This window comes from Vibrio sp. 9-16B-A1 (assembly GCF_056726165.1).
In genome coordinates, this window is record NZ_JBSDZD010000006.1 from 1 (window position 1) to 115,343 (window position 115,343).

Below are 115,343 nucleotides of genomic sequence, written 5' to 3' on the forward strand. Positions count from 1 at the left end.
GCGCTGGGCGCTGGGCGCTGGGCGCTGGGCGCTGGGCGCTGGGCGCTGGGCGCTGGGCGCTGGGCGCTGGGCGCTGGGCGCTGGGCGCTGGGCGCTGGGCGCTGGGCGCTGGGCGCTGGGCGCTGCAGGATTATGTTTCTGGCATTTTTCCGGTCAAGCAATAATTCTGGCTTTAACTTATTAAGCTAACAACGAACTCCCCCAGAGCCCAGGGCCCCGTACCCAGGGCCAACGCGACAGCGTCTGCAACTAGCGCCAGGCGACTTCCGCTGATAAAATACCCCGTTCACATTCAAGAGACTGAGAAAGTAAATGTCTATCAAAATCAAAACCGCTGAAGAAGTTGAAAAGATGCGTGTTGCGTGCCAGCTGGCCGCGGAAGTGCTTGAAATGATCGGGCCACACGTAAAAGCAGGTGTGACGACAGAAGAACTGGATCGCATTTGTCACCAGTACATCCTGGATAAAGGCGCTTACCCAGCCCCTCTTGATTACCACGGTTTCCCGAAATCAATCTGTACTTCAGTCAACCATATCGTTTGTCACGGTATCCCGGCAGAGCAGGATGAGAAAGGCACCGGTGGCAACCTGAAACCGGCTGTTCTGAAAGACGGCGATATCGTCAACATCGATGTCACCGTGATCATCCCGGATGACGCAGATGCAGACCTGACCACCCGCCCGAAAGGCTACCACGGCGACACCTCAAAAATGTTCCTGATCGGTGAAGTTTCAGCGGCAGACAAACGTCTGTGCAGCGTAACCCAGGAAGCCCTGTATGTGGGCATGCGCAAAGTGAAACCTGGCGCACTTGTGGGTGATATCGGTACCGCGATCGACAAGTTCATCAAGGAAAACAACAAGAAAAATCCTCGTATGAAATACTCAATCGTGAAAGATTTCTGTGGTCACGGTATCGGCTATGAGTTCCACGAAGAGCCACAGGTTGTGCACTACAAGAATGCCGACAAGCGCGTACTGAAAGAAGGCATGATCTTCACCATTGAACCAATGATCAACGCCGGTAAGTTCGGCTGCACCATCGATGCGGAAGACGACTGGACGGTTTACACAGGCGACGGCAAAAACTCAGCCCAGTGGGAACACACCATCATGGTGACCAAAGACGGCTGTGAAGTCCTGACCCTGCGCAGCGACGAAACCATTCCGCGTCTGATGAAGAACTGAGTTTTTCTCACACCACAGAACACAAAAGCGCCGGACAGTTATACTGCCCGGCGCTTTTTTATTCCTGAATCAAGGAAAGACTACTTGTCCTGATTGATAAAGCTGACCTGTGCGTTATCCAGAATCTCTTTCAGCGTCTCCAGGTAGAGCCGTTTCCGGGCCAGTTCCGGTTCGTGCTTCAGAGTGGCAATCAGGGTGTTCAGGCGTTCGACTTCACCCTCTGTATTGGTGATACGGGCCCTTGCCTGCGCCTGTGCCCGCTTGGTGCTTTTGACCACCTCACTTCGCGCCTGAGCCAGCCTGATCTCACGCTCACCCAGGGCATCCTGAATCAGCTTCTCTTTGACCGCTGGCGCCATCTGCACATCATCGTAAGCTTTTTTGATTACCTTCGGCGTCTCCAGCCGGTTGAGCATCACGTTGGTCACCAGGATCCCGGAATCAAACGCGTCCAGCTCCTGCTGCACGGCCTGTTTCATCCATAGCTGAAAGCTGCTTCGCCCGGTAGTCAGCAGACTGTCCAGCTCCCGCTGGCTGACGTAAGTCACCGCCTGCGCTTTGGCGATATTGCGCAGGATTGCTTCCGCATCCATCGCCTGAGTCAGAAACCGGCCCGGGCTTGGGATGCTGTACTGTACCTGCAGGGCAAGCTCGATGAGGTCCCCTCTGCCCGTTGTCAGCTCCCGGCCCACAATGGCACTGTCCATCTCTTTGGAGAAATCGATGTTCACCGAGCGAAGTTCAACTGCAGAGAGGGTTTCAACGCTCTCAAACGGCCAGGGAAGACGATAGTGCATGCCTGGCATAACATTCTGTTCCGTCATCCGGCCAAACCGGCTCACCACCGCACGCTGATCCGGGTCGACCGAATAGAAGCCACTGACTGCGTACAGCGCTACTGCGCTCAGCAGCAGTACCCAGCGCAGGCTGACAAATATCTGCCGGCTTACCCGCGATACGTCACTGCGCCAGCTCATGATTTCTTCCCGTTCGTTTTGTCCTCAAAGCCTGGCTCTGTCAACATCTTAAACAGGCTGGAGTCAGACGGCAGAATTAGTCTGGTATTACTGCCAAACACTGACTTATACGCTTCCATGGTGCGCACAAACTCAAAGAACTCCCGGTTTGACTCAAATGCCTGGCTGTACAGCTGCGCCGCTTTGGCTTCGCTCTTACCTTTGATGATCTGACTGTCACGGTAGGCCTGGGATTTCAGCTCCACAATTTCCTGCTCGGTTTGAGCGCGGATCTTTTCTGCCCGCTCCCGGCCTTCTGCACGGTATTTCTTCGACAGACGCTCCCACTCTGAACTCATGCGGTCATAAATCGATTTGAGGTTGCGCGGCGAATAGCCAAACTTCACCGCCCGCACCGCCAGCACTTCAATACCCAGCTCCGCCTGACTGACCTGATTGACGTTTTCCGATACCTGCTTAAACAGCAGGTCGAGGTGGTTCTGCTCAGTGTCCACGTTGAGGATCTGATTGAGCTGATACGAAGCCAGCATGGAGCCGATTTCCGAGTTGGTAATGGTGTCCAGACGCTGCTGCGCAATCTCAGTCGTACGCACACTGGTCAGGTAAGTGATCGGATCGACAATACGCCAGACCACATAGTTATCCACCACGACATTGCGCCGGTCACGGGTACTGTATTCCGCCGGCTCCAGACGCAGCATCTGCACCCGCTTTTCAATACGGGTTACCGCCTGAACCGGGTTGGGCAGTTTGATCACTGCGCCCGCCTCAGCGACAGTTTTAACCGGCTTACCAAACTGGGTGATCACCGCGAATTCAGACTCTTTCACAGAGACAAAGCACGTCGCGGCAATGTAGATACCCAGCAGTGTGCCGACTGCCAGCCAGATTTTGTTTTTCATGGTGCCTGCTTTATTTTTTGGTGTTTTCATGGTTATCGGCCCGAGCTAAATACCCGTAACTTGTTTAACAGTTCACGCTGACCGGCATCCAGTTCCCGCTCAGCCTGACTTAATCCTTTATAAGGTGTGTACCCGCCCTCAGCCGAAGAGGATGCCGTCGCAGGTGCGGTGACCGGCTCAGCTGCCGGCACGCTGTCATCAAAGCCGGACAGCAGCGCATCGGATTGCCCGTCTGACTGCGTATCTGTGGCTTTTCCGCGCTTCCGCTGCTCAGCATAAGGCACTGACATGGAAGGGGACACGCCGCCCCAGACACGGAAATCCAGGCTGCTGAATGCCGGGTCCACCACGGTAAATGCTTTGCCGGTCAGCGACGTTTGCGCGATATCAACCTGCTGGTTAAACCGGTACGCGGCCGGCGCATCGTTATACACTCTGGCAATCTGTCTGAAACGGCCGGTTTCCCCTTCGGCTGAATGAATCCGCCGCCCCGCTTCCGCTTTGGCGTCAGACTTCACCCGAAAGTGCTCTGCCCTGGCTTTCGGTATCTCAGTCAGGCTCCAGGCATCCGCCTGGTTCACCAGGGTATGGCTCTCCTGCCAGGCATCCAGTGCATCGCGGTATTTGCTCACCAGATACGCCGGTGGCTCGATTTGCTGAACGTTAACCGACACAATTTCAACCGGAAGTTCAAACAGTGCCGCTTCGGCGGCAATACTCTTTTCAAGCTGCTCGGCATAACGGTTAAAACCGTACTGCTGAAGCGCATTAAAACCCTGTTTGGTGCTGCTGCTGACCAGCACCGCGTTCGCCAGACTGCCAAGCAACTCCTGCGTACTGCTGAAACGGGTAAGCTCCACTGCCGGCTCTGTCAGGCGATACTGCACATCGGCAGTGAGAAACATCAGCTTCTCATCCCCTGTCAGCAGGTAATCAGCATCTTCACGGCTGACCTGGCTCTGCTTGACCGAGTGCCACAGTTTGGAGCCATAAGCCGGGCGAAGGAACGAATCTTTGCCGCCAATACGCAGGGAATACAATCTTCCGGCTGGCAGCAGGTCGACCTTTTCAACCGGAGCCGGCAGCGCCAGCACCAGTCCGGGTTCAATATCCTGTTCGATGATCCGGCCAAAGCGGCTGTGTACCCCGACAAATCCCTGGGGCACAACCGTAATACCCGAAGTCAGATACACCACCGCCACAACAGCCAGTGAGGGCTTCCAGGTCAGACGGATAAGACGGATACTCCCCTCAGCCATCGCTTTCAGTGGCAGCCGTGGCAGGGCAGAGGTCAGGCCACGCAGGCACCACTGCCACAGTGACACTTCACCGCAGTCATGGCCGGACAACGAGCGGAGGCCACTGACCAGCAGCTCAATACCGGTGATGAAAATCATCGTCGCAATCAACAGCGCTACATATTCATCAATATTGATCCCAACCAGAGAGCCCACCAGCGAGAGCAGTACCGCTCCGGAAGTCATCAGATCAACCTTGGTGTGCTGGCTGTCAGCTTTGAGCGCTTCGGAGTCTGTTTCAATCCCAACCAGCATCTTTAGCTGAGAGATAAACAGCAGGGTCAGCATCACCACGCCGATACCTGCAACGCCCCACCAGACATTTTGGATACCGGCAAACTGCATACCCTGGGTCTGCTGGTAGATTTCAAAAGGCACGGCAAGGATAAGGAGGGAAACCAGAATCACGGCCACCGCTTCGAGCTTCACCGCCCGCGCAATTCGCTTACCGCAGCCAGACTGCTCCTGCTTAAAGCGGTAAATCATGCTGAGCAGCAGGGCAAACGAAACCAGCACATCGGTTAACGAGTGCAGCGCATCGGCTGTCAGCGCCACACTGGCCGTCAGCCAGGCCAGCAGAATCCGGAATCCGGTCAGCGCCAGGTCAATCACCAGCGCGGTTGCGGACGTTCTGATCCGTCGATCTGAAAACATCATAGTCACCTGTACAAAACGAAAACGGGCTGCCACGTTATCCGAATGCGCCGGATCCTGTAGCAGCCCTGACAGCTCTGAAATAACCGGTTACCCGATATTATTTCTCAGAGTTTTCAACTGGTTTCTGGTTGTTTTCCGCCACCAGCTTACCTTCGAAGTAAACTTTGGTTGCGTACTGCTTCATGATCTCGTTCTTTGGCACTTCGAACAGGTTCGCAGTCATGATCTGGAAGTTCGCTTTTTTGCCCACTTCCAGGGAGCCTACTTTGTCTTCCAGTTTCATCGCGTATGCCGGGTTAATGGTGTACGCACGAAGAGCCGTAGCCAGATCGATCTGCATGTCTTTGTTCAGTGTCTCCGCTGTTTCAGGCATACCAGGCAGACGACGGGTAGTCAGCGTTTCGATGTGCATCAGCGGATCCACAGGCGTCTGGCTCCAGTCAGGAGAAGCGATGTAGACGTTGCCTTCCTCTGCCGCCTGTTTGATTGGGAAGAAACCCATGATGTCATCAACATCCATGTCCTGCTCCAGCACTTTCCACAGCGGGTGCGGGAACCATACCGCCGGAGAGAACTCAAGCATGGCGTTCAGGTTTTTGGCACGGCCAAAGTCTTCGTCCTGAACCATGAAACAGTGAGCAATGTGGTTACGCAGACCACGAACTTTTTCGATGCCGTTCACTTTTGCCGACTCTTCCATCGCTTTCAGTACCAGAGACGTACCACGGTCACCCACTGAGTGAGTGGTTACCGAGAAGCCCATGCCGTTGTACTTGATCATAATGTCTTTAAACTCTTCGTATGGCGTGTACAGCTTGCCAAGATCATCAGAGTTTTTGTACGGCTTGGATACCGCAGCCGCGCGGCCAAAGAAAGACGAGTCGATGAAGGCTTTCACGCCATTTACGCGGAAGTGTTCCGTTTCGTATTTCTCTTTTTCGTTCAGCGCCGGCGTAATATCTGTGCCGAAGAAGAACTCTTTCAGGTATGGGTGCATGTTAACGTCAGCGGTCAGAATGCCCTGCTTGTCCAGGTCGTGGTATGCCTGCATCTGCTCGCGGTCACCTTCCACCACCTTCATACCGGTGATACCAAAGTGGTTGTTAGTCTTCATTGAATCAAACGCCGCTTTGGTTACATCCTGCTGACGGTGAGGCGGGTGAAAACCCAGAACAGACTGGATAGCCGGACCGGCAATCAGGTGACCGTTCAGTTCACCTTTATCATCATAACCATATTTACCACCTTCAGGCGCAACAGAATCTTTCGTCAGACCCGCTACTTCAAGTGCTTTGCTGTTCACAACCACAACGTGGCCACCGTCATCTTCGATAGCGACAGGGCGATCCGGAACGTATTTATCCAGGAACTCACGGTTCATTTCGATACCGGTGCCATGGAAGAACTCCCACGAGAAAGATTTACCGTAAACCCACTCCAGATCCTTACCTTTGCCCTTCACATACTCCTGAAGCTTCTTACCAAACTCGTCAGGGGTTACCTTGTCAAACGCACTGTGGTTGAAGAAAACGTTCTCCATCATGGCAACGCGAACCGGGTGTGTGTGCGCATCAATAAAGCCAGGCAGAACGAACTTGCCTTTCAGGTCGACCACTTTGGTGTCTGAGTCTTTAAACGCCTTAATTTCTTTGGTGTTACCAAGCTTAACAATCTCACCGTCTTTCACGGCGAACGCTTCTGCCCAGGCCTGATCTTCGTTTACTGTGTAAACCTGACCGTTAACAAATACCGTATCGGCGTTTTCGCCAGCCACTGCAGTGCCCGCAGCCATAACCAGCGACATCGCCAGCGATGACAGAACAAATGATTTTGCTTTCACAATCCGCTCCAAATAGTGTAAGTAGCTTTTATATTAAATTAATTGCAATTATTCACGTTTCCCCTCTTCCAACAACTCGCTGAGCATGACTATAATATGCACGCTGAGCATGAAAGATTTTCAGCCTGACATCCCTTCCTGACCACCATAAATCCTGCGGGTAAAAGAACGCTAACCATGAACCTGAACATAGAACAAATTACTGCTTTTATTGCAGTTTATGAGAATGGAAGTTTTGCTCTGGCCGCTCAGAAAGAGAAAAAGCACGCCTCAACCCTTAGCAAGCGAATCAGCAATCTTGAGCTGGACTTAGGCTTCGAACTGTTTGAACGCTATGCGAGCTCGCTCACACCCAACCAAAGAGCAAATGAGCTTTACCGTTACGCAAAAGCAATAAAGTTTGAAGTCGATCAATTTAATTACCGCTCACTAAGTCTGCTGCAGGGTTTGCCATCAAAACTTACCCTTGCAATCGACAGTTCAGTGCTTGGTTTACGGCTCACTGCGGCAATGGCAGAAGTCTCTCGCCGCTACCCGGCGCTGGACCTGGTGTTCATGGAAGAAGAGACCTCCGATTGCATTCAGAAGACCAGAAATGGTGAGGCCGATCTGGCGATCGTACTCTCAACCGAGCAGTACGGTCTGGATTTTGCCCAGTTAAAGCTAAGGTCGTTTCCTGTTGCCAGCGTCGCCAGCCCGGCGTATGCCAGACAGTTCGCTATCCGCAACGGTGCGAAAATCAGCCAGCATACCCGCCGGCAGATGCGCCAGATCATTCTTCAGTCGTTTCAGGAAATGGGCCATGGTGATACCCAAAAAGCCAGTCATCACCACTACCTGGTCAACAGCTTCCCATGTGCACTGGAGCTAATCAGAAACGGTCTTGGATGGGGAAATCAGCCCCGTTTACAATGCCAGCACCTGATCGACAGTGGCGAACTGGTCGAGTTCAGTGCAGGGTATGAGGGCGAGTATCGCTGGTCTGCAGATGCTATCTGGCTGGCTTCCAACCCGCTTTCCGAGCCACTGGAGCTTTTGATTCATGAACTGGGTACAGACTGTTAAACCTGAACAAACAGAATCAGGTCCAAACTTCGCAAAACCCGTGTCAGCCTGATACATTAGCAGCAAGAACTATTCAAACTGCACGGAATGCACCATGCCTTATCAGTCTCCGCTGACTTTTGACTCACAGCAGCTGACCGCCACATCACTGCGCGAACAGCTTGCCGCCTTTAGCGACTACCAGAAACGGGAGTTTCTCAATCACCACCCGGTTACCGATCTGGTTCTCGGCCGCTCTGAATATATGGACTGGCTGCTGACCCGTTTGTGGCAGGAGTATGGCTTCGCAGACAAACCTCACCTTTCGCTTATCGCCGTCGGGGGTTACGGACGCGGTGAACTTCATCCCCTGTCAGACATCGACATCCTGGTACTGTGCGGTCAGCCTCTGAGTGAAACAGAAGAAAGCAAAGTCAGTGAGTTCATCACCCTGCTGTGGGACCTGCGCCTTGAAGTCGGCCACAGCGTCCGCACCCTTGATGAGTGTTTTGATGTGGGTAAGGAAGACCTGACCGTGGCCACCAACCTGCAGGAAGCACGCTTTATCTGTGGGGAAAGAGACCTGTTCGACCGTCTGGTCAGCCTGGTCCACTCTGAAACCTTCTGGCCCAGTATCGAATTCTTTCAGGCCAAAGTTGAAGAGCAAAAAGCCCGTCACGCCCGCTATCACGACACCACCTATAATCTGGAGCCTGACCTCAAGTCCAGCCCCGGCGGCCTGCGTGACATTCATACCCTGAGCTGGATCGCCCGGCGTCATTTCGGCGCCACATCGCTGTTTGAAATGAGCCGCCATGGCTTTCTCACCGATGGCGAATACCGTGAGCTTCAGGAGTGTCAGGACTTTCTGTGGCGGGTACGCTTCGCCCTGCACATCGAACTGCGCCGTTACGACAACCGCCTGACCTTTGCCCACCAGCTGCAGGTCGCAGAACACCTCGGTTTTACCGGCGAAGGCAACAAGCCAATCGAAATGATGATGAAAGAGTTTTACCGCACCCTGCGCCGGGTGGCAGAACTCAATAAAATGCTGATCAAGCTGTTTGACCATGCCATCGTGCCCCACGATGAGCTGATGATCACTGAAATCATCAACGAAGACTTCCAGCGCTGCGGCCCGTTTATCGAAGCCCGAAAACCTGCGCTGTTTCAGGCCCGGCCGGAAACCATTCTGGATATGTTCCTGCATATCGCCAATGACTCCACCATAGAGAGTGTTGGCCCGGCTACCCTGCGCCAGCTTCGCACCGCCAGGCGCAGGCTGAACAAATTTCTGCATACCATTCCCGAAGCACGCGAACGCTTTATGGAGCTGGTCCGCCACCCCAATGCCCTGCACCGGGCGTTCAGCCTGATGCACAAACTGGGCGTTATGGCGGCCTACCTGCCACAGTGGAGCCAGATCGTCGGCCAGATGCAGTTTGACCTGTTCCACGTCTACACCGTGGATGAGCACAGTATCCGGCTGCTGAAACACATTCATACCTTCAGCTACGCCAAAAACCACAGTAAACACCCGATCTGCTGTGAGGTTTACCCGAGACTGCAGAAAAAAGAACTGCTCATCCTGGCGGCTATCTTCCACGATATCGGCAAAGGCCGTGGCGGAGATCACTCAGAAATCGGCGCTGAAGAAGCCTATGATTTCTGCCTCGAACACGGCCTGTCCAAACCGGAAGCCAAACTGGTTTCCTGGCTGGTCCGCCACCACCTGCTGATGTCCGTCACCGCCCAGCGGCGCGACATCTATGACCCGGAAGTGGTCACCGAGTTCGCCAAAACCGTTCGCGATGAAGAGTACCTGGAGTTTCTGGTCTGCCTGACGGTCGCCGATATTTGCGCCACCAATCCGGACCAGTGGAACAGCTGGAAGCGGACCCTGCTGGCCGAGCTGTATCATTCCGCCCAACGGGCGCTGAGGCGCGGGCTGGAGAACCCGGTCGATGTACGTGACCGTATTCGTCATAACCAGCATATGGCAATAGCCCAGCTGCGCAAACAGGGATTCACTGACCGGGAAGTGGAGCTGCTGTGGCAACGCTTTAAAGCCGATTACTTCCTGCGCCACACTCATCAGCAGATCGCCTGGCACTGTGAGCACTTACTCCGGCAGCAGGATCCTGAGCAGCCGCTGATCCTGCTCAGCAGACGCCCGACCCGGGGCGGCACAGAAGTGTTTATCTGCACCAAAGATATGCCAAATCTGTTTGCCACCGTGGTCGCCGAGCTCGACCGGCGTAACTTCAACGTTCATGACGCTCAGATCATGACCAGCAAAGACGGCTATGCTCTCGATACCTTTATGGTGCTGGATCAAAACGGTCAGCCCATCGAAGAAGAGCGACATAAAAACGTGGTCCGCCATATCTCCAGCGTGCTGGAGGGAGGTAAATCCACCACCATTAAGGTTCGTCGCACACCTAACAAACTGCGTCACTTTAATGTCCGTACCCGGGTAGACTTTATTCCTGCGCGGAGCAAAAAGCGCACCCTGATGGAGTTTGTTGCCCTCGATACTCCCGGCCTGCTGGCCAAGATCGGCGCGACGTTTGCTTCGCTCAATATCAACCTGCACGCCGCCAAAATCACCACCATCGGCGAGCGGGCAGAAGATCTGTTTATCCTCACCTCTCCTGATGGCGGCCCGCTCAGTGAAGAGCAGCAGGCTGAACTGAGAGAAAAGCTGATCGAGAAAGTCTCCGAGTTGTCACCTTCATAACCCCAAAATGGGCAGGAAATTGATCCTGCCCACACTCTCCGTTTTGCGTCTGCCACCGAACAGCCTGGCTGCTACAGTTATACAAATACTCAACTGAAAATATGAGGCCCTGTATGTATCCAAACCTGACCGGACTGGGTATCCATGACCCAGGCCAGATTGAACGCTACTCCCTGCGCCAGGAAGCGCACAAAGACGTGCTTAAAATTTACTTCCACAAACAGAAAGGAGAGTTTTTCGCCAAAAGCGTCAAGTTCAAGTACCCGCGCCAGCACAAAAACGTACTGGTCGACAGTGGCAGCCATCACTACAAAGAAGTCACCGAAATCAACCGCAACCTGACCCTGGTGATCGACGAACTCAACGCCATCACCCGCCCGGAAAGCGTGGAAGAAGTGGATGTAAAACAGAAGATCCTCAGTGACCTGAGACATCTTGAGAAAGTGGTGTCGGATAAGATTGCGGAGATCGAGGCGGATTTGGAGAGATTGGGGTAGCGGTTCGCGGTCCTTGGTGCGCGGGAGAGCAACTGAGACCGTGAGTCGGGAGGTGAGAACCGAGAACCGAGAACCGAGAACCGAGAACCGAGAACCGAGAACCGAGAACCGAGAACCGAGAACCGAGAACCGAGAACCGAGAACCGAGAACCGAGAACCGAAGAAAACAAAAAGGGTTGCCTTTCACAACCCTTTTTTTAATTTATTCCACCAAACGCTTATCCCACCCAAACCGCTCAAACAACTGCTGCCAGGTCTGGTCGATACCGGCTTTCAGAACCAGTGCTTCACCGGTCAGCGGGTGAATGAACCTGAGCTCGCTGGCGTGGAGCAGCAGGCGGTGTGAATCGAACTCTTCCCGGAACAGGCGGTTGTGTTTGCCGTCACCATGAGTGGTGTCACCGACGATCGGGTGTCTCAGGTGCGCCATGTGGCGGCGCAGCTGGTGCTTGCGGCCGGTTTTGGGGTTCAGCTCCATCAGGCAGTAACGGGTGGTCGGAAACTTACCGGTGGAATATGGCACCTCGGTCTTCGCCAGCGGCTGATAGGCGGTGACCGCTTCCTGCGCTTCCTTATCCTGGCTGGCAAACTTATCGGCGATCTTATCCTGCTCGACTTTGAGTGCATAATCGAGCACCCCGCCCTCTTCTATCCAGCCGCGCACAATCGCGTGGTAGGTTTTCTCCATCTCATGACCGGCAAACATCGGCATCATCTGCGAAGCCACCTCTGATGACAGGGCAAACACCAAAATGCCCGAAGTCGGACGGTCGAGACGGTGAAGCGGAAACACGTGCTGACCAATCTGGTCACGCAGAGTCTGCATCACAAACTGAGTCTCATGCTTGTCGAGCCAGGAGCGGTGGACCAGCATACCCGCCGGTTTATTTACCGCGACCAGAAACTCATCCTGATAAATTATTTCCAGCATCACGCGGCCACCAGCTTATCAATTTGCACAATCACCGCCACAATACCGGCACACTCAGGCTGCTCTGCCCAGGTCTGCTCAAAGTAAGGTGCCATTTCAAACCCGGATGGCAGAGCCTGACCGGCATCAAGCATCGCCTGAATGCGGGGAATAAACACCCACTGCAGCCACTCCTGCGGCTCCATGGTATCAATGGCAAAAGGCTGGCTGCTGGCCAGTTTTTCAGGAGAAGGTGGCGTCTGCTGCCACAACTGCTGCGCCTGAATCTCACCGGTCAGTTCGGTAAGCAGCGCACAAAATTGCTGTTTGTGAGTCATAATCCGGTCTGTGGACTTGAAAAATCGCCATAGAATACCATCTATTGGGAAAAGACATACAGGAAACGCGCTTTCGATGGAAACCTTTCACACCTTAAGTCAATTGCTGACACACAGTGGCAACCAGTACATGATCTTCGATCTCAGCCGCCGGGTTACCCCGGTCGATGCGGCCGTATTTGAGCGGGTTGAACAGGCACAGCAGCCCTACCCGTATCCGGTGCAGCGTCACGCCCATCTGGCCATCGCCTACTGGAACGAAACCCGTCAGCCATGGATCTGGTTTCTGAAATTTCCTCTTGATGAGCGTGGTCTGTTCAAGCAGGCCGATATCGGCAACTTCATCAAATACATCCTGGAAGCCATGGGCAGCCGCATCAGCGGTGAACTGACCGAAGAACAACAGGAAAAACTGGCCAACAACCCTTATACATTCAGACCAGCCGAAGACAAACTGGCGATTTTCCACAGCCTGCTGCGGGCAAATCTGAAACTGCCAGCCAGCCAGTACTATGAACACGCCCAGCATTACTTTAGCGGCGGTCTGGGATGGGATAAATGGCATACCGTTGGCCTGCAGGGGATCACCGATATCTGTGCCCGGCTGCACGATGCCCAAAATGGCGTGGACGTGCGCAAAGCGCTGGCTCATCTCCCTGCCCAGCCGCTGTATGCCCTGCTCGGCGCACTGGAGCACATCACCCTGCCGGAGAAACTGGCTGCCCGTCTGCACGAGCTGGCGATAAACGAATGCAAAGCCGATGACCCGGACCTCTATCTGCTGGCAGCACTTATCCGTGCCCTGTCCGGTGAAGATCCAAAACAACTGACCGGACTCATCCGTACCGTGCTGGAAAGCCCGCGCCTGAGTCACCAGGAACTGCTGGTCGCCATCGCCGGACGCTGCTGGAGCGCGCTGGCGGATGAAAAAGTCGCTTCCCGCTTCCTGCTCCGGCTGGCACAAACCAACAATCAGGACCTGTTCAACCAGCTGTTTGCCGATCTGGTGATGCTGCCGGAGCTGCGTATGGTAGTCCTGCCTCTGCTGCACAGCACGCCGGACCCTGAGCTGGCTCAGGCACTGCTTAAGCTGCAAAACGCCACCAAAGGCGACTCATGATAAGCGATCTGCTGGCAATACTTGGCCTTTGTCTGTTCTGCGCGCTGTTCTGGCAGCAGCGCAGACAGTCTGAACTCGCCAAACAGGCCATCGCCCGCCACTGCGAAAAGCTTGAGCTGCAACTACTCAGCGTCGCCTTCAAAGCCCACCGCCTGCGCCACAAAGACGGCCGCTGGGGCTGGCACACTGTCTATCAGTTTGAGTTTTCGTCACTGGGTGATGACTGCTATCAGGGAGAGCTGGTGATGGTGGGGGTTCATGCGCGGGGGTTTCGGTTGCCAGCGTACAGAGTTTAAAGGCTCTGGGCTCTGGGCTCTGGGCTCTGGGCTCTGGGCTCTGGGCTCTGGGCTCTGGGCTCTGGGCTCTGGGCTCTGGGCTCTGGGCTCTGGGCTCTGGGCTCTGGGCTCTGGGCTCTGGGCTCTGGGCTCTGCAAGCAGAGTTAATTACTCAGATTCTGCCGTCAATACAATAACTTCACTTTCCCACTTCAGTTATCGCGAGCTCTCCCAGGGCCTAGTGCCCAGAGCCCCGCGCCAATCTAATATCTTATAACTTTTTATTCCTTTTCCGTTCATTATTATCATCTTATGCTTTAACCCATACGAAATTGGTGCTGTGGCACGCCGAATGAAGGAACATCAAAATGAGCAAGATTTACGAAGACAACTCACTGACGATTGGTAACACCCCTCTGGTTCGCCTGAACCGGGTAAGCAAAGGTAACGTACTGGCGAAAGTTGAATCGCGTAACCCAAGCTTCAGTGTTAAGTGTCGTATCGGCGCCAATATGATTTGGGAAGCAGAGAAAAACGGCAAACTTAAGCCGGGAGTAGAACTGGTGGAGCCAACCAGTGGTAACACGGGTATTGCGCTGGCCTTCGTTGCCGCCGCACGTGGTTATAAGCTGACCCTGACTATGCCTGAGTCCATGAGCCTGGAGCGCCGTAAGCTGCTTAAAGCACTTGGGGCAAACCTTGAGCTGACTGAAGCCGCTAAAGGAATGAAAGGAGCCATTGCCAAAGCTGAAGAGATCGTCGCTGGCAATCCTGACAAGTATCTGTTGCTGCAGCAGTTCAACAACCCGGCAAACCCGGCCATTCACGAACAAACCACCGGCCCTGAAATCTGGGATGCTACCGATGGCGAAGTAGATGTGTTTGTCTCTGGTGTTGGCACCGGCGGTACACTTACCGGTACAAGCCGGTACATCAAAGGCACCAAAGGTAAGGCTATTACCACTGTGGCTGTAGAGCCGGCAGAATCTCCGGTGATCACCCAGGTACTGAATGGTGAAGAGCCTCAGCCTGCACCTCACAAAATCCAGGGTATTGGCGCTGGATTTATTCCAGGCAACCTGGACGTTGAACTTATCGATCGCGTCGAAACTGTAACATCTGATGACGCAATTGAGATGGCAAGACGCCTGATGGAAGAGGAAGGTATCCTTGCAGGCATCTCTTCTGGCGCAGCAGTAGTCGCGGCGAACCGCCTTGCTGAACTACCTGAATTTGCAGGAAAAACTATTGTTACCATCCTGCCAAGCTCTGGTGAACGTTACCTGAGTACCGCCCTGTTTGCCGGTATCTTTGGTGAAAAAGAGAACCAGCAATAATCTGGTAACAAAATCGTGTTCAAATCAATTTTTGATGCAAAATAGCCCCTTTATGGGGCTTTTTTGTTGACCCCATCTTCCCCTTTGGTAATATCACAACTGTTTTATTTTCCGCTTCAAAAAAAAGAAGCGAAGCTGTATAAGCACTAAGACGCGTACAACAAATTACATTGAGATTTGTTATACAAAGCTAAATCACTGGGGTCGGCAAGCTTCATCCTGTTACCTATGCACCAATGCACTGGTCAACAGCTGAATAACTTTGTAAGCTTGACGAACATCAGAAACAAAAAATAAATCAATTGGGGTATATCACATGTATCAGAAGCAAGTAGAAATCACTGCTGAAAACGGTCTTCACACTCGTCCAGCTGCTCAGTTCGTTAAAGAAGCTAAAGGCTTTGACGCTGACATCACAGTGACTTCAAACGGCAAAAGCGCAAGCGCAAAAAGCCTGTTCAAACTGCAAACTCTTGGCCTGGTAAAAGGTACTGTTGTTACTATCTCTGCTGAAGGCCCACAAGCCCAGCCAGCAGTAGACCACCTGGTTGCTCTGATGGATCAACTACACTAATAAAAAGCATTCCACTCAAAGCCATTTTGCCCCGCAAAATGGCTTTGTTGGAAATAGTGGTCTATATAAGCTACACATAATCGTTAGCTCTAAGTCAAACACATCCTATTTTACTGACCAATTTTAAGGTAAGGCTATGATTTCAGGCATTCTGGCATCTCCTGGTATTGCTATTGGTAAAGCACTACTACTTCAGGAAGATGAAATTGTCCTAAACACACACACCATCTCCGACGATCAGGTAGAAGCCGAAGTTCAACGCTTCTTCGACGCTCGCAACAAATCTTCAGCACAGCTGGAAACCATCAAGCAAAAAGCACTTGAGACTTTCGGTGAAGAAAAAGAAGCGATCTTTGAAGGTCACATCATGCTTCTTGAAGATGAAGAGCTGGAAGAAGAAATCCTGGCACTGATCAAGAACGACAAGCTGCACGCTGACAACGCCATCCACACCGTAATCGAAGAGCAGGCAACTGCGCTTGAATCTCTGGATGATGAGTACCTGAAAGAGCGTGCAACTGACATCCGCGATATCGGTACGCGTTTTGTAAAGAATGCCCTGGGCATCAACATCGTTTCTCTGAGCGATATCGACGAAGAAGTTATCCTGGTTGCTTACGACCTGACTCCGTCTGAAACCGCGCAAATCAACCTGGACTACGTTCTGGGCTTCGCGTGTGACATCGGTGGCCGTACTTCTCACACCTCTATCATGGCGCGCTCTCTTGAGCTTCCTGCTATCGTTGGTACCAACGACATCACAGCTAAAGTGAAAAACGGCGACATGCTGATCCTGGATGCGATGAACAACAAGATCGTTGTTAACCCATCTGACGCTGAGCTGGAAGAAGCGAAAGCCGTTAAAGCAGCATTCCTGGCTGAGAAAGAAGAGCTGGCGAAACTGAAAGATCTGCACGCTGAAACTACTGACGGTCACCGCGTAGAAGTGTGCGGTAACATCGGTACCGTTAAAGACTGTGATGGCATTCTGCGTAACGGCGGTGAAGGCGTAGGTCTGTACCGTACAGAGTTCCTGTTCATGGACCGTGACGCACTGCCAACTGAAGAAGAGCAGTACAAAGCGTACAAAGAAGTTGCTGAAGCAATGAACGGCGAAGCGGTAATCATCCGCACCATGGACATCGGTGGTGACAAAGACCTGCCGTACATGGACCTGCCAAAAGAAATGAACCCATTCCTGGGCTGGCGTGCAGTACGTATCAGCCTGGACCGTCGTGAAATCCTTCGCGACCAGCTTCGCGGTATCCTGCGTGCATCTGCACACGGTAAGCTGCGCATCATGTTCCCGATGATCATCTCTGTTGAAGAGATCCGTGAACTGAAAAAAGCAATTGAAGAGTACAAAGCTGAGCTGCGTGCTGAAGGCCTGGCGTTTGACGAAAACATCGAAATCGGTGTTATGGTTGAAACTCCGGCGGCAGCGGCAGTGGCTCACCACCTGGCGAAAGAAGTGTCATTCTTCTCTATCGGTACCAACGACCTGACCCAGTACACACTGGCAGTAGACCGTGGTAACGAAATGATTTCTCACCTATACAACCCACTGTCTCCGGCAGTTCTGACTGTGATCAAGCAGGTAATCGATGCTTCTCACGCAGAAGGCAAGTGGACAGGTATGTGTGGTGAGCTTGCGGGTGATGAGCGCGCTACCCTGCTTCTGCTGGGTATGGGCCTGGATGAGTTCTCTATGAGCGGCATCTCTATCCCTAAAGTGAAGAAGGTAATCCGTAACGCAAACTTCGCTGAAGTTAAAGCGATGGCGGATCACGCACTATCACTTCCAACAGCGGCTGAAATCGAAGCCTGCGTTGAGAAATTTATTGCAGAAAAAACGCAATAAATCATGGTAACCAATACGATAGACGGCTAAAAACTGTCGTCTATCGACTGTGATTGGTATACTATTAGTCGACAGAATAAAATAAACCTTAGGAGCATGACACAATGGGTCTGTTTGACAAACTGAAGAAGCTAGTTTCTGACGATAGCGCTGATGCGGGTGCAATCGAAATTATCGCGCCGCTGTCTGGTGAAATCGTTAACATCGAAGATGTGCCAGATGTAGTATTTGCTGAAAAAATCGTTGGTGACGGCATCGCGATCAAACCAGCTGGCGACAAGATGGTTGCTCCAGTAAACGGTACTATCGGTAAAATCTTCGAAACTAACCACGCTTTCTCTATCGAGTCTGACGACGGTGTTGAGCTGTTCGTACACTTCGGTATCGACACTGTTGAACTGAAAGGTGAAGGCTTCAAGCGTATCGCTGAAGAAGGTCAAACTGTGAAAGCAGGCGACACCATCATCGAATTCGATCTGGCTCTGCTGGAAGAAAAAGCGAAGTCTACCCTGACTCCTGTTGTTATCTCTAACATGGACGAAATCAAAGAGCTGAACAAGCTTTCTGGTGCTGTTACTGTTGGTGAAACTCCAGTACTGCGCGTAACTAAGTAATTAATCTTAGTACTATCGCTTTCAAAGAAACGCTGCCGGAAGGTGGCGTTTTTTTTATAAGCGAAGCTTATGGCTCTGGGCTCTGGGCTCTGGGCTCTGGGCTCTGGGCTCTGGGCTCTGCAAGAAGAGTTTATTACTCGGGTTCTGCCCCCAATACAATAACTTCACTTTCCCACTTCAGTTATCGCGAGCTCTCCCAGGGCCTAGCGCCCAGCGCCTTTTCTCCAGACGAAAAAAAGCCCCTTTTCCTTTGAGAGAACTGGGGCTTGTTACCAATCAGAGTCATGCGGAGATCAGAGAAATGAACATATCCCTGACTGGCCAAGTGCCTCCGGTGCATTACAAAACAGTCGGCAGGTGAGAGATGAGAGAGCCTTCTGTTTTCTGCGCCTTTGGCGATTACCGCACCTGGCTACGACATCAGGCCGCCCACGTCTGGACAATCTGATGAAGCACAGTACTACTATTGTAGTAACTGCATTGCCGAGTTTGGCAATTGTTTTGCCTGGGCCAGTATTGACGTACCAGCCTGTTGCAAAATCTGAGATTTGGTCATCTCGGTGGTCTCTTTCGCCCAGTCGGTATCTTTGATCCGGCTGTTTGAAGCGTCCACATTTTCCTGAACGTTTGCCAGGTTATTGATACTGTGGCTCAGACGGTTCTGTTTCGCACCTAAGTCAGCACGCTGACTGTCGATGTACTTAAGCGCCGAGTCCACTACACTGATGGCGTTTTGAGAACCACCAACAGTGGAAAGGTCAAGATCCTGAACCGTGGTATAAGTTGCAGAACCTGCATCTAATCCCAGCGTAGTCGCCAGGTTACCACCGATGGTCAGGTTGCCATCCAGATTTGGCTCTGCAAGGAATACCTGCAGACGGCCATCTTCGGTTACCGAAGCGTTAATCCGGTCTGACTGACCATTAATGTAGGTCGCCAGCTCTTCGATATCATCACCCGCTTTGGCCTGAATATCGAGGTCAATCACTTCACCATTCTTAGTGGTAAACTGAAGGGTAAGCTGGTTATTACCAGCACCTGCTGGTACGCCCCACTCTTTGGTTTGAGGATTAGTCGCAACAAAGGTGGTACCACCCATACGACTGTCATCCGCGCGGATACTGGTCAGTGCCATCACCATGGCTTCACCGGAGTTGGCACCGATCTGGAATGCCGCGTCACCAAAGGAACCGTTCAGCAGTCGACGTCCACCAAAAGAGGTTGTCTCTGCAATACGGTTAATTTCATCCTGAAGCGCAACTGCTTCTTCGTTGATCGCACGGCGATCTGCCGGAGAGTTTGCGCCGTTCGCTGACTGAATAGCCAGATCACGCATACGTTGCAATACATTTGTCGCTTCATTCATAGCACCTTCTGCCGTCTGAGCAATCGAAATACCATCATTGGCATTTCGCATCGCCACATCCAGACCGCGGGACTGCGCTGTCAATCGGTTTGAGATTTGCAAACCTGCTGCGTCATCTTTCGCGCTATTGATTCTGTGTCCTGACGACAAGCGTTCCATTGATGTGTTCAGCTCATCCGTCGATTTGTTTAAGTAACGTTGTGCCGTCATCGCGGAAACGTTTGTGCTAACAGTTACAGCCATAGTTTGCTCTCCTATTGAGTTCGCAGTGCTTGCGAAGCGGTCAGCTATACTCTGATTGGAAAGTACTGACCGTTGTTACTATCGAAAGCTTGCCGCTTTCAATTGCACCAAATTTGCCTCTGGTTATATACATTCAAAGACCGTGCCAACTTTTAATGCGAACTCAATCATTTCTCCTGCGTATTACTTAAATATATTGTATTCAACAAGTTATTTACTTATAACTATGTGGTTCAGCGGCTTAATCACACTTTTCCCACTCTCCGGAAAGTTTGTGTGCCCCGTCAACAGGATGGCGAATTATTGATCAATCCATTCTCCTGCAACCTGAGCGGCAAAAACATTCCCCGGCAAATATTCAGGCACTTACGGCATAGCACATAAGGCATTTCTGAATATCAGATATAGTTAAACAGAGTTAAATCTTTGGTCTTTCCAAACGCCTGTTGTGACGCTTTTAAAGCCATCGTGTTTTCATTGAAGTCAATCACCGCTTCGGCGTAATCCAGGTCTTCGAAATTACTCTTGGACTTGGCCATCGAAATCTTAAAGTCCTGATGCTGCTGTTCCTGGATATCCAGGGTACCCAGTCTGGCACCAAGATCGGTGCGCACTTTGTTCAAATGAATAAAGGCATTGTGAAACTCGCCCACCGTTTGGTGGAGCTCAGCCGTTGCCGATGCATCTGAAACCGACTTTTTGGAGAACTCAATCGCGCGGTTAAAGATGTCGAAAATATCTACCGTTTGCTTACGCTCGAAAGTGATCTGATCACCGGCATTAATTGTCCCTTTGAACTGCAGGGACAGCTGCTCATGCTCAATTCCCACGCTTGGGTCATAATCTCCGGCTTTCACCACAGCACCATCTTTTTCCAGCTGATACCCGTGGCTGCCATCACCCATATCCACAAAAGTCACTCTGTAAACAGAATTGTCGGTCTGGTCATTATTGAGTCCACGCTCAACCAGCAGCTCAGAGCCACTTTGCAGGGTGTATTGCGGATCATAATCACCCAGTGGATTGGCTATCTCCATAAACACCTTGTTACCGGCATCGTTGATTGGCAATTCCAGCCCGTTGGCGATCTTCATCTTTCTCTGATAGGTATCCCCGACATACTGCACTGAGTTGTCGTGGTCTTTAAAAAACGGTTCGTTCTTGGGTTTGGTGCCGGCAAAAATATAGTTACCGGATTCGTCCTGGGTGTTCACCAGTTGCAACATATTGGTCGCCATCTCTTCCAGTTCGCGGGCGGTTGCCGCCCGGTCTTCCGGAGAAAGCGCACCGTTGATCATTTCCATCACTGAGCGCTTAGCCCGGTCAGAGTGCTGCTCGGCACTGCTTATGATCACTTCCTGGTGCTCCAGGCGGTTACGGATCAGTACGATAGAGTCGAGAAACTGATTGGTCTCTTCTGTCTGTTGCCGGATCCCCTGAATATAGTGCGCCGCCAGCGGGTCATCCGCTGCTGTCAGCAGTTTCTTACCGGACGCCAGCTGCGCCTGGTTGTGGTGAATTTTATTTTCCTGCCGGCGAAGATCATTCTGCACTGACTGGTAGTTATGGAAGCTGGAAATACGACTGATCATTCAGGCCTCCTTATCTCAGCTGCAAAATCGTGTTAAAGGTGTCATTCGATGCCTGCATGATCCGTGATGAGGCCATATATGCCTGCTGAAACTTCATCATGTTGGCCGCTTCTTCATCCAGGTTCACCCCGGATATCGAGGCAATGCGCTCTTTTGCCGCCTCGTTTTCAATGGTGGCAATATCTGCCTTGCGGATAGCGGTTGCCGTTTTCAGGCCGACATCAGTATTCAGATTATGATAAACCCCCAACATGGTGGTATTACCGTCGTCCAGGGTTTTATCCGTGAGTATCTCCTGCATTTTAATCAGGTTGCCGTTATCACCTTCTGACGGCACCAGGTTAGCGGCAAAAACGTCATTCGCTTTCGCACCACTACCCAGCTCAAAAGTCGTGCCCCCGACAGTTACAGCTCCTCCTGGCGGGTAAGCTGCAGGCTGCTGAAGCACTCGTCCGTTCATATCCAGCACTGCAAACTGATCGCCCGCCGGAGAAATGATCACCTGAAACTCTTTCAGCGCACCACTTTGCAATACGTGGAACTCAGCATCACCTTTGGTATTGGTATAAGAACTCTGATAGCTCTGGGCGGCAATTTTTGTCGGATCGCTCATCTCAACTTTCATTTTTGCCGCTGCGTTTTCCATCGGACGAATCAGAAAGATCTCACCTTCTTTCGCCCCCTGGCGGATATCCATTTTCAGTCCATCAACGACAAATCCATCATTAATCGCCTGCTCCGACACAGAAACCGTTTCACCGGATGGCTTGGTGATGTGATACAGCGAGCCGTCAAAACGTACTGAATACTCACCGCCTTTAAGCTGTGAGATATCATCAATATAAACCGACACATCCAGATTCGATCCCGGCCTCGACATAACACGCGACTTCGACACATCCAGCGAGTTCATATCGGTAAACAGGTTCTGACCCACATTACCGTACAGATCCAGGCCCTGACTTTGTAACTCGTTAACCCGCAGTGACAGCGCCGCGCCAATACGGCCAAGCTCATCCATTACATGAGGCAGGGTCTTATCACGGATTTCAAAGAATGCCCCCATCTGACCATTAATGTCTTTATGACTGATGGCTTTAATTCCTTTACCCTCGACCATCGCCAGGCGCAGTTTCTTCGGATCCGGGTCACCATGCAGCAACTTCAGCTCACTGGCTTCAGTGCCCGATACCAGGGTATGACCGTTACCAATGTGAATGTTAAACCCCTCATTCTTGCCACGGGAAGTCACAGTAACTTTGGTAAAGTGGGACAGCTCATTTACCAGCTTTTCCTGTTTATCCATCAGGTCATTGTGCGGCCCCGGCGTTCTCAGGATCAGGCGGTTAATGTCACGCAGTTCCATCGCCAGTGAGTTCATCCGCTCAACGGCATGGGTCATCTTCTGGTTGATGTTGTCTTTCTCTTTGCGCACCACTTCATGAAAGTGATTGAGGTTCTGAGTAATTAAGTGAGACTTCTCCAGCAGTACCTTACGCGCACCGACATCATTCGGTGAATCAGACAGGGTTTTCAGCGCATCAAACCACTCGTTTACGTTTTCTGGAATTTTGCGCGATGCCACTGAAGAGAGCATATTGGTCAGGTTATCGAGGCTCTCTTCCATATCTTTTTTGTTCGCCAGCTCGGTCGTGGTCAGGTTCAGCTCTTTAACGGCAAACTGATCCCAGGAGCGGCGAACATTTTCCACATGCACACCCATGCCATAGGTTTCGCCCCCGTACTGTCTTGGGGCATTAGCACCCTGGATCACAGACTGACGGCTGTAACCCTCGGTATTAACATTAGAAATGTTATGACCGGTGGTAGTAAGCTGCCGCTGCGCCGTCAGGACACTTTGAGTACCTACATTGAGCAAATCCGATGACATATCGCCCCCAGTAATGAACTACTTAGAATCGGAGTGGGTGGTTGTTACCGGAATAGCAGCAAGATGTGTGCCAAAAAGAAAACTAAAGAGAAGGGAAGTTTCATTGTCAAGATTAAATTGGTTCTGTGGTCCTATGGTACTGTGGGAAAAAGGTGCAACACCACAGAACCATAGGACCACAGAACCGCCTTATTTAATCATCTCATCCACCTGCGCCTTCACCCTCAGTACCTTATCGGCGTACTGTGGATCCGTCGCGTAGCCGGCTTTGTGGATACCACGGATAAACTGCTCGGAGTTACCGCGGTTTGCCAGCGCCTGCTGGTAGCGTGGGTTGTCATTGAGGAAACGGACGTAATCTTCAAAGCTGTCCTGATAAGAAGAATATGAACGGAATGCCGCTTTCTCTTTTACCGGTACGCCATCGTAGACTTCCATCGTCTGGGTTGCCACGCTGTCACCCTGCCAGCGTCTGTCTGCCTTGATGTTGAACAGGTTATTACTGGTACTGGCTGAGTTCTTCACCACTTTCTGGCCCCAGCCGGTTTCCAGAGCGGCCTGAGCAAGCAGCACAGAAGCGTCAATACCCAGTGCACCTGCCGCTTTATCTGCATAAGGTTTGAGTGACTGAACGAACTGCTGCGGGCTCTCAAAATGGGTTGGCTCACTTCTCGCCACATCAGGTGATGCAGCCGTGGCAGACACTTCAGCACGCTTGTCTGCACGGTTAATACTGTCAAGCGCTGCCTGACGTACAGCCAGTTCAGACTGGTCTTCACCGGCACCGGCATTAAGCTGGGCCACAATCATATCAGCAAGGCCAAGGGAACCCGAACGGCTCAGCTCACTCGACATCTGCTCATCGAGCATCTGGCGATAAAACGACTGATTCTGACTGTTCATCAAATCGGACTCAAACGTCGAGTTGGCATCGCGCATCGACTTAAACAGCATGGAGGTAAAAATCGACTCAAACTGTTTGGCTGCCGCTGTTAGTGCCGCCTGCTTATCATCCTGATCACCACTCACCGCTTCCTGACGCAGTTTGTCGAGGCTACTGATATCGTGGATGAAACCTAAGTCACCGGGATTATTAACCATAATTCTGTCCTTAGATGATGATCAGCTGGCCTTCGATGGCGCCTGCCTGTTTGAGTGCCTGCAAAATTGCCATCAGATCCGAAGGCGCTGCACCAACTTCATTAACCGCACGAACCAGATCGTCCAGCGTCAGGCCAGGTTCAAACTTAAACATTTTGCCCGAAGCTTCTGAAACTTCGATATTTGAGTCCGGCACAACGGCCGTCTGTCCGCCGGCAAACGCATTTGGCTGGCTAACATTAAGATTTTCTTTGATGGCCACCGTCATACCACCATGGGTCACGGCGGCAGGTTTCAGCCGCACATGCTTGCCAACCACAATAGTACCGGTACGTGAGTTAACGATGATCTTGGCCGAGCCATCAGCCGGATTAAACTCGATGTTTTCTACCGCAGAAAGGAAGGCTACCCGCTGGCTCACATCACGCGGCGCGCGTACTTTAACTGAGGCCGCGTCCATTGCCTGAGCCATTTGAGGACCAAGGAAATTGTTGATCGCATCGGCCATACGCTGGGCAGTAGTAAAATCAGACTCAAGCAGGTTAAAAGTGATGTAGTCACCGCGGCTGAATGGGGTCGGGATCTCTTTCTCCACAGTAGCACCGCTGGAAATAAGGCCTACCGTCGGGTTGTTACCCACGATTTTTGAGCCATCGGCACCGGTTGCGCTGAAACCACTCACCACAAGGTTACCCTGGGCAACAGCGTAGACCTTGCCGTCAAGACCTTTCAGGAAAGTCTGCAACAGAGTACCACCGCGCAGGCTCTTGGCACTGCCGATAGAAGATACGGTTACATCCACCTGCTGACCCTGCTTGGAAAACGCAGGCATCTCTGCTGTCACAATTACCGCTGCCACGTTTTTCACTTTTGGCTTGGTGCCTGGCGGCAGCTGAATGCCGAAGTTCTGCAGCATGGCGTTAAAGCTCTGATCGGTAAACGGGGTACTCTCACCGGTGCCTGGCAGGCCAGTCACCAGACCATAACCCACCAGCTGGTTACTGCGAACACCGGCAACTTTTGCCACATCTTTAATTCGCGCGGCATGGGCTGTACTGACAGTAACCATCAGTGCGCCAATCAGTGCTATCAGCCATTTTTTCATTGTGTCAAAACTCCGACCCAAACTCTCAGTTACAGGGACACATTGAAGAATCGTGCCAGGAATCCTGGTTCCTGCATATCCTGCTGACTTCCGGTGCCGGAATACTGGATCCGGGCGTTGGAAATACGTGTAGAGGTGATGGTGTTATCAAACTTAATGTCGTCCGGACGAATCGTGCCGCTCAGGCGCATATATTCATCGCCGGTATTCAGTGTCAGCCATTTTTCACCGCGAATCACCAGATTGCCATTTGCCAGCACTTCCACCACTTCAACAGTGATCGAACCGGAAATACTGTTGCTCTGGTTAGCCGAAGCATCGCCTTTGAACTTGTTGTCGTTTTTCAGCTCGTAAGAGAAATCGTATTCGCCAATCTTCAGATCCTGACCGCCCACGGCAAGCGGGTCCATACTCGCATCATTAGACTTGTTCAGCGCTGCATCCGCACTCTTGGCTGCCTTGGTGCTTTCCTGCAGCAGCACGGTCACGATGTCACCCACGCCATGTGGCTTGCTGTCATCATAAAGGTTCTGTGCAAAGTCTGAGTTGAACAGAGAGCCGGTGGCCGCCGCATAATGCTCGGGCTTTTTCTTTGGGTGAATAGGTGACCAGGCCGGATCGCCGGAAACCGGATCGGTTCTGCCACGAAGAGAGTCCGTCAGGCCGCCTGAACTGTTGGATTTATCCCCTTCCACTGCATCGACAATGGTGGTCCCCTGCTCCGGATCCGTCAGCTCTGGTGGCGTGACACATCCAGCCAGCAACAAAACAAAAACCGCAAATATCGTCTTACGCATAGCTTTCACCCTGTTACAGCTGCTGGTTTACAAAGCTCATCATCTTATCGACGGATGAAATGACTTTGGAGTTCATCTCATACACACGCTGAGCTTCAATCATGTTTACCAGTTCCTCAGTGACGTTTACGTTTGAGGTTTCCAGCATGGACTGACGGATAGAACCCAGCCCCTCAATGCCTGGTGTACCTTCCTGCGGGTCACCGCTGGCACCGGTTGGCAGGTAAAGGTTCTGACCAATTGGCTCAAGACCACCCGGGTTAACAAAATCCACGGTGGTGATCTGCCCCACCACCTGGTTTTCACGCTGACCGCGCACCCGTACCGACACTTCACCGTCGGTACCCACGGTAATCGAGATCGCATCTTCCGGGATCACGATTTCAGGCTGCAGACGGTAACCGGAGCCGGAAGTCACCACAGCGCCTTCTGAGTCCAGGGTAAACTGACCGTTGCGGCTGTAACCAATGTTGCCATCCGGCAACAGGACCTGGAAGAAGCCATCACCTTCGATCATCATATCCAGGCTGTTACTGGTAGTCTGAGCATTACCATTGGTATGCACTTTCTGAGTCGCCACGACTTTCGAACCCGCACCCAGCATCAGGCCGGATGGCAGCTGAGTGTTCTGGGATGACTGGCCGCCAGGCTGGTTGATATTCTGATAGAACAGGTCTTCAAACACCGCACGGCTCTTCTTAAAGCCCACGGTGGAGGCGTTCGCCAGGTTGTTCGAGATGGTTGAGATGTTTGTTTGCTGCGCATCTAAACCAGTTTTACTTACCCATAATGCCGGATGCATAGTTTAGTCCTCACTTAATCTATCAGGAAGAACGCAGCAAAGAGTCGGACGCTTTGTCCATATCTTCTGCTGTACTCATCATTTTCACCTGCATCTCAAACTGACGTTGCAGGTCAATCATACTGGTCATTTCACCAACGGCATTAACGTTACTGCCTTCAATCGCGCCAGTCATGATTTTGACCGCCGCATCAGCCTCATATGCCTGATTTGGGTCTTTGGCACGAAACAGGCCATTGGTGTCTTTGTAAAGGGAGCGATTATCGGTGCTGGTCAGCTTAATACGGTCCACGATCTCCAGCGCTTCCGCAGGCGCACCCTGAGGGATCACTGAAATCGTACCATCGCGGCCCACTTCAATTTTGCTCAGCGGAATTGGCAGAGTTATCGGCGCGCCTGTTTCACCCAACACCAGGTGACCAGAGCTGTTAGTCAGCAGACCGGTCTGATCGATGTGCAGATTGCCGTTACGGGTCAGACCTTCTTTGCCGGTCTTATCCATGACAGCCAGCCAGCCCTGCCCTTCAATGGTTACGTCCAGGTCTCTGCCGGTGGTGATCACGCTGCCCTGGGCAAAACTTTGCCCCGGACGTTCCGTCATGCTGAACACACGGGTAGGCAAGCCTTCGCCATACGCCTGCATAGAACGCGCCTGTGCCAGATCCGCACGAAAACCAGTGGTACTGACGTTCGCAAGGTTATTGGCCCGCAATTGCATTGCCTGCATATTTTGTTTGGCGCCACTCATGGCAAGAAACAGTGAACGATCCATAATTTGCTCCCAAAATCGTATCTGAGAACAATAATGCAATCTGTGTGCCAGAATTTAAGAAAAGAGGTGCTAAGGGAGGGATAAAAGTGCATTGCCGCTCAATAAGCAAGCGGCAATGCCAGATGAAATGCAGATTAACGGATTTGAAGTATGTTCTGCTGCAGGCCGTTGTGTACTTCCAGTGAACGGGAGTTCGCCTGGAAATTACGCTGCGCGGAGATAAGGTCCACCAGCTCCTGAGTCATATCGATGTTCGACTGCTCGAGAGTACCGCTGGTTACCGAACCGAATGAACCTTTGTTCGACTCACCCCACATCTTCTCACCAGACAGTTGGGTAGCATCCCACTGGGTACCACCTTTCTTGTCCAGTCCCTGCTCATTAGCTACCCGTACCAGGGCTACCCGGCCAAGATTGACCGCTTCACCGTTGGAGTAAGTACCCAGTACTGTTCCGTACTCGTCAAAATCAACCTTGGTCAGGAAACCAGTGGTTGCACCATCTTCGCTGAAGCGCACCAGTTCAAAAGGAGCGGCGTACTGGCTGGCACCAAGCTGGTTGATGGCCATCACCTGATCAACATCCGCGCCGTTCAGGTTAACCGGAGTCGGGTTATCTGCACCAGACAGGCTGACCGTCACCACATCCTGACCATTGTTCACGCTGTTCAGGGTACCATCGTTATTAAAACGAATGGTGTGACCTACGTGACCGGTAGGTGAAGCGACATCACCACCCTGAATGTTCAGTGGTTTCTCACCGTCACTGTCAGTCATGGTGTAGTACGAATGCCAGGTGTTTGGCTGATTCTGATCTTTCAGGTAGTACGTTGTCATCTTGTACGACTGACCCAGAGAGTCATATACCGTTGATGACGTAGAGCGGTTATAGGTTGACGGGTCAGTCGTATCGAACAGCAGTGGATCTTTCAACTCACCATCTGCCGGTACATTCACTGACAGGTCGATATTTTCAGTCGGCTTAGGACGGCCATATTCTGCAGGCACGTTCAGTGGCTCAGCCTCATAAGAGGCAACATCACCAGTGTCCGGATCCACCCGATAACCCAGCAGGTATTCTTCATTAGAAGTCACCATGTAGTTATCTTTGTTCAGGTGGAACGCACCATTACGGGTCAGTTCGTTCTGCTGTGGCAACAGACGGTCTTTGGATACCGCAAAAAAACCGGTACCAGAGATACGCAAATCCATCGGGTTATTGGTATAAATACTGGAACCCTCATGGAACTGCTGCGCAACCTTACTGGCCTGAGCACCACCACCCGTTGCGGTTTTAGCGTTCGTGAACAGTGAGTTCGAATACACATCACCGAACTCTGCCCGTGACTCTTTAAAACCAAAAGTGTTGGCGTTCGCAATGTTGTTACTGGTCGTGTTTAAGTCCAGCTGCGCGGAAGCCAGTCCGCTTAATGCAATATATGACATCCCAAATTCTCCTATCTAGCCAGCGCAGTTACGCTTTTCCAACTTCGAGTACTTCCGCTAGTCGAACTGGCGTTTCAAAGCCAGCCAGATTGAGCAGTACATTTCCATCACCTTTACTTAAAAGCACGCTGTTGACGTTCGCATAAGTCGATACTTCAAACTCACGTGATTCTCCGTCCAGCAAACCACCCGCTTTCACTTTGTATTTGCCGCCCGGCAATGGATTACCGTTTTCATCTAATCCGTCCCATTCCACCTTAGTGTCACCGGCAGGTTTCGCCCCTACATCCAGGGTTCGAACCAGCTGACCATGGGCGTCCTCAACGCGGACAAACAAGTTGTCCAGTGCCTGAGGAACCTTAACCATAGCCGACATACCGGCACCGTCAGGTTTAATGCCTGCAGCACCAGGGACCAACACATCACGGCCTACCAGCGAAGACGCCTGCAGTGCCTGATTTGAGGTCATCGATGAGTTCAGACTTTCGAACTGAGTATTCATCTTCCCGATACCATCGACGGTTGCAAATGAAGCCATTTGCGCAATCATCTGGTCATTGCTGACCGGCTTAAAAGGATCCTGCTGAGAAAGCTGCTTGGTCAGCAGTGACAAAAAGTCCTCTTGTTTGAGGTCGTTCTGTCCTGTGGTCTGCTCAGGCTTATTCTTCTCTTGCAGGGCTTTCAGCTGATCAACATAGGACAAGCCGCTCTGACCAACATTGTCGATTCCGGCCATGAGTATTCCTCCTTATCCTTATTGACCCATCTGCAGCGTACGCAGCAGCATTTGTTTACTCGCGTCCGCCACCTGCACGTTAGTCTGGTACGAGCGGGAGGCAGAAATCATGTTTGCCATCTCTTCCATCACATTGACGTTTGACTTAAAGATATAACCCTGGTCATTCGCCATCGGATGCTCCGGGTTGTACTCGGCTTCAAGCGGTTTATCACTTTCAATTACACCCAGTACTTTCACCGGCACGTTGTGGTCGCGGTTGTATTTCGCTTTGCTGAGCTCCGCACCAAACACGGCATGACGGGCTTTATACGTCTCATCTGCCGAGCTTGCGATGCTGTTCGCGTTAGCCAGGTTACTGGAGGTGGTATTTAGACGTACAGATTCAGCGCTCATCGCAGAACCAGTCACGTTGAAAACGTTAAATAAGCTCATCTAAATTACTCCCCTTTAATAGCCTTGGTCATGTTCTTGAACTTGCTGCCCAGGAAATCCAGCGAAGCCTGATGACGAATCTGGTTTTGCATAAACAGGTTACGCTCCAAATCCACATCAACCGTGTTGCCGTCACCGGTATCCGGCTGAGTCGGAATCCGGTACAAAGTATCCCCGTTGATATTGGTGGAGGCACTGATATGCCGCCCATCGGTACGGCTAAGATCAAAACTTGCCCCCGATTTTGCCGCCTGCAGCGCCTTTTCAAAGTCCAGCCCCTTCGCTTTAAAGCCAGGAGTGTTGGCTTGCGCAATGTTGGTCGAAATGACCTCTGCATTGCGCTCACGCAGGCCCACCGTGTGCTGGTGAACCCCCAGAGCTTTATCAAACGAAATCGCCATACTTTGCCTCTACCAAAAGATCTGACTTACCTGAATATTTAAAAGCAATCTCTGTGCCAACTTCTTAGGGTCTTTACAGGCTGCTCTCTATACGCGCTGAAAATAAAGCAATTTTCACGCCAAAGTGTAACTTCAGCTTCAGGATGTCACTATTAGTGTAGCCTCTGTACTCCGGCAGACCGGTATCAATATAAAGAAAAGGCCGGCAATGATTGCCGGCCTTCAGAAAGAAAGGGTAACTTACTTGAGTTTATAGATGATGCCCGGGTTACAACGAACCATGTCAAAACGGTCAGTCAGTCCGGTCAGAGACTCTGAAGCCCCCAGCAGCAGGTAGCCACCCGGGTTAAGCGCATTAGCCATCTGGTTCAGCACCTTTGACTTCATCTCTGGTGCAAAGTAAATCAGTACGTTACGACAGAAAATGATATCGAACTTGCCCAACAGCGCGTAGCTGTCCATCAGGTTTTGCGGGCGGAAGTTCACCATCCGCTTCACATTGTCTTTTACTTTCATTTTGCCGTCTCCGGCATCCTCAAAGAAAATGCGGCGGCGATCGGGAGAAAGACCACGCCCCAGGGCCAGGTTGTCATACACACCGGCACGACACATATCCAGCATACTGGCAGAGATATCGGTTGCCGTGATAGATACATTCGGCAACATGCCCGGCTTGCGGCTCTGGGTTTCAAGGATAGTCATCGCGATTGAGTACGGCTCCTGACCAGACGAACTGGCTGCCGACCAAATCTTGATTGGGCGCTTGTTTGCCGCTACCTCCGGCAAGAGTTTGTCCGACAGAACCGAAAACGGATAGTTATCACGGAACCACAGGGTTTCATTGGTCGTCATCGCATCTACGGCGGCAACCCGTAACTCACGGTTTCTTCCGGTGACAACATCGCGCAACAGATCAGACAACGAGCCCAGCTTGAACTTGCTGACTAACGGGCTGAGTCGACTCCTGACCAGATACTGCTTACTGTCCCCAAGGACAATCCCACACTGGGACTCTAAAAATCGGCTGAAATCGCGATACTCTTGATCACTTATTGTTATGGCTGTCATTCAGATCTCTGATTATTTATTTACCGCGGCTTTTACTGCTGCGCCTAACTCATCCGGGTTAAACTTGGCAATAAATTCATTCGCCCCTACGCGTTCAACCATCGCCTGGTTGAAGACTCCACTCAGTGAAGTATGAAGTATAACATGCAAATCTTTCAAATCCGGATGACGACGAATTTCTGCGGTCAATGTATACCCGTCCATTTCCGGCATTTCAATATCAGAAATGACCAGTGAAAGCTGATCGTAAATTGAGCCTTCCTGAGCCATCTCCACCAGCTTGTCATAGGCTTCTTTACCATCTTTAACCAAAACAGCTTCAAAGCCAATATTTTCAACGGCTCGTTGGACCTGTTTACGTGCAACGGTTGAGTCATCCGCAATCAGAATTGGACGAATTACCTTCTCCTGCTGGATCTCGGCAATCTCTTCCTTAAGCTCTTCGCTCATGGTTTCATCAACCGGTGAAATCTCAGCAAGGATCTTTTCAACGTCCAGGATCTCAACCAGTTCGTTATCAATATTAGTGACAGCTGTCAGGTAGTTAGCTTTACCAGCCCCTTCCGGTGGCGGAAGAATAGACTCCCAGTGCATATTGATGATACGTTCTACAGACGTGACTAAGAAGCCCTGAATTGTGCGGTTGAATTCGGAGATGACGACAAAGCACTTTTCAATATCAGTGGTCGGACGGCCACCAACGGCTAGACTTAGATCAATAACAGAAACTGTTTGACCACGGATGTGTGCGACCCCTTTAACGAGCGGATTAAGATTGGGCATAGAGGTCAGCTTAGGGCACTGGAGTACTTCTTTCACTTTGAAGACGTTGATGCCGTAACGTTGCCGCCCCATCAGGCGAAACGTCAGTAACTCCAGCCGGTTTTGACCGACGAGTTGAGTACGTTGATTCACAGAATCAAGAATGCCCGTCATAAGCACATCTCCATTTCAAGCATTTTAATAAGGTGTTAAATCTGCACTGATTATATTCACTACCAATACAACATAGCGTATTTTAAGGCATTTATCAGTATGCAATCTATCTCTAAGTGTAGAGCTTTCTTTTGTAATTTTGGCAGAACTATCGGCTTTTGTTCACTTTTCTTTAGCCTTTTCTGCAGTGCTGCTACGGAATCACAAATCGAAGCGATCGTACAGGCAGCAGAAAGCCACGTTACCGATACCTATCCGGCCGGCCCAAACGACCAGCTCAGGGTAACTGCAGCAACCCCTGACAGCAGGATTAAAGCCACCGACTGTCCGGCACCTCTGGATACCTCGTCACCGTCTCACGGTACTTCATCATCCAACATCACCGTACTGGTCAGCTGTGAACCTGACAACTGGCGGGTATACGTGCCGGTCAGAATTTCTTTGCTGCGGCCACTGGTTACCGCATCCCGGCCTCTCGCACGGGGAAATATCATCAGTAACAGTGATATTAGCATATCTTTTGTTGAGCAACGCGCCTATCGACGGTTCGGATTTCAGCAACTTGAGCAGGTTTCCGGCGCCAAAGTCAAACGTAACATCCGCACTGGCGATGTAATAGAAGAAAACGACATTTGTGTGGTCTGCCGCAATGAACCGGTCGTGATCCGGGCTGTAAAAGGCGAACTATCCATCACAACCAAAGGCACAGCCTTGTCTGACGGGACACTTGGCGATCACGTAAAGGTGAAAAATACCAAATCAAATCGTATAATTGATGCTATAGTATCCGGAATGGCCGAGGTCACGGTGCAGTTTTAACCGGTAACTTCGTGGCAACAGCGAAAATTGTTTAAAAAAAGCATAAAGTTTTACGCGCTGGTGTCGATATCATTTGTACAGGTTCTCAATCTTTTGCGAATAAGGCTCTAAACTATGGCAGGCATTGATCAACTCAGGTCCGGGCAGACAGTGACAACAAGTCGCTCTCAGGCTCGCACAGAATCAAACGCGTCAGCGCGTTCTGACTCTGTCGCTGAACCGAAAGGCGGCAAAGACGCTGTATCGCTCAGCCAGGAAAGTAAAGCTATTGGTCAGCTTCATCAGACTATGGCAGCTGAGCCCAGCTTTGATTCGGCGAAAGTCGCGGCAATCAAAGAGGCAATTGCAAACGGGTCCTACACGGTAGACCCTGAGAAGCTGGCCGAAAGTATGATGAAACATGAAGATGACCTGGCCGGGCTGTAACTGATAGCAGTCCCGGCTATTTTCCTCTCTGACACTTATGGCAACCATTACCAGTCTGCTGGAATACCAAATCCAGAACGCCCAATCCCTTTCTGCTCTGCTTGAACAGGAAAAAGTCGCGATCGCCAAACGTGTAGCAAAAGATATTGAAACCCTCGCCAAGCAAAAGCTATCCCTGATCCAGCAGCTTCAGCAAACCGATGAACGTATTGCTGCGCACGATGATGTAGAGCAGCTAAAAACAGATCCTGATTTAAAAGAGAAAGTCGCACAGATCCAGTCTGTGGTTCACGACTGCCAGCAAATGAACGAACTCAACGGCGAAGCCCTCCAACGTGCGCACCTGAGCTTTAATAAACTGCATAACCTGATGCAACAAAGCCGTGGCAAGATTGGCATGACCTATACTGCCGAAGGGCAGACTCATACCATCCCGACTTTAGGCACCAACCTCAAAGCCTGATCGCCAAATCATAACAAACAAAAAAAGCGGCAATAATTGCCGCTTTTTTCTATCTGTATATCGGGTGTTATTTCATCAGAACAGGGTCGCCTGTTTCTTCTCAGGGATCCGCTGAACTTCACCATAGCTTCTCAGCTCGCTCATCTTCTCCATATCCAGTCGCAGTTCCGTTACATAGTTGTCACCCACCGCATAGGTTCTCACCACCTGAGCACCACGGATAACACCATCTACAGCACCGGAAGTCAGCTCTGTACCCAGGCGGGCATCTTCCAGATCTGAACGTGCACTGACACGCAGACCGTATACCTGCTCAGCCAGCTCACGATATGCGTCAATCTTGGATGCGCGCATGGCACGTACCTGCTTCTCCTGCTCACTGCGGCCTTTCTGCTCGCTGATGCTGGCATATCCTACTGCCGTCAGGAAGTTGTCGTCTTTGGACAATGGCTGACAACCCACCATCAGTACGGCCACCAGCAGTAATACAAACTTTTTCATCTCTCTCACCTGCTTCTCTCTGTTACGGGCGCAAAATAACCGAATTTGGATTGGTCATCGTTGGATCGGTACGAATCAGGACGCCATCTTCAGTTCTCACGCTGTTGAGGGTATCCAGATCCCGGCCAATCCTGTCTTCCGGCAGGAAGCCCTGAGCTGACGCCACCACGACCCGGCTCTTCATTCCCACCACGCGGGCATTAATCAATACGCCACCTTCCTGGCGAAGCATGGTACCGGTAAGCACGTATCTGACGTCCTGCTCTTTGGCCAGCTCTTTCCAGTCACGGCTGAAAGCGAAGTCACCCTGCTGGGTTACACGAATTGAGCCGGTGGTTTTAAAATCGACCACCTTGAAACCACGGCGCTGGAACTGATGAATAAACCCTTCAGAAACGGAGTTACCCAGCCAGTTGGTGGTATCCATATTCTGCAGATCCACAAACGAGGTCACTGCAATAGGGGTGCGTGCCGATACACTGGTGTTCGACATGATCAGCTCTTCCGTCAGGCTTTCTACAAAGAAGTCCATGGTATGTCGCGGAGTATCCATCAACATAAAGCGGCTTCCGGAGTAAGTATCCTTACCGTTGTAGATTGGCGAAAAAGCGCACGATGCCAGAAACATCGTCGACACTAATACGAGCCATTTTTTCATTCTCTTCATCTCCGATATACTGATACCACCCGGGCAATACTGGCCGGCCGGTATGCTGGTGTTTTCGTTCCAGCGCAGGGTTGGAACAATACTTGCTTTTCATCAATTGCATCTTGAGAAAAACAACACCAAAATCTGCTACCCAATAATTAAGCAAAAAACATACCCAACTGGAAAACTGAGATGAAAAAGTTTTGCTCTACTGTTGTCACCTTTGTTTTAACGGCCTTTTTCAGCCTCAATGCCCTTGCGGCATGGTATGAAGTGGAAGGGACGGCAACCATAGTCGCGTCAAAAGAAACGGCACGTATGAACGCACTGGAAGACGCCATCTACAAAGCTATGACGTTTACCGGCGCTGACATCGGTACCATAAGCTACCTGCAGCCCTTTATTGAGGAGGCAAGAGAGGAGTATCAGTTCACCAACCACGAAGTACGCTACGTCCACGTTACCAGTGAAGAGGTAAAAGGCGGAAAAATGCGCCTGAATGTCCGGCTGGACATCTACCCAACGGCAAAAGGTTGCCATACCGACCAGTATAAGAAGACCATGCTGATCGGGAAAATTGACATTGTCGATCCTCAGCAGGCCGTCATGGGCGCGATCTATAACCTCGGCGATGATCTTGGCCAGGTCCTCAACCGCCAGTTTACCCAGCAATCCCAAAGCTTTGTTTCTGTGGGCGTAACCCCTTACAGTCTGGACAAAAACCAGGCCGATGTAGTCAAAATGATCGCTCAGGATTACGGGGCTCAGTATCTTATCAGTGGCTATATCCATGACCTGACCGCCACGGTTGAGAGTCAGTTTCTTGGCGATGACAAAATTAACCGCCAGTTTGCCATGGAAGTGATGGTATTTGACGGCCAGACCGGCAACGAAGTGTTTACCAAGACCTACCGCGAAGTGGCGCTGTGGCCATTCCCGAAAACCAGTAAGATCGATACCAAAGGCGCCCGTTTCTGGTCGTCAACCTACGGCGAAATGATGCTGCGCGTCAGCCGCTATGTGATGATGGATATGGAAGCCGAACTGTCGTGTAAGATCACCGTACCGGCCGTTGTTGCGACACATAACAACACCATTACCATGGATCTTGGCCGCCGCCACGGAGTGAAGAAAGGCGACAAACTGCGCCTGTGGCACAACGGTTCCTTTATCGACCAGAACGGCATCGCCCGTAACCGGGTTTCACAAAGCGCGATCACCCTGACCGTTGACCGGGTATACGACCTGGAAGCCGACCTGATTGTAGACCAGCCAGAACTTGCCCCGAGCATTCAGATTGGCGATGTGATGCACAAGGAATTTGTTGAAGAAGAGTATTAACTGAAAACTGACCACACTATCCGGTGTGGTCAGTTTGTGTTCACTCAAACGCACAATCCACTCAAAGACTTGTTTTGAAAAAACTTTTCTGTCTATAATCTGATTCACGCTCCCGTGGCACAGCTGGATAGCGCGGCCCCCTCCTAAGGGGCAGGTCACAGGTTCGAATCCTGTCGGGAGCGCCATATTTTTCAATGGCTTACCAGATATCTGGCAAGCCATTATCATTTTCATGACCACATAATGCCCACAACATGTGAATGGCTGCGTGAGTGAGACTGCCGTTTGTTCTCATAAGTCCTATTCGTCGGAGTAGAGAATATGCATTTCAATTTCGAGATTACTGGTTCCTTCCTTGTCGCCCTCGCTGCACTTATCTTGTCTCAAGTTCGTCCTGTTAGACTTTGGTTTAAAAAAGCCCTGATCGAAGTAGATCTATATTCCCGAATCTATATCACCCATCGAATTGGAAACCCAAACTGCCAACTCCATTTGATACTACGAAATACAGGCGGCAAAGATATTCGAGTAACAGGCATGCATCTAGATATAGAAAGAGACGGCGAAAAAGTCGGTAGCTTACCCGCTCAAAACTACATTCCGGACGCAACAGACAACAAGAGTGTTCTGTTCACTCCCCTTACCTTAAAAACAGGTGATGAGTGGGCAAACATAGTAACTTTCTTTAAGCTGTTTAATCGTGATGAAGAGAAGTTATACCGCACCTCAGAACGAGAACTAGTAAACGCTATTCACAAAAAGCGTAAGAGTGAGGGCGTAGAAGAAACAGAGGTGATTAGAGTTGATGATGACGCCCTTGTTCAACCTTTTCTAAACTTTTTTGATAGCAAGTTCAATTGGTTCCCTGGAGACTACAAAGCAACCCTCTATGTAAAAACTCCCGATAAGACAAACGTATTCTCTAAAACGTTTCGTTTTACTATTTACGAGTCACAATCTGAAGAACTGGCATCTTACAAAAATGACTATCACACAGGAGCTAGTATCTTTTGGGAGAATGGGCAGAATACTGGCATGCACATCAATGTAACCGAACTATAAAAACAGCAAACACCAAAAAGGCCTCAGAATGAGGCCTTTTTTATCAACGGCGTGATGGATGAATTTGAGCGCGGCAGATAGCGATCAGATTTTCAACCGATAGCGGATAGTCTCTTATTGGCTTGTAAGCATCTAACATACGCTGATACATCTCGACATTCGGACAATGTGAGTTCATTGCTGCCCGCCCCTCAAACTCAGAGAACCTATCCATCTTGTCTACAAGAAAGCTTGCTACTGACATGTAGTCAGACTCATTATTCCCATCAAACCCTCTAAACGAAACGTCCCCTCCAAACGGATCTGCTTCTGCAGCAAGGCGTCCCTTTTCTTCTTCGGAAAGCTCATTGAAAGATGATTCCATTATGCTGAACATATCCAAAACATCAGCAACAAACGTTGTAACCTCATTTCCAATTGGCTGTGTAGCAATACGCTGGCCTACAAACTCCCAATCTAGAGCCCAATCATTACCCGAATAAATAGCCTCTTGAATAAGCTCCGCATTAACGCCCTCGGTAATACCCAGTTTCTGGTGGATATCACATAGCAAAAGAGCTAAAAGTTTCTGTTCATGTGTTAGTTCCATGATTGTTTTACCTTATCAATTAAACTGCACAGCATGCTCACACATATATACAACCTGTAATGTGGAACAGATCGCATTTTTTCGATCTACTTCCATCACAACTGGTTGCAAAAATGCTCAACCTTTGCTCCAAATCCGAACATCGAACGATTTCTCTGTTCCTCCGACATTTCACGATAACTTCTTATGTCGTTAAGTAAGGTGTCTAAACCCCGTTGAAGCTTTTTTGCATTTTCAGAGCTTTTATGAAGTTCTGCTAATCCGCGTTCAACAATGTCAAGATCATAATCCAAGGCTAAGCTATGCCGAGTACAAGGTTGGGAAATGCCTTTCGCTCGAAATATTACTTTTTGTTTCAGTTCCATTTTTACCTCCAGTCAACCACCAAAGCATACGCTTGCATATTGGTGTTTGCAAAAGCCATTACGAGGGACTTTACATAACCTTGGTCTCCAACCGAATCAGCCGATTATTGTGCTGCCAAAACATGGCAACAATCACTAACATTGATGGGGGCAAACCCATTGACGTTAAGTATTGCAGCACCTCAACCATAGCTATTTCCATTCATCCCGCACAGTCTCATACAACCCAATAGCCACCGGTGCCAACGCCCCAATCAGGCCACCATATTGCACACCCTCAGCGGTTACGCTGGCGGTGATAAGCTCCGGGTGACCAGTTACCAGTGCAACACCAGCACCCAGAAGCGCGACGCCTTTCTTAGTAGATGGTTGGTCAAGGTCAATACCGATTTTTGCCAGTAAGTTTTTCATAGTAGTTTTGCCTTTTTCAGATATTTAATGGTGTAGGCAGCGAGCACCCCGCCCGCTACCGTCAGTAGTACGCTTTTCAGGTCTTGCCTTGTCATGCCAGTGCTACCCCCTGCCGCGCATCATTCAGCGTGTAGTGGTGCCCCACCTCCATCTGTGACATGGCGTGAAGTACCCGCGCTAACAACTCACTGTCGGACAGGTCAATGGTCGCGTCCGGCGTGGTGCCGACCTTACGCGCCACAAAACCCGCATAGTTGTGAGTCTTGTTTTCGTTTGGCGGCGCAAAGCGATGGATGATTTCGCCAAGCGTGTACAGGCCATAGTTGCGCTGGTAATTACGCAGCAACTTAGCCCCGGCCCGGAATCCGTATTTGTGGTGTTTGAACGTCTCAAACGACACATCCCGGCTGATTGCCGCCTCACCCTCCCAGTCATTGCCCTTTCGGATGTTGAGCGGGTTGTTATTGCGGAGAAAAATGGGATCGCACCTTGCCTTTTGCGTCAAATAAAACGCGCCATTTCAAATGCTTGTACGCACGAGCTCCTGATTCATTTCAGAGATCGCTATGAAACCCCTCCTAGCCTCCCCTTGCCAAGGGGAGGAATCAGTCCTGTACAAACCGGATATTTGGTTTACACATAGGAACACCGCTTATGGAGTGGATATGAGAAACACTCACTATCATAGTTATTGGCATATCAGCTTTGTTACTAATCGGCCAGCAGCGCCTGCCCCTGTGAAGTTAACCGGTAGCGCTGATTCGGGCTGCGGGGTTTATCCGGGAGGGTAAGCTCAACCAGGCCCTGTTCGATTGCCGGGTTGAGATAGTTTTTACGAAAGGTTGGACGGTGCTTCATGCCGACCTCTGTCATCAGAGTCGTCAGGCTCACTTCCCCGAGACGGGCCAGCGCAGTGACAACCTGCATCTGGGGAGGCTGATGCATACTTTCTTCAACACTATGAGAGCCGGTGCTTTCCAGCTCCTGCAGCGCCGTCAGTAAAGAGTGAAGCATAAACGAGATAAAAGGCGTTGCCTCGCTGATTTGGTCTGAATCCGAAAGCGCGTAATAGTAGTCATCCTGCCGGTCGCGTATTACCGTTTCTACCGGAATATACGCAAACAGTGGCTGCCATTGGCTGAGCAGCAGCGTCTGCCACAAACGTCCCATGCGGCCATTTCCATCCGCAAACGGATGAACAAACTCGAACTCATAGTGGAAAACGCAACTGGCAATCAGAGGGTGGACTTTCGTTTTCTCCAGCCACGAGAGTAACTCCGCAATTAACACCGGTACCCGATCTGCTGGTGGCGGCATGTGAATGAGGGCATCCCCTCGGTATATCCCTACCCCTCCCTGACGAAAACGCCCGGCCTGCGCATCCAGGCCATACATCAGAATCCCGTGAGCACAGAGCAGATCCTCACAACTGGCTGCTGACCAGTCTGTTAATCTGTCGTATGCCTCAAAGGCATTCTTAACTTCCTGGATTTCCCGGGGCAAACCCAGTACCCGTTTCCCTTCCAGTACAGCTGTTACCTGTTCAAGGGATAAGGTATTGTTTTCAATAGCAAGCGATGCCTGAATCGTTTTGATCCGGTTTCCGCGCCGAAGCTGGGGAGAAAGCAGATCAGGATTTGCCACTTCAAGACGCCCCAGCAGGCTGCTGATATCAGCCACCAGGTTGAGGATTTCATAGCTGATAGTAAATGGAGGTGTATACGCCATTGCTCTGCTCACTAATCGGGTTATCTGATAAGCATAACTTGATCGGCAGCTTGATCGCCAGCTTAGTCGCTAACTTGATCGCTTTGCTTGTACGGTAAACAAAAAAAGAGCCGCTTAAACAAGCGGCTCTTTCAAAACAATACTCTCAAAACTTACGCGTTCGCTTCACGCTCAGCGATAAATTCCAGTGCCATCTTAATGCGGGCGATAACGCGCTCTTTGCCCACCAGCTGCATTACTGCGTCTACTGATGGAGACTGGCCGCCACCGGTTACGGCAACGCGCAGTGGCATACCGATTTTACCCATGCCGATTTCCAGCTCATCACATACCGCTTTAATCACGCCGTCTTTGATACTTTCAGTGGTCCACTCCTGCAGAGCTTCCACTTTTGCCAGCGCCAAAGCCAGAGGCTCTTTGGCTACGCCGCGCAGGTGCTTCTTGGCTGCGCCTGCTTCAAACTCAGAGAAGTCTTCGTAGAAGTAACGGATCTGCTCAGCCAGTTCAACCAGAGTGTTACAGCGCTCGCCAACCAGGGTGATCACTTCAGTGATCGCCGGGCCATTTTCAGTGCTCAGCTTCTGGTTGTCCAGATGCCATTGCAGGTGCTCAGCAACGTATGCAGGATCAGAAGTTTTGATGTAGTGGTTGTTCAGCCACAGCAACTTATCGGTGTTAAACGCAGACGCAGATTTAGAGATAGCGTTCAGGCTGAACAGCTCAATCATCTCTTCGCGTGAGAAGACTTCCTGATCACCGTGAGACCAGCCCAGACGTACCAGGTAGTTGTTCAGTGCGTTTGGCAGGTAACCTTCATCGCGGTACTGCATAACAGAAACAGCGCCGTGACGCTTGGACAGCTTGGCACCGTCATCACCCAGGATCATCGCACAGTGTGCAAAAGTCGGAACCGGCGCACCCAATGCTTCATAGATGTTGATCTGGCGAGGAGTGTTGTTGATGTGGTCTTCACCGCGTACAACGTGGGTGATACCCATATCCCAGTCATCCACTACTACAACAAAGTTGTAAGTTGGCGCGCCGTCAGTACGGCGAATGATCAGGTCATCCAGCTGATCGTTGCCGATCTCGATGCGGCCACGGATCTGGTCTTCAAATACCACGCTGCCTTCTTTCGGGTTACGGAAACGAACTACACAAGCGTCACCCTCTTTTGCCGCTTCGTTTGCCGCAATGATTTTCGGATGGTTCGCATCGTAACGTGGCATCTCTTTGTTTGCTTCCTGCTCTGCACGGATCTCGTCCAGCAGCTCTTTTGAAGCATAACAGTTGTAGGCTTTGCCTTCTGCCAGCAGCTTATCGATCATTTCGTTGTAACGGTCAAAACGCTTTGACTGGAAGTATGGGCCTTCGTCCCACTCCAGACCCATCCACTGCATGCCTTCAAGGATAGCGTCTACCGCTTCCTGAGAGTTACGCTCCAGGTCAGTATCTTCGATACGCAGGACAAATTCGCCGCCCTGGTTCTTTGCGTATAGCCAGGAGTAAAGTGCAGTACGAGCACCGCCAACGTGCAGATAACCAGTTGGGCTCGGCGCAAAACGAGTTTTAACCGTCATTTGATTTCCTTTGGATTAATGCGGCAGCACAGCTTTCTGCTGCCTGAGAAGGAGAAATTGGCGACATTTTACCACCGCCCCGCAATTGTACAATGGCACCGAAAAAGAAACTCACTTTCGCCGCTTGACCTTCCCCTTGCTGGAACCTTTATTCTCAGTCATAACTCAACAAACGGAATATCAACATGACTGAACTCACTGTCGCTCTGCAGGGATTAAACTGCATGGGGTGCGCGCGAAAAGTGGAGGCCGCACTGAACGTTCTGCCGGATACCCGGGTTATAACCATCTCGCCATCCTCTGTGACGGTGGAAACCAGTCAGCCATTTACCGCAATCACGCAGGCCATCACTGAGCTTGGCTATCAGGCGGGCAACCAACTGACATTTCAGCTTTCAGGGCTTAACTGCGGCAAGTGCGTTAATAAAGTCTCAGCGGCGCTGGATGAAACCGGCCTGGTCAGTGAATCTGAGGTGACCAAAACTTCACTGTCACTGACCACTTCGCTGACCGGGTCAGACGTTATCAGCCTCATTGAATCCTTGGGTTACCAGGCTGACACCGGCCCGGCTGAACCTGAGCAACCAGAAACAGATTACAAGCAGCATACTTCCCCGGCCCAATCCGCTCAGGAAGTCCTTAATCAGGGCGCTCTGCAACTGGTTATCCAGGGGATGACCTGTGCCAGCTGCGTGGCGTCAGTAGAAAAAGCGCTGAAAACTGTCAGCGGTGTAAACCAGGTACAGGTCAATCTGGCCGAACAGTCTGCAATGGTCTGGCTGAAACAGGAAGCAGATGACGCAGTAACAGAGCAACTGCTTAAAGCCAGCCAGTCTGCCGGGTACAGTGCAGAACTGGTTGAAGATGAGCAGCAGCTTCGTGAAAAACAGCAGCATAAACACCAACAAAGCCTGAATCACTTCCGTCGCAGCTCGATCACTGCGCTGGTTATAGGTGTCCCTCTGATGGGCTGGGGCGTATTAGGCGGAAATATGATGATCCGCTCATTCTCCGACCAGCTTATCTGGGGCCTGATCGGCCTGATTTGTCTCTGGCTGCTGGCAACGGCTGGCAGGCACTTCTTCAGCGGAGCCTGGCAGTCCGTTCTTCACCGCCGCGCGACCATGGACACCCTTGTCGCTCTTGGTACCGGAGCCGCCTGGCTCTACTCGATGCTGGTGGTCTTGTTTCCTCAATGGCTGCCGGAAGCCTCGCGTCATGTATATTTCGAAGCCAGTGCGATGATCATCGGGCTTATCTCCCTTGGCCACTATATTGAAGCCAGAGCCAAAGCCAAAACCTCCCGCTCCCTGCAGGCACTGATAGACCTTCAGCCGCAGACCGCGAGAGTTATCGAAAACGGCCAGGAAACCGATCAGCCACTCACCAGCGTTGAAAGCGGTATGCTGATCCGCATCCGTCCGGGAGAAAAAGTGCCGGTGGACGGGGAAGTAACAGAAGGCGAAAGCTATCTCGACGAAGCCATGCTGACAGGCGAGCCATTGCCGGTCCTGAAGCAACCAGGTGATAAACTTGCCGCCGGTACCATCAACGGTGACGGCAGTCTGGTCATAAAAGCTACATCGGTTGGCAGCAATACCGTACTGGCGCGGATCATCCGTCTTGTCCGCCAGGCACAGAGCAGCAAACCACAAATTGCCCGCCTGGCAGACTCTATTTCCGCAGTCTTTGTGCCGGTTGTTATTGCCATTGCCATTGGTGCAGCAGCAATCTGGGGACTTATCGGCCCGGAACCAAAAATCAGCCATATGCTGGTGGTGGCCACCACAGTGCTGATCATCGCCTGCCCCTGTGCGCTTGGGCTTGCCACACCGCTTTCCGTTACAGCAGGGGTAGGTAAGGCCGCTGAGCTGGGGATCCTTATCCGTGACGCCGAAGTACTGCAGTCTGCCAGCAAAGTAAACACCGTCGTGTTTGATAAAACCGGTACTTTAACCCGGGGCACTCCGGCAGTGCAGGACTTCGCAATGACCGGCTCACACAACAGGGAACAGCTGCTGGGTGAGGTTTACTCAGCTCAGAGCCGCTCCGAGCACCCGCTTGCCAAAGCCATTTGCGAGTACAGCAAAGACCATAAAGCCAAATATGCCGTATCAGAGTTCAGCGCTATCCGTGGCAAGGGCATTGCAGCAAAGGTTGGCGAAAACCAGCTGATAGTAGGTAATCAGGCCCTGATGGCCGAACACAACATTGATACCACAGGTATGACAGAACAGGCAGAGCGCTATCACCAGCAGGCTTATACCACGGTGTATGTTGCAAAAAATGGCATGCTTGCCGCCGCGTTTGCCATCGCTGACACCATTAAAGACGACTCTGCCAAAGCAGTAAAACAACTCCACGCGCAGGGCATTCACGTTGTCATGCTGACCGGAGACCACGAAACCGTTGCAAAAGTGGTTGGCGACCAACTTGGCATCGATCAGGTGATTGCCGGCGTGCTTCCGGACCAGAAAGCTGCCCATATCGAAAACTTACGTCAGCAGGGAAAAACCATCGCCATGGTCGGGGACGGGATTAATGACGCACCGGCACTGGCACTGGCCGATATTGGTATTGCCATGGGAAGCGGCTCCGATGTGGCGATTGAAAGCGCTCAAATGACGCTGTTAAACAGCTCACCCGCCGTAGTGGCCGATGCGATTGAACTGTCAAAAGCGACAGTGAAAAACATGAAGCAAAACCTGCTTGGCGCGTTTATTTATAACAGCCTTGGGATCCCGGTTGCCGCCGGGGTGCTTTACCCATGGTTTGGATTTTTGCTCAGCCCGGTCGTTGCCGGCGCAGCGATGGCGCTGTCTTCCATCACTGTAGTCAGTAACGCTAACCGGTTGAGACTTTTTAAAACAAGCACTCAAAGAGGTGAACAATGAGATTCGCACTGTTAGCAATCAGCCTGCTCAGCACCACCAGCGCTTTTGCCGCTGATGTATTAACCCATAAGTCTCCATACTGCGGATGCTGCTCAGAATGGGTAAAACATATGGAGAGCGAAGGCTTTACGGTGGAAGTAAAAGACCACCAGAACATGAACCCTATCAAACAACAGCTCGGAGTCACTCCACAACTGGCGTCATGTCATACTGCTGAGATTCAGGGCTACGTATTTGAAGGCCACATCCCGGCCTCTGATATCCGTGCATTTCTGGATAACCCGCCGAAAAACGCCCGCGGACTGGCAGTTCCGGGTATGCCGGTTGGCTCTCCGGGTATGGAGTATGGGGATAAGAAAGACGAGTACGTGGTGTATGCGTTTAACGAAAAAGGCCACACCTTTGAGTTTGCCCGTCACAACCAGAAATAACGACAAAAGCCGCGGCTTACACCGCGGCTCCTGCCGGACTTAGACTTTTCTCAGACTTTATCAGAAGCCGTATGATGCACCGAATACAAATGCAGTATTGGTGTTACCATCGCCGCCGTGACCCTGGCTGCGCAGCTCGAAGTATGGCTGAACGCCTTCACGGGTCCAGGTCGCACGCAGCTCGTGGTCCATGGTGTTTTTCTGCTCTTCGCCTTTAGAGTTCTTATCACCTTTAATCATGTACACGTTGTTGTAGCTCAGCGCCAGTTCCTGGTCTGCGAAAGCGTAAGCAATCTTGTTATCCAGACGAATGTCAGTATCTGCTTTTTGCTTGTGAGTTTCTTTTTCTGTAAACATGTGTGCACGGGTACGGTTAGAGATCGACAGACCGTTGTCGAAGTTGTAACCGATTTTAACCAGTGGGCGGTACTGAACGGTTTCACCGTTGTTCATCAGATGATGGTAACCCGCTGCAACCCACAGGTTGTCGTTGATTGAGAAGCTTTGCTCAACACCAAGAGTGATATATGGAGTCGCGCCCGAACCTTCAACGAAAGTATCTGTGTCGTAGCTGCCGATTGAAATACCATCAAACTCAGTTAGCAGCGTAGTGCCGCTGTCAAAAGTGTGGCCAGCTTCCAGGGTAGAAGTCGCGTTAGGAGCTTTGTTCTCAGAGTGGAACTGAACGTTACCCGTTACGTATGAAGAACCCGCGAATGCGCCTGTTGAGAAAACTGCGGCCAGAGCCGTAAGAGCAAATACTTTTTTCATTGTCGTTACCTGTTTTTTAATAACTAGACTGTCGTGTTGTCGGGCTAACCTTGCCCGTTGGAGGTACACCACAGCTAAAGGTGTCTGATTGCCTTCCTGGCTTGCGATGAATACTTACAGATATTTTTTGCGGGGCAAAATAAAGCCAACAGGAAAGTGATCTGGTTCAAAATAAACAAACCTAAAAAATGTAAAACCCGCAAAAACAGCAACTTACAATTAATATAAACAAACATTGCAACGTCACCTCAGGTTCGTTCACGATCCAGATCACGCATTTCCCAATTCTATAAATTCACTTTTCGAGTCACTTCACACAAAAATGATTGCTTATCGAATCTGTTTTAGAGTTATTTACCTGCAATAGGTGATCGCAATCACATTTAGCCAGGCGATAAATTGCTGGCTTATTTAATCGGGCAAACTAAGTTGTGCGCAAATCTGCTCAATATCAGCGCATCCTTCTTCTCGCAGATGACGGTAAAAACCGCTAAAGTGAGTAAAAAATCTCAATATGGACAGTTATGCGCCCGATCAATCTGCTCTTTACCCTGGTTACCCTCTGCTTCAGCTTCACATCTGTTGCCGAGCCTCTCTACTGGTCAGCCAGAAAAGATGGCCGTGACCTTCTGCTGTTTGGCAGCCTTCATGTTGGCAATAAAGAGATGTACCCGTTGCCGGATATGGTCAATGACTATCTGCACCACAGTGATGGTCTGGTGACTGAAATTGATCTCAGCACGATGCGACAACCTCAGTTACCGGCGGCAACACATACCGCGCTGGACGTTCTGGAGCATGAACATAAAGGCGAGCTTAAAAAAAGACTGCAGCAATACAGTCTGCCGGAAGAACTGCTCCATACCGCACCGTGGATAACAGCCATGAACCTGCAAATGAAACAGCTCGCTTCACTTGGATACCGGCCAGATCAGGGTGTTGACCAGGTAGTTACCCACCAGGCGACTGAAATGGGACTGCCTTTGTATGGTTTTGAAACCATGGATTTCCAGCTCAACCTGCTCAATAACCTGCCAGGCAATGGCACCATTTTATTGACCGAACTGCTTGGAAACTGGGAAGAAAGCAATCAGCAGCTGAAATGTCAGATCGCCAGCTGGAAAGCAGGCGACAAACAGCGCCTGCTCACCCTTCTCGAAAGTGGAGAGTACGACAAAGCCACCCTGGCTCCACTGCTGACCGACCGCAATCATAACTGGGCCAACATGCTGAGCAGCGACTGGCTGCCGGAGAAAGGCCGCTTTGTGGTTGTCGTTGGTGCGCTGCACCTGATAGGAGAAGATAATCTGCCGGATTTGCTTAAAGCGAAGGGATGGCAGGTGGAGTTAGTGTCGAAGCCGGGTAAGGCGGAGTGCCGGATGTAACAGGTGCTGGGTGCTGGGTGCTGGGTGCTGGGTGCTGGGTGCTGGGTGCTGGGTGCTGGGTGCTGGGTGCTGGGTGCTGAAAGCATAAGAGCGCAGAGCGAAAGACCAACAATCTGTACCGGAAACTTTACCCCGAATGCGGGACCGCTCTTCCCGGCTCCCAGGACCGGTAAACCCAGGACCGCTCAAAAAAATCCCCGGTAACCAAAAGCTACCAGGGCATTCTTTTTTTAACCGATTGTCTTCCCGGTCGGCTTACGGATCTTAAACCCGCTGCGTGGTGCATCCGGCTTTTTCCCTGCCGGCTTTTTATGACGTTCCTGTTTGCCGCGTTTGATGCGGGGCTGATCCGGGCGCTTGTTGCCTTTTGGCGGTTGCTTACGGCTGTCGTGCAGCTTGGCATCGGTGGCTTTTTTGATCTTCACCCCTTCTGCAGTTTTCTGCGAAGCTTCTTCGGTGCCGCTTGAGCTTTCACACAGGCGGTGGATTTCTGCCACTTCCTGATCGGTCAGGTAACGCCACTTACCGTTGGCGATGCCATCAATCGAAATGTTCATGATCCGCACCCGGCGAAGCTTGAATACATCGTACCCCAGTGCCTCACACATACGGCGGATCTGACGGTTCAAACCCTGAGTCAGGACAATACGAAACGAGAACTTGGTTTCTTTGGTCACTTTACACGGCAGGGTCACCGTATCCAGGATCTCCACGCCAGAAGCCATCTTATCCAGAAACTCCTGAGTGATCGGCTTATCGACACGAACCACGTACTCTTTTTCGTGCGAGTTACCGGCACGCAGGATCTTGTTAACGATGTCACCATCGTTGGTCAGGAAGATAAGTCCATCCGACGGCTTATCCAGACGGCCAATCGGGAAAATGCGCTTACGGTGACCAACAAAGTCGACAATATTACCTTCCACATGACGCTCTGTGGTACAGGTGATCCCGGTTGGTTTGTTCAGCGCGATATAAATCGGCTTTTCTTTGGTGCGCAGCGGATTACCATCCACCAGCACTTCATCCTCATCAGAGACCTTAACGCCCATCTCCGGCAGGTTACCATTAATGGTTACCCTGCCCTGCTCAATCAGTTTGTCTGCCTCACGGCGCGAACAGTAACCGGTGTCACTGATGTATTTGTTTAAGCGAATCGCTTTATTCTCTGTCATTGTCTTCTCTTTACGTTTCCCAACGGCTTAACTCATGCGCTTTTGATGGCGCTCACGGTTTTCCAGTTTCTTTTCGGCACTTTTCCGAAGCATTACATACACAGCCCCGCTGCCGCCATGCTGGCGCAGGGCACTGTGATAACACATGACCTCCTGGATCTGAGCAAGCCAGGTGGCCACATAGCTTTTCATCAGCGCAGGCGGATTCGAACGCTCACCTTTACCATGCACAATCACCACACTGCGAATATCCAGACGCTGGCACTGACGCAGGAACTTCACCACTTCATCACGGGCTTCCTGCAGGGTTCTGCGGTGGAGATCGAGCCTGGCCTGGAGTGGATATTTCCCCAGTCTCAGTTTTCGGTACACCCCGTCCTGCACTCCCGGGCGCTTAAACTCGAGCATATCGTCAGGCTTAAGCATGGTGGCGTTGTCCAGTGAAAGGTATTCCGGGTCTTCTTCGGTCAGGCTGACCGCCGCTTCCTGTTTCGCCAGCTGCGCATCGGTTACGCAGTGCTGCTTTGCGTGCACTGCCGTATCCTGGCTGAGAGGCTTCACGTCACCCATCATCTGCTGGAACAGGTCCAGATCATCGTCGTGATTCATCGCAGGTATTCTGGTTATTGCTGAATTGCGCCGATTATAACAATCAATTCCGGCAGGTGGGATAATTTTGCGTGGAACAAATAAAGAAGACCGGAGAAAGCACTAAGCCATCTCCGGTGCAATTTTCATTGCTAAGCGATCTAGTGAGGAGATTTGTCGCTCAACACCTTGTAAACAAAGAATCCGGCAAAGAAGAGCATCAGGCTCAGCGCGCCGAAGATAACGATCATAGATGAGAGTCCAACTGCATTACCAAAAAGGAGATCAAGCCAGAAATCCATGTCGCCTCCGTCGTTCCGTTGTTGAGTGACGCATTCAAAAGTATGACGTGACGCTTTTTTAAGCACTGATCCAGATCAATTGTTTCATTTTGGTAATCAATTAGTTTCATTTGTTGTGTTTGTGGTCACACTTCAAACAGCGGTGGTTGGAAAAGCAGCAAACGAACGTCTAGCACAAATTAATTGCACAAAAAGGCTTGCGCCAGGCCTGAGAATCCGTAATATACACATCCGTTCCCGGTGATAAACATTCTTTGTCAGGAACCAAAATTTCGGTGAATAGCGCAGCTTGGTAGCGCATCTGGTTTGGGACCAGAGGGTCGGGGGTTCGAATCCCTCTTCACCGACCATCTTCTAAAGCCTCGTCGATTGACGGGGCTTTTTTCGTTTACGTGCTTGTCGTGAGTTTCGTGTTCAAATCAGCTTCTTTGGTTGCGCGGTACGTGGGACGCGGTTCTAGGGGCTTTAGTGCTCCCCACTTTAAAGAACACCCCCAAAACTCTGTACGCCGCGGTTACGTGATCACCGGTGCTTCCCCCCGAACCCAAGACCCAGGACCCAGGACCCAGGACCGAAAATTCCCCTACCCAGCATCACATTCCACGCCCCTCTCAAAACGCCTCCCCGCTCTCACCCCGCGAACCAAGGACCGAGAACCGCGAACCAGTTAAATCACCAACTCCGCGAACCTTCCCCTCGTCAACCCCGCCAAATCCCCCGGCGCCAGTTCGATCTCCAGCCCCCGCTTTCCTGCGCTGACACACATTAGTGACAGGCTTTGTGCGCTGGTGTGAATAAAAGTTGGCAGGGCTTTTTTCTGGCCCAGCGGGCTGATGCCGCCGACAACGTAGCCCGTGGTTTTCTGGGCGATGTCCGGGTTGGCCATTTCGGCTTTTTTGCCACCGGCAGCTTTGGCGGCCAATTTCAGGTTTAGTTTCTCTGCAACCGGGATAATGGCGACAGCCAGATTTTTTGGCTCACCGTTGAGGCTGAACAGCAGGGTTTTAAATACCGTTTTTGGATCCTGACCAAGCGCTTCGGCCGCTTCCAGCCCATAGCTGTCTGCATTTGGGTCATGTTTGTACTGATGAACGGTATGGGGGATTTTCTTCTTTTTAGCGAGATTGATTGCTGGAGTCATAACGTAAACCGACGGATATAAAAAAGGCGAAGCACCATGCTTCGCCTTTTATATTAACTGCATCAATCAGTTATTTGTAGACCATCTCGCCTTTTGGTGCGTATGCATCTACATCGATTGGGCTGTTCGCTTCCATGTACTCTTTCAGTACTTCTGCGTCAACAAAACCAGTGTTCACGTGGCCTGGGTGACCAGTTACTTTAGGGTAGCCGTCACCACCAGCTGCGTTGTAGCTAGGTACTGTGAAGCGGTAAGTCTTCGCAGGATCCAGTGGCTTGCCACCGATCATTACGTTGCTTACTTTACCGTCTGCAACAGTCATAGAGATACCTGCAAACTGAGCGTAAGCACCAGAGTCGATTGGCTTGGTTGCTACCACGTTCAGGTAATCCATAACTTCAGCGCCAGTCATATCGTTGTAAGTCAGGATGTTAGCAAATGGCTGAACTTTCAGTACATCTTTGTAAGTTACGTCACCACCTTCGATAGAGTCACGAACACCACCAGAGTTCATTACTGCGAAGTCCGCTTTTGCACGCTCCATGTGAGCAGTTGCGATCAGGCGACCCAGGTTGGTCTGCTGGAAGCGAACCACGTTACGGTCACCTTCCAGTTTACCGTTGGTTTCAGCGATCTTAACGCCCAGCTCAGCCTGACCTTTCTCCTGGAATGGCTGCAGGAATGCCAGCATCTCTTTATCTTGAGGGATCTCTTTCTCGATAAGAACACGCTTCTTCTTACCGTCTACTTTGATCTTCTTCTTCAGGTTCACCGGGATCAGGTCGTAACTAACCATCTCCAGCTCGCCGTTCTTGAATTCAAAGTCAGCACGGCCAACGTATTTGCCCCACTCGTGCGCCTGAACAATCCAGGTGCCGTTTTGCTGGTCTGGCTTACACTCATCAGAAGGCTTGAAGTTCTTCTTAACAAGGTTCGGACCTTCCATACATACCGGCTCCTGAGAGTGACCACCCACGATCATATCCAGGGAACCTTCGTCCAGGTAGCGCGCCAGAGCTACGTCACCCGGTGCGTTTACGCCACGCTTGCCGTTCTCGTAGTGACCCATGTGAGTCACAGCAAAGATCAGGTCTGGTTTCTCGTTCTTCTTCAGCTCTGCGATCACAGCTTTCGCTTCTGCTTTAGGGTCACGGAAGTCCAGGCTGCTGATGTACTCAGGGTTACCGATTTTTGCGGTATCTTCAGTCGTCAGACCCACAACGGCAATTTTCAGACCCTGTTTTTCAAAGATGTGGTAAGCCTCGTACTTACGCTCGCCAGTCGCTTTGTCGTAGATGTTGGCAGACAGCATAGGGAAACCACCCCACTCGATCTGCTTCTGCAGTACGTCCAGCGGGTTATCGAACTCGTGGTTACCCAGCGCCATCGCATCGTAACCCAGCATCTTCATGCCTTTGAAATCCGGCTCAGCGTCCTGCAGATCTGACTCTGGCACACCGGTGTTGATGTCACCACCAGACAGAAGAAGCACACTGCCGCCTTCTGCACGGATCTCTTCACGCAGGTCGTCAATCAGCGTCTTACGCGCTGCCATGCCGTACTCACCGTATTTGTTCTGCCAGAAACGACCGTGGTGGTCATTGGTGTGCAGAACGGTCAGTTTGTAGGTTTTGTCCTGTTCCCAGTTAGGTGCGGTTGAAGCACAACCAGTCATGGTTGCCAGTAACGCTGCACTGATGGCAATTTTAAGATTCAGGCGTTCCTTCATGTTCGATAACCTTTTTTGTAATAGTGAGGGGAGGTCAAATCTTTCCAGGAGGAAATAAAAATGGCTCTTTGACCTAAAAAACTTGAACAAGTTTAAATTAACACACGTAAACAGCTATATAGATTTCATATTTATGACGAATAGATCACTCAATGAAACTAAAAAAAGTGAAACAGATCATCTCCCTTGCAGCCTTTTAAAATCAGGGATCACAGGCAAACGTTTACGTCAGGAACATAAAAAAAGGGCCGCATTGCGACCCTTAGTAACCGATATTGTTGCTTATACGATTTCGATATCTTTGAAGCTTTTGATCAGGTCATCCAGTGCTTTCATCTGGGCCAGGAATGGCTCCAGTTTATCCAGCGGAAGTGCCGACGGACCATCACACAGCGCTTTGTCCGGATTAGGGTGCGCTTCGATAAACAGACCGGCAATACCCGTAGCCAGACCCGCTTTCGCCAGGTCAACAGTCTGCTCGCGGCGGCCACCAGAAGCCGCGCCCAGTGGATCACGACACTGCAGCGAGTGAGTTACGTCAAAAATAATCGGGCTGCCTTTTGATGCTTTCTTCATCACACCAAAGCCCAGCATGTCTACTACCAGGTTGTCGTAGCCGTGGCATGCGCCGCGCTCACACAGAATGATCTGGTCATTGCCACATTCGCCAAACTTCTCAACGATGTTGCCTACCTGACCCGGGCTCATGAACTGAGGTTTCTTCACGTTGATGACTGCGCCGGTTTTCGCCATGGCTTCAACCAGATCGGTCTGGCGGGCAAGGAATGCAGGAAGCTGAATCACATCAACCACATCCGCCACCGGCTGAGCCTGCGCTTCAGTGTGAATATCGGTAATGATCTTAACGCCAAAAGTGTCTTTCAGCTCCTGGAAGATTTTCAGACCTTCTTCCATACCCGGACCGCGGTAAGAGTTAATCGATGAGCGGTTCGCCTTATCAAACGAGGCTTTAAACACGTAAGGGATGCCCAGCTTGTCCGTCACCTTAACGTAGTGCTCACAGATCTGCATCGCAAGGTCACGTGATTCCAGTACGTTCATACCGGCAAACAGGGTAAATGGCTTGTCGTTAGCCACTTCGATATCACCAATGCGAACCGTTTTCTGTTCCATGATTTTCTCTCTTTAGTGAATTGTTGTGTGTGTGTCGGTCATTTTCAGGACCTGGGCTTTCAGCAGCTCAGCAGCCGGGTCATCCGGGCACTGGTCGATAAAAAACTGATAATCGGTGGCCGCTACCTGATGGCAGTCCAGCTGCTGATAAATAAACCCACGATCGCGGATTTCATACGGGTCATCCGGGACAAAGGTCAGCGCCAGATCGGTGCAGTTCAGAGCCAGAGTATAGCGCTCTTCACGCAGCAGCGCGCCTTTGAGCAGCGCCAGCCAGCGGCCGATAATGGTTGGGTTGTCAGCCGTTGCCAGATGTTCCGGCTCCAGTCTCGCCAGCGGGCCATCGTGCCCCACCAGCCAGGCGTGCAGGGTCTGCTCGCCGACATACTCACCATCAAAAGGATTGATATACTGCGGCATCTGCTCATACCAGCTCACCTTAACCAAAAACTGGGTAGGAAAAGCGACCCCTTCCACCGGAAAACCCAGCTTACGGGAGAAATAGAGCAGCAGAGAGCCCAGGCTGACCGGGATCCCTTTGCGGCGGCGCAGGACTTTATCCATAAAGCCGTTGTCTGAGCAGAAATAGGCGTCCGCATCGCCTTCAAATCCCCACTCGCAGTAAAACAGACGTAAGAAAGCGGCAAAACGCTGCTGCTCATCGGTCTCATGGCAAAGCTGAAGCTCTGCTTCTTTGAGCAGACGTTCCAGCTCGGCCTGTGACCAGGCGGTATCGGTTTCCGGGTCTATCGCGGCATTCAGCGCCAGCGCCCCTTCCACCAGCTCCATATTGTCGAAATCTTCGTCAAACAGATTCAGCATTAATTACCCCAGCAGTGAAGGAACCTTGTTCATCGCCAGATTGCCGGCCATGATCAGCCAGCCCAGCGCGCCCAGGAAGGCGAATGTTCTCAGCCAGCCATTCTTTGCCATTTTCAGGGTAAAGAAAGCCAGTGCAAAATAGGCCATCACACAGGTCATTTTCTCTGTCATCCAGTCGCTGGCACCTGTATATGGCACCTGACCTGTCATATAGATAAGCCCGAAGCCCGTCAGCAGCAGAATCGAATCATTCAGATGCGGAAAACGGCTGAAAAACGGGTGTTTCAGATGAGAAGATTCAGCCATCATCAGGCCATAGCGCAGCGTCAGCATCAGAGCGCTGATCGCAATCGTAATAAAGTGGAAGTGTTTTACCGCTGTATACATGGTTGTTCGCTTATTTAGTTATTGTGCCCAGCGACCATAAGTCACCCGGTCATTCCCTGCATAATCCTGAGCGGTGGCAACTTCAGTATAACCAAAGTCCTGCATCATCGCCCGTACGGCTTGTCCCTGCTCAAAACCATGCTCCATCAACAGCCAGCCTCCTGTTTCCAGAAAAGCCCGGCCGTGCCCGGCAATGTAAGTCAGATCCGCCATACCTTTCTCTTCTGCCACCAGGGCACTCAGAGGTTCAAAACGGACGTCACCCTGGGTCAGGTGAGGATCATCCTTTTCGATATAAGGTGGATTGCTGACGATACATGCAAACTTTGTTCCGTCTGTAAGTGGTGAAAACCAGCTGCCCTGGGCAAAACGGGCATTGGTCAGACCCAGGCGCTGTGCGTTCTCTGCTGCAAGCTCTGCCGCTTCCGGCATCAGGTCGATACCGGTCACTGCATGCTGCGGCAGCTCAGAGGCCAGCGCAAGGGCAATCGCGCCGGTTCCGGTACCCAGATCCAGTACCTGGCATGGCCGCGGCGGAATACGTTCCAGCGCCAGCTCGACCAGACGCTCAGTATCCGGGCGCGGGATAAGGGTTGCCGTTGAGACTTTCAGCGGCAAAGACCAGAACTCCCGCTCACCGAGAATATACGCCACCGGCTCGCCACCCAGGCGGCGCGCCATCAGGGCTTCAAATGCCTGCTCCTGCTCTGCCGTCATCTCTTTGTCCGGCCAGGTGAGCAGGTAACTGCGCGGTTTATCCAGCGCGTGGCAAAGCAACACGGCCGCATCGAGTGACGGCGAATCGCTGCCACTCTCTGCCAGGCGCTGCGCGGCGCTTTTCAGCACCGCTTCAATGGTGTTGCTCATCGCTTAGTTTTGCTCAGCCAGAGCCGCAAGCTGATCCGCCTGGTGCTCCTGAATGATTGGGTCGATCAGCGTCTGCATATCCCCTTCCATCACTTCGTTCAGACGGTAGATAGTCAGGTTGATACGGTGATCAGAAACGCGGCCCTGAGGGTAGTTGTAAGTACGGATACGGTCACTGCGGTCACCTGAACCCAGCAGGTTTCGGCGGGTATCCGACACTTCTGCCGCACGTCTTGCTTCTTCAGCCTGGATAATACGCGCTGCCAGCACCGCCATCGCTTTGGCTTTGTTTTTATGCTGAGAACGCTCATCCTGACACTCAACCACAGTACCGGTTGGAAGGTGAGTAATACGGATAGCAGAGTCGGTGGTGTTAACGTGCTGACCACCCGCGCCCGATGCACGGAAAGTATCAATTTTCAGGTCTGCCGCTTTGATTTCCGGAAGATCGGCTTCCGGGATCTCCGCCATCACCGCAACGGTACAGGCAGAGGTGTGTACACGACCCTGAGATTCAGTTTCCGGTACGCGCTGCACGCGGTGACCGCCCGATTCAAACTTAAGAACGCCGTAAGCGCCGTCACCGGATACTTTGGCGATCATCTCTTTGTAACCACCGTGTTCGGCTTCGTTAGAGTTCATCACCTCGATACGCCAGCCTCGCTTTTCTGCGTACTTGCTGTACATACGGAACAGGTCACCGGCAAAAATGCCCGCTTCATCACCGCCGGCACCAGCACGGATTTCCAGGAAACAGTTATGGTCATCGTTTGGATCTTTCGGCAGCAGCAGAACCTGCAGCTCATCCGCCAGCGATTCAATGCTGGCTTTGGCTTCCTTGATCTCTTCCTGCGCCATTTCGCGCATTTCAGGATCGTCTTCCTTCGCCATGTCTTCTGCAGCAGCAAGGTCGTCCTGTGCCTGCTGATACGCCTGGAAACATTTGGTGACTTCTTCCAGCTGAGAATACTCTTTCGACAGCGCACGGAATTTGTTCTGATCACCGATAATGTCAGGGTCGCCCAGCAGGTGCTGCACTTCTTCATAACGCTCAACCAGCGTCTGAAGCTTAGTCATAATTGAAGGTTTCATAGTTTTCTTTATTCGGTTACGAGTCTTCGAGTCCGAGACTCTGGCGGATAATAGTCAGTTTTGCAGGTTCACCCTGCTCCGCTGCGCTTTGAAGCGCCCGGGTCGGAGCATGGATCAGTTTGTTTGTCAGTTTATTGCTCAGTTCAAGCAGTACTTTGGCCGGATCAGCACCGCTCTCCAGTGACTGCAGACTTTTTGCCAGCAGATCTTCGCGGATTTCGTTGGCACTCTGGCGGTAATCGCGGATGCTGTCCACCGCCTGAAGCGAACGCAGCCAGCTCATAAAGGCGGCGCTCTCTTCTGAAACTATCGCTTCGGCCTGAATCGCTTCTGCGCGGCGCTGCTCGATATTGCGCTCTACTATCGACTGCAGATCGTCCACGGTATACAGGTAAGCATCATCAAGCTCGCCGACTTCGGCTTCCACATCACGCGGAACCGCGATATCGACCAGAAGTACCGGACGGCGGCGGCGCGCTTTCAGCGCACTCTCTACCATTCCCTTGCCAATAATCGGCAACGGGCTGGCGGTCGAGCTGATCACGATATCGGCTTTATGCAGGTGATCCGGAATTTCCGGCAGGCTGATCACACTGGCGCCAAACTGGCTGGCCAGTGACTGGGCGCGCTCTTTGGTGCGGTTGGCCACGATCATCTCTTTACAGCCATGGCCATCAAGATGTCTCGCCACCAGTTCTATGGTTTCACCGGCACCCACCAGCAGAACGCGGGTATCGTGCATGGATTCAAAAATCTGTTTGGCCAGGGTACAGGCCGCATAGGCCACTGATACGGCATTGCCACCGATATCAGTTTCCGTGCGCACCCGTTTGGCTACCGAAAAGCTCTTCTGGAACAGTTTCTCCAGCGCCGGGTCTACCGCATTGTGCTCACGGGCATCACTGAAAGACTGCTTCACCTGACCGAGGATTTGCGGCTCACCGAGTACCAGAGAGTCCAGCCCGCAGGACACCCGCATCAGGTGTTTCACTGCTGCCTGTTCTTCATGGATATAGATACTCGGCATCAGCTCCTGGGCATCAATGCCGTGGAAATCGGTCAGCCACTCGATAAGCCGGGCTTTGCCGTCCCCCTGGACTGTGCAATACAGCTCGGTACGGTTACAGGTAGAAACGATGACACCGCCGGACACGGCAGCGTGCCCTGGCAACTGTTCAAGAGCCCGGGTCAGCTTGTCCGGAGAAAAGGCGACTTTCTCGCGCAACTCCACCGAAGCGGTATTGTGATTGATACCTAAAGCAAGCAATGACATGAGGTGGGAAATCCCGGCTCCTGGATTATAAACAGAACGGAGAATTTTACTTTATGGCAAAGGCTATTTAAAGAGGGGATTTCCGCACAGCGTGATTTCAGTGCTATAGTGGCGGCAATATTTACTGCAAAGGACCCCATGGCAGTGCAAGCCTTATACAAACTGGATAAAAACCCAACACTTCTGGTTCTGCTTCTGTTTTCTTTTTTGCTCGGCGGTTGCGCCGGCCTGCCACCCGAACCGGTCCACAGCGTGGAATGGCAGGCCCATCAGCAGAAACTCGCCAGTCTGACTCACTACACCCTGAGCGGCAAACTGGCTTATATTTCCCCGGAAGAAAGGCAAAGCCTGAATCTGCACTGGAAACAGAGCCCGGCCAAAAGCAATCTGGCCCTGACCACCTTTCTTGGTCAAAGCGCACTGGACCTGACTTTCAATAACATGGACGCAAAAGTCGTTACCCATGATGGCCGTACCTTTACTCACCCGAACGTAAACCTGCTGGTGACCAAACTGACCGGCATGCAGATCCCCGTTAAACAAATGACGCAATGGGTAAAAGGCTCCCCGGAAGGTGCCACGGGCTATGAAGTCAACGAGCTCAATACTCTCCGTGAGCTGACCGCCGACATTTCCGGCCGTCAGTGGCTGATTACCTATAACCGCTATCAGCAACAGGGTGACATTCTGCTGCCGGCACTGATCACCATGAAAAGCGGCGACCAGACCATCAAACTTTCGATTTCCAACTGGACCATCAAGCAATGATAGACCAACTCACTCACTGGCCCTCTCCGGCCAAGCTGAACCTGTTTCTCTATATCACCGGCCAGCGCGACAACGGCTACCACGACCTGCAAACCCTGTTTCAGTTTATCGACCATGGCGATGAACTGCATATTCAGGCCAACCAGAGCGATAAAATCACCCTGACCCCGGAAATTAAAGGCGTTCCGCTTCAGGACAACCTGATTTACAAAGCTGCAATGGCGCTGAAGGCCAAAACCGGCTGCAAGCTGGGTGCGCACATCGAACTGGATAAACGCCTGCCTATGGGTGGTGGTATCGGTGGCGGCTCTTCCAATGCAGCCACGGCGCTGGTCGCGCTTAACTTTTTATGGCAAACCAATTTGAGTGATGACGAGCTGGCAGAGATCGGTCTCGCTCTTGGTGCGGATGTGCCGGTCTTCGTGCGGGGCTTTGCTGCATTTGCCGAAGGAGTTGGTGAAAAATTAATCCCTGCGGAGCCAAAACAGGCCTGGTATGTGATAGTTCGACCTGATGTCAGTATCGCAACCGCAGAAATTTTCAGTCATCCGCAATTGACAAGAAACACACCAAAGCGAGAGCTGGCAACGCTTCTGAGCGAACCTTACGGAAACGATTGCGAAAAAATCGTGCGGAACCTCTATCCGGAGGTTGATAAGCAACTTTCATGGCTGCTACAATACGCGCCGTCAAGATTGACGGGTACCGGATCGTGCGTTTTTGCTGAGTTTCCGACCAGAAAAGATGCCGAATCTGTACTCAATCAGCTCACAAATGATACCCATGCATTTGTGGCTGCAGGCGTAAATCTTTCGCCTCTAAAAGAAAGATTGGCTGAATACCAAGCAGCCTACTCACAATCTATCTAAAACTGGACGCAAACCTGAGGTTTCCACCGTGCCTGATATGAAGCTATTTGCTGGTAACGCTACACCTGAACTAGCCCAACGTATTGCTGATCGTCTATACATCTCTCTGGGTGATGCTACTGTATCACGTTTCTCTGACGGCGAAGTCGCTGTTCAAATCAACGAGAACGTTCGTGGTAGCGATGTATTCATCATCCAATCTACCTGTGCGCCTACCAATGACAACCTGATGGAACTGGTAGTGATGATCGACGCAATGCGCCGCGCTTCAGCGGGCCGTATTACAGCTGTAATCCCATACTTTGGCTATGCCCGCCAGGACCGTCGTGTACGTTCTGCGCGTGTGCCAATCACTGCTAAAGTTGTTGCTGACTTCCTGTCAAACGTTGGCGTTGACCGCGTTCTGACCATCGACCTGCACGCAGAGCAGATCCAGGGCTTCTTCGATGTTCCTGTAGACAACATCTTCGGTACTCCGGTACTGCTTGAAGATATGCGTGCCCGCGGTCTGGAAGATCCTGTTGTTGTATCACCTGACCTGGGTGGTGTTGTACGTGCCCGCGCTACGGCGAAAGCACTGGACGACACTGACATCGCTATCGTAGACAAGCGCCGTCCACGCGCTAACGTTTCTGAAGTGATGAACCTGATTGGTGACGTTGAAGGCCGCGACTGCGTAATCGTAGACGACATGATCGATACCGGCGGTACCCTGTGTAAAGCTGCAGAAGCGCTGAAAGCGCGCGGCGCGAAGCGTGTATTCGCTTACGCTACTCACGCAGTATTCTCAGGCAACGCTGCGAAAAACATCGCAGCCTCTGTACTGGACCAGGTAATCATCACCGACTCTATCGAGCTGTCTCCTGAAATGGAAGCAACAGGTAAAGTAACTCAGCTGACCCTGTCAAGCATGCTGGCTGAAGCGATTCGCCGCATCAGCAACGAAGAATCTATCTCGGCGATGTTTAACTAAGTTAAACAGGCTGAAATGATTTAAAAACCCTGCCGGAAACGGCGGGGTTTTTTATTATCAGGCGCTGGGCGCTGGGCGCTGGGCGCTGGGCGCTGGGCGCTGCAAGATATTGATAACAGTGACACCCGGCGTCAACAAAAAATCGCAAGCTTTTCGCAATACTCCCAACCCGCTCCCCCAGAGCCTAGTACCCAGGGCCCCGAGCCCCAACAAGCCATTTAGACGTCCAGACGTTGACACATCCAAACATCCCCTGTAACCTTGCGGCCACTTTCTGTTCTGTTGAGTAAATTATCATGCACACATCCCCGTCAGCCAAAGCGCTGTTACCGCTTGTGGTTTTTCTGGCCCTGTTTATTGGTGTCGGCAGTTATCTGAGCCTTCAGGGCGTGGAGTTCGCCTTCTACCAGCTGCCTGCACCGGTTGCTGCCCTGCCCGCTGTTCTGGTTGCGATCCTGCTAAGTAAGGAAAAACTCAACAAAGCCATTGAGCAGTTTATTCGTGGCGTGGGGCACAGTGACATTATTGCCATGTGCATGATCTACCTGCTGGCCGGCGCCTTTGCCTCGGTAGCCAAAGCGACCGGTGGCGTTGAGGCGACCGTAAACCTGGGTCTGTCACTGCTACCGCCAGGGCTGGTTCTGCCGGGGATGTTTGTGATTGCGGCCTTTATTGCCACCGCCATGGGCACTTCAATGGGCACCATTGCTGCACTGGCTCCTGTCGCTCTGGGCCTTGCCGACGCGACAGGGATTGATTACGCCATTGCCGCAGGTGCGGTACTGAGCGGCGCAATGTTTGGCGACAACCTGTCGATCATTTCCGATACCACCATTGCTGCAACCCGCTCTCAGGGCTGTGAGATGAAAGACAAGTTCAGGGAGAACATAGGTATCGCCCTGCCCGCGGCTATGGTTTCACTGGTGCTGTTTACCCTGCTGAGCGCGTCGGGCTCACAGCCGGAAACTACCGATATTGAGTGGCTGAAAGTCCTGCCTTACCTGACCATTCTGGTACTGGCGGTATCCGGCCTGAACGTGTTTGCGGTGCTGACCACGGGTATCCTGCTGGCCGGTGCGATTGGCCTCAGTAATGTGGCTGACTACTCCCTGACCCAATACAGCAAAGACATCTACGCAGGCTTTGGCAGCATGCAGGAGATCTTCCTGCTGTCGATGATGATCGGTGGCCTGAGTGCCCTGATGAAAGAACAGGGCGGACTGGCGTTTATTACCCAAACACTGAGTAAAATGCTGAAAAACGCCGGCAGTAAAGGCGGCGAATGGGGTATTGCCCTGCTGGTCAGCCTGGTGAACTGCTGCACCGCCAACAACACGGTCGCCATTCTGGTGTCAGGCTCCATCGCCAGAGATCTGGCCACAGAACACGGCGTCTGTGCCAAACGTTCAGCCAGCCTGCTGGATATTTTCTCCTGCGTTATCCAGGGCCTGCTGCCATACGGCGCTCAGGTACTGCTGATCGGCTCGATGATGAAACTCTCCCCACTGGAAGTGACCACCCATTCCTACTACTGCCTGGCCCTCGCCGCCAGCGCCCTGCTGGTCACCGCCTTCAAACCAGGCAAAGCACGCCAGAACAAAGACGCCCTGGCATAACCCTCTTATCAACAGAACCCAACAAGCCTGGCCCACACCCAGGCTTGTTTCATTTACTCTCCCGTCCAGAGCCCAGAGCCCAGAGCCCAGAGCCCAGAGCCGTTTATTCCGTTTTTCGTGCGAAAGGTCAACAGCTGTGCTGATGTGTGCTATCATACCGCGCTTTTTAGATTCCAAGAGAGATCTGAACCTTGAGTCAACCAATCAAACTCCTTGTCGGGCTGGCCAATCCGGGACCTGAATACGCCAAAACACGGCATAATGCAGGCGCCTGGGCAGTAGAAGAGCTGGCCCGCGTCCATAATGTGACGCTGAAAAACGAAGTGAAATTTTTTGGCCTGACAGGCAGGATCATGGTCAATGGTCAGGATCTCCGTCTGTTGATCCCAACTACCTTTATGAACCTGTCGGGTAAATCCGTTGCCGCACTGGCAAAGTTTTACCAGATCAAGCCAGAAGAGATCATGGTCGCCCATGATGAGCTGGATATGCCTCCTGGCGTGGCGAAGTTCAAAAAAGGTGGCGGGCACGGTGGCCATAACGGCCTGCGTGACATCATCAGTAAAATGGGTAACAACAAAGACTTTTATCGCCTCAGACTGGGCATCGGTCATCCGGGTCATAAAGACCGGGTGGCGGGCTACGTTCTGGGCAAAGCGCCAGCCAAAGAGCAGGAGTGTATCGACGCAGCGGTAGATGAATCCGTTCGCTGTCTGGACATCCTGTTAAAAGATGGCTTAACCAAAGCGCAAAATCGCTTACATACATTCAAAGCAGAATAAGGTAAAAAACCATGGGTTTTAAATGTGGCATCGTTGGTCTGCCAAACGTAGGTAAATCAACCCTGTTTAATGCACTGACTAAAGCGGGAATTGAAGCAGCAAACTTCCCTTTCTGTACTATCGAACCAAACACAGGTGTGGTTCCTGTGCCGGATCTGCGTCTGAACGCACTGGCTGACATCGTGAATCCGCAGAAGATCCTGCCTACCACGATGGAATTCGTAGATATCGCCGGTCTGGTTGCCGGTGCATCTAAAGGTGAAGGCCTGGGTAACAAATTCCTGGCAAACATCCGTGAAACTGACGCTATCGGTCACGTTGTTCGCTGCTTTGAAAACGACAACATCGTTCACGTATCAGGTAAAGTCTCTCCTCTGGAAGATATCGAAGTGATCAACCTTGAGCTGGCTCTGGCTGACCTTGATACCTGTGAGCGTGCCATTCAGCGCCAGGCAAAACGTGCCAAAGGCGGTGATAAAGACGCGAAGTTCGAAATCACTGTACTGGAAAAAATGCTGCCAATCCTGACTGAAGGTGGCATGGCACGCAGCGTTGAACTGGCTAAAGAAGAACTGGCAGCGATCGCATACCTGAACTTCCTGACTCTTAAGCCAACCATGTACATCGCGAACGTTAACGAAGACGGCTTCGAAGACAATGAGTACCTGGACGCAGTGCGCGAGCACGCAAAAGGCGAAAACGCGGTAGTAGTACCGGTTTGTGCGGCTATCGAATCTGAGCTGGCAGAGCTCGAAGATGACGAGCGCGAAGAGTTCCTGGCAGACCTTGGTATCGAAGAACCAGGCCTGAACCGCGTGATCCGTTCTGGTTACGAACTGCTGAACCTGCAGACTTACTTCACTGCAGGTGTTAAAGAAGTACGTGCATGGACCGTGCCTGTTGGTTCTACTGCGCCACAGGCTGCTGGTAAGATCCACACCGACTTTGAGAAAGGCTTTATCCGTGCTGAAGTGGTTGGTTACGACGATTTCATCGAATACAAAGGTGAAAGCGGTGCAAAAGAAGCCGGTAAATGGCGTCTGGAAGGTAAAGAGTACATCGTGAAAGACGGCGATGTGATTCACTTCCGCTTTAACGTATAAGTCATACCGACTTAACTGCTCAAAAAGCCAGCATTTACGCTGGCTTTTTTTATTTCTGCCAAATCACTCACCACACTTCAAACTGTTTATTTTCAATGGCTGTGGCGATTTTGAGCCAGTTTTAGATCATAAATACGTCTCTTTGTCTAAAAAAAGGACGAACGATTCTAAATTCGAAATTTCTTCAAAAAAACTGTTGACGGTTTCCGGTCATATCCGCATAATGCGCCCCGTTCCCAACGAGAAGGCAACTTACCGAAAGGAACAAACAATATGGAAATGGCTACGTAGCTCAGTTGGTTAGAGCACATCACTCATAATGATGGGGTCACAGGTTCGAATCCCGTCGTAGCCACCATTTCCTAAGCGCTTTTTCGAAAGTGTTCAGGAAATAAATGCGGAAGTGGCGGAATTGGTAGACGCACCAGATTTAGGTTCTGGCGCCGCAAGGTGTGAGAGTTCAAGTCTCTCCTTCCGCACCATATTGCAGACAGCAACTCTTTAGTGAGCTTGCCGTCAACCTGCAGGTCTATCGCCAAGCGGTAAGGCAACGGGTTTTGATCCCGTCATCCCCTGGTTCGAATCCAGGTAGACCTGCCACTATTTAGCAGCATTGATGATTAAACAATCACTCAGTACTGCTGGCAGTAAAAATCTTGAAAAAGAGTATGGAACTGCCCGCGAGATTGTATTATATTGTCTCGCTCCAAAAAGATGGCTACGTAGCTCAGTTGGTTAGAGCACATCACTCATAATGATGGGGTCACAGGTTCGAATCCCGTCGTAGCCACCATATTAAGCTCATCAGTCAAATGACTGGTAAGCCACAGAAAATTTGAGTCGCGGAAGTGGCGGAATTGGTAGACGCACCAGATTTAGGTTCTGGCGCCGCAAGGTGTGAGAGTTCAAGTCTCTCCTTCCGCACCATCTCAATTTTCTGTAACAATCTGAATTCATGCGGAAGTGGCGGAATTGGTAGACGCACCAGATTTAGGTTCTGGCGCCGCAAGGTGTGAGAGTTCAAGTCTCTCCTTCCGCACCATGAATTCAACCTGCAGGTCTATCGCCAAGCGGTAAGGCAACGGGTTTTGATCCCGTCATCCCCTGGTTCGAATCCAGGTAGACCTGCCACTATTTTGATAATCAGATTTATCTGGTTGTCCTGATAACCATTAAATGCGGTGGTGGCGGAATTGGTAGACGCGCTAGCTTCAGGTGCTAGTGTCCGCAAGGACGTGAGGGTTCAAGTCCCTCCCTCCGCACCAATGGTTACACAATCTGCAGGTCTATCGCCAAGCGGTAAGGCAACGGGTTTTGATCCCGTCATTCCCTGGTTCGAATCCAGGTAGACCTGCCATTACAACATCGATTCGGTTTTACCAATTACCGGGTTGATTACAGAATAAGTTGCGGAAGTGGCGGAATTGGTAGACGCACCAGATTTAGGTTCTGGCGCCGCAAGGTGTGAGAGTTCAAGTCTCTCCTTCCGCACCATTTATTCAGAGTGGCTACGTAGCTCAGTTGGTTAGAGCACATCACTCATAATGATGGGGTCACAGGTTCGAATCCCGTCGTAGCCACCATTTATTACATTCTTAAGCGACAGCATTATTGCGGTGGTGGCGGAATTGGTAGACGCGCTAGCTTCAGGTGCTAGTGTCCGAAAGGACGTGAGGGTTCAAGTCCCTCCCTCCGCACCAATATTGCTGAGTTTAAGAATACCTGCAGGTCTATCGCCAAGCGGTAAGGCAACGGGTTTTGATCCCGTCATTCCCTGGTTCGAATCCAGGTAGACCTGCCACTACAACGTTGATTCGATTTTACCAGTTATCGGGTTAACTAAAGATTATGTTGCGGAAGTGGCGGAATTGGTAGACGCACCAGATTTAGGTTCTGGCGCCGCAAGGTGTGAGAGTTCAAGTCTCTCCTTCCGCACCATTATTTAATGGCATTGTCAGTTTTAACTGACAGACCATTGATTATCTGTCAGCGATTTGCGGTGGTGGCGGAATTGGTAGACGCGCTAGCTTCAGGTGCTAGTGTCCGAAAGGACGTGAGGGTTCAAGTCCCTCCCTCCGCACCAAATCGTTCAGACAGAAAATCTGCAGGTCTATCGCCAAGCGGTAAGGCAACGGGTTTTGATCCCGTCATTCCCTGGTTCGAATCCAGGTAGACCTGCCATTACAACGTTGATTTGTCTCCACCAGACAGGTTAACCACAAATTGTGCGGTGGTGGCGGAATTGGTAGACGCGCTAGCTTCAGGTGCTAGTGTCCGCAAGGACGTGAGGGTTCAAGTCCCTCCCTCCGCACCAAAAAACATCAAACCCACCCTCGCGGTGGGTTTTGTGTTTTCTGGAGAAAGGCGCTGGGCTCTCGGCCCTGGGCACTAGGAAAAGCAAAGCGCCACACTGCCAACCATTAAGCTCACCCATAATTCAGGTCCAGACCCACGGAGTTATCAGCGCTTCCCCCGAGGACCTCGAACCCCGCAGCGAAGCGCCCCTCGCACCCTAAAGATCACAACCCCAGCGCATACTTCAACACTTTTTCTTTCAGCGGCCCGGCATTTTCAGCCAGTTTCAGTGCTGCGTTACGCACCAGTTTCAGTGGCAGCAGGTCGTTGCTGAATCCTTTGTAGAACACATCCATTCCGGTTTGCATTAACAGATTGTCCGGTTTACGTTTTCTCTGATAAGCCTGCAGCGCTTTGTCTGTGATGCCGTGTTTGTCCACCATCGCCAGCAATACGTCCGCGTCTTTAAAACCTAAGTTAACGCCCTGACCCGCCAGCGGGTTGATAGTATGGGCCGCATCACCGACCAGCACGCAGCCTTTGGCAAAGTAATCCTGTGCGTGACGTCTTGTCAGCGGGAAGCTGCCCCACTGCAGAACTTCGATGTCTCCCAGCTCTTTCGGGAAATTAGCCAGGATCTCCTCACGCAGTTTCTCTTTGGATAGCTGGCCCAGCTGACGAATGCGTTTTGGCGCGTCATACCACACCAGCGATCCCTGATGGCCACACAGCGGCAAAAATGAACGCGGACCGGATGGCAAAAACTGCTGCCAGGTAATATCCTGCTGAGCCAGTTCGGTTTTCACATTGATCAGCATGCAGTGCTGACGATAGTCCCAGGCCGTAATGCCAATACCTGCCAGCTGACGGACTCTGGAATTCGCACCATCTGCCCCGATCACCAATTTTGCCTTCAGGGTTTCACCGCTGGAAAGATGCAGTTCACTGCCCTCTTTATCTGCATTCAGAGACTCCAGCGTATCCGGACAGCGAAGCACCAGATTCGGGTAACCGGCGAACTCCTGCCACAACCCAAGCTGGATCAGACGGTTTTCGACGATAAAGCCTAACTGGTCGAGCTCCAGACTGTCCGCACTGAAACGGGTGCGGCATTCCTGATGCTCCCAGGTTTCCAGCCTGCGGTAGGGGCATACCCGCATAGATTTGGTATGTTGCCAGGCTCCCAGCCTGTCCAGCAACGCCACCGAAGTATGAGAGATCGCCGAAACGCGAATATCCATCGGCTGTCCGGAAGCAAAAGGTTCGGGTTTATGGCCTTCCACCACTACTACCTGCTTACCCTGTCTGGCGAAGCCGACCGCCAGCGCGGCGCCCACCATGCCGCCACCCACGATGGCAATATCAAAATAGGTCTCTGTCATAGGTTTATCACCATGATTTTATATCTGTTTTCTATTGTACGTCTGAAGGTGTTAAAAGCGAGTAAAACCCTTGCTGAATGTGGCACCAGAGGAATATTGGCTACCCTCTGGTCAGGCGGTATTTAAAGCAGTACAATACGCGGCTACCACCGGTATGGGGGTAGAACTGAATTAATAAATCCGTACAACGATTAGATTGACGAGCGATAGTGAGATGAGTAAGAAACTGCTAATTAAAACCTGGGGCTGCCAGATGAACGAGTACGATTCATCAAAAATGGCTGACCTGCTGAACGCGGCGAACGGTTACGAGCTGACTGAAGACCCAGACCAGGCAGATGTACTTCTACTTAACACCTGTTCGATCCGTGAAAAAGCGCAGGAAAAAGTGTTCCACCAGCTGGGCCGCTGGAAGACTCTGAAAGATACCCGTCCTGGCGTTGTGATCGGCGTGGGTGGCTGTGTAGCTACTCAGGAAGGTGACCATATCCGCGAACGTGCACCTTACGTTGACGTGATCTTTGGCCCACAGACTCTGCACCGCCTGCCTGAGATGATCAAACAGTCTCAGTCAGACGAAGTGCCGGTAATGGATATTTCCTTCCCGGAAATCGAAAAATTCGACCGCCTTCCTGAACCACGCGCAGAAGGCGCGACTGCGTTCGTTTCTATTATGGAAGGCTGTTCAAAATACTGTACTTACTGCGTGGTTCCATACACCCGCGGTGAAGAAGTCAGCCGCCCAATGGATGACGTACTGTTTGAAGTCGCTCAGCTGGCTGAGCAGGGCGTGCGTGAAGTGAACCTGCTGGGTCAGAACGTAAACGCCTACCGTGGTCCTACCCATGATGGCGAGATCTGCAGCTTCGCAGAACTGCTGCGTCTGGTCGCTTCTATCGACGGTATTGACCGCATCCGCTTTACGACCAGCCACCCGCTGGAGTTTACCGATGACATCATCGCAGTATACGAAGATACCCCTGAGCTGGTGAGCTTCCTGCACCTGCCGGTACAGAGCGGCTCAGACCGTGTTCTGACCATGATGAAACGTCCGCACACAGCGATCGAGTACAAGTCGATCATCCGTAAACTGCGTAAAGCACGTCCGGACATCCACATCAGCTCTGACTTTATCGTTGGCTTCCCGGGTGAAACCGATCAGGACTTCCAGGACACCATGAAGCTTATTCGTGATGTAGACTTTGATATGAGCTTCAGCTTTATCTTCTCACCACGTCCTGGTACGCCTGCGGCAGACTACCCTTGTGACCTGCCTGAGCAGACCAAAAAAGAGCGCCTGTACGAGCTGCAGCAGCAGGTCAACAGCCAGGCAATGCGTTACTCGCGCCAGATGCTGGACACCGTTCAGCGCGTACTGGTAGAAGGCCCATCGAAGAAGGATCTGATGGAGCTGCGTGCACGCACCGAGAACAACCGTGTGGTAAACTTTGAAGGTTCAGCGGATCTTATCGGTCAGTTTGTTGACGTGAAGATCGTTGACGTGTTCTCTAACTCACTGCGTGGTGAGCTGGTACGTACCGAGAAAGAGATGAACCTGCGTGTGGTGACCTCTCCTGCTGAAATGATGGAGAAGACCCGTAAAGAAGACGAACTGGGTGTCGCAACCTTTACGCCATAAGCGCACAATAAAGAATCCATTTAAAGCCCGGTCGTTATCGGGCTTTTTGCTAATGTGAGGCAAATTTGAGCAATAAAATTGTCACTCTGGAAATCAATCTGGAGCCGGAAGATAACCACCGTCTGTCGAGCCTGTGTGGCCCGTTTGACGACAATATCAAGCATTTAGAACGCCGTCTGGGCGTTGAAATCAACCACCGCGGTAACTTCTTTACCGTTGTCGGCAAACCTCATACTGCTGCAGCCGGCCTGGATATCCTCAAAACCCTGTATGTTGATACTGCGCCGGTACGTGGCCAAATCCCGGATATTGAACCCGAGCAGCTCCACCTGGCAATCAAAGAATCCGGCGTACTGGAGCAGAATGCTGAGTCTTCGATTGAGCACGGCAAAGAAGTATTCATCAAGACCAAGAAAGGCGTGATCAAGCCGCGTACCCCAAACCAGGGACAGTACCTGATGAACATGGTCACCCATGACATCAGCTTCGGTATTGGCCCGGCTGGTACCGGTAAAACCTACCTGGCGGTTGCTGCTGCAGTTGATGCGCTTGAGCGTCAGGAAATCCGCCGTATCCTGCTGACCCGCCCTGCGGTGGAAGCGGGTGAAAAACTGGGCTTCCTGCCTGGTGACCTTAGCCAGAAAGTAGACCCTTACCTGCGCCCTCTTTACGATGCCCTGTTTGAAATGCTGGGCTTTGAGCGCGTAGAGAAGCTGATTGAGCGTAACGTGATTGAAGTCGCCCCGCTTGCCTACATGCGTGGCCGTACCCTGAACGACGCCTTTATCATTCTCGATGAGAGTCAGAACACCACGGTCGAACAGATGAAAATGTTCCTGACCCGTATCGGCTTTAACTCACGCGCAGTTATCACGGGTGACGTAACCCAGATCGACCTGCCACGCGGCGCCCGCTCCGGTCTGCGCCACGCAATTGAAGTGCTGAGTGATGTCGATGAGATCAGCTTTAACTTCTTTGCTGCCGATGACGTCGTGCGCCACCCTGTGGTTGCCCGCATCGTTAACGCGTACGAGAAGTGGGAAGCCAAAGATCAGAAAGAGCGTAAAGAGCGTGAACGTCTTCGCCGTGAAGAGCGCGAAGCACTGCAGGCACAGCAAACCAACGGCGGTGAATCATGAGCATTGAACTGGACCTGCAAATTGCGGTCGAAAATCCTGAGGGCCTGCCGGCAGAAGCCGACCTTCACAAATGGCTGAGCACTACGGTCAGCCAGTTTCAGCCTCAGGCAGAAGTGACCATCCGCATTGTGGATGAAGAAGAGAGCCACCAGCTGAACCTGGAATACCGGGGAAAAGACAAGCCGACCAACGTGCTCTCTTTCCCGTTTGAAGTACCACCAGGTGTGGAGATCGACCTGCTGGGCGATCTGATCATTTGCCGCCAGGTTGTTGAATCTGAAGCAAAGGAGCAGAATAAGCCCCTGGATGCCCACTGGGCGCATATGGTTGTACATGGCAGTCTTCATCTGCTAGGTTATGATCATATCGAGGATGAGGAAGCCGAAGAGATGGAATCCCTCGAAACAGAAATCATGCAGTCTATGGGTTTTGAAGACCCCTATATTGCAGAGAAATAGGTTCAGATACGGGTAACGGGATACATGAAGCGGGACAACTCCTCGCTTTTTGTTCCTCTCGTAACCCGATTCTGCTCCCGTGAGCTGTCACACATCTGGCAGCGTTAACTTATGAGAACTCATGAACAACGAAGATAATTCGCCTCCGTCATCGGATGGTAAAAACGAAGGTCCGAGTAGAAAGTCCTTCTTTGAACGCCTGGGCCAGCTCTTTCAGGGCGACCCAAAAGACAAGCAGGAGCTTGTCGATGTGATCCGCGATTCTGAAATCAACGACCTTATCGACCACGACACCCGCGACATGCTCGAAGGTGTGATGGAGATTTCAGAGCAGAGAGTCCGGGATATTATGATCCCACGCTCTCAAATGGTAACCGTTGAACGTACCCACGTTCTCGATGACCTGGTCGCTCTCATCACCGATGCGCAGCACTCGCGCTACCCGGTTATCAGTGAAGACAAAGATCACGTAGAAGGCATTCTGTTAGCGAAGGACCTACTTAAGTATCTCGGCTCCAACAGCGAGCCATTTCAGATTGAACAAGTCATTCGTCCTGCGGTCGTCGTACCGGAGAGCAAGCGCGTTGACCGCCTGCTGAAAGAGTTCCGCGAAGAGCGCTATCACATGGCTATCGTCGTGGATGAGTTTGGCGGTGTTTCAGGTCTGGTCACTATCGAAGACATCCTTGAAGAAATCGTCGGAGAAATCGAAGACGAGTTCGACGATGAGGAAGAGACCGAAATCCGCAAACTGAGCAAGCACACCTTCTCTGTGCGGGCGCTGACGACGATTGAAGAGTTCAACGAGACCTTTGGTACCAGCTTCAGTGATGAAGAGGTGGATACCGTTGGCGGACTGGTGATGACCCGCTTTGGTCACCTGCCAACCCGCGGCGAGATCGTCGAACTGGATGGTTTCAGCTTTAAAGTAACCTCTGCGGATAACCGCCGCGTTATCCAGCTGCAGGTTACCATTCCGGATCAGGACAAACAGCCGGTTACCCAACCGGAAGAGTGATCCCGGGAGGCTGACTCCCTGCGTTGTTACAAAACTGCCCGGCCACCAGGCCGGGCTTTTTGATAAAGGCAAATAAAAACAAAATGGCACAACTCTGGTTATCCCGTCTTTTTCGTCCGCTGGCCGCTTTCTCTGCCGGCGCGGTTGCCACCCTGGGCTTCGCCCCTTATCAGCTCTGGCCTGCGGTGTTCGTCAGCCTGACGGCCCTGCTGCTGCTCATCCACAAGCAAAGCAACAAACGCGCTTTTGCCATCGGTTACAGCTGGGGACTGGGACAGTTCGCCACCGGGATAAGCTGGGTTCATATCAGTATCGATACCTTTGGCGGGATGCCGAAAATCGCCAGCGTGTTCCTGATGGTGCTGTTAATCGGCTACCTTGCGCTCTACCCGGCGCTGTTTTCTGTTGTGCTTAACCGCTGGTTTGGCAAAAACAACACCGTAAAACTGCTGCTGGCAGGCCCTGCGCTGTGGATGATCAACGAATGGCTGCGCGGATGGGTGATGACCGGCTTTCCGTGGCTCTGGCTCGGCTACAGCCAGATTGATGCACCATTTGCCTCTTTTGCACCGCTCGGCGGCGTAGACCTGATTTCTTATCTGATTGCGCTCAGCTGCGGAGCCCTAACCCTGGTACTGCTGACGCGCCGGTTCGCCTTTATCGCCCTGCCCGCGGCACTGTTTGCTCTTGCCGGCGCGCTGCAAACCGTTAACTGGGTTACCCCAAACCCGGACAGTAAAACCGAATTCGCCCTTATTCAGGGCAACATCCCTCAGGAACTGAAATGGGTGCCAAGCCAGCGCTGGCCAACCATCATGAAGTACACCGACCTGAGCCGGGAAAACTGGGATGCCGACGTGATCATCTGGCCGGAAGCGGCGATCCCGGCCTTTGAGCGTGAGCTGCCCTCTTTCCTGAATAATCTGGACTCGGCCGCCAGAATGAACGAGAGCGCGATCATCACCGGCGTGGTGACCATGCCGGAGCCAAGGGTGTACTACAACAGCATCGTCTCGCTGGGCAGTAACCAGCACGGCGAGTACAACTACGTCACCCAGCCGCGCTACAACAAGCACCACCTGCTGCCATTCGGCGAGTTTGTGCCGTTTGAAGATATCCTGCGCCCGCTGGCCCCTTTCTTTAACCTGCCGATGTCCTCGTTTAACCGCGGTGACTACGTTCAGCCAAATATCGAAGCCAACGGCCGCCATCTGGCACCGGCGCTCTGCTATGAGATCATCTTTAACGATCAGGTACGTCAGAACATCTACGATGATACAGACTTCATCCTGACCCTCTCCAACGACGCCTGGTTCGGTCACTCGATCGGCCCGCTGCAGCACATGGAGATCGCCCGCATGCGCGCACTGGAGCTGGGTAAACCGGTGATCCGCGCTACCAATAACGGCGTCACCGCCATCACCGACTACCAGGGCAAAATTACCTCCCGCGTCCCGCAGTTCGAGACCGAAGTGCTGCGCGCCTCAGTGGTTTCAACGAATGGAATGACGCCATACCGGAAGTTTGGGGTGTGGCCGCTTTATGGGTTGGTGTTGGTTAGTTTGGTTATTGGGTGGGGCAGAAGGAAAAGCAGGTCCTAGGTCCTGGGGCTCTGGGCTCTGGGCTCTGGGCTCTGGGCTCTGGGCTCTGGGCTCTGGGCTCTGGGCTCTGGGCTCTGGGCTCTGGGCTCTGGGCTCTGGGCTCTGGGCTCTGCAAGCAGGGGGGCTTATTCAAGTTTTACTGTCAACACGATAGCTCATCTTCCCACTTCACTTATCGCGAACTCCCCCAGGGCCTGGTACCCAGTGCCCAGCGCCTTTTCTACGGCTTCAACGACAACCGCGTAAACCCATTATGCCCGCACTCTTTACAAGGCTCGACCAGGGTTGGGTGGTTATAATAAGTCTTATGGCCGCACTTATCGCACACCAGGTAACCCAGGCCGATAATGTCCCCGGCCTGATACAGTCCTTTATGCTCCAGGTCCATAAACAGTTCGCGCCACTCGACCTGGGTGCGGTCGGTGATCTCTAACAGTCCCTCCCAGACAGAATTGGCGATCATCAGATAAAACGGGCTGCGGTCGCGGTCTTTCTGATAAGTATCCGCAAACTCCTTCAGATCTGAGCGGACGTAAGCTTTCACCAGCGCCATCTCATCTTTGGTCATATCACTGGCCGCAGACATCACCTCCGCAGAGGTATTGAGTACCTTTTCCAGCTCTTCAGGACTGTGTTTGAGAGTATCAACCACCTCGTCCAGCTTCTCTTCGTATCCGGCTTTGCGTTTTGGCATACAACACCTCCGTGGATTGGCTATTGTTGAGCGTCGCTCCTTTATGTATTCTATGCGGATCATTAAAAGTCTGATCTAACCGATCTCACAAATTCCAGGATAATCGGATGTCATCGATGCAAGACCAATACAACCCGCAAGATATTGAACAGAAAGTTCAAAAGCACTGGGACGACAGCAAGACCTTTGTTGTAAGTGAAGACCCAAATAAAGAAAAATTCTACTGTCTTTCTATGTTCCCGTACCCAAGTGGCCGACTTCACATGGGTCACGTACGCAACTACACCATCGGTGACGTAATTTCCCGCTTCCAGCGACTGCAGGGCAAAAATGTTATGCAGCCTATCGGCTGGGATGCATTCGGCCTGCCAGCTGAAAACGCGGCAGTGAAAAACAATACCGCTCCGGCGCCATGGACCTACGAAAACATCGAGTACATGAAGAACCAGCTGAAACTGCTGGGCTTCGGTTACGACTGGGACCGTGAGTTCGCAACCTGTACTCCTGAGTACTACCGCTGGGAGCAGGAATTCTTTACCAAACTGTACGGGAAAGGCCTGGTTTACAAGAAGACCTCTTCTGTTAACTGGTGTCCGAACGACCAGACCGTACTGGCGAACGAGCAGGTTGAAGACGGCTGCTGCTGGCGCTGTGATACGCCGGTAGAGCAAAAAGAGATCCCTCAGTGGTTCATCAAGATCACTGAATACGCTCAGGAACTGCTGGACGACCTGGATAACCTGGATGGCTGGCCTGAAATGGTTAAGACCATGCAGCGCAACTGGATCGGCCGCTCTGAAGGTGTTGAACTGAAGTTTGCGGTTAACGGTCACGACGATCTGGAAGTGTACACCACACGTCCTGATACCCTGATGGGCGTAACCTACGTAGGTATCGCAGCAGGTCACCCTCTGGCAGACATCGCTGCTCAGAACAACCCTGAGCTGGCTGCATTTATCGAAGAGTGCAAAAACACCAAGGTGGCTGAAGCTGAGCTGGCGACCATGGAGAAAAAAGGCATGGCTACCGGCCTGACCGCTGTTCACCCGCTGAACGGCCGTGAAGTACCGGTATTTGTGGCTAACTTCGTACTGATGGATTACGGCACAGGCGCAGTAATGGCAGTACCGGCTCACGACCAGCGTGACTACGAGTTCGCGACCAAATACGGTCTGGATATCGTACCGGTAATCAAACCTGCCGACGGCAGCGAGCTGAACATCTCTGAAGCGGCTTACACCGAGAAGGGCGTACTGTTCGATTCAGGCGAATTCGACGGTCTGGACTTCCAGGCAGCATTTGACGCAATCGCAGCCAAACTGGAAAGCGAAGGCAAAGGTGTTAAAACCGTTAACTTCCGTCTGCGTGACTGGGGTGTATCCCGTCAGCGTTACTGGGGCGCGCCAATCCCTATGGTGACCACCGAAGACGGTGAAGTCCATCCGGTACCGGCTGATCAACTGCCAGTTATCCTGCCTGAAGACGTGGTAATGGATGGCGTAACCAGCCCAATCAAAGCTGACAAAGAGTGGGCGAAAACCACCTTTAACGGCGAGCCGGCACTGCGTGAAACCGACACCTTTGATACCTTTATGGAATCTTCGTGGTACTACGCGCGCTACTGTTCACCAAAAGCAGAAGCGATTGTTGATTCAGAGCAGGCGAACTACTGGCTGCCGGTAGACCAGTACATCGGTGGTATCGAGCACGCCTGTATGCACCTGCTGTACTCACGCTTCTTCCACAAACTGCTGCGTGACGCAGGCTACGTGACTTCTGACGAGCCGTTCAAGCAGCTGCTGTGTCAGGGTATGGTTCTGGCTGATGCCTTCTACCACACTAACGACAAAGGCACCAAAGAGTGGATCGCACCAACTGACGTAACCGTTGAACGTGATGGCAAAGGCCGCATCGCCTCTGCAACTGACGAGCAGGGCCGCGCGGTTGAACACTCAGGCATGATCAAGATGTCCAAGTCGAAAAACAACGGCATCGACCCACAGGAAATGGTCGACAAGTACGGCGCAGATACCGTTCGTCTGTTTATGATGTTCGCATCACCGGCTGATATGACCCTGGAATGGCAGGAATCCGGCGTTGAAGGTGCTAACCGCTTCCTGAAACGTGTATGGAAACTGGTAAAAGAGCACACTGAGAAAGGCGAAGCTGTTGCTGTTGATACTGCAGCCCTGTCTTCTGATCAGAAAGCCCTGCGCCGCGACGTTCACAAGACCATCGCTAAAGTGACCGACGATATTGCCCGCCGTCAGACCTTCAACACCGCTATCGCCGCTGTGATGGAACTGATGAACAAGCTGGGTAAAGCGTCTCAGGAATCTGAGCAGGATCGTGCAATTCTGGATGAAGCACTGAAAGCAGTCGTTGCTATGCTGTACCCAATCACTCCGCACATCTGTTTTGAAATGTGGAAAGCACTGGGTGAGTCAGAGATCGACAACGCGGGCTGGCCTGCACACGACGAGAAAGCACTGGTTGAAGATGAGAAGCTGATCGTAGTTCAGGTAAACGGCAAACTGCGTGCGAAACTGACTGTTGCGGCTGACGCAACCAAAGAGCAGGTAGAAGAGCTGGGCCTGAATGACGAGCACGTCACCAAGCACACCGAAGGCAAAACTATCCGCAAAGTGATCTATGTCCCTGGTAAGCTGCTGAACATCGTAGCAAACTGATTGTCATAGTAATTAGCACTGCAAACAGGGCGCAATGCGCCCTGTTTGATTGTGTTTTGTTCAGGGCTTTCCCAAGCCTTTACCAAAGCTCAATCAAATTCGTAAAGGGAGTCTTTAGTGAGCCGTTTATCTACCTCTGTTACCCCCCGCCTGCTGGTTGTTCTGTTGCTTTCTCTGCTGACTACTGCGTGTGGTTTCCAGTTTCGCGGCAGCTACCTGATCCCGGAAGAAGTCTCTGCGCTCTCACTGACCAGTTTTGACCCCTACGGCAAGCTGACCCGCTTTGTTCAGAACGAACTGCACATGAACGGCGTGGATATGGTTCAGCCTGCGGCGAACATCCCTAACCTGCACCTCATCAGCGAAGCTGAGTCGCAACGCACCCTGTCACTGTACCAGAACAGCCGAGCGGCAGAATACGAGCTGACCTACACCGTCAACTACCGCGTGACCATCGCAGAAGTGGGCAGCCAGACCTTTACTACCACCGTAAACCGCAGCTACCTGGATAACCCGATGGCCGCACTGGCAAAATCGGAAGAGAAGGAAATGACCCTGGACGAAATGCGTCTTCAGGCCGCCCGTCAGATCCTGCGTCAGATGGCCCGTCTGAAAGCTAAACTTGAAAGAGCCGAACAGCTGACAGAAACCGAGCAGCTCGACGAAGGCGTAACTCAGACCACCACTACTGAATCGGTAAACTGAGCCCATGCGCGTCTACGCCGATAAACTGAGCGATCAGCTTAGCCGTCAGCTGCATCCGGTCTACCTGCTGACCGGCAGCGAACTGCTGCTGCTTCAGGAAAGCCGCGAAGCCATCGCCGCAGAGGCGGAAAAAGCCGGCTTTCTTGAGCGCCACCGTTTCGCTCTCGATGCCAGCATCGACTGGGATCAGGTGTTCGACTGCTGCCAGGCAATGAGCCTGTTCTCAGCCCGTCAGATCATTGAGCTGGAGATTGGTGAATCCGGCCTGCCGGCCAATGCCGGCAAAGAGCTGTTGGCGCTGTCTGACATACTCCACAGCGATATCGTACTGGTGCTTGTCGGCCAGAAGCTGACCCGCGCCCAGGAAAACACCAAATGGTTTAAAGCCCTGGCTGCGAATGGCTGCGTGGTGAGCTGCCTGACACCGGATATTTCCCGCCTGCCACAGTTTGTGATGCAGCGCTGCCGTAAACTCGGCCTGACGCCTGACCAGCCAACCACCCAGCTGCTGGCCCAGTGGCACGAAGGTAACCTGCTGGCGCTGGTTCAGAGCCTGGAAAAACTGGCCCTGCTCTACCCGGACGGTCAGCTGACCCTGCCCCGGGTCGAAGAAGCGCTCAGCCGCCACAACCATTACACCCCATTTCAGTGGGTGGATGCCCTGCTGGCCGGCAAAGCCAAACGCGCTCAGCGCATCCTGCGTCAGCTTCAGGCTGAAGGCGTCGAGGCCGTGATCCTGCTGCGCACGCTGCAAAAAGAGCTGATGCTGCTGCTGACGATGCGCCAGCAACTCAGCCAGCAGTCAATGGCCTCAGTATTTGAGTCACACCGGGTATGGCAGAACAAGCGTCCGCTCTATTCAGCAGCCCTGCAACGGCTGTCTGCGGCCCACCTGAGTCGTCTTATTCACCTGCTGACCCAGGCCGAGCTGGAGACCAAAACCCGCTTTGATACCCCTGTCTGGCCAACTCTTGCCCAATTATCGCTGGAGTGCTGTGCACCTGACAGCATGGTCAGCGGACTAAACTAAAAGCGTGCTATACTCGCCGCGACACAGACAAACCGATTTTTGAGGAAAAACACCTTGCTACGCGAAGAACTTCGAGATTTTCTGGCCGACAAAGCTGACGATATGAAAGCTCAGGACATTATCACCCTGGACGTACAGGGCAAGTCGAGCGTGACGGACTTTATGGTTATCTGCACCGGCACTTCCAAACGCCACGTTGCTTCCATTGCCGATCACGTTGCCAGCGAAGCCAAAAAAGCCGGTCTGGAACCATTGGGTACCGACGGCGAAACCGAAGGCGAATGGGTGGTGGTCGATATGGGTACCACCATGGTGCACATTCTTCAGGAAGAGCACCGCGAACTGTACCAACTTGAAAAGCTGTGGAGCTGACCGGTGAAAATTCAACTGATTGCCGTTGGCACCAAGATGCCCAAATGGGTCGAGACGGGCTTCGAGGAGTACCGCCGCCGTTTCCCGCATGATATGCCGCTGGAGCTGGTTGAGATCCCGGCGGGCAAACGCGGCAAAAATGCTGATATCGCACGCATTTTGCAAAAAGAAGGCGAAGCCATGCTGGCAGCAGTGCCAAAAGGCAACCGTATCGTGACCCTGGATATTCCAGGCAAACGCTGGGATACCCCACAGCTGGCTGACCAGCTGGAAGCATGGAAACTGGATGCCCGTGACGTATCCATTCTGATCGGTGGCCCGGAAGGCCTGGCTCCGGCGTGTAAAGCCGCCGCCGACCAGAGCTGGTCCCTGTCTCCCCTGACCCTGCCTCATCCGCTGGTACGCGTTGTCATGGCCGAAAGTCTGTACCGCGCGTGGAGTATTACCGCGAACCACCCATACCACAGAGAATAAGTTCGGATGAGACGCACACGCGCCCAGATTCGGGATTACCAGGCTGAAGCCGCCCTGTTCTCACGCAGGGCGATTGTGGCTTTTGTTGGCATTATTGCCCTGATGGGGGTTCTGCTACTCAACCTGTACAACATCCAGGTCAACCAGTACCAGGACTACAAAACCCGCTCTAACGATAACCGGATCAAGGTAGTTCCTATCGCCCCTAACCGGGGACTGATCTACGACAGAAACGGCATTTTGCTGGCCGAAAACCGCCCGGTTTTCAGCCTCGAACTCACCCCTGAGAAGATTAAAAACATCGATGAGACCATCGAAGGGCTGCAGACGTTTCTTGAGATCACGCCTGAGCGCGTTACTGCGTTTCACAAAGAACGCCGCCGCACCAGACGGTTTAAATCCGTTCCCCTGCTGACCCAGCTAAACCAGGAGCAGGTGGCCAAATTCGCCGTAAATCAGCATAAGTTTCCTGGTGTAGAGGTTACCGCGACCCTGAAGCGTTTCTATCCGTATGGTCCTGCTCTGACCCACGTACTCGGTTATGTATCACGTATCAACGACCGGGATTTACAGCGTCTGGAAGCAGAAGACAAAGCCGCCAACTATCAGGCAACCCGTGACATCGGTAAGCTGGGAATTGAGCGCTTCTACGAAGATGTATTACACGGCACCGCCGGTTATCAGGAAGTCGAGGTTAACAGCCGTGGCCGGATCATCCGTACCCTGAAGTATGTACCGCCGGTACCAGGCAAAGACCTGGTGCTGAACCTGGATATCGAACTGCAGGAATACATCTACAAGCTGCTTGATGGCCGCCGCGGTTCCACTATAGTGCTCGATCCGGAAGACAACGGCGTCCTGGCTATGGTATCGAGCCCGAGCTATGACCCGAATGCGTTTGTACACGGCATTTCCGGTAAAGCCTACCGCGAACTGCTGAACGATAAAAACCGTCCGCTGGTAAACCGTGCAACCCTTGGCATCTATCCGCCTGCTTCAACTGTTAAGCCGTTTATCGCGGTTGCCGCGTTACAGGAAAAAGTGGTCACCCCGTACACCACCCGTAATGACCCGGGTTACTGGAAGATCCCAAACTCCAAGACCAAACCATTCCGGGACTGGTTGCGCTGGGGCCACGGGAAAGTGGATATTACAAAATCTATTGAAGAGTCAGTGGACACCTTCTACTACCAGATCGCTTATGACATGGGCATCGACCGCATTTCCAGCTGGATGATGCTGTTTGGCTTTGGTGATTACACTGGCATCGACATCCATGAAGAGAGTAAAGCCAACATGCCAACCCGCGAATGGAAGATGGCGAGACACCGCCAGCCCTGGTATCAGGGGGACACCATTCCGGTCGGTATCGGCCAGGGTTACTGGACCGCTACCCCGATGCAGATCGCCAAGGCGACCTCTGTACTGGTAAACCGTGGTACGGTAATGGCGCCGCACCTGCTGCGCTCAACCATAGACAAGAGCCAACAGCCTTACCTGGAAACCATGGCACCGATTGAAACCTATCCGCCACTGCAGGGGATAAAACCTCAGTTTTGGGATATTGCCCTCAACGGGATGAAGCTGGTAAACCACGGTAAGAAAGGCACCGCCCGACGCGCCTTCTACGGCAGTAAGTACAAGACTGGCGGTAAGTCCGGTACCGCGCAGGTATTTGGTCTGGCAGAAGACGAAGAATACAATGCCGATGAAATTGCAGAGCACCTGCGTGACCACGCGCTCTACACCGGCTTTGCCCCATGGGAAAACCCGGAGGCTGTGGTCTCTATCGTGCTGGAAAACGCCGGTGGTGGTTCATCTCAGGGCGGTCCGGTGGCACGCCGTATCTTCGACCACATGTTGCTGGATAAGAAAAAGGAAACCAAATAACCATGAAATTTGACCCATCAACCGGACAAAACCGTGGTTTCTTCGAGCGCCTGCACATTGACCTGCCGATGCTGCTCGGCATTTTACTGCTGATGCTGTTTGGCCTGGTGATTATGTACAGCGCCAGCGGTCAGAGTCTTGCCATGATGGACCGTCAGGCCATGCGTATGGGCCTGTCACTGCTGGTAATGTTTGTACTGGCCCAAATCCCGCCACGAACCTACGAAGCCCTCGCTCCGCTGCTGTTTGTTGTCGGGGTATTGCTGCTGCTCGGAGTACTGTTTTTTGGTGAAGCCTCCAAGGGCGCCCAGCGCTGGCTCAACCTTGGATTTGTCCGCTTCCAGCCATCAGAGCTGCTCAAACTGGCGGTGCCTCTGATGGTCGCCCGCTATATTGGCCGCCAGGCGCTGCCGCCGACCATGAAGACCCTGATGGTTTCACTGCTGATGGTGTTTGTTCCGACCATTTTGATCGCCAAACAACCAGACCTGGGTACCTCTATTCTGATCGCTGCGTCCGGTATCTTTGTTATCTTCCTCGCCGGGATCAGCTGGAAGATCATCGCTGCTGCTGCGGTTGGCCTTGGCGCCTTTATCCCTGTACTTTGGTTTTTCCTGATGCGCGAATACCAGAAAGTGCGGGTACGCACCCTGTTTAACCCGGAGTCGGATCCGCTGGGCGCGGGCTATCACATCATTCAGAGCAAAATCGCGATCGGCTCCGGCGGCATGACCGGCAAAGGCTGGCTGCACGGCACCCAGTCTCAGCTTGAGTTTCTGCCAGAACGCCATACCGACTTTATCTTCGCGGTGATCGGTGAGGAATGGGGCATGCTGGGTGTTATTGTCCTGCTGTGTGTTTACCTGTTTATCATCGGCCGCGGTCTTCGTCTGGCAGCCAAAGCCCAGACAGCATTTGGCCGGATGATGGCAGGCAGTATCGTACTGAGCTTTTTCGTTTACGTGTTCGTAAACATTGGTATGGTAAGCGGCATTCTGCCGGTGGTGGGTGTTCCGCTGCCGCTTATCAGCTACGGCGGCACATCAATGGTGACCCTGATGGCCGGATTCGGTATCCTGATGTCCATCCATACCCACAGAAAGATGTTGTCCAAGGCAACCTGATGAAACTGAAGACTCAAACCCAGCACTGGCCCCTGTCCGGACTGATGATTGCCACCCTGCTGGCGGGCTGCACCAGTTCCGACTCCGGCCGCTACAGCCTGGAAGACGACGTAGCCCCTGATAGTCCGATCGATGTGGCGCATATCGAAGACGCCACCCCAAAATACGAACCGGTCAGCCTGGGGGGTAACAAAGACTACACTCTGCGCGGCGAGAACTACGAGATCGTCCGCGAACCGGACGGTTTTAAACAGCAGGGCATTGCCTCCTGGTATGGCAAGAAATTCCATGGCCACCTCACCTCCAACGGTGAGATCTATGACATGTACTCGATGAGCGCAGCCCATAAAACCCTGCCGCTGCCAGCCTATGTTAAAGTCACTAACAAAGACAATGGCAAAAGTACGGTAGTACGGGTGAATGACCGGGGGCCGTTTCACCCGGGCCGGATCATCGACCTGAGTTACGCGGCCGCTTACAAACTGGATGTGATCAAAACCGGCACCGCCAATGTTGAGATCGAATACATCACAGTGGATAAACCGGAAAACAGCGAACAAAAGCCACTTGGACACTACGTGATTCAGGTGGCAGCCTCCGGAGATAACGAGCGGGCAAAAAAACTGGCAGGGGAACTGAGTAAAACGTTGTCGGTCAAAAGCTTTACCCAGGATACCGGCAAAGTGCACCGTATATTTCTTGGCCCGTTTGATGACGCAGAATTGACAAACAAGCTCCTCGCTCAGGTACACTCGCAGGGCTACTCATCGGCATTTATTAAAGCGGCGCCCTGAAGCCGGTTAAACATTGCGTTTTCGTTGACAAGGAATGTGACACTTTTCCCGTCTAATTCACCGTATAACTCTGACGCAGCAGGATCATTCTGCTAAGATAGCGGAAGTTTGCCTGAAACAATCACTTATTTGAACAATGACTTTCATGAAAAAAACAGTTCTTAAAACGCTGCTGATTGCCTCAACCGCAGCGATTGCCTCAACCGGCCACGCGGCCCCTATCGTTGTTCCTGATGCTCCGGAAATCGCCGCCAAAGGCTTTGTCCTGATGGACTACAACTCCGGAAAAATTCTGGCAGAAAAGGAAGCCAACACCCAAATGCACCCGGCGAGTCTGACCAAAATGATGACCAGTTACGTCATCGGTCAGGAGCTTGAACGCGGCAACATCTCTCTGGATGACAAAGTCGTGATCAGTAAGAATGCCTGGGCAAAAAACTTCCCGGACTCTTCAAAGATGTTTATCGAAGTAGGCACCACTGTCAGCGTGGCAGACCTGAACCGCGGTATCATCATCCAGTCGGGTAACGATGCCTGTGTTGCCATGGCTGAACACGTTGCCGGCTCTGAAGACGCATTCGTAGACCTGATGAACGCGTGGGCCAAGTCCATCGGCATGGAAAACACCCACTTTGCCAACGTTCACGGCCTGGATAACGACGCACTGTTCTCGACTCCTTACGATATGGCGCTGCTGGGTCAGGCAATGATCCGCGACGTACCGGAAGAGTACCGTATCTACTCCGAGAAGAAATTCACCTACAACGGCATTACCCAGTACAACCGTAACGGCCTGCTGTGGGACAAGAGCATGAACGTGGACGGCATCAAAACCGGCCACACCAGCAAGGCAGGCTACAGTCTGGTGAGCTCAGCAACCCAGGGCAAAATGCGCCTGATCGCCGCGGTTATGGGCACCAAGAACGCCAATGCACGTAAAGCAGAAAGCAAGAAACTGCTGAACTACGGCTTCCGCTTCTTCGAAACCGTTTCTCCGCACAAAGCCGGTGAAACCTTCATCAACGAAAAAGTGTGGATGGGCGACAAAGACACCGTAGCGCTGGGCGTAGCAGAAGATACCTATGTCACCCTGCCACGTGGCCAGGCGAAAAACCTGAGCGCTAACTTTGTTCTGGACAAAGAGCTGCAGGCTCCGGTCAGCAAAGGTGACGTAGTAGGCCGCCTGTTCTACCAGGTAGATGGCGAAGACATCGCTGAATACCCGCTGATGGCGCTGGAAAACGTCGAAGAAGGCAGTCTGTTCAGCCGTCTGTGGGACTACATCGTGCTGCTGTTTAAGAGCCTGTTCTAAACCCCGCGTTTAAATCCTCCAAAGCCGCCTCATTCAGGCGGCTTTGTTATTCTTGAGATCCCGGTCAATAGCCTGTACTATTTCGCACCGCTTTAATGACTATATTTTTTGGAGTTCTCCGCAATGCTGAACATCAACTCTGACGCTAAACTGAAAGATCTTCTGGAGTTCCCGTGTAAGTTCACTTACAAGGTAATGGGCTACGCGAAGCCTGAACTGCCGGAAAAAGTGCTGGAAGTGATCCAGCGTCACGCGCCAGGTGACTACAGCCCTTCAGTAAAACCGAGCGGCAAAGGCACTTACAACTCAGTTTCGGTCACAATTACCGCAACTTCGATTGAGCAGGTAGAAACCCTGTACAAAGAACTGGGTGAGATTGATATCGTGCGCATGGTTCTGTAATTCAGACCACACCAGTACAAGCAGCGGCTCTGAGCCGCTGTTTTTGTATCTGCCACACAGCATTGATGCAAAAAGCGCATTAATCCACAGAAAAAAAGTCCGCTTTGGGCTATAGTGACTTGCTTAAAACAAGTTTATAATCTTTTTACTTTATTTATTCTGCATTACAGAGGTACGCCTTTTGTCTCTTGTCCAACATCAGTTAGTGGTAAAAAAACTGGGCCGTCAGGACTACGAGCCAGTATGGCAGGCGATGCACGCCTTTACTGACCAGCGCAACGACGACACCATCGATGAAGTATGGCTGGTTGAACATAACCCGGTCTTCACACAGGGTCAGGCCGGAAAGGCCGAACACCTGCTGAGTCCGGGCGATATACCGGTAGTGCAAAGCGACCGCGGCGGACAGGTGACCTATCACGGTCCCGGTCAGCTGGTTGCCTATTTTCTGATTAACCTGAGACGGAAGAAACTCGGGGTCAGGGATCTGGTCACTCAGATCGAAAACACAGTCATAAAAACATTAGAGCAATTTGGTATTCAGTCAGCCGCCCGTCCGGACGCCCCCGGCGTCTATGTAGACGGCAAAAAGATCTGTTCTCTTGGTCTGCGCATCCGTAAAGGCTGCTCTTTCCATGGCCTGGCACTGAACGTAGATATGGACCTCAGCCCGTTTCTGCGCATCAACCCGTGTGGCTATGAGGGAATGGAAATGGTGCAGGTTCACCAGCTGGCTCAGGGCGCGGATCTGTCCGCCGTTGAGCAGGCCCTGGTGGACGCACTGGCGTCTCTTCTTGACTACCAGCAAGTCGAATTCATCACAGAAAGCGAAGTATCATGAGCAAACCAATCCAGATGGAAAAAGGCGTCAAGTACCGTGATGCCGATAAAATGGCCCTTATCCCGGTCAAAAACATGCCAGCGGAACAAAAGGAAGTGCTGCGTAAGCCGGAATGGATGAAAATCAAGCTGCCTTCAGACAGCCAGCGCATTCAGGACATCAAAGCTGCGATGCGCAAAAACAAACTCCACTCGGTATGTGAAGAGGCTTCCTGCCCGAACCTTGCAGAGTGTTTTAACCACGGTACCGCGACCTTTATGATTCTGGGGGCTATCTGTACCCGCCGCTGTCCGTTCTGTGACGTGGCCCATGGCCGTCCGCTGCCACCAAGCGCCGAAGAACCAACACAGCTGGCCAAAACCATCTCAGATATGAAGTTAAAATACGTGGTAATCACCTCGGTTGACCGCGACGACCTGCGTGACGGCGGTGCTCAGCACTTTGCCGACTGTAACCGTGAGATCCGCGCCCTGAATCCGGAAATCCGCATCGAAACACTGGTACCTGACTTCCGCGGCCGGATGGAAACAGCGCTGGAGCTTCTGAAAGACAATCCGCCGGACGTGTTTAACCACAACCTGGAAACCGCGCCACGCCTGTACCGCAAAGCGCGCCCGGGAGCCAACTACAAGTGGTCTCTGGAACTGCTGAAGAAATTTGGCGAACAACACCCGGATGTTCCGACCAAATCCGGCCTGATGATGGGTCTTGGTGAAACCAAGGAAGAGATCATCGAAGTACTGAAAGACCTGCGTGCGCACGGTGTGACCATGCTGACCCTTGGCCAGTACCTGGCACCGAGCCGTCACCACCTGCCGGTAGAGCGTTACGTGCCGCCGGAAGAGTTTGATGAGCTTAAACAGGTCGCTCTGGACCTGGGCTTTACCCACGCAGCCTGCGGCCCGTTCGTGCGTTCATCCTACCACGCTGACCTTCAGGCCAAAGGCGTAGAAGTTAAATAAATCAATAAATTAGGCGTGTCTGATATTTAATAACAGACACGCTTTTCTCCTCCTGCAGTTTTACTCCCCGCCCTCTTTCCGCTACCATGTAAGATAATTAACAAAAACCTGATACAACATAAAACCAGAGAGTTTAACGTTGCATCAAAAAGGGAGTCTCCCTGTCACTCTTTTCACGTATACACTGTTTGGGATACACGTATGAAAAACATTTTAGCAGCGGGTCTGATGGCCATTACCCTGGCAGGTTGTGCTTCTGCACCTACGCAGCAGGACAACTACATGGACGCCTCTTTCGAGCTATGTAACACCGAAGTAAAAGTTTACTCAGTTAGTGATGACGGCCGCGTACGCATCGTATGTGCCGACGGCTCGAAGTTCGCGCTTAAAACAGAGCAAACCCTGGACGTAATGCGCGAAATCAACGCTGACTACTGCATGGGCGAAGGTCTGGCAAGCTTCAACGAAAGCACCCGCTACTACCAGTTCCGCTGTAAGTCAGGTGAGCTGCTGAGCATCAACAAGTAATGTTGGTGGGGTGAGCAAGGCGCTCACGGAAAGTTAAGTGGAAACGGTGGCTTTGAGCTGCCGTTTTTGTTTTTTGGGCGCTGGGCGCTGGGCGCTGGGCGCTGGGCGCTGGGCGCTGGGCGCTGGGCGCTGGGCGCTGGGCGCTGGGCGCTGGGCGCTGGGCGCTGCAAGATATTTCCCGGCCCTGAACCTGGCGTCAAGCCCCATTAGCCAGATGTATCAAAAGTAACTACCGCGATCTCCCCCAGGGCCCAGAGCCTTAATAAAAAACGCCCCCAGTCTCCTGAGGGCGCCTTAATCTCAACAAACGCTGAACCGGTTACGCATAAACCGGCAGGCGCTTACAGATTTCCAGCACTTTAGCTTTGGTTGCTTCGATAACGGACTCATCGTTGATGTTGTCCAGAACGTCACACATCCAGTTTGCCAGCTCTTTTGAGTCTGCTTCGGTGAAGCCGCGGCGGGTGATCGCCGGAGAGCCTACGCGGATACCAGAGGTCACGAACGGGCTGCGCGGGTCGTTTGGTACCGAGTTCTTGTTCACGGTGATGTTCGCTGCACCCAGCGCCGCGTCTGCTTCTTTACCTGTGATGTCTTTATCAATCAGGTCAACCAGGAACAGGTGGTTTTCAGTGCCGTTAGAAACAATCTTGTAACCGCGCTCCTGGAACTGAGCGACCATGGCTTTGGCGTTTTGCACCACACGCTGCTGGTACTCTTTGAACTCAGGCTCCATCGCTTCTTTAAACGCTACCGCTTTACCAGCGATTACGTGCATCAGAGGGCCACCCTGACCGCCAGGGAATACTGCTGAGTTCAGCTTCTTGTACATATCTTCACCCGCGTTAGACAGGATCAGACCACCGCGTGGGCCAGCAAGGGTTTTGTGCGTCGTGGTAGTCACAACATGCGCGTGAGGAACCGGAGTCGGGTACACGCCTGCAGCGATAAGACCGGCAACGTGTGCCATATCTACGAACAGCCAGGCGTCAACTTTGTCTGCGATTTCACGCATGCGCGCCCAGTCTACGATCTGTGAGTATGCAGAGAAGCCACCGATGATCATTTTCGGCTTGTGCTCCAGTGCCAGTTGCTCCATCTCGTCGTAATCGATCTGGCCGGCTTCGTCGATACCGTAAGGAATAACGTTGTAGTGCTTACCGGAGAAGTTTACCGGTGAGCCGTGAGTCAGGTGACCACCGTGCGCCAGGCTCATGCCCAAAACAGTATCGCCAGGGTTAAGCAGTGCCATGTATACAGCACTGTTTGCCTGCGAGCCTGAGTGTGGCTGAACGTTCGCGTACTCACAATCGAACAGCTGACACGCGCGGTCAATCGCCAGCGCTTCCGCTTTATCTACGTACTCACAACCACCGTAGTAACGCTTGCCAGGGTAACCTTCCGCGTACTTGTTGGTAAGTTGAGAACCCTGAGCTTCCATTACACGTGGGCTGGTGTAGTTTTCCGAAGCGATCAGCTCAATATGCTCTTCCTGACGAAGAGTTTCTTCCTGAATTGCTGCATATAGCTCAGCATCATAATCGGCGATATTCATATCACGCTTTAACATCTGTATCTCCTGACTCAGATAATTACAAAGTGGCAAAAAAACCACACAACGACCAAAAGCAAACGTTTTCGTCCCCGTTGAAGTTGACGACATTCTACATAAATTGATCCAGGTCATAAAGTGTTAAAAAACACTTTCATTGTGCAATTTCTTCATGATGACCATTAATCCCTGTCATCGGTGTGGTGAATATGATTAACTCCTGAGCCGCAGGTGTCAACCATCGCCTTTACAGGGTGTAAAGTGTCACTTACAACAGGTTACGACTATTAATTGCCTGAAGCTACCGAAAATTACACTTTTTTCTTACTATCCGCGCCAGTTATTCATGAGAAAACATGGTAAGTGATGGAAAAACACACAAAACGCGAAGACTGGATTGCGATTCTGACCGGCACTTTTGTCGTTGCTCAGGGGGTCTACTTTCTTCAGGCGGCAGAACTGCTGACCGGCGGCACCACCGGCCTGGCGCTGCTGATGACCCACTTTGTCCCGCTCAGCTTCGGTACCCTGTACTTTATCGCCAACTGCCCGTTTTACGCGCTGGCGTGGCTGCGCTTCGGCCCGCGCTTTGCGTTTACCAGCCTGATCTCCGGCGCACTGGTCTCGGTTATCACCGATCACCTGCCGTACGTACTGACCATAGAGAGCGTGAATCCGATTTACTGTGCCCTGATTGGCGGCCTGCTGATGGGACTGGGGATGCTGATCCTGTTCCGCCACCGCACCAGCCTGGGTGGGTTTAACGTACTGTGCCTGCTGATCCAGGACAAAACCGGTTTCTCTGTCGGCAAGAGCCAGATGATCATTGACTGCGGCATCCTGATCGCCTCTTTCTTCTTTGTTTCACCAGAGGTAATCGCGATTTCGGTTCTGGGTGCCTTTATGCTTAACGTGGTACTGGCAATGAACCATAAACCAACCCGCTACGTGGTGAGTTATACCGGTAAAGCGAAGTAACTTAAACCGCCATATCTCAGGGGCCGGTCACTGACATCAGGTTAAGTGCGTCAGGCCCCTCAAGCGTTCAATACCCCCCTGCTCCCGCTGCGCCCAGCCGTCCGACCCATCACCACATTTAGTTATCTTCTCCCTCAACAACTCCCACCGGGTCATCCTGAACTGGATTCAGGATCTGCTCAAAGCGCCGTATAAGTACGCGAACGCCTGTCACCGAGCTTGCCGCAACAATGAAGAGTCGCCACTGCGAGATAAGTTTTTCCCACGCTGAAAGCAGATCCTGAATCGCGCTTAACTTCCGCAGTGCGTGGCTGGTTAACGGGAGCGCGTTCAGGATGACCAGGGAGAGACCTGAAGATAAAGTTCCCTTCTCCACCCGCTTTTCAGAAAGGCCAATAAAAAAGAGCTTTGCAACGTTTCCGCTGCAAAGCCCTGGGCAACCGCCCGAACTCCCCAATTCTCTCCCGTTTAAAACTGAGGATGCATGGCCGGGGGTCAGCCGTGCTCTTTTAATATCACCCGGGTTTCGTACGGGCGAAGAGTCAGGTTCGCGCTGACCGGCGCGCCTTCCATATCACTGTAGTTACCCAGCAGGTAACGCGCTCCTTCCACATCACCGAGTTCAACCTGCGCCTCTTCTCCATAGTAGTTATTCAGGCAAATCAGCGTCTGGGAGTCACTGCGGCGGCGGTAGGCAAACACCTGTGGGTGCTCCGGCATCAGATCGGTGTAGTCACCCTCAGTTATTACCGCGATCTCTTTACGCAGCGCGATAAGACGCTGATAGAAGTAAAACACCGAGTCCGGATCGGCTACCGCCTGTTCGGCGTTTATCTGCGGGTAGTTTGCTGCCACTTCCAGCCATGGTGTACCTGACGTAAAGCCGGCATGTTCACTGTCATTCCACTGCATCGGCGTACGGGAGTTATCCCGTGACTTCTGCGCCAGAATCGCCATCATCTCATCGTGTGAAACGCCCTGCTCCTGAGTCATGATGCGGTACATATTGGTACTTTCCACATCGCGATACTGATCGATTGAAGTGTAACCCGGGTTAGTCATACCGATCTCTTCACCCTGATAGACATAAGGCGTCCCCTGCATCATATGTACCGATGCTGCCAGCATCTTGGCCGACTCTGCCCGGTAACGCTCATCGTTACCCAGACGGCTGACCACGCGTGGCTGGTCGTGGTTACACCAGAACAGTGCGCCCCAGCCTTTGCCGTTCAGACCGGTCTGCCAGTGATTGAAAATCTGTTTAAGCTGCTGGAAGTCAAATGGCGCTTTGGTCCACTTGTCACCGTTTGTATAATCCACTTTCAGGTGATGGAAGTTGAATACCATAGAGAGCTCTTTGCCACTCAGGTCTGAGTACTGCTGGCAGTGCTCCAGGGTAGTCGAAGACATCTCACCTACGGTCACGCTGCCGTATTTCTGAAATACCGCTTCGCTGATCTCCTGCAGGTACTCGTGTACGCGCGGACCATCAGTATAGAAACGACGACCGTCACCAACATGGTCATCAGCAAAGTCCTGCTGCTTGGAGATAAGGTTAATTACATCCAGGCGGAATCCATCGACCCCTTTCTCAGCCCAGAAGCTGATCACCTCTTTCACTTCACCGCGGACTTTCGGGTTTTCCCAGTTAAGGTCCGCCTGCTCTTTGGCAAACAGGTGCAGGTAGTACTGGCCGGTTTTCTCATCCATCGCCCAGGCGTTGCCACCAAACTTTGACTGCCAGTTATTTGGCTCGCGTCCGTCGACCGGGTCGCGCCAGATATAGTAGTCACGGTAAGGGCTCTCTTTATCGCCCAGAGCAGACTGGAACCAGTGGTGATCAGTTGAAGTATGGTTAACCACAATATCCATGATAATACGGATGCCGCGCTGGTGTGCTTCGGCAAGTAACTGCTCAAAATCAGCCATGGTGCCGAAATCAGGGTTGATCGCGTAATAGTCGGAAATATCGTAACCATTGTCGATCATTGGAGACTGGTAAACCGGGGTCAGCCAGATAGCGTCAACGCCGAGTTTGTGCAGGTAGTCCAGCTTAGAAATGATTCCCTGAATATCGCCGGTGCCGCGTCCTGCGCTGTCACAAAAGCTTTTCGGATAAATTTGATAAACGGTTGCCGTGCGCCACCAGTCGGCAGCCTGTCCGTCTTTAAGTACTGCAGTCATTTCTGAGCTCTCTCGTTATAAGACTTGATACGGGGGAAGGCGGGCCAAAGCCCGCCTTAAATGATGTTATGCACTAACCGGAGACAGTTCGCCTTTGCCCTGGGCGCGCTTGTAGAGGAACAGGGTCAGAGTGACCGGAACCGCGATAGCCACCAGCATTGCAATCAGGAAGATGGTCCAGTACTGAGGCTGAATCGACAGGATACCCGGCAGACCGCCAACACCGATGCCGTTTGCCATCACACCTGCGCTGCCACAGATAGCCGCTGCCAGTGCAGAGCCGATCATCGCGCTCAGCATAGGAAACTTGTATTTCAGGTTGATACCGTACATCGCCGGCTCAGTTACACCCAGGTAGGCTGAAATTGCTGCCGGTACTGAGATATCGCGCTCGCCTTCTTTGCGGCTGATCAGGATGATACCCACAACTGCTGACGCCTGAGCGATGTTAGACAGGGCAATCAGAGGCCAGATTGGCGTGCCGCCCAGTTCCTGCATCAGCTGCAGATCCACGGCGTTGGTAGTGTGGTGCACACCGGTAATCACCAGCGGAGCGTACAGGAAACCAAAGATCATAGAGCCCAGTACCGCAAAGTCACCAGTCATCGCCGCTTTCGCTGCCATTGCCACACCGTCACCCAGTACGCGGCCAAACGGACCGATCAGAGCGTGTGCCAGAATCACAGACAGGATGATAGAGACAAATGGCACCACAACCAGGTAGAGGTAAGCCGGTACAATGCGTTTCAGATTGGTCTCGATAAACGCCAGCGCTATACCTGCCAGCATCGCCGGGATCACCTGAGCCTGATAACCCACTTTCTCAATCACAAACAGACCGAAGTCCCACACTTCCGGAGCCTGCTTACCGATAAGGTAGGCGTTCATCAGCTGCGGAGAGACCAGGGTAACACCCAGGGTAATACCCAGGATTGGGGTACCGCCGAGTTTTTTCACCGTAGACCAGCACACACCAACCGGCAGGAAGAAGAAGATCGCTTCACCAATCAGCCACAGGAAGGAGTGAACCGTTGCCCAGAACTGACTGATTTCAGTCAGGGTCTGACCATCAAACATTCTGATGTCGCCAATCACATTACGGAAGCCAAGAATAAGACCACCGGTAATGATTGCAGGGAGCAGGGGAACAAAAATTTCAGCAAGATGGGAGATCCCACGCTCAAGAATGTTCATGTTCTGGCGTGCAGCCAGTTTGGCTTCGTCTTTCGATGCCGCCTGAGCGCCCGACTGGTCTACCAGCATCTTGTAGACTTCATCCACTTCCGTGCCGATCACGACCTGAAACTGACCAGCGTTAGTAAAGCAGCCTTTTACGATTGGCAGTGCTTCCAGACCGGCTTTGTCCGCTGCGTCTGTGTCGTTCAGTACGAAGCGAAGACGCGTCAGACAGTGGCTGACGCTGGCGATGTTATCGCTGCCGCCGACCAGCTCAATAAGACGCGTGATGTCCTGGCTCGCTATCTTACTCATAGTATTGTCCACCCTATTGGAGTTGTGTTCATATAATTTGGGACTGTTCCCATTTCTTGAGCTAATGGTGCCAAACAAAATTATAAATAAAAATGGGAACAGTCCCATTAATTGAACACGGTCACATAAAAAGTGTAGAAGAAACGATCAATGGGTGACAGGTTTCAGGGTGATATGTTCGACAGAAACCTGTTCTGAAAGCTGATTAATCAATAGCTTAGATGCGGTTTCACCGGCTGTGTGATAGCCGGGGTCGATACTGTAGGTATTGGGAAACAGAAATGAGAGCATGGGATTACCGCCCACACCAGTCACCCGAATGTCATGACGGCCCAGCTCCTGCAGGCGTTTGATGACGCCAAGGGCGAGCGTATCACTGGCACAGGCGATTGCCTGTGGCTCATGCTCAAGCAGCTGATCGACAAGGGAATAGGCACTCTCGTGGCTCAGCTCACCGGTCACAGCGCGCGGCTGGCGCTCCGCTCTTTGACACCAGCTTCGGTAAGCCTCAAGACGCATCAGACCCGTGGTCCGGTCAGACGGATCCACGCCAAGATAGGCTATATCGTCTATCCCCTGCCCGCTCAGATGCTCCAGCGCACTCTCGATCACCGCCTGGTTATCGTAGTTCACCGAGGATACATTGTCGGTATCCATGGCGATCACCACAATGCGGTGTTGCCAGGATTCCAGCGCAGCCACATCACAGCCGGTAAAACCAAACACGATCACCCCGTCAACGTTGCGCCGTTTGAGCACTTCAAGGTGTTCGTTGGTTTTATCCCGGTCAAACTGGCTCTCCATGATCACCACGTCGTATCCGGCCTGATAGAGGCAGGAAAGTATGGCACTGACCACCCGGTTCTCAGACGGTGAGTCGAGACGGGAGATGATCACCCCGATCACTTTCTGACTGCCACCGCGCATCGACTGGGCCGATTTGGACGGCACATAGCCGGACTCAGCGATCACCCGCTCCACCTTTTCACGGGTGGCCGGTTTCACTTTCGGGTCATTGGTCAGAACGCGGGATACAGTCGATTTGCCGACACCGGCCAGACGGGCAATATCCAGGATGGTCAGTTTCTTATTCATGGGATTACTCGCTGCTCAGCGGCTCCAGATTTTGATACGGCTGAGGCTGGGTACAGATCTGAATCGGATAACTTTTCCATTTCATGCTCATCTGCGCGCCTTTAAACCACAGTTGCAGCGACTGATCGGCAGACTGGTATTTCTCGCCCGAAGCGGCAGGCACGCGGGTCAGCAGAAAACGCTCATTGTTGATCTCTGCCTGAACTTCCTGGTCGCCAAAGCGGACCACACCCACTTCAAATTCGTTGGCACACTGATAAGTCAGATCTTCCGGCGGCGGCTCAGAAGCGCATCCACCCAGCGCCAGCGCGGCAATAAACAGTCCTTTTTTCATCCGGCGACTCCCGCGCTTATTTCTGACTCAGGTATTCAGGTACATCGGCAATACTGCCCAGTACCGCATCCGCCAGCGCTTCACCTTTTTCCGTCACCGGCTTACCGGTACGTACCAGCAGCTTACAACCAACGCCGGCTGCTTCTGCTGCCATCATATCTTCCGCTTTATCGCCCACCATCACCGAGCGGGCCATATCGATTTTGAGGAAGTCACGGGCAGAGATAAACATGCCAGGTTTTGGCTTGCGACATTCACAGTCCTGTTTGTAATCACCAATGCCGTGCTCAGCGTGGTGCGGACAATAATAGAAACCGTCAAACTCAACCCCATGATCGACAAAGTTCCAGTCCATCCACTGGGTCAGCGACAGAAAACGGTCTTCACTAAACTTACCCCGCGCGATGCCTGACTGATTGGTGACCAGCACCAGCAGATAGCCCATCTCTTTCAGCTTGCGGGTTGCTTCGAACACCCCGTCAATATACTCAAAATCGTGCTCATCATGGACATAGCCATGGTCCACATTAATCACACCATCTCGATCCAAAAACACGGCAGGTTTAGCCAAAATCACGTCCTCTTTAGGGTTAACTGGCCAAATTATTACACGCTTTATAACGCTTAGCACTAATGAATTCTTTTTTAGACGTCTAGACGTAAAAATATCTATTGACTCAGAAACACGAAACCCATAGCATCAACTAACATTAAGGCACAAAAATGAAATTATCTGCTGAACAGTTGCGACATGTTCAATATATTTCATTAACAAAGCCAGCACAGGATGAAAGATGATTGAGATAAAGGACGTTAACAAGATTTTCTATCAGGGCAGCAGGGAAATCCATGCACTGAAAGAAATCAATCTGACCGTGGCACCGGGCACCATCTTTGGTGTTATCGGCTCATCCGGTGCGGGGAAAAGTACCCTGATCCGCTGCGTCAACATGCTTGAGATCCCAACCTCAGGTTCAGTCATCGTAGATGGGACGGACCTGACCCAACTTTCCAAATCAGAGCTAAGCCAGGCGCGCCGCGACATTGGCATGATCTTCCAGCACTTTAACCTGCTCTCATCGCGCACCGTGTTTGACAACGTAGCGCTGCCTTTAGAACTGGCAGGCAAAGAGCGCGCTCATATTGAAACCAAAGTCAGCGAGCTGCTGACCCTGGTTGGCCTTGCCGACAAGCGTGACACTTACCCGTCAAACTTAAGTGGCGGCCAGAAGCAGCGCGTCGCGATTGCCCGCGCACTGGCAACCGACCCTAAAGTGCTGCTGTGTGACGAAGCCACCAGTGCGCTGGATCCGGCGACAACCCAGTCAATCCTCGAACTGTTAAAAGAGATCAACCGCAAACTCAACATCACCATACTGCTGATCACCCACGAAATGGACGTGGTAAAAAGCATCTGTCATGAAGTGGCGATCATCGGTGACGGTGAACTGGTTGAAAAAGGCAGCGTGGGCGAAATCTTTGCTCACCCGAAAACAGAGCTCGCACACCAGTTTATCCGCTCGACCCTGGACCTTTCGATTCCGGAAGATTACCAGCAGCGCCTCCAGACCACCCGAGTGGAAGGCAGCTACCCGCTGGTACGCCTGGAATTTACCGGCGCAACGGTTGATGCGCCGCTGATGACCCAGATCGCCCGTAAATACAACATCGATGTCAGTATTCTCAGCTCAGATTTGGATTACGCCGGTGGAGTGAAATTCGGCATGATGGTGGCGGAGCTGTTTGGCAGCGAAGCCGATGACAACGCAGCGATTGAGTTTCTGCGTGAGCACAATGTAAAAGTGGAGGTACTGGGTTATGTCCTTTAATACAGTTAGCGAATGGCTGAGCCTGAACAGTAACCTGCTGCTTGGTGCGACCTGGGAAACCCTGTATATGGTCGCGGTCGCCGGTATCGTCGGCTTTGCAGTCGGTATTCCGCTGGGCGTTATCCTGCATACCAGCAAAAAAGGCGGCCTGCTGGAAAACACCAAACTCAATGCGATTCTGGGGGCCATCGTCAATATTGGCCGATCAGTGCCTTTCCTGGTCCTGATGGTCGCCATTATCCCGGTAACCAAACTGCTGGTTGGCACCTTCATCGGCACGACCGCGGCCATCGTACCGCTGACCATCGGCGCAATACCGTTTGTAGCCCGCCTGATTGAGGGCGCGCTGCTGGAAGTGCCGACCGGCCTGGTAGAAGCGGCTCAGTCCATGGGCGCCACCCCGGTGCAGATCATCACCAAAGTGCTGCTTCCGGAAGCGATGCCAACCATCGTCAACTCAGTCACCATTACCCTGGTGACCCTGGTCAGCTACTCTGCAATGGCCGGTACGGTGGGTGGTGGCGGTCTGGGTGATGTAGCCATTCGCTATGGCTTCCACCGCTATGACGTAACCATCATGGCAGTTACTGTAGTGATGCTGATCGTGCTGGTACAAATCATCCAGTCCCTGGGCGATGCCGTAGTGCGCCGGGTGGACCACAGATAACCTGTATATACACAAATACCCCATAAATAATAAGCAACATAAGAATTGAGATTTTAGGAACAAGGAGAAAACAATGAAGTTTAGTCTTAAAGGTTTACTGGCGGTGGCAGCAGCGACCGTAGCTCTGACCGGTTGTGGCGAAAAAGCCGTCGATAACAGCAAAATCAAAGTTGGCGTAATGGCTGGCGCTGAAGCTCAGGTAGCAGAAGTGGCAGCGAAAGTAGCGAAAGAGAAATACGGCCTTGAAGTCGAACTGGTAACTTTCACTGATTACGTGACACCAAATGCTGCGCTGGATGACACTTCTATCGACGTAAACGCATTCCAGCACAAACCATACCTGGATCAGCAAATTGCAGACCGTGGCTACAAGCTGACTATCGCAGGCAACACTTTTGTATACCCAATCGCGGGTTACTCAAAGCAGGTAAAATCGGTTGACGAAATCCAGGACGGTGCACGTATCGCAGTACCAAATGACCCGACAAACCTGGGCCGTTCTCTGCTTCTGCTTCAGCAACAGGGCCTGATCAAACTGCGCGACAACGTTGGCCTGCTGGCAACCGTACGTGACATCACAGAGAACCCGAAAAACATCACCATCGTAGAACTGGATGCCGCTCAGCTTCCACGTTCTCTGGATGATGTTGCTCTGTCAGTGATCAACACCACTTACGCAAGCTCAATCAACCTGACTCCTGAAAAAGACGGCGTGTTCGTTGAAGACAAAGAGTCTCCTTATGTGAACATTATTGTATCCCGTGAAGAGAACCTGAACGCTGAAAACGTGCAGAACTTTGTAAAAGCATACCAGACGGAAGAAGTGTACAAAGCAGCACTGGACATCTTCCAGGGCGGCGTGGTGAAAGGCTGGTAATCTGACCTTCATCCCATAAAGCAACAGGGCTGACCTCAGGGTCAGCCTTTTTCTTGCCGGATAATTGTCCAAATCGTCTGAACTGACCAATACTTCACGCTACACCCAACCTGAATAAAGAGCAAAATTCGTACAGACTTCCGTTAACATACAAAGACAACACCAGATCACGGAAGATCGCCCATGGATTATCAAACACTTGCTGCACTGACCCTGTTCGCCATCGCCGCCACTTTTTCACCCGGCCCCAACAACATTATGCTACTCACATCCGGTGCCAATATCGGCTTTCACCGCACCGTGCCACACATGCTTGGAATTGTGTTCGGCTTCTTTGCCATGACGATGATTGTAGGAACCGGCCTGGTCTCCCTGCTCGAACAGTATCCGGTTGCGAACCAGGTACTGCAGGTCGCCTGCCTTGTCTATCTGGCCTGGCTGGCTTTCCGTATCGCGACCGCAAAACCTGAACTGGCGAAGCAGACCGGCTACCGCCCGATGACATTCCTCTCCGCCGCCTGGTTTCAGTGGATTAACCCCAAAGCCTGGTCGATGTCACTGACCGCACTCGGTGCTTATAACCTGTCAGGAGACTGGCACGGCGTGTTGCTGATTGGCTCTGTGTTTGCGCTGGTCACCCTGCCTTCTGTCGGCATCTGGACCCTCGCCGGCGGTCAGCTGAGCCGCTACCTGCACCGGCCAGAGCGCATGCGCGGATTTAACATCAGTATGGCCGCCCTGCTGGCAGGCTCAGCACTGATGATGCTCTGAATCTGTGCCAGAGTTCCTCTCTGGCACAAACTCTCAATTTGCGTGTAACTGACAAACCAAACGTTTGCATTAATCATCTGAGCGCTTATCATGCCCTCCCCTGTTCTATAAAAAAGGCAATATAAGATGAAACGTACCCTGCTGGCCGCTGCCCTTGGCAGCCTGGTGGCATTTGCTGCAAACAGTGCAGAAAAAGCGGATCTGATGATCACTGACGCTACCCTGCTGACCATGAACCAGGACAAGACCGTTTACCAAAACGGCACCGTGGTAGTAAAAGACAACAAGATCATCGCGGTAGGCGACGCCTCGCTGGCAGATAAATATCAGGCCGATACCCTGCTTGATGTGGATGGCGATATCGTTATGCCCGGCCTTATCAATACCCACACCCACGTCTCGATGACCGTGTTCCGTTCACTGGCTGATGATGTGCCGGACCGTCTGCACCGCTATATCTTCCCGCTGGAAGCCAAACTGGTATCGCGCGATATGGTGCGTATCGGTGCAAACCTGGGTAACGTTGAAATGGTCAAAGGCGGCGTAACCACCTACGCCGACATGTACTACTTCGAAGACGAAGTCGCCAAAACCGTAGATAAAATCGGTATGCGTGCCATTCTGGGTGAAAGCGTGATCAAGTTCCCGGTAGCCGACGCTGCCAACGCAGAAGAGGGGATCGCTTACGCGCTGAGATTTATCGAAGAGTATAAAGATCACCCGCGCATTACCCCTGCATTCGCTCCACATGCCCCTTACACCAACACCACCGAAGTGCTGCAGAAAATCGCCAAACTGTCGGTAGAAAAAGACGTGCCTGTGATGATCCACCTGGCTGAATCCCACCGTGAGCAGGAAAAACTGGCTGAACGTTCCGGCGGTCTGTCTCCGGTTGCTTACATGGACAGCATCGGCGCGCTGAACGACAAACTTATCGCCGCCCACATGATCCTGGTCGATGACAAAGATATCGAACTGGCCAAAAAAGCCGACGTGGGTATCGCCCACAACATGAGCGCCAACATTAAGTCGGCCAAAGGCGTATCCCCGGCGCTGAAGATGTACGATGAAGGCCTGCGGGTTGGTCTGGGTACCGATGGACCAATGTCCGGTAATACCCTGGGCATTATCGAAGAGTTCAACCAGGTGGCAAAAGTGCATAAACTGGTCAACAAAGACCGCGCTGCGATGCCACCGGTGAAAGTGATCGACATGGCGACCATGGGCGCCGCCCGTGCCCTGCACATGGAAGATAAACTCGGTTCTCTGGAAGCCGGTAAACTGGCCGATATCATCGTTATCGACACCAAAGCGCCAAACATGGTACCGGTTTACAACCCATACTCAGCGCTGGTTTACTCAGCCAACTCAGCGAACGTTCGTCATACCATTGTAGACGGTAAAATCCTGATGAAAGACCGCGAAATGCTGACGGTAGATGAAGATAAGATCCGCGAGGAAGCGCTTAAGTTTACCGATACGGTGCGCAAGACCGTGATTGAGTCCGGCGAAGTGGTTCAGTAATAAAGTAAGTGAATAAAAAGCAGAAAGCCGAAGCAATTGCTTCGGCTTTTTATTTACACGTATGCTTTCAGGGCATGGTTAAGGCGTGTAGTAAGTCGCCGAGCCAGGGCCAACCGGCAGGCCAAAGACGAATACCCACACGTAGAACATCAGACTCCAGCCCACCAGGAATACTATTGAGTACGGCAGCATGGTTGCAATCAGGGTACCGATACCCAGGTTCTTCATGTAACGGGTTGCCACCGCCAGGATCAGGCCGAAGTAGCTCATCATCGGGGTGATGATATTGGTGGTCGAGTCACCGATACGGTATGCCGCCTGAATGGTTTCCGGCGCGTAACCCACCAGCATCAGCATAGGTACGAAGATAGGCGCAGTAACCGCCCACTGTGCCGACGCTGAACCGATCATAAGGTTGATAAAGCCACACATCAGGATAAAGGCGAAGAACAGCACAGGACCGGTCAGGCCGATGGTCTGCAGGAAGTCCGCGCCGGCGACCGCAAATACCTGACCAAAGTTAGTCCACTTAAAGAAAGCCACGAACTGAGCGGCGAAGAACACCAGCACAATGTACATGCCCATTGAAGACATGGATTTGGCCATCGCATCAATCACGTCACGGTCGTTCTTCATGGTGCCGGTCACCTTGCCGTAAACAAAGCCCGGGATCGCAAAGAACACGAAGATAAACGCGACGATACTCTTCAGGAACGGAGAGCCCGCTACCGCGCCGGTCACCGGGTGACGCAGAATGCCATCAGCAGGAACAATGGTCCATGCCAGCAGTGCGCTCACCACAAGTACAGCCAGACCGGCCAGCTTCAGGCCTTTCTTCTCAGTTGCTGTCAGCTTGCCCATCGAATCATTGGACAGGTCTTCCGCCGCCTCTTCCTGATTGTATTTGCCCAGTTTAGGCTCAACGATTTTCTCAGTAACGTAGGCGCCAAGAATCGAGATAACGAAAGTCGAAACAAACATGAAATACCAGTTTGCTTCAGGACCGACAGAATAAGTCGGGTCAATCATCTGCGCGGCGGTTTCGGTAATACCTGACAGCAGAGGGTCAACGGTACCGATAAGCAGGTTTGCAGAGTAACCACCGGATACACCGGCAAATGCCGCAGCCAGACCAGCAAGCGGGTGACGGCCAAGCGAATGGAACAACATCGCAGCCAGTGGGATCAGTACTACATAACCCAGTTCAGACGCAGTGTTAGAAATGATACCGGCAAATACGACGGTGAAGGTCACCATACGTTTGGACGCGCCCATTACCATACCACGCATGGCCGCAGACAGCAGGCCGGAGTGCTCGGCAATCGCCACACCCAACATAGCAACCAGTACGGTACCCAGAGGGGCAAAACCAACGAAGTTTTTCACCAGGTTGGTCACGATAAGCTGCAGGCCATCGGCATTAAGCAGGCTGACGACGTGGATCATGCCATCCGCAGCGCGCCCTTTTGCCCCTTCAGGGCGGGGATCCATCACGGAGACTTCGAAATACCCGGCAACACCGGACAGAACCAGTATGGCGACACAAAAAATGGCAAAAAGAGTGATGGGATGTGGCAGCAGGTTACCCAGATACTCTACGCCGTCCAGAAAACGGGTAAAAATGGGTTTGCGGGGTGGCTGTTGTGTTTGTGAAGCAGATGAACTCACCTGATTCCCTCCTTGTTTAAATCCTTTCCTTGCCGCGAATTGCACTGAACTCGCCGCATTTCCTTTGATATTCCTATCAAAAACACCAGGAGATTACGTTATCCACCCGTACAGGGAAAGTAACAAATGTTACAAAAGGTAAATTTCAGTGCAACTTTACACCATAATTCACCCCAAAAACCGATAGTTAAACTGCCAGCAAAATATTAATCAGCATATACATTCACAACAGAAATGCCTTACCCATTTTTATCTCAGATTTTCTGTGGGCGAAAACCCGTCTCCCGCTATCCACAATCAGGCCTGCGGGAGACTGAGGAAAACCGGCAAGGCTGCAGGCAGAACCTGAACAGGCAAGCCAACGGTTTTTATGCTATTTTTCCGGCACAGATCACCACACCCTGACAGCAGACATGAACCACAGTATCGAGCCGGTTGGCTTTATTGAATCGCCTTATAAAGAGAAATTTGCCGTTCCCCGTCAGCCAAGGCTGGCACCAGCGGCCCGCTGCCGGGTGCGCCTTTGCGGCGATGCCAACGCTCCGGAAGCGGTAAGGGGCATTGAGCAGTTCAGCCATCTGTGGCTGCTGTTTCTGTTTGACCACAACCTGGAAGCCGGCTGGAAGCCAACCGTACGCCCGCCGCGCCTGGGCGGTAACGAACGTATCGGGGTATTTGCTTCACGCTCCACATTTCGTCCCAATGGGATCGGCATGTCAGCGGTTGAACTGCACGGCGTGACGATTGAAAATGGCCTGGTGTGGCTGGAGCTGGGCTCAACCGACCTGGTAGACGGCACGCCTGTGGTCGATATCAAACCCTATATCCCCTACTCCGATGCCATCCCGGATGCAAAAGGCGGCTATGCCCAGCAGGAACCTGAAGCTCTGGCCGTGGAGCTGAGTTCAGAAGCAGAACAAAGTCTTTCCGGTCATACACGTCAGGATGAGATCCGCGAAGTGATCTGCCAGGTGCTGGCTCAGGATCCACGCCCTGCGTATAAGAAAGGCAAGCCGGACGATAAAGAATATGCGGTAAATTTGTTCGATTTGAACGTCAGATTCCGGGTAAATGAGCAAAAGGTGCAGGTTACTGCCATTGAGCGCTTTTGAGATCGCGCCCGGACTGATATTATTAGCCGCTTAACTCAAATCTCCAACACAGGTTGGAGTGTTCTTTTTAACCATGATGAACGGATACCATAGATGCGTACCAGTAAATATCTTCTTTCTACTCTGAAGGAGACTCCAAACGACGCAGAAGTTGTGAGCCACCAGCTCATGCTACGTGCAGGTATGATCCGTAAGCTGGCTTCAGGTCTTTATACCTGGCTGCCTACCGGTCTGCGTGTACTGCGTAAAGTCGAAAATATTGTTCGCGAAGAGATGAACAATGCAGGCGCTGTTGAAACGCTGATGCCCGTGGTGCAACCCTCTGAGCTTTGGCAGGAAACCGGCCGCTGGGACAAATTTGGTCCCGAGCTGCTGCGCATTGCAGACCGCCACGATCGACCGTTTGTACTGGGCCCGACTCACGAAGAAGTGATCACCGATATGGTGCGTAACGAAGTGAAGTCTTACAAGCAGCTTCCGCTGAACCTGTACCAGATCCAGACCAAATTCCGTGACGAAGTTCGTCCGCGTTTTGGTGTAATGCGTTCACGCGAATTCATCATGAAAGATGCTTACTCTTTCCATCTGGACAAAGCCAGCCTGGAAGAGACCTACGCTGACATGCATCAGGCGTACTGCAACATCTTCTCCCGTATGGGCCTGGACTTCCGTCCGGTACTGGCTGACACCGGTTCTATCGGCGGCAGCGGCTCTCACGAGTTCCACGTTCTGGCTGAGAGCGGTGAAGACCTGATCGCCTTCTCTTCTGAGTCTGATTACGCAGCGAACATCGAGAAAGCAGAAGCGCTGGCTCCGGCTGTTGAAATGGCAGCACCAACTCAGGAAATGACCCTGGTTGATACGCCAAACGCGAAAACCATCGCAGAGCTGGTTGAGCAGCACGATATCGCTATCGAGAAAACCGTTAAGACCCTGTTTGTTAAAGCGTCTGACGAAATCGAAGCGCCAATCATCGGTCTTATCATCCGTGGTGACCACGAGCTGAACGAAATCAAAGCCGAGAACCTGGCGGAAGTGGCCTCTCCTCTGGAGATGGCGACAGAAGAAGAAATTCGTGCGCTTATCGGTGCAGGCCCTGGCTCACTGGGCCCGGTTGGTCTTGAACTGCCATTTATCGTTGACCGCTCAGTAGCGGTAATGAGCGACTTTGGCGCTGGCGCGAACGTTGATGACAAACACTACTTTGGCATCAACTGGGGCCGTGACGCTGAGCTGGGTAAAGTGGAAGACCTGCGTAACGTAGTTGAAGGCGACCCAAGCCCATGTGGCCAGGGTACCATCCTGCTGAAACGCGGTATCGAAGTCGGTCACATCTTCCAGCTGGGTAACAACTACTCGAAGTCAATGAACGCATCGGTTCTTGGTCCTGACGGCAAAAACCAGATCATGGAAATGGGCTGTTACGGCATCGGCTGTACCCGCGTGGTTGCAGCAGCTATCGAGCAGAACAACGACAAGTACGGCATCATCTGGCCTGACGCGATTGCGCCGTTCCAGGTGGCTATCGTTCCTATGAACATGCACAAGTCTGAGCGCGTGAAAGAAGCGGCTGAGAAACTGTACGCGGAACTGAGCGCAGCCGGTATCGAAGTACTGTTCGACGATCGTAAAGAGCGCCCGGGCGTAATGTTCTCTGATATCGAGCTGGTGGGTATTCCGCACACCATCGTTATCGGTGACCGCAGCATGGACGAAGGCAACTTCGAATACAAAAACCGTCGCAACGGCGAGAAAACGCCGGTTGCCATGGCGGACATCGTTGAGCACGTTAAGGCTCAGCTGGCATAAGCCACACCACAGTGAAAAGAGCAGCTCCGGCTGCTCTTTTTTTATACCTTAAATCCAGAAAAACAGTATTAATCTTCAATTCATCTTCACCCTGCTATGGTTATACAAAACTTTGGAGGTGAACATGGATCTTAAACAGCTTCTTAACCAGGCGCTCAGCTCAGATATCGTCAAACAAGGCAGTCAGAAAATCAGCCAGACCACTCAGGGCATCGATAAAAGCCAGCTGGCCACCTTAGGTACCGGTGCGGCGGCAGGCGGTATTCTCGGCCTGCTGATGGGCTCTAAAAAAGCCCGTAAGATAGGCAAGAAAATGGGAAAAACCGCGCTTGGCGTGGGTGGTGCAGCGGCTCTCGGTGCACTGGCATATAAAGTCTATAACGACTGGCAGGGCGGCAATAGAGCCCCTTCAGAGCCTCAGCCGGAAAACCCGGTACCAGCCACAAACGACGATCAGCACAGCATGATCATCCTGACAGCCATGATCGCTGCCGCCAAAGCCGATGGCCATATCGACCAGGACGAGCAGGCCCGCATTGAACAGGCAGTAGCGCAGCTTGGTGCCGGAGATGAAGTAAACCAGTTCGTCAGCTCTGAGCTGCAAAAGCCGCTCGACCCGGCAGAGATCGCCCGTCAGGCTGAAAACCCGCAACAGGCTTCTGAAATTTACCTCGCTTCCCTGCTGGTGGCCGATGAACAGAACTTTATGGAAAAAGCTTACCTTAAAGAGCTCGCCAGCCAGCTGGGACTGCAGCCGGATCTCGTCGCTCAGCTTGAGGCTCAGGTCAGCTAATCGCCGATAATTTCACCACCTGACCACCGGGTTTGCGCTAACGCAAGCCCGGCCTTTGTGTTTGGCTTTCACAACGGCTATATTGAGAGCCGTTATCATTTATAAGGAAGTCCGATATGAAAGTTTATGGCTGTTGTGATCTGGTACGTGAACTGTACGCTCAAATTGGCAGCGGCGACCAGGCTTATGTTCCTCAGGCGATCAGCTGCGCGGTAAAAGCACTTAACGACATTGCCGCTGACGAATCGCTGCCAAAGGAAGCACGTGAAAAAGCCGCTTTTGCTGCCGCTAACCTGCTGATATCCGATTTCGAGGATAAGTAATGAATCTGGCGAACTTTGAGAACATGGACCCTGTAATGCTGATGAGCATCGTCAACATGAAACTGCGCGATGATTTTGGCGGAGATCTGGATAAGCTGGTTCGCTTTTTCGACATTTCCCGCCCGGCACTGGAAGCCAGGCTGGCTCAGGCCGGGTTTGAGTTCCTGCCGGAGGCCGGACAGTTTCGCTGATTCTGTTGCGAATAATGCGGTGAAGTTTCTCTAAGCCAGTAAAACCCGTCTAGACTTAATTAAGTAATAGTTCAATAGGTTACATAATAAAGCAGACGGGTATGGCAGATTCCGCAAAGCGCCCTTCCAGGCAGCCGACAATCCAGAAGACCGTGCGGCGTGCATTCATGCGCGCGGCCCTGTTACCACTATTCTGCATCGAACTCTCATTTCTGCTGGTCTACTGGGCCACCATCTCCCTGAGTAACCAGCAATCGGTCGATATTGCCAAAAGCCACTCTTACCAGAACCTCCAGCTGCACACCAGCAAGATTGCCAGACAGGTCGAAACTCAGTTGCGCGCAGTCAGTATGCTGACCCGTACGTTTGCAGGCCAGGCTGCATACGTTTTCAATGATCACCAAAGCCCCCTTTCGCCACTGCCGGATAATCTTGGCCTGAGCAGTGACGGGGCCTATTACACCACCTATGACACAGGGGGCAGCGCGGTTTTCTACAGTGGCATTGTGCCCGTCGGGGAAGCGGAAAAAGATAAAGTCCGCCTCACCTCCAGGCTCGACCCGATAATGAAATCCATCTATCTGGCCAATCCGCTGATCTCCCAGGTCTACTTCAACACCTGGGACTCCTATAACCGGATCTACCCTTTTATCAATGTTCTGAAAAGCTACCAGCCCAAAATGAACATCCCGTCCTACAGTTTCTACTACCTGGCAGATCTTGAGCACAACCCGCTACGCGATGTTACCTGGACTGATGCCTACCTGGATCCGGCGGGTTCAGGCTGGATGATCTCCGCCATCGCGCCGGTCTACTCAAAACAGAAGCCCAATAAGCTCGAAGCCGTGGTCGGGCTCGATATTACCCTCGCTTCACTGGTCAGGGATCTGCTGACCAGCCATACCGGGCTGAAAGGCAGTGCAATGATCCTTAACCAGAACGGCAGCATCGTGGCCATGCCACGCAACGCTGAGGAGATGCTCGACCTGCAGGAGCTGACCGTTCACCACTACCAGAATGCCATCGCAGAAGACAACTTCAAACCGGATGAATTTAATATCCTCAACCGGGAAGACACCCGACAGGCGATCGCCAGCGTACTCAGTCAGGAATCCGGTGTCACTGAAGTTCACCTCGAGAGCAGCTATATGCTGAGCTGGTCAAAAATCGCGGAAACCAACTGGCATCTGCTCTACTGGGCCCCGATGTCCCAAATCGAGCAGCAGTACCTGCCCATCAAGACTCACATGACCCGGATTGGCTGGCTGATGGTTTCCGGGTTGGTGCTCTTCTATGCGCTGTTTTTCTGGTACCTGGACTATCAGGCCCGCCTGCTGGGCAACAACGGACAGCAGCAGCTGACCCGCATCAGCAACCTGGTCGAAAGCATCGGCCGCGGAAACTACCAGCAGCGGCTGCCGGAAGTCAAAATGCACGAAATGGAGCTGCTGGCGAGGCTGGTGATCCGTATGGGCCGCCGCCTGGGAGACGCCTACAACGCGGTCGCCAAAGCCGAATACCACGCTGGTCACGATAAGCTGACCACATTGCCCAACCGCTACCTGATGGAAGAACACCTTAACCACTCCATCGAACTGGCCAGGAGGGAGCATCAGCAACTGGCTGTACTGTTTGTTGACCTCAACCGCTTTAAAGCCATCAACGACACACTTGGCCATGCCGTGGGGGATATTGTGCTGAAAACCGTCGCCAGCCGGATCACTTCCAAACTGCGTCACTCGGATGTGGTGGCCAGGTTTGGCGGGGATGAGTTTGTGGTGATCTTAAATGACGTTCACCGCGAGCAGGATATTCAGGTGCTGGTGGATACCATCAAGCACACCATCAGCATTCCGGTAGAGTATCATCAGGGCTGTTGCCAGATCACCGCCAGTATCGGTTATGCCCTCTATCCGCGCCACGGCCAGGACAGCCAGAGCCTGATTATTTACGCTGATGCTGAGATGTATAAACAAAAGCCTGTCCAGGGGCTGGACAGGCTTGACTGAAGATAACGAAAGTTACGCCGGTTTAGCCGAATGACACCCAGATAACTGTCGCCACCAGTACCGGACAGACAAACTTCACATACAGCGGCCATACCCGGCCAAACAGTGACTGTTCAAAGTCAGGGCAGCCTTCCGTCAGCTCTTTCATCTTAGAACTGCGGCTCCATACCCAGCCACCAAACAGACAGAACATCAGCGCGGCGGTCGGCTGCAGGTACTGAGTTGCCACTTTTGCCACCAGGCCAAACATCGCGCCGAAGTTGTAGACGATAACCACACTGAACAGAGCAATCGCACCACCCAGTACCCAGCTGGTCAGGCTGCGGCGGGTATTAAAGCGTTCACTCACCAGCGCCACCGGACACTCCAGCATTGAAATAGAAGACGTCAGCGCCGCAATGGTCAGCAGCAGGAAGAACACCACTGCAAACAGCTGCCCCAGCAGACCCAGGCTGTCAAACATCAGCGGCAACACAGTAAACACCAGAGTGTCTGAACTCAGCAGCGAACCATCCTGAGCATAGATCTGCACGCCTTTTTGCATCGCGACAAACATCGCTGGCATCACTACCAGGCCAGCAATAAACGCCACCGCAGTATCGACCAGGGTCACGCTCATCGCCATCTTCGGCAGATTCTCTTTCTTGCTCAGGTAAGAGCCATAGATCAGCATTGAACAGCCACCAATCGTCAGGGAGAAGAAGCCCTGGCCCATCGCTGCCAGAATAAGTTTGCGGTCCCAGATCTTCTCAAAATCCGGTACCAGATAGTGTTTCAGACCTTCCATTGCCCCCTGCTGAGCCATGATGTAAACAAACAGCACACCAAACAGAACAAACAGTGCAGGCATCAGACGGGTCGACCATTTCTCAATGCCCTGTTTTACGCCGCCCTGAACAATCAGTACCGTCAGTACGTAAAACACCAGAGTACCAAACAGGTTACGCTCCACGCTGAAGCCTTTAAACCAGGCGGTCGCCGCATCCAGCCCCAGAATATCGGTAATCGCACCCAGCAGGAAACAGATCAGCCAGCCGCCCACAATGCTGTAGAAAGCCAGTACCGCACTCGGTACCGAAAGACCAATCCAGCCAACCAGGCCGCCGAGTCTCTTACCCAAAGGGTTACTGGTCAGTGAGCGCATACTGTCTACCGGGTTGGCCTGACCGTAGCGGCCAATCGCCATCTCCACTACCAGCATAGGGAATGCCACCACCAGGATCATTACCAGGTAAACCAGCAGAAAGGCGCCACCGCCGTTACTTGCTGCCTGAGTAGGGAAACCCCAGATGTTACCCAGCCCTACCGCTGCGCCTGCAGCCGCCAGAACAAAACCGAGCCGGGAACCAAAATTTTCGCGTGTGCTTGCCATGTTACTTCTATCGCCGCGTACTAGTTTGCTAGTACATTAATTAAAACCGGAGGTAAACTCAAGCTATAAAAGCATATCTTCCCGATATTTTGTAAATTCTCACAATACACCTCTGGTATTACACCACTTATACCATACAAGGTTCTGGGTATTAGCCCGGGTGTGAAGTGAGCCGAAAAGGTAATGCAAGCCGGATTACGCATGCAAAACAACTGTGATTCTGAGAGCAGGAACTGAAATAAGTCTCTATTTATACATGATTTTTCCCCAAACAACGACTAAACCAATAACACAGCCCGCACGGCAGCCGGTTTACCTCTCTCCGGAAGATGTCCGCGCTTTGGCTGAAATAACCAATTGAGGGAAATTCTATGCAACGGACAATACTTGGACTGGCAGTGTGCGCAGCATTGCCCGCCTGGGCAACGGACTGCAGCAGTCTGCCGGTATGGCAGGCGGATACCGCCTACTCATCGGGTACGCAGGTACAGCAGGAAAACAATGCCTACAAAGCCAACTGGTGGTCACAGGGCCACGCACCAAAAGACTATTCTGGACAATGGCAGGAGTGGACCCTGCTCGGCGCCTGTACCGGAGGCAACCAGCCACCGGAAGTAAACCTGACCTCCCCAGCTGAAGGCGCTCAACTGACCAGCGGCAGTGTAATCACCCTGTCAGCACTCGCCGATGATGCCGACGGCAGTGTTACCAGCGTAGAGTTCCTGTTGGGCTCCACTTCTCTGGGCGTTACTACCACCCCACCGTACCAGCTGGACTGGACTACCGTAAGCGGATCACATCAGATTATTGCCGTTGCTACAGATAACCATGGCGTTTCCAGCCAGGCTATTGCCAATATCACCGTCACCCCCGCTGGTGGAGAAGTACCGCCAGTGATCACCATGACTTCCCCAACCGGGAATGAACAACTCACCGAAGGTGAAACCCTGACACTCAGCGCTGATGCCAGCGACAGCGATGGCAGCGTCAGTAAGGTTGAGTTCTTTGTCGACAGCCAGCTGGTGGCCTCCGATACCAGTGCGCCATTCAGCTATGACTGGGTGGCCACAGCCGGCCCGCACAGCTTCAGCGCCAAAGTAACCGACAACGATAACCTCTCCACTCAGTCCGGCAGCGTCAGCCTGACAGTAGCAGCAATCAGCTCAGGCGGCTGTGCCGATGCAACGCCTTATGTGGCAGGCACCAGTTACGCGGCCGGTGCACTGGTTTCCAACCAAAATCAGAAATACCGCTGTGACGTGGCGGGCTGGTGTTCATCATCTTCAGCCTGGGCTTATGAGCCAGGCGTCGGCGAGTACTGGACGGACGCCTGGACCAGCCTTGGGGCCTGCGCCGCTGCGCCGGAAGTCACCCTGACCAGCCCGGCAGATAATTCGGTCATTCTGGCCGGAAACACCGTCACTATTGCCGCTGACGCCAGCGATGCCGATGGAAGTGTCACTCAGGTCGAGTTCTTCGCCGGAGCCACCAGCCTGGGTACCGACAGTCAGGCTCCGTACAGCGTGGAATGGCTGGCCAGCCAGACCGGCGCGGTAATCCTGAAAGCAGTGGCAACCGACAATGAAGGCGCGACCGGAGAAGCGACTCATGCGGTCACCGTCAGCGATCAGCCTGTGGTGACCCAAATCACCGCACCGGCTGCTGGCAGCAGCGTTGGCCTTGGCAAATCAGTCAACATTTCTGCCGATGCCACCAGCCTGACCGGCAGCATTACCTCGGTCGACTTCCTGGTGAACGGTAACGTCGTTGCCACCGATACCAGCGCGCCATACTCAGCGGCATGGACCCCGGCAGCGATCGGCAGTTACACCCTGACCACTGTCGCCAGCGACAGCCAGAACAACAGCGCCACCTCCCAGGGCATTGCGCTGCAGGTCGTCGAACAGGTGGCGAAAAACCACAAACTGATCGGCTACTGGCACAACTTTGTCAACGGCTCCGGCTGTCCTATTCGCCTGGCAGAAATGTCTGAGCGCTGGGATGTGATTGATATTGCTTTTGCCGATAACGATCCAAACAGTGACGGTACGGTGCACTTCAACCTCTACTCCGGTGATATGCACAGCAGCTGTCCGGCGATGGATCCTGCGCAGTTCAAACAGGATATGGCAGCCCTTCAGGCCAAAGGCAAAGTGTTTGTGCTGTCGCTTGGCGGCGCGGAAGGCACCATTACCCTGAACACAGACACCGATGAAGCCAACTTTGTCAGCAGCCTGACTGCAATTATCAAAGAGTGGGGCTTTGACGGGCTGGATGTGGATCTGGAAAGTGGTTCGAACCTGATGCATGGCACCCAAATCCAGGCCCGTCTGGGCCGTGCACTGAAGCAAATCGAAGCCAATACAGGTGGCGATATGTACCTGACCATGGCACCGGAACACCCGTATGTGCAGGGTGGCATGGTAGCCTACACAGGTATCTGGGGCGCTTACATCCCGGTTATCGACCAGGTGCGCGATACGCTGGATCTGCTCCACGTTCAGCTCTACAACAACGGTGGCCTGCCTAACCCGTATATGACCGGCGCAGCTCCTGAAGGCTCGGTGGATATGATGGTCGCTTCTGCGAAAATGCTGGTAGAAGGCTTCACTCTGGCAGACGGCAGCCAGTTTGCTCCGCTGCGTGATGACCAGGTAGCCATCGGCCTGCCATCAGGCCCGAGCTCGGCGAACTCGGGTCAGGCTCCAATCCAGAACATCCACAACGCGCTGGATTGTCTGGTATCGGGCACATCGTGTGAAACCGTGGTACCGGGTAAGCTCTACCCGAACTTTGGCGGCGTCATGACCTGGTCCATCAACTGGGACCAGCACGACGGCTTCAACTTCTCGGTTCCTGTGGGTGACAAGCTGGATCAGATGAACCGCTAAGCTATAACACTCAAAGCAAAGAGGGCCGGCAATAATGCCGGCCCTCTTATTTTCACTTAAATCAGACTCAGATAGTAAACACCCGGTAGTTTTTCAGCTCAGGTATTTTCTCGTGCAGTTTCTGCTCTTCAGTTGCCACGCCTTCCAGGTCTTCACAGTACTGTTCGGCCTGCTGCTTGATCTCTCCCGACTGGGACTTCACTTTGGCTTCCAGTGAGGCTTTCAGTTCAGCCATTTTGTCTTTCAGCTCGGTGAGGTTGATGCCGCCTTCGGTTTTCATTTTCTCTGACAGCGCGGTAAAAGCACTGGAGAAAAACTCGGCGTTGAAAGTTTCCATCGCCGCGTCAAAGTCCTCACGCCAGCGGTTCCAGGCATCGCTGAAGGCTTCTTCTTTCAACACGAACTCGCCGTCCTGGTAGTAGCGGGCTTCCATATCGGCATAGAACTGGTCGATGGCTGCTTTAACGTTATCAAACGCCTCGCTGTTATCGAAGCTGGCGCTGACGTCATCAACGATCTCTTTGGCCAGATCGATGCCGTCATCGGCGATCTGTTTGGCTTTCGGTACATAGTGGTTCATCTTCTCACGATAAGACTCCACCGCCTGTTGCTGCATCGCGTCCAGCTCCAGCTTTTCGCCATTGATGAACACGTTGTTGTCTGCGTCAATCAGTACTTTTGGCGTGCCTTTCTGATACACCTCGACCTGCTGACCATCCAGGTGGACTTCACTGGTCACATCCACCTGACACTGGCCAGCGGCTACCGCTGCCTGCGAAAGGAGCAGGCCCGTTGTCAGCCATATTGCTTTTTTCATCATTACATCACCTGCTCAATAAAGTAAGTAAGTGACTGCTCACCTAACGTAAGGGTCACTTCATCATCACACAGCTTACCCATAAGCTGCATTGCCAGAGGCGCATTGGGCGTCAGCAGGATGATACTCTGGCCCTGCCACTCCAGCTTTGTCCCGCCCGCTGCCGGACCGATGAAATACCATTGTGAGCACTCACTTTCATCAGTCAGTTCCACCAGTGCGCTCATTGCCACCGGCGAGTCAGCATCAAACTCTCTCAGCACCAGCTCACGATAGAGCAAAATATCCTGCTCACACTCCGCCAGCCGCTGCGCCTGCCCATGAGCCAGATAAGCGGCTTCCAGCGCCAGGGTATCGTATTTGTGCTCAGAGACCGTCTCTTCACTGGTCGCGGAGTCTATCGCGGTTTGGGTCGCCGCCACAGCTATCTGGCGGACGTCTTCAAGCCGCTCCAGTATCGCCTGGCGAAGTTGGGATTTATTCAATGCTGCACCTCTTTTTCGCATCAGGATACCCTGACATCCCGCTAAAAGATACTCAGTTGACGCAGCTGCTCGGCGGGCGTCAGAGCGACACTCAGCCCCAGCAGGCGAATTTCACGCCTTTTTTGTCGCTCCAGTACCTTTTTCAGCAGTGGCCGGAACTCTTCCAGGGAAAGCTCCGGCTGAATATGCTCAATGGTAGTGAGCTGAAAATCGGCAAACTTCATTTTAATCCCCTGCTTGCAGATACTGCGCTGCGGGCAGGCGCGTTCCAGCCTTCGGTCAAGCTCGGGATACAGCTTCTGCTCGATAACCTGCCAGCACTC

At 52.3% G+C, this 115,343-nt stretch carries 109 protein-coding genes and 19 tRNA genes (1 of these 128 running past the window's edge); 75 read left to right on the plus strand and 53 right to left on the minus strand.

Translation table 11 applies throughout. The annotated features are described in order from the left end of the window. Together ACVB80_RS11105 and map are read left to right on the plus strand one after the other, a co-directional pair. A partial coding sequence (locus tag ACVB80_RS11105) for a hypothetical protein (RefSeq protein WP_481081363.1) occupies positions 1-189 on the plus strand: 189 nt, incomplete at its 5' end. Between the two features lie 123 nt (positions 190-312). Beyond that, positions 313-1,188, plus strand: a complete 876-nt coding sequence (gene map, locus ACVB80_RS11110) for a type I methionyl aminopeptidase (RefSeq protein WP_481081364.1) — start codon at positions 313-315, stop codon at positions 1,186-1,188. A gap of 80 nt (positions 1,189-1,268) precedes the next feature. On the opposite strand, the gene hflK is transcribed toward map, so the two are convergent. The 4 genes from hflK to ACVB80_RS11130 form a co-directional block, all read right to left on the minus strand. Beyond that, complete coding sequence (hflK, locus tag ACVB80_RS11115) at positions 1,269-2,165, minus strand: protease modulator HflK (protein WP_481081365.1); 897 nt, start codon at positions 2,163-2,165, stop codon at positions 1,269-1,271. Next, entirely contained in the window at positions 2,162-3,067 is a 906-nt protein-coding gene (gene hflC / locus ACVB80_RS11120) for a protease modulator HflC (protein ID WP_481081366.1), read from the minus strand. Before hflC ends, hflK begins: the two co-directional genes overlap by 4 nt. A 32-nt stretch (positions 3,068-3,099) precedes the next feature. Then, a complete protein-coding gene (locus ACVB80_RS11125) occupies positions 3,100-5,019 on the minus strand; it encodes a cation efflux transmembrane domain-containing protein (protein WP_481081367.1) in 1,920 nt (639 codons plus the stop codon). Between the two features lie 100 nt (positions 5,020-5,119). Next, positions 5,120-6,862: an amidohydrolase gene (locus ACVB80_RS11130; RefSeq protein WP_481081368.1), complete on the minus strand. Its 1,743-nt coding sequence runs from the start codon at positions 6,860-6,862 to the stop codon at positions 5,120-5,122. A 177-nt stretch (positions 6,863-7,039) separates the two neighbouring features. On the opposite strand from ACVB80_RS11130, the gene ACVB80_RS11135 reads away from it, so the two are divergent. From ACVB80_RS11135 to ACVB80_RS11145, 3 genes are all read left to right on the plus strand, one after another. Then, positions 7,040-7,927 (plus strand): LysR family transcriptional regulator, encoded by an 888-nt coding sequence (locus ACVB80_RS11135; RefSeq protein ID WP_481081369.1) that lies wholly within the window; start codon positions 7,040-7,042, stop codon positions 7,925-7,927. Positions 7,928-7,982: 55 nt separating this feature from the next. Continuing rightward, the gene (glnD, locus tag ACVB80_RS11140) at positions 7,983-10,646 is read left to right on the plus strand and encodes a bifunctional uridylyltransferase/uridylyl-removing protein GlnD (protein WP_481081619.1); all 2,664 of its coding nucleotides are present in this window, start codon (positions 7,983-7,985) and stop codon (positions 10,644-10,646) included. Positions 10,647-10,759: 113 nt separating this feature from the next. Further along, positions 10,760-11,143: a DUF3461 family protein gene (locus ACVB80_RS11145; protein WP_481081370.1), complete on the plus strand. Its 384-nt coding sequence runs from the start codon at positions 10,760-10,762 to the stop codon at positions 11,141-11,143. A gap of 202 nt (positions 11,144-11,345) precedes the next feature. Here ACVB80_RS11145 and truC read toward each other — a convergent pair whose 3' ends face one another. Further along, entirely contained in the window at positions 11,346-12,074 is a 729-nt protein-coding gene (gene truC, locus ACVB80_RS11150; protein WP_481081371.1) for a tRNA pseudouridine(65) synthase TruC, read from the minus strand. Continuing rightward, the gene (locus tag ACVB80_RS11155; protein WP_481081372.1) at positions 12,074-12,391 is read right to left on the minus strand and encodes a YqcC family protein; all 318 of its coding nucleotides are present in this window, start codon (positions 12,389-12,391) and stop codon (positions 12,074-12,076) included. Before ACVB80_RS11155 ends, truC begins: the two co-directional genes overlap by 1 nt. A gap of 76 nt (positions 12,392-12,467) precedes the next feature. On the opposite strand from ACVB80_RS11155, the gene ACVB80_RS11160 reads away from it, so the two are divergent. The 6 genes from ACVB80_RS11160 to crr all read left to right on the plus strand — a co-directional run bounded on the left by ACVB80_RS11160 (position 12,468) and on the right by crr (position 18,172). Then, positions 12,468-13,511 carry a DUF3549 family protein gene (locus ACVB80_RS11160; protein ID WP_481081373.1) on the plus strand — a complete coding sequence of 348 codons (1,044 nt, stop codon included), beginning with the start codon at positions 12,468-12,470 and terminating at the stop codon, positions 13,509-13,511. Beyond that, positions 13,508-13,807, plus strand: coding sequence for a DUF3301 domain-containing protein (locus ACVB80_RS11165; protein WP_481081374.1), 300 nt, complete (start codon positions 13,508-13,510; stop codon positions 13,805-13,807). The genes ACVB80_RS11160 and ACVB80_RS11165 overlap by 4 nt, the downstream gene beginning before the upstream one ends. 347 nt (positions 13,808-14,154) lie before the next feature. Continuing rightward, positions 14,155-15,123: a cysteine synthase A gene (cysK, locus tag ACVB80_RS11170; protein ID WP_481081375.1), complete on the plus strand. Its 969-nt coding sequence runs from the start codon at positions 14,155-14,157 to the stop codon at positions 15,121-15,123. Between the two features lie 316 nt (positions 15,124-15,439). Continuing rightward, positions 15,440-15,697 (plus strand): HPr family phosphocarrier protein, encoded by a 258-nt coding sequence (locus tag ACVB80_RS11175; RefSeq protein ID WP_481081376.1) that lies wholly within the window; start codon positions 15,440-15,442, stop codon positions 15,695-15,697. 136 nt (positions 15,698-15,833) lie between these two features. After that, positions 15,834-17,558, plus strand: coding sequence for a phosphoenolpyruvate-protein phosphotransferase PtsI (ptsI, locus tag ACVB80_RS11180; RefSeq protein ID WP_481081377.1), 1,725 nt, complete (start codon positions 15,834-15,836; stop codon positions 17,556-17,558). A 104-nt stretch (positions 17,559-17,662) separates the two neighbouring features. Further along, positions 17,663-18,172: a PTS glucose transporter subunit IIA gene (gene crr / locus ACVB80_RS11185; RefSeq protein ID WP_481081378.1), complete on the plus strand. Its 510-nt coding sequence runs from the start codon at positions 17,663-17,665 to the stop codon at positions 18,170-18,172. 463 nt (positions 18,173-18,635) lie between these two features. Here crr and ACVB80_RS11190 read toward each other — a convergent pair whose 3' ends face one another. The 14 genes from ACVB80_RS11190 to ACVB80_RS11255 all read right to left on the minus strand — a co-directional run bounded on the left by ACVB80_RS11190 (position 18,636) and on the right by ACVB80_RS11255 (position 32,862). After that, positions 18,636-19,781, minus strand: a complete 1,146-nt coding sequence (locus ACVB80_RS11190; protein ID WP_481081379.1) for a flagellin — start codon at positions 19,779-19,781, stop codon at positions 18,636-18,638. Positions 19,782-20,179: 398 nt separating this feature from the next. Beyond that, a complete protein-coding gene (flgL, locus tag ACVB80_RS11195; RefSeq protein WP_481081380.1) occupies positions 20,180-21,373 on the minus strand; it encodes a flagellar hook-associated protein FlgL in 1,194 nt (397 codons plus the stop codon). 10 nt (positions 21,374-21,383) lie between these two features. Then, positions 21,384-23,264 carry a flagellar hook-associated protein FlgK gene (gene flgK / locus ACVB80_RS11200; protein WP_481081381.1) on the minus strand — a complete coding sequence of 627 codons (1,881 nt, stop codon included), beginning with the start codon at positions 23,262-23,264 and terminating at the stop codon, positions 21,384-21,386. Positions 23,265-23,453: 189 nt separating this feature from the next. Next, a complete protein-coding gene (gene flgJ / locus ACVB80_RS11205; protein WP_481081382.1) occupies positions 23,454-24,365 on the minus strand; it encodes a flagellar assembly peptidoglycan hydrolase FlgJ in 912 nt (303 codons plus the stop codon). 10 nt (positions 24,366-24,375) lie between these two features. Beyond that, on the minus strand, positions 24,376-25,470 hold the full coding sequence (locus ACVB80_RS11210; RefSeq protein ID WP_481081383.1) for a flagellar basal body P-ring protein FlgI: 1,095 nt from the start codon (positions 25,468-25,470) through the stop codon (positions 24,376-24,378). Positions 25,471-25,499: 29 nt separating this feature from the next. Next, entirely contained in the window at positions 25,500-26,267 is a 768-nt protein-coding gene (flgH, locus tag ACVB80_RS11215) for a flagellar basal body L-ring protein FlgH (protein ID WP_481081384.1), read from the minus strand. Between the two features lie 13 nt (positions 26,268-26,280). Then, positions 26,281-27,069 (minus strand): flagellar basal-body rod protein FlgG, encoded by a 789-nt coding sequence (gene flgG, locus ACVB80_RS11220; protein ID WP_481081385.1) that lies wholly within the window; start codon positions 27,067-27,069, stop codon positions 26,281-26,283. A 22-nt stretch (positions 27,070-27,091) separates the two neighbouring features. Further along, positions 27,092-27,841, minus strand: a complete 750-nt coding sequence (gene flgF, locus ACVB80_RS11225; protein ID WP_481081386.1) for a flagellar basal-body rod protein FlgF — start codon at positions 27,839-27,841, stop codon at positions 27,092-27,094. A 134-nt stretch (positions 27,842-27,975) separates the two neighbouring features. Next, positions 27,976-29,286: a flagellar hook protein FlgE gene (gene flgE, locus ACVB80_RS11230; RefSeq protein ID WP_481081387.1), complete on the minus strand. Its 1,311-nt coding sequence runs from the start codon at positions 29,284-29,286 to the stop codon at positions 27,976-27,978. Between the two features lie 28 nt (positions 29,287-29,314). Next, positions 29,315-30,022, minus strand: a complete 708-nt coding sequence (locus ACVB80_RS11235; RefSeq protein WP_481081388.1) for a flagellar hook assembly protein FlgD — start codon at positions 30,020-30,022, stop codon at positions 29,315-29,317. A gap of 18 nt (positions 30,023-30,040) precedes the next feature. Further along, positions 30,041-30,457 carry a flagellar basal body rod protein FlgC gene (flgC, locus tag ACVB80_RS11240; protein ID WP_481081389.1) on the minus strand — a complete coding sequence of 139 codons (417 nt, stop codon included), beginning with the start codon at positions 30,455-30,457 and terminating at the stop codon, positions 30,041-30,043. A gap of 5 nt (positions 30,458-30,462) precedes the next feature. Beyond that, positions 30,463-30,858, minus strand: coding sequence for a flagellar basal body rod protein FlgB (gene flgB / locus ACVB80_RS11245; protein WP_481081390.1), 396 nt, complete (start codon positions 30,856-30,858; stop codon positions 30,463-30,465). Between the two features lie 240 nt (positions 30,859-31,098). After that, positions 31,099-31,926 (minus strand): protein-glutamate O-methyltransferase, encoded by an 828-nt coding sequence (locus ACVB80_RS11250; RefSeq protein ID WP_481081391.1) that lies wholly within the window; start codon positions 31,924-31,926, stop codon positions 31,099-31,101. Positions 31,927-31,938: 12 nt separating this feature from the next. Further along, entirely contained in the window at positions 31,939-32,862 is a 924-nt protein-coding gene (locus ACVB80_RS11255; RefSeq protein WP_481081392.1) for a chemotaxis protein CheV, read from the minus strand. 72 nt (positions 32,863-32,934) lie between these two features. Here ACVB80_RS11255 and flgA point away from each other — a divergent pair, with 72 nt between their 5' ends. The 3 genes from flgA to ACVB80_RS11270 all read left to right on the plus strand — a co-directional run bounded on the left by flgA (position 32,935) and on the right by ACVB80_RS11270 (position 34,570). After that, positions 32,935-33,681 carry a flagellar basal body P-ring formation chaperone FlgA gene (gene flgA, locus ACVB80_RS11260; protein ID WP_481081620.1) on the plus strand — a complete coding sequence of 249 codons (747 nt, stop codon included), beginning with the start codon at positions 32,935-32,937 and terminating at the stop codon, positions 33,679-33,681. Positions 33,682-33,795: 114 nt separating this feature from the next. Further along, positions 33,796-34,107, plus strand: a complete 312-nt coding sequence (gene flgM / locus ACVB80_RS11265; RefSeq protein WP_481081393.1) for a flagellar biosynthesis anti-sigma factor FlgM — start codon at positions 33,796-33,798, stop codon at positions 34,105-34,107. A 37-nt stretch (positions 34,108-34,144) separates the two neighbouring features. Next, entirely contained in the window at positions 34,145-34,570 is a 426-nt protein-coding gene (locus ACVB80_RS11270) for a flagella synthesis protein FlgN (protein ID WP_481081394.1), read from the plus strand. A gap of 75 nt (positions 34,571-34,645) precedes the next feature. Here the strand turns inward: ACVB80_RS11270 and ACVB80_RS11275 are convergent, their stop codons facing one another. Next, positions 34,646-35,071 carry an LPP20 family lipoprotein gene (locus tag ACVB80_RS11275; RefSeq protein ID WP_481081395.1) on the minus strand — a complete coding sequence of 142 codons (426 nt, stop codon included), beginning with the start codon at positions 35,069-35,071 and terminating at the stop codon, positions 34,646-34,648. 22 nt (positions 35,072-35,093) lie between these two features. Then, a complete protein-coding gene (locus ACVB80_RS11280; RefSeq protein WP_481081396.1) occupies positions 35,094-35,729 on the minus strand; it encodes a FlgO family outer membrane protein in 636 nt (211 codons plus the stop codon). A 183-nt stretch (positions 35,730-35,912) separates the two neighbouring features. Between ACVB80_RS11280 and ACVB80_RS11285 the strand changes: the two genes are divergently transcribed. From ACVB80_RS11285 to ACVB80_RS11295, 3 genes are all read left to right on the plus strand, one after another. Further along, the gene (locus ACVB80_RS11285) at positions 35,913-37,061 is read left to right on the plus strand and encodes a flagellar assembly protein FlgT (RefSeq protein WP_481081397.1); all 1,149 of its coding nucleotides are present in this window, start codon (positions 35,913-35,915) and stop codon (positions 37,059-37,061) included. A 108-nt stretch (positions 37,062-37,169) separates the two neighbouring features. Continuing rightward, a tRNA-Arg gene (locus ACVB80_RS11290) sits at positions 37,170-37,246 on the plus strand. A gap of 136 nt (positions 37,247-37,382) precedes the next feature. Then, the gene (locus ACVB80_RS11295; RefSeq protein ID WP_481081398.1) at positions 37,383-38,123 is read left to right on the plus strand and encodes a hypothetical protein; all 741 of its coding nucleotides are present in this window, start codon (positions 37,383-37,385) and stop codon (positions 38,121-38,123) included. Between the two features lie 43 nt (positions 38,124-38,166). Here ACVB80_RS11295 and ACVB80_RS11300 read toward each other — a convergent pair whose 3' ends face one another. The 6 genes from ACVB80_RS11300 to gltX form a co-directional block, all read right to left on the minus strand. Then, a complete protein-coding gene (locus ACVB80_RS11300; RefSeq protein WP_481081399.1) occupies positions 38,167-38,712 on the minus strand; it encodes a YfbU family protein in 546 nt (181 codons plus the stop codon). A gap of 95 nt (positions 38,713-38,807) precedes the next feature. After that, positions 38,808-39,077, minus strand: coding sequence for a hypothetical protein (locus ACVB80_RS11305; RefSeq protein ID WP_481081400.1), 270 nt, complete (start codon positions 39,075-39,077; stop codon positions 38,808-38,810). 192 nt (positions 39,078-39,269) lie between these two features. Next, positions 39,270-39,488 (minus strand): hypothetical protein, encoded by a 219-nt coding sequence (locus tag ACVB80_RS11310; protein ID WP_481081401.1) that lies wholly within the window; start codon positions 39,486-39,488, stop codon positions 39,270-39,272. 91 nt (positions 39,489-39,579) lie between these two features. Continuing rightward, on the minus strand, positions 39,580-39,993 hold the full coding sequence (locus ACVB80_RS11315) for a structural protein (RefSeq protein ID WP_481081402.1): 414 nt from the start codon (positions 39,991-39,993) through the stop codon (positions 39,580-39,582). Positions 39,994-40,199: 206 nt separating this feature from the next. Further along, positions 40,200-41,216, minus strand: coding sequence for a Fic family protein (locus tag ACVB80_RS11320; RefSeq protein ID WP_481081403.1), 1,017 nt, complete (start codon positions 41,214-41,216; stop codon positions 40,200-40,202). A 152-nt stretch (positions 41,217-41,368) separates the two neighbouring features. Next, on the minus strand, positions 41,369-42,796 hold the full coding sequence (gene gltX, locus ACVB80_RS11325; RefSeq protein WP_481081404.1) for a glutamate--tRNA ligase: 1,428 nt from the start codon (positions 42,794-42,796) through the stop codon (positions 41,369-41,371). 185 nt (positions 42,797-42,981) lie between these two features. Between gltX and ACVB80_RS11330 the strand changes: the two genes are divergently transcribed. Together ACVB80_RS11330 and ACVB80_RS11335 are read left to right on the plus strand one after the other, a co-directional pair. Next, a complete protein-coding gene (locus ACVB80_RS11330) occupies positions 42,982-45,690 on the plus strand; it encodes a heavy metal translocating P-type ATPase (protein ID WP_481081405.1) in 2,709 nt (902 codons plus the stop codon). After that, positions 45,687-46,121, plus strand: coding sequence for a DUF411 domain-containing protein (locus tag ACVB80_RS11335; protein ID WP_481081406.1), 435 nt, complete (start codon positions 45,687-45,689; stop codon positions 46,119-46,121). The genes ACVB80_RS11330 and ACVB80_RS11335 overlap by 4 nt, the downstream gene beginning before the upstream one ends. A gap of 60 nt (positions 46,122-46,181) precedes the next feature. Here ACVB80_RS11335 and ACVB80_RS11340 read toward each other — a convergent pair whose 3' ends face one another. Further along, a complete protein-coding gene (locus ACVB80_RS11340) occupies positions 46,182-46,892 on the minus strand; it encodes an oligogalacturonate-specific porin KdgM family protein (protein ID WP_481081407.1) in 711 nt (236 codons plus the stop codon). A 524-nt stretch (positions 46,893-47,416) separates the two neighbouring features. Between ACVB80_RS11340 and ACVB80_RS11345 the strand changes: the two genes are divergently transcribed. Continuing rightward, positions 47,417-48,277, plus strand: a complete 861-nt coding sequence (locus tag ACVB80_RS11345) for a TraB/GumN family protein (RefSeq protein WP_481081408.1) — start codon at positions 47,417-47,419, stop codon at positions 48,275-48,277. A 230-nt stretch (positions 48,278-48,507) separates the two neighbouring features. Here the strand turns inward: ACVB80_RS11345 and rluF are convergent, their stop codons facing one another. The 3 genes from rluF to ACVB80_RS11360 form a co-directional block, all read right to left on the minus strand. Then, complete coding sequence (gene rluF, locus ACVB80_RS11350) at positions 48,508-49,452, minus strand: 23S rRNA pseudouridine(2604) synthase RluF (protein WP_481081409.1); 945 nt, start codon at positions 49,450-49,452, stop codon at positions 48,508-48,510. Between the two features lie 27 nt (positions 49,453-49,479). Next, positions 49,480-50,061 (minus strand): DNA endonuclease SmrA, encoded by a 582-nt coding sequence (smrA, locus tag ACVB80_RS11355; RefSeq protein ID WP_481081410.1) that lies wholly within the window; start codon positions 50,059-50,061, stop codon positions 49,480-49,482. A 140-nt stretch (positions 50,062-50,201) separates the two neighbouring features. After that, positions 50,202-50,342 carry a DUF3149 domain-containing protein gene (locus tag ACVB80_RS11360; RefSeq protein WP_481081411.1) on the minus strand — a complete coding sequence of 47 codons (141 nt, stop codon included), beginning with the start codon at positions 50,340-50,342 and terminating at the stop codon, positions 50,202-50,204. A 273-nt stretch (positions 50,343-50,615) separates the two neighbouring features. Here ACVB80_RS11360 and ACVB80_RS11365 point away from each other — a divergent pair. Next, positions 50,616-50,692: transfer RNA gene (locus tag ACVB80_RS11365), tRNA-Pro, on the plus strand. Positions 50,693-51,009: 317 nt separating this feature from the next. Here ACVB80_RS11365 and ybaK read toward each other — a convergent pair. From ybaK to hemA, 8 genes are all read right to left on the minus strand, one after another. Beyond that, positions 51,010-51,483: a Cys-tRNA(Pro) deacylase gene (ybaK, locus tag ACVB80_RS11370; protein WP_481081412.1), complete on the minus strand. Its 474-nt coding sequence runs from the start codon at positions 51,481-51,483 to the stop codon at positions 51,010-51,012. Positions 51,484-51,553: 70 nt separating this feature from the next. Continuing rightward, positions 51,554-53,212 carry a bifunctional UDP-sugar hydrolase/5'-nucleotidase UshA gene (ushA, locus tag ACVB80_RS11375; protein ID WP_481081413.1) on the minus strand — a complete coding sequence of 553 codons (1,659 nt, stop codon included), beginning with the start codon at positions 53,210-53,212 and terminating at the stop codon, positions 51,554-51,556. A 282-nt stretch (positions 53,213-53,494) separates the two neighbouring features. Beyond that, positions 53,495-54,346, minus strand: coding sequence for a 3-deoxy-8-phosphooctulonate synthase (gene kdsA / locus ACVB80_RS11380; protein ID WP_481081414.1), 852 nt, complete (start codon positions 54,344-54,346; stop codon positions 53,495-53,497). Between the two features lie 12 nt (positions 54,347-54,358). Further along, positions 54,359-55,168 carry a SirB1 family protein gene (locus ACVB80_RS11385; RefSeq protein WP_481081415.1) on the minus strand — a complete coding sequence of 270 codons (810 nt, stop codon included), beginning with the start codon at positions 55,166-55,168 and terminating at the stop codon, positions 54,359-54,361. 3 nt (positions 55,169-55,171) lie between these two features. Next, on the minus strand, positions 55,172-55,555 hold the full coding sequence (locus ACVB80_RS11390) for a SirB2 family protein (RefSeq protein ID WP_481081416.1): 384 nt from the start codon (positions 55,553-55,555) through the stop codon (positions 55,172-55,174). A gap of 18 nt (positions 55,556-55,573) precedes the next feature. Beyond that, on the minus strand, positions 55,574-56,422 hold the full coding sequence (gene prmC / locus ACVB80_RS11395; RefSeq protein WP_481081417.1) for a peptide chain release factor N(5)-glutamine methyltransferase: 849 nt from the start codon (positions 56,420-56,422) through the stop codon (positions 55,574-55,576). Positions 56,423-56,425: 3 nt separating this feature from the next. Continuing rightward, positions 56,426-57,514 (minus strand): peptide chain release factor 1, encoded by a 1,089-nt coding sequence (prfA, locus tag ACVB80_RS11400; RefSeq protein ID WP_481081418.1) that lies wholly within the window; start codon positions 57,512-57,514, stop codon positions 56,426-56,428. A 16-nt stretch (positions 57,515-57,530) separates the two neighbouring features. After that, positions 57,531-58,787: a glutamyl-tRNA reductase gene (gene hemA / locus ACVB80_RS11405; protein ID WP_481081419.1), complete on the minus strand. Its 1,257-nt coding sequence runs from the start codon at positions 58,785-58,787 to the stop codon at positions 57,531-57,533. A gap of 144 nt (positions 58,788-58,931) precedes the next feature. On the opposite strand from hemA, the gene lolB reads away from it, so the two are divergent. From lolB to ACVB80_RS11520, 23 genes are all read left to right on the plus strand, one after another. Further along, the gene (lolB, locus tag ACVB80_RS11410) at positions 58,932-59,555 is read left to right on the plus strand and encodes a lipoprotein insertase outer membrane protein LolB (RefSeq protein WP_481081420.1); all 624 of its coding nucleotides are present in this window, start codon (positions 58,932-58,934) and stop codon (positions 59,553-59,555) included. Then, on the plus strand, positions 59,552-60,424 hold the full coding sequence (gene ispE, locus ACVB80_RS11415; protein ID WP_481081421.1) for a 4-(cytidine 5'-diphospho)-2-C-methyl-D-erythritol kinase: 873 nt from the start codon (positions 59,552-59,554) through the stop codon (positions 60,422-60,424). Before lolB ends, ispE begins: the two co-directional genes overlap by 4 nt. A gap of 28 nt (positions 60,425-60,452) precedes the next feature. Beyond that, complete coding sequence (locus ACVB80_RS11420) at positions 60,453-61,397, plus strand: ribose-phosphate pyrophosphokinase (RefSeq protein WP_481081422.1); 945 nt, start codon at positions 60,453-60,455, stop codon at positions 61,395-61,397. Between the two features lie 296 nt (positions 61,398-61,693). Then, positions 61,694-63,013, plus strand: a complete 1,320-nt coding sequence (locus ACVB80_RS11425) for a Na+/H+ antiporter NhaC family protein (protein WP_481081423.1) — start codon at positions 61,694-61,696, stop codon at positions 63,011-63,013. 191 nt (positions 63,014-63,204) lie between these two features. After that, positions 63,205-63,795, plus strand: a complete 591-nt coding sequence (gene pth, locus ACVB80_RS11430) for an aminoacyl-tRNA hydrolase (RefSeq protein WP_481081424.1) — start codon at positions 63,205-63,207, stop codon at positions 63,793-63,795. 11 nt (positions 63,796-63,806) lie between these two features. Beyond that, positions 63,807-64,898 (plus strand): redox-regulated ATPase YchF, encoded by a 1,092-nt coding sequence (ychF, locus tag ACVB80_RS11435; RefSeq protein WP_481081425.1) that lies wholly within the window; start codon positions 63,807-63,809, stop codon positions 64,896-64,898. A gap of 281 nt (positions 64,899-65,179) precedes the next feature. Continuing rightward, a tRNA-Met gene (locus ACVB80_RS11440) sits at positions 65,180-65,256 on the plus strand. A gap of 39 nt (positions 65,257-65,295) precedes the next feature. Further along, positions 65,296-65,380 (plus strand) — tRNA-Leu (locus ACVB80_RS11445). 43 nt (positions 65,381-65,423) lie between these two features. After that, positions 65,424-65,498, plus strand: a tRNA-Gln gene (locus tag ACVB80_RS11450). A 116-nt stretch (positions 65,499-65,614) separates the two neighbouring features. Beyond that, a tRNA-Met gene (locus ACVB80_RS11455) sits at positions 65,615-65,691 on the plus strand. 49 nt (positions 65,692-65,740) lie between these two features. Then, positions 65,741-65,825: transfer RNA gene (locus ACVB80_RS11460), tRNA-Leu, on the plus strand. 30 nt (positions 65,826-65,855) lie between these two features. Beyond that, positions 65,856-65,940 (plus strand) — tRNA-Leu (locus ACVB80_RS11465). Between the two features lie 14 nt (positions 65,941-65,954). Then, positions 65,955-66,029 (plus strand) — tRNA-Gln (locus ACVB80_RS11470). 47 nt (positions 66,030-66,076) lie between these two features. Continuing rightward, positions 66,077-66,163: transfer RNA gene (locus tag ACVB80_RS11475), tRNA-Leu, on the plus strand. A gap of 17 nt (positions 66,164-66,180) precedes the next feature. Then, positions 66,181-66,255, plus strand: a tRNA-Gln gene (locus ACVB80_RS11480). A 52-nt stretch (positions 66,256-66,307) separates the two neighbouring features. Further along, a tRNA-Leu gene (locus tag ACVB80_RS11485) sits at positions 66,308-66,392 on the plus strand. Positions 66,393-66,404: 12 nt separating this feature from the next. Beyond that, a tRNA-Met gene (locus tag ACVB80_RS11490) sits at positions 66,405-66,481 on the plus strand. 30 nt (positions 66,482-66,511) lie between these two features. Beyond that, a tRNA-Leu gene (locus ACVB80_RS11495) sits at positions 66,512-66,598 on the plus strand. Between the two features lie 26 nt (positions 66,599-66,624). Next, positions 66,625-66,699, plus strand: a tRNA-Gln gene (locus ACVB80_RS11500). Between the two features lie 52 nt (positions 66,700-66,751). Next, a tRNA-Leu gene (locus tag ACVB80_RS11505) sits at positions 66,752-66,836 on the plus strand. A 58-nt stretch (positions 66,837-66,894) separates the two neighbouring features. Then, positions 66,895-66,981: transfer RNA gene (locus ACVB80_RS11510), tRNA-Leu, on the plus strand. Positions 66,982-67,004: 23 nt separating this feature from the next. Beyond that, positions 67,005-67,079 (plus strand) — tRNA-Gln (locus ACVB80_RS11515). A 46-nt stretch (positions 67,080-67,125) separates the two neighbouring features. Continuing rightward, a tRNA-Leu gene (locus tag ACVB80_RS11520) sits at positions 67,126-67,212 on the plus strand. Between the two features lie 205 nt (positions 67,213-67,417). On the opposite strand, the gene ACVB80_RS11525 is transcribed toward ACVB80_RS11520, so the two are convergent. Further along, positions 67,418-68,575, minus strand: coding sequence for a 2-octaprenyl-3-methyl-6-methoxy-1,4-benzoquinol hydroxylase (locus tag ACVB80_RS11525; protein ID WP_481081426.1), 1,158 nt, complete (start codon positions 68,573-68,575; stop codon positions 67,418-67,420). 214 nt (positions 68,576-68,789) lie between these two features. On the opposite strand from ACVB80_RS11525, the gene miaB reads away from it, so the two are divergent. From miaB to lnt, 5 genes are all read left to right on the plus strand, one after another. Then, positions 68,790-70,214 (plus strand): tRNA (N6-isopentenyl adenosine(37)-C2)-methylthiotransferase MiaB, encoded by a 1,425-nt coding sequence (miaB, locus tag ACVB80_RS11530; protein WP_481081427.1) that lies wholly within the window; start codon positions 68,790-68,792, stop codon positions 70,212-70,214. Between the two features lie 65 nt (positions 70,215-70,279). Further along, the gene (locus ACVB80_RS11535) at positions 70,280-71,353 is read left to right on the plus strand and encodes a PhoH family protein (RefSeq protein ID WP_481081428.1); all 1,074 of its coding nucleotides are present in this window, start codon (positions 70,280-70,282) and stop codon (positions 71,351-71,353) included. Next, the gene (ybeY, locus tag ACVB80_RS11540; RefSeq protein WP_481081429.1) at positions 71,350-71,811 is read left to right on the plus strand and encodes an rRNA maturation RNase YbeY; all 462 of its coding nucleotides are present in this window, start codon (positions 71,350-71,352) and stop codon (positions 71,809-71,811) included. The genes ACVB80_RS11535 and ybeY overlap by 4 nt, the downstream gene beginning before the upstream one ends. Positions 71,812-71,932: 121 nt before the next feature. Further along, positions 71,933-72,829 carry a CNNM family magnesium/cobalt transport protein CorC gene (corC, locus tag ACVB80_RS11545; protein WP_481081430.1) on the plus strand — a complete coding sequence of 299 codons (897 nt, stop codon included), beginning with the start codon at positions 71,933-71,935 and terminating at the stop codon, positions 72,827-72,829. An 83-nt stretch (positions 72,830-72,912) separates the two neighbouring features. Next, on the plus strand, positions 72,913-74,430 hold the full coding sequence (gene lnt, locus ACVB80_RS11550) for an apolipoprotein N-acyltransferase (RefSeq protein WP_481081431.1): 1,518 nt from the start codon (positions 72,913-72,915) through the stop codon (positions 74,428-74,430). A 220-nt stretch (positions 74,431-74,650) separates the two neighbouring features. Here lnt and ACVB80_RS11555 read toward each other — a convergent pair whose 3' ends face one another. Beyond that, a complete protein-coding gene (locus tag ACVB80_RS11555) occupies positions 74,651-75,124 on the minus strand; it encodes a zinc ribbon-containing protein (protein WP_481081432.1) in 474 nt (157 codons plus the stop codon). Positions 75,125-75,240: 116 nt separating this feature from the next. Between ACVB80_RS11555 and leuS the strand changes: the two genes are divergently transcribed. From leuS to ACVB80_RS11620, 13 genes are all read left to right on the plus strand, one after another. Beyond that, the gene (leuS, locus tag ACVB80_RS11560) at positions 75,241-77,814 is read left to right on the plus strand and encodes a leucine--tRNA ligase (RefSeq protein ID WP_481081621.1); all 2,574 of its coding nucleotides are present in this window, start codon (positions 75,241-75,243) and stop codon (positions 77,812-77,814) included. A gap of 117 nt (positions 77,815-77,931) precedes the next feature. Next, positions 77,932-78,519 (plus strand): LPS-assembly lipoprotein LptE, encoded by a 588-nt coding sequence (locus ACVB80_RS11565; protein ID WP_481081433.1) that lies wholly within the window; start codon positions 77,932-77,934, stop codon positions 78,517-78,519. A gap of 4 nt (positions 78,520-78,523) precedes the next feature. After that, positions 78,524-79,549, plus strand: coding sequence for a DNA polymerase III subunit delta (gene holA, locus ACVB80_RS11570; RefSeq protein WP_481081434.1), 1,026 nt, complete (start codon positions 78,524-78,526; stop codon positions 79,547-79,549). A gap of 54 nt (positions 79,550-79,603) precedes the next feature. After that, the gene (rsfS, locus tag ACVB80_RS11575; protein WP_481081435.1) at positions 79,604-79,921 is read left to right on the plus strand and encodes a ribosome silencing factor; all 318 of its coding nucleotides are present in this window, start codon (positions 79,604-79,606) and stop codon (positions 79,919-79,921) included. Positions 79,922-79,924: 3 nt separating this feature from the next. Next, complete coding sequence (rlmH, locus tag ACVB80_RS11580; RefSeq protein ID WP_481081436.1) at positions 79,925-80,395, plus strand: 23S rRNA (pseudouridine(1915)-N(3))-methyltransferase RlmH; 471 nt, start codon at positions 79,925-79,927, stop codon at positions 80,393-80,395. Between the two features lie 6 nt (positions 80,396-80,401). Further along, positions 80,402-82,285: a penicillin-binding protein 2 gene (gene mrdA / locus ACVB80_RS11585; RefSeq protein WP_481081437.1), complete on the plus strand. Its 1,884-nt coding sequence runs from the start codon at positions 80,402-80,404 to the stop codon at positions 82,283-82,285. Between the two features lie 2 nt (positions 82,286-82,287). Further along, a complete protein-coding gene (gene rodA / locus ACVB80_RS11590; protein WP_481081438.1) occupies positions 82,288-83,409 on the plus strand; it encodes a rod shape-determining protein RodA in 1,122 nt (373 codons plus the stop codon). Beyond that, a complete protein-coding gene (locus ACVB80_RS11595) occupies positions 83,409-84,203 on the plus strand; it encodes a septal ring lytic transglycosylase RlpA family protein (RefSeq protein WP_481081439.1) in 795 nt (264 codons plus the stop codon). Before rodA ends, ACVB80_RS11595 begins: the two co-directional genes overlap by 1 nt. 145 nt (positions 84,204-84,348) lie before the next feature. Continuing rightward, complete coding sequence (locus ACVB80_RS11600; RefSeq protein WP_481081440.1) at positions 84,349-85,515, plus strand: serine hydrolase; 1,167 nt, start codon at positions 84,349-84,351, stop codon at positions 85,513-85,515. Between the two features lie 123 nt (positions 85,516-85,638). Continuing rightward, positions 85,639-85,917 (plus strand): DUF493 family protein YbeD, encoded by a 279-nt coding sequence (ybeD, locus tag ACVB80_RS11605; protein WP_481081441.1) that lies wholly within the window; start codon positions 85,639-85,641, stop codon positions 85,915-85,917. A 181-nt stretch (positions 85,918-86,098) separates the two neighbouring features. Beyond that, positions 86,099-86,758 carry a lipoyl(octanoyl) transferase LipB gene (gene lipB / locus ACVB80_RS11610; protein ID WP_481081442.1) on the plus strand — a complete coding sequence of 220 codons (660 nt, stop codon included), beginning with the start codon at positions 86,099-86,101 and terminating at the stop codon, positions 86,756-86,758. Beyond that, positions 86,755-87,720 carry a lipoyl synthase gene (lipA, locus tag ACVB80_RS11615; RefSeq protein ID WP_481081443.1) on the plus strand — a complete coding sequence of 322 codons (966 nt, stop codon included), beginning with the start codon at positions 86,755-86,757 and terminating at the stop codon, positions 87,718-87,720. Before lipB ends, lipA begins: the two co-directional genes overlap by 4 nt. A gap of 201 nt (positions 87,721-87,921) precedes the next feature. After that, on the plus strand, positions 87,922-88,248 hold the full coding sequence (locus ACVB80_RS11620) for a hypothetical protein (RefSeq protein WP_481081444.1): 327 nt from the start codon (positions 87,922-87,924) through the stop codon (positions 88,246-88,248). Between the two features lie 319 nt (positions 88,249-88,567). On the opposite strand, the gene glyA is transcribed toward ACVB80_RS11620, so the two are convergent. Beyond that, a complete protein-coding gene (glyA, locus tag ACVB80_RS11625; protein ID WP_481081445.1) occupies positions 88,568-89,818 on the minus strand; it encodes a serine hydroxymethyltransferase in 1,251 nt (416 codons plus the stop codon). A gap of 348 nt (positions 89,819-90,166) precedes the next feature. Between glyA and ACVB80_RS11630 the strand changes: the two genes are divergently transcribed. Next, positions 90,167-90,778 (plus strand): YitT family protein, encoded by a 612-nt coding sequence (locus tag ACVB80_RS11630; RefSeq protein WP_481081446.1) that lies wholly within the window; start codon positions 90,167-90,169, stop codon positions 90,776-90,778. Positions 90,779-91,273: 495 nt separating this feature from the next. Here ACVB80_RS11630 and treC read toward each other — a convergent pair whose 3' ends face one another. The 5 genes from treC to gmhB all read right to left on the minus strand — a co-directional run bounded on the left by treC (position 91,274) and on the right by gmhB (position 96,453). Next, on the minus strand, positions 91,274-92,962 hold the full coding sequence (gene treC / locus ACVB80_RS11635; RefSeq protein ID WP_481081447.1) for an alpha,alpha-phosphotrehalase: 1,689 nt from the start codon (positions 92,960-92,962) through the stop codon (positions 91,274-91,276). A gap of 66 nt (positions 92,963-93,028) precedes the next feature. Beyond that, positions 93,029-94,453 (minus strand): PTS trehalose transporter subunit IIBC, encoded by a 1,425-nt coding sequence (gene treB, locus ACVB80_RS11640; protein ID WP_481081448.1) that lies wholly within the window; start codon positions 94,451-94,453, stop codon positions 93,029-93,031. A gap of 147 nt (positions 94,454-94,600) precedes the next feature. Continuing rightward, a complete protein-coding gene (gene treR / locus ACVB80_RS11645) occupies positions 94,601-95,548 on the minus strand; it encodes a trehalose operon repressor TreR (protein WP_481081449.1) in 948 nt (315 codons plus the stop codon). 4 nt (positions 95,549-95,552) lie between these two features. Further along, entirely contained in the window at positions 95,553-95,882 is a 330-nt protein-coding gene (locus ACVB80_RS11650) for an MliC family protein (protein WP_481081450.1), read from the minus strand. A gap of 16 nt (positions 95,883-95,898) precedes the next feature. Beyond that, positions 95,899-96,453: a D-glycero-beta-D-manno-heptose 1,7-bisphosphate 7-phosphatase gene (gene gmhB / locus ACVB80_RS11655; protein ID WP_481081451.1), complete on the minus strand. Its 555-nt coding sequence runs from the start codon at positions 96,451-96,453 to the stop codon at positions 95,899-95,901. A 223-nt stretch (positions 96,454-96,676) separates the two neighbouring features. Here gmhB and metN point away from each other — a divergent pair, with 223 nt between their 5' ends. The 5 genes from metN to ACVB80_RS11680 all read left to right on the plus strand — a co-directional run bounded on the left by metN (position 96,677) and on the right by ACVB80_RS11680 (position 101,550). Next, positions 96,677-97,711, plus strand: coding sequence for a methionine ABC transporter ATP-binding protein MetN (gene metN, locus ACVB80_RS11660; RefSeq protein WP_481081452.1), 1,035 nt, complete (start codon positions 96,677-96,679; stop codon positions 97,709-97,711). Continuing rightward, entirely contained in the window at positions 97,701-98,378 is a 678-nt protein-coding gene (locus tag ACVB80_RS11665; protein WP_481081453.1) for a methionine ABC transporter permease, read from the plus strand. The genes metN and ACVB80_RS11665 overlap by 11 nt, the downstream gene beginning before the upstream one ends. A 73-nt stretch (positions 98,379-98,451) precedes the next feature. After that, entirely contained in the window at positions 98,452-99,255 is an 804-nt protein-coding gene (metQ, locus tag ACVB80_RS11670; RefSeq protein WP_481081454.1) for a methionine ABC transporter substrate-binding lipoprotein MetQ, read from the plus strand. A gap of 183 nt (positions 99,256-99,438) precedes the next feature. Continuing rightward, a complete protein-coding gene (locus ACVB80_RS11675) occupies positions 99,439-100,026 on the plus strand; it encodes a LysE family translocator (protein ID WP_481081455.1) in 588 nt (195 codons plus the stop codon). A 126-nt stretch (positions 100,027-100,152) separates the two neighbouring features. After that, a complete protein-coding gene (locus ACVB80_RS11680; protein ID WP_481081456.1) occupies positions 100,153-101,550 on the plus strand; it encodes an amidohydrolase in 1,398 nt (465 codons plus the stop codon). Between the two features lie 78 nt (positions 101,551-101,628). Here the strand turns inward: ACVB80_RS11680 and ACVB80_RS11685 are convergent, their stop codons facing one another. Further along, positions 101,629-103,218, minus strand: coding sequence for an AbgT family transporter (locus ACVB80_RS11685; RefSeq protein ID WP_481081457.1), 1,590 nt, complete (start codon positions 103,216-103,218; stop codon positions 101,629-101,631). A gap of 413 nt (positions 103,219-103,631) precedes the next feature. Here ACVB80_RS11685 and tsaA point away from each other — a divergent pair, with 413 nt between their 5' ends. From tsaA to ACVB80_RS11715, 6 genes are all read left to right on the plus strand, one after another. After that, positions 103,632-104,330, plus strand: coding sequence for a tRNA (N6-threonylcarbamoyladenosine(37)-N6)-methyltransferase TrmO (gene tsaA, locus ACVB80_RS11690; protein ID WP_481081458.1), 699 nt, complete (start codon positions 103,632-103,634; stop codon positions 104,328-104,330). Between the two features lie 93 nt (positions 104,331-104,423). Continuing rightward, positions 104,424-106,139 carry a proline--tRNA ligase gene (locus tag ACVB80_RS11695; protein ID WP_481081459.1) on the plus strand — a complete coding sequence of 572 codons (1,716 nt, stop codon included), beginning with the start codon at positions 104,424-104,426 and terminating at the stop codon, positions 106,137-106,139. Positions 106,140-106,263: 124 nt separating this feature from the next. Beyond that, positions 106,264-106,932: a tellurite resistance TerB family protein gene (locus ACVB80_RS11700; protein WP_481081460.1), complete on the plus strand. Its 669-nt coding sequence runs from the start codon at positions 106,264-106,266 to the stop codon at positions 106,930-106,932. Between the two features lie 116 nt (positions 106,933-107,048). Further along, the gene (locus ACVB80_RS11705) at positions 107,049-107,255 is read left to right on the plus strand and encodes a YaeP family protein (protein WP_481081461.1); all 207 of its coding nucleotides are present in this window, start codon (positions 107,049-107,051) and stop codon (positions 107,253-107,255) included. Then, positions 107,255-107,446, plus strand: a complete 192-nt coding sequence (locus tag ACVB80_RS11710; RefSeq protein WP_481081462.1) for a DUF4250 domain-containing protein — start codon at positions 107,255-107,257, stop codon at positions 107,444-107,446. The genes ACVB80_RS11705 and ACVB80_RS11710 overlap by 1 nt, the downstream gene beginning before the upstream one ends. Positions 107,447-107,547: 101 nt before the next feature. Then, a complete protein-coding gene (locus tag ACVB80_RS11715; protein ID WP_481081463.1) occupies positions 107,548-109,455 on the plus strand; it encodes a diguanylate cyclase domain-containing protein in 1,908 nt (635 codons plus the stop codon). A gap of 22 nt (positions 109,456-109,477) precedes the next feature. Here ACVB80_RS11715 and ACVB80_RS11720 read toward each other — a convergent pair whose 3' ends face one another. Then, positions 109,478-110,827, minus strand: a complete 1,350-nt coding sequence (locus ACVB80_RS11720) for a sodium-dependent transporter (protein ID WP_481081464.1) — start codon at positions 110,825-110,827, stop codon at positions 109,478-109,480. Between the two features lie 371 nt (positions 110,828-111,198). Here ACVB80_RS11720 and ACVB80_RS11725 point away from each other — a divergent pair, with 371 nt between their 5' ends. After that, positions 111,199-113,718 (plus strand): Ig-like domain-containing protein, encoded by a 2,520-nt coding sequence (locus ACVB80_RS11725; RefSeq protein ID WP_481081465.1) that lies wholly within the window; start codon positions 111,199-111,201, stop codon positions 113,716-113,718. A gap of 67 nt (positions 113,719-113,785) precedes the next feature. Here the strand turns inward: ACVB80_RS11725 and ACVB80_RS11730 are convergent, their stop codons facing one another. The 3 genes in view from ACVB80_RS11730 to dinB are tightly spaced (at most 41 nt apart) and all read right to left on the minus strand, a layout consistent with a single transcriptional unit that may run on beyond the window. After that, positions 113,786-114,535, minus strand: a complete 750-nt coding sequence (locus ACVB80_RS11730; protein ID WP_481081466.1) for a YggN family protein — start codon at positions 114,533-114,535, stop codon at positions 113,786-113,788. Between the two features lie 2 nt (positions 114,536-114,537). Then, positions 114,538-115,020 carry a transcription elongation factor gene (locus tag ACVB80_RS11735; RefSeq protein ID WP_481081467.1) on the minus strand — a complete coding sequence of 161 codons (483 nt, stop codon included), beginning with the start codon at positions 115,018-115,020 and terminating at the stop codon, positions 114,538-114,540. Between the two features lie 41 nt (positions 115,021-115,061). Beyond that, positions 115,062-115,343, minus strand: the final stretch of a protein-coding gene (dinB, locus tag ACVB80_RS11740) for a DNA polymerase IV (RefSeq protein ID WP_481081468.1). 771 nt of this gene lie beyond the right edge of the window; the window shows 282 of its 1,053 coding nt (coding positions 772-1,053); its start codon lies off the right edge, out of view; the stop codon is at positions 115,062-115,064.

Bases quoted from the DNA above. Each gene is read 5' to 3' on its own strand.
- ACVB80_RS11295 (WP_481081398.1), top strand. From the start codon at position 37,383: ATGCATTTCAATTTCGAGATTACTGGTTCCTTCCTTGTCGCCCTCGCT.
- leuS (WP_481081621.1), top strand. From the start codon at position 75,241: ATGCAAGACCAATACAACCCGCAAGATATTGAACAGAAAGTTCAAAAG.
- rodA (WP_481081438.1), top strand. From the start codon at position 82,288: ATGAAATTTGACCCATCAACCGGACAAAACCGTGGTTTCTTCGAGCGC.
- flgK (WP_481081381.1), bottom strand. From the start codon at position 23,264: ATGTCATCGGATTTGCTCAATGTAGGTACTCAAAGTGTCCTGACGGCG.
- ybeY (WP_481081429.1), top strand. From the start codon at position 71,350: ATGAGCATTGAACTGGACCTGCAAATTGCGGTCGAAAATCCTGAGGGC.
- corC (WP_481081430.1), top strand. From the start codon at position 71,933: ATGAACAACGAAGATAATTCGCCTCCGTCATCGGATGGTAAAAACGAA.
- ACVB80_RS11595 (WP_481081439.1), top strand. From the start codon at position 83,409: ATGAAACTGAAGACTCAAACCCAGCACTGGCCCCTGTCCGGACTGATG.
- ACVB80_RS11360 (WP_481081411.1), bottom strand. From the start codon at position 50,342: ATGGATTTCTGGCTTGATCTCCTTTTTGGTAATGCAGTTGGACTCTCA.
- truC (WP_481081371.1), bottom strand. From the start codon at position 12,074: ATGCTGGAAATAATTTATCAGGATGAGTTTCTGGTCGCGGTAAATAAA.
- ACVB80_RS11255 (WP_481081392.1), bottom strand. From the start codon at position 32,862: ATGACGGGCATTCTTGATTCTGTGAATCAACGTACTCAACTCGTCGGT.
- tsaA (WP_481081458.1), top strand. From the start codon at position 103,632: ATGAACCACAGTATCGAGCCGGTTGGCTTTATTGAATCGCCTTATAAA.
- prmC (WP_481081417.1), bottom strand. From the start codon at position 56,422: ATGAGCAACACCATTGAAGCGGTGCTGAAAAGCGCCGCGCAGCGCCTG.
- ptsI (WP_481081377.1), top strand. From the start codon at position 15,834: ATGATTTCAGGCATTCTGGCATCTCCTGGTATTGCTATTGGTAAAGCA.
- flgM (WP_481081393.1), top strand. From the start codon at position 33,796: ATGGCAGGCATTGATCAACTCAGGTCCGGGCAGACAGTGACAACAAGT.
- holA (WP_481081434.1), top strand. From the start codon at position 78,524: ATGCGCGTCTACGCCGATAAACTGAGCGATCAGCTTAGCCGTCAGCTG.
- ushA (WP_481081413.1), bottom strand. From the start codon at position 53,212: ATGAAGGAACGCCTGAATCTTAAAATTGCCATCAGTGCAGCGTTACTG.
- ACVB80_RS11335 (WP_481081406.1), top strand. From the start codon at position 45,687: ATGAGATTCGCACTGTTAGCAATCAGCCTGCTCAGCACCACCAGCGCT.
- ACVB80_RS11310 (WP_481081401.1), bottom strand. From the start codon at position 39,488: ATGAAAAACTTACTGGCAAAAATCGGTATTGACCTTGACCAACCATCT.
- ACVB80_RS11270 (WP_481081394.1), top strand. From the start codon at position 34,145: ATGGCAACCATTACCAGTCTGCTGGAATACCAAATCCAGAACGCCCAA.
- ACVB80_RS11725 (WP_481081465.1), top strand. From the start codon at position 111,199: ATGCAACGGACAATACTTGGACTGGCAGTGTGCGCAGCATTGCCCGCC.
- ACVB80_RS11145 (WP_481081370.1), top strand. From the start codon at position 10,760: ATGTATCCAAACCTGACCGGACTGGGTATCCATGACCCAGGCCAGATT.
- flgG (WP_481081385.1), bottom strand. From the start codon at position 27,069: ATGCATCCGGCATTATGGGTAAGTAAAACTGGTTTAGATGCGCAGCAA.
- ACVB80_RS11155 (WP_481081372.1), bottom strand. From the start codon at position 12,391: ATGACTCACAAACAGCAATTTTGTGCGCTGCTTACCGAACTGACCGGT.
- glyA (WP_481081445.1), bottom strand. From the start codon at position 89,818: ATGTTAAAGCGTGATATGAATATCGCCGATTATGATGCTGAGCTATAT.
- ychF (WP_481081425.1), top strand. From the start codon at position 63,807: ATGGGTTTTAAATGTGGCATCGTTGGTCTGCCAAACGTAGGTAAATCA.
- ACVB80_RS11525 (WP_481081426.1), bottom strand. From the start codon at position 68,575: ATGACAGAGACCTATTTTGATATTGCCATCGTGGGTGGCGGCATGGTG.
- treB (WP_481081448.1), bottom strand. From the start codon at position 94,453: ATGAGTAAGATAGCGAGCCAGGACATCACGCGTCTTATTGAGCTGGTC.
- ACVB80_RS11650 (WP_481081450.1), bottom strand. From the start codon at position 95,882: ATGAAAAAAGGACTGTTTATTGCCGCGCTGGCGCTGGGTGGATGCGCT.
- ybaK (WP_481081412.1), bottom strand. From the start codon at position 51,483: ATGACTCCAGCAATCAATCTCGCTAAAAAGAAGAAAATCCCCCATACC.
- ACVB80_RS11175 (WP_481081376.1), top strand. From the start codon at position 15,440: ATGTATCAGAAGCAAGTAGAAATCACTGCTGAAAACGGTCTTCACACT.
- ACVB80_RS11705 (WP_481081461.1), top strand. From the start codon at position 107,049: ATGAAAGTTTATGGCTGTTGTGATCTGGTACGTGAACTGTACGCTCAA.
- flgL (WP_481081380.1), bottom strand. From the start codon at position 21,373: ATGATCAGTCGTATTTCCAGCTTCCATAACTACCAGTCAGTGCAGAAT.
- ACVB80_RS11285 (WP_481081397.1), top strand. From the start codon at position 35,913: ATGAAAAAGTTTTGCTCTACTGTTGTCACCTTTGTTTTAACGGCCTTT.
- ACVB80_RS11630 (WP_481081446.1), top strand. From the start codon at position 90,167: ATGGAAAAACACACAAAACGCGAAGACTGGATTGCGATTCTGACCGGC.
- ACVB80_RS11320 (WP_481081403.1), bottom strand. From the start codon at position 41,216: ATGGCGTATACACCTCCATTTACTATCAGCTATGAAATCCTCAACCTG.
- smrA (WP_481081410.1), bottom strand. From the start codon at position 50,061: ATGAATCACGACGATGATCTGGACCTGTTCCAGCAGATGATGGGTGAC.
- ACVB80_RS11280 (WP_481081396.1), bottom strand. From the start codon at position 35,729: ATGAAAAAATGGCTCGTATTAGTGTCGACGATGTTTCTGGCATCGTGC.
- ACVB80_RS11300 (WP_481081399.1), bottom strand. From the start codon at position 38,712: ATGGAACTAACACATGAACAGAAACTTTTAGCTCTTTTGCTATGTGAT.
- metN (WP_481081452.1), top strand. From the start codon at position 96,677: ATGATTGAGATAAAGGACGTTAACAAGATTTTCTATCAGGGCAGCAGG.
- ACVB80_RS11345 (WP_481081408.1), top strand. From the start codon at position 47,417: ATGCGCCCGATCAATCTGCTCTTTACCCTGGTTACCCTCTGCTTCAGC.
- ACVB80_RS11720 (WP_481081464.1), bottom strand. From the start codon at position 110,827: ATGGCAAGCACACGCGAAAATTTTGGTTCCCGGCTCGGTTTTGTTCTG.
- ACVB80_RS11385 (WP_481081415.1), bottom strand. From the start codon at position 55,168: ATGCTGAATCTGTTTGACGAAGATTTCGACAATATGGAGCTGGTGGAA.
- ACVB80_RS11730 (WP_481081466.1), bottom strand. From the start codon at position 114,535: ATGAAAAAAGCAATATGGCTGACAACGGGCCTGCTCCTTTCGCAGGCA.
- flgJ (WP_481081382.1), bottom strand. From the start codon at position 24,365: ATGGTTAATAATCCCGGTGACTTAGGTTTCATCCACGATATCAGTAGC.
- gltX (WP_481081404.1), bottom strand. From the start codon at position 42,796: ATGACGGTTAAAACTCGTTTTGCGCCGAGCCCAACTGGTTATCTGCAC.
- ACVB80_RS11190 (WP_481081379.1), bottom strand. From the start codon at position 19,781: ATGGCTGTAACTGTTAGCACAAACGTTTCCGCGATGACGGCACAACGT.
- lnt (WP_481081431.1), top strand. From the start codon at position 72,913: ATGGCACAACTCTGGTTATCCCGTCTTTTTCGTCCGCTGGCCGCTTTC.
- ACVB80_RS11340 (WP_481081407.1), bottom strand. From the start codon at position 46,892: ATGAAAAAAGTATTTGCTCTTACGGCTCTGGCCGCAGTTTTCTCAACA.
- flgH (WP_481081384.1), bottom strand. From the start codon at position 26,267: ATGCGTAAGACGATATTTGCGGTTTTTGTTTTGTTGCTGGCTGGATGT.
- hflK (WP_481081365.1), bottom strand. From the start codon at position 2,165: ATGAGCTGGCGCAGTGACGTATCGCGGGTAAGCCGGCAGATATTTGTC.
- ACVB80_RS11250 (WP_481081391.1), bottom strand. From the start codon at position 31,926: ATGACAGCCATAACAATAAGTGATCAAGAGTATCGCGATTTCAGCCGA.
- flgE (WP_481081387.1), bottom strand. From the start codon at position 29,286: ATGTCATATATTGCATTAAGCGGACTGGCTTCCGCGCAGCTGGACTTA.
- ACVB80_RS11715 (WP_481081463.1), top strand. From the start codon at position 107,548: ATGGCAGATTCCGCAAAGCGCCCTTCCAGGCAGCCGACAATCCAGAAG.
- miaB (WP_481081427.1), top strand. From the start codon at position 68,790: ATGAGTAAGAAACTGCTAATTAAAACCTGGGGCTGCCAGATGAACGAG.
- kdsA (WP_481081414.1), bottom strand. From the start codon at position 54,346: ATGGAACAGAAAACGGTTCGCATTGGTGATATCGAAGTGGCTAACGAC.
- crr (WP_481081378.1), top strand. From the start codon at position 17,663: ATGGGTCTGTTTGACAAACTGAAGAAGCTAGTTTCTGACGATAGCGCT.
- treR (WP_481081449.1), bottom strand. From the start codon at position 95,548: ATGAATAAGAAACTGACCATCCTGGATATTGCCCGTCTGGCCGGTGTC.
- ACVB80_RS11330 (WP_481081405.1), top strand. From the start codon at position 42,982: ATGACTGAACTCACTGTCGCTCTGCAGGGATTAAACTGCATGGGGTGC.
- ACVB80_RS11675 (WP_481081455.1), top strand. From the start codon at position 99,439: ATGGATTATCAAACACTTGCTGCACTGACCCTGTTCGCCATCGCCGCC.
- ACVB80_RS11160 (WP_481081373.1), top strand. From the start codon at position 12,468: ATGGAAACCTTTCACACCTTAAGTCAATTGCTGACACACAGTGGCAAC.
- flgC (WP_481081389.1), bottom strand. From the start codon at position 30,457: ATGAGCTTATTTAACGTTTTCAACGTGACTGGTTCTGCGATGAGCGCT.
- flgF (WP_481081386.1), bottom strand. From the start codon at position 27,841: ATGGATCGTTCACTGTTTCTTGCCATGAGTGGCGCCAAACAAAATATG.
- ACVB80_RS11135 (WP_481081369.1), top strand. From the start codon at position 7,040: ATGAACCTGAACATAGAACAAATTACTGCTTTTATTGCAGTTTATGAG.
- ACVB80_RS11700 (WP_481081460.1), top strand. From the start codon at position 106,264: ATGGATCTTAAACAGCTTCTTAACCAGGCGCTCAGCTCAGATATCGTC.
- mrdA (WP_481081437.1), top strand. From the start codon at position 80,402: ATGAGACGCACACGCGCCCAGATTCGGGATTACCAGGCTGAAGCCGCC.
- ACVB80_RS11555 (WP_481081432.1), bottom strand. From the start codon at position 75,124: ATGCCAAAACGCAAAGCCGGATACGAAGAGAAGCTGGACGAGGTGGTT.
- lipA (WP_481081443.1), top strand. From the start codon at position 86,755: ATGAGCAAACCAATCCAGATGGAAAAAGGCGTCAAGTACCGTGATGCC.
- ACVB80_RS11425 (WP_481081423.1), top strand. From the start codon at position 61,694: ATGCACACATCCCCGTCAGCCAAAGCGCTGTTACCGCTTGTGGTTTTT.
- ybeD (WP_481081441.1), top strand. From the start codon at position 85,639: ATGCTGAACATCAACTCTGACGCTAAACTGAAAGATCTTCTGGAGTTC.
- ACVB80_RS11695 (WP_481081459.1), top strand. From the start codon at position 104,424: ATGCGTACCAGTAAATATCTTCTTTCTACTCTGAAGGAGACTCCAAAC.
- ACVB80_RS11600 (WP_481081440.1), top strand. From the start codon at position 84,349: ATGAAAAAAACAGTTCTTAAAACGCTGCTGATTGCCTCAACCGCAGCG.
- cysK (WP_481081375.1), top strand. From the start codon at position 14,155: ATGAGCAAGATTTACGAAGACAACTCACTGACGATTGGTAACACCCCT.
- flgB (WP_481081390.1), bottom strand. From the start codon at position 30,858: ATGGCGATTTCGTTTGATAAAGCTCTGGGGGTTCACCAGCACACGGTG.
- ACVB80_RS11125 (WP_481081367.1), bottom strand. From the start codon at position 5,019: ATGTTTTCAGATCGACGGATCAGAACGTCCGCAACCGCGCTGGTGATT.
- ACVB80_RS11665 (WP_481081453.1), top strand. From the start codon at position 97,701: ATGTCCTTTAATACAGTTAGCGAATGGCTGAGCCTGAACAGTAACCTG.
- ispE (WP_481081421.1), top strand. From the start codon at position 59,552: ATGATAGACCAACTCACTCACTGGCCCTCTCCGGCCAAGCTGAACCTG.
- rluF (WP_481081409.1), bottom strand. From the start codon at position 49,452: ATGACAGAGAATAAAGCGATTCGCTTAAACAAATACATCAGTGACACC.
- hflC (WP_481081366.1), bottom strand. From the start codon at position 3,067: ATGAAAAACAAAATCTGGCTGGCAGTCGGCACACTGCTGGGTATCTAC.
- ACVB80_RS11275 (WP_481081395.1), bottom strand. From the start codon at position 35,071: ATGAAAAAGTTTGTATTACTGCTGGTGGCCGTACTGATGGTGGGTTGT.
- ACVB80_RS11620 (WP_481081444.1), top strand. From the start codon at position 87,922: ATGAAAAACATTTTAGCAGCGGGTCTGATGGCCATTACCCTGGCAGGT.
- ACVB80_RS11680 (WP_481081456.1), top strand. From the start codon at position 100,153: ATGAAACGTACCCTGCTGGCCGCTGCCCTTGGCAGCCTGGTGGCATTT.
- ACVB80_RS11390 (WP_481081416.1), bottom strand. From the start codon at position 55,555: ATGTATACAGCGGTAAAACACTTCCACTTTATTACGATTGCGATCAGC.
- ACVB80_RS11235 (WP_481081388.1), bottom strand. From the start codon at position 30,022: ATGGCCGGAATCGACAATGTTGGTCAGAGCGGCTTGTCCTATGTTGAT.
- ACVB80_RS11305 (WP_481081400.1), bottom strand. From the start codon at position 39,077: ATGGAACTGAAACAAAAAGTAATATTTCGAGCGAAAGGCATTTCCCAA.
- prfA (WP_481081418.1), bottom strand. From the start codon at position 57,514: ATGAAACCTTCAATTATGACTAAGCTTCAGACGCTGGTTGAGCGTTAT.
- hemA (WP_481081419.1), bottom strand. From the start codon at position 58,787: ATGTCATTGCTTGCTTTAGGTATCAATCACAATACCGCTTCGGTGGAG.
- ACVB80_RS11165 (WP_481081374.1), top strand. From the start codon at position 13,508: ATGATAAGCGATCTGCTGGCAATACTTGGCCTTTGTCTGTTCTGCGCG.
- map (WP_481081364.1), top strand. From the start codon at position 313: ATGTCTATCAAAATCAAAACCGCTGAAGAAGTTGAAAAGATGCGTGTT.
- ACVB80_RS11210 (WP_481081383.1), bottom strand. From the start codon at position 25,470: ATGAAAAAATGGCTGATAGCACTGATTGGCGCACTGATGGTTACTGTC.
- ACVB80_RS11710 (WP_481081462.1), top strand. From the start codon at position 107,255: ATGAATCTGGCGAACTTTGAGAACATGGACCCTGTAATGCTGATGAGC.
- metQ (WP_481081454.1), top strand. From the start codon at position 98,452: ATGAAGTTTAGTCTTAAAGGTTTACTGGCGGTGGCAGCAGCGACCGTA.
- treC (WP_481081447.1), bottom strand. From the start codon at position 92,962: ATGACTGCAGTACTTAAAGACGGACAGGCTGCCGACTGGTGGCGCACG.